This is a genomic window from Amycolatopsis minnesotensis (assembly GCF_039529815.1).
Lineage (GTDB): Bacteria > Actinomycetota > Actinomycetes > Mycobacteriales > Pseudonocardiaceae > Amycolatopsis > Amycolatopsis minnesotensis.
In genome coordinates this window covers 53,705-165,802 of the sequence record NZ_BAAANN010000002.1, presented here as the reverse complement: position 1 = coordinate 165,802, position 112,098 = coordinate 53,705, and the positions used below count along the sequence as shown (strand labels likewise).

Sequence of the window (112,098 nt, the reverse complement as noted above, 5' to 3'; positions counted from 1 at the left end):
TCGGCGTCCCGACGTGCTACTCCGCCCTGCTCGCCAGCGAGATCCCGGACGACTCGTTTTCCTCGGTGCGCCAAGCGGTTTCGGCGGGGGAGCCGCTGCCTTCGGCGCTCTGCGAACGGTTCCGGCACCGGTTCGGCGTGGAGGTGCTGGACGGCATCGGCGCCACCGAGGCGCTGCACATCTTCCAGTCGAACCGGCCGGGGCAGGTGCGGCCGGGCAGCACCGGGGTCGCGGTGCCCGGGTACGACCTCGAACTGCGCGACGAAACCGGTGCGCCGATCACCGAGGCCGCGGTTCCCGGTGAGCTGTACGTGCGCGGCCCGTCGATCGCGACCGGGTACTGGGCGCGGTACGACGCGACGAAACAGGTGTTCCAGGGCGAGTGGCTGCGCACCGGGGACAGCTACGTGCGCAACGCCGACGGCACCTACAGCTGCCTTGGCCGGTTCGACGACATGCTGAAGGCGGGCGGCATCTGGCCTTCCCCCGTCGAAACTTCCCGAGTACTACGCGCGCTTCGACCTTCTCCGGCTCGCGAACAAGTTCGTCTTCGGCACCGGCTGGCCCGGCGTCCCCGGCACCGCCCGCAACGCCCGCGCACTCGCGAAACTGGGCCTGCCCGACGAGACCCTGCGCGCCGTCCTGTCGGGCAACGCCACGACCCTCTTCCCCGGCTTGGATCTCTGGCCGTCGCCGCTTCTCGCATGCCCTGAAGGACGCCTTCGCGGCGTCAGATTCCCCGGAGGCGTCCTTCAGGGCATGCGCATCGCCATGTCGCGCGCGGCGAGGGCCGGGATCGTGACGTCAGATTCCCTGAAGGACGCCTTCAGGGAGCGAGCCCCTCCCGGCGGCTCCGCGTTCCGCCATCCCGCTCACCGGAATCGACGCGCTCGTCATCACCGCGTCCTCCAGGGAAGGCCCGCGCCCGCCACCAACGGCAGAGCCGCTCAGCTATTCGTCGAGCGGAGAACGCGCATCGCGTCGGCCAGTGCCGCCGAGGAATCCGCGCCCAGCGGGGAAAGCACGATCCGCCGCAGGATCTCGGCGCACGCGGCCCGTGCCTTCGAGGCGACTTCGAAGCCGTGCTCGGTGAGCTGCACGAACGTCACTCGGCGATCGGAAGGGCTCGGGACGCGGCAGATCAGGTCCGCCGCCGCGAGCCGGTCGGCGACCTTGGTGAACCCGCCGCTGGACAGCGCGGCCTCGCCGGCGAGCCGGGTCATCGGCATCCGGTGCTCCGGCGAGCGGATGAGCCGGATCAGGATGTCGAACGAGGCGGGTGCGAGGCCGAAGCGTTCGGCGATCTCGCTCATCAGGGTGTCCTGCGTGGCGAGGTAGCCCTCGATCACCAGGCCCCACCAGGTGACGATCTCGTCGTCGTCGGTGTTCGGGTCGGGAACGGTCACCGGACGAGTGTACCGCAGAACTCTTGCTGGAATATATCTTGCGCGCGAGAGGCTTGCTGGTTAGCGTTGACTTCAACGGCTCCCGAGGAGGAGACATGTCGATCAAGACTTCCGGCCTGCACCACGTCACGGCCATCGGCGGCGACCCCCAGCGCAACGCCGACTTCTACCTGAAGACGCTGGGCCTGCGGCTGGTGAAGACCACCGTCAACTTCGACGACCCCGGCACCTACCACCTCTACTACGGCGACCAGTCCGGTAAGCCGGGCACACTGATGACCTTCTTCCCGTGGAAGGACGCGCCGACCGGGGTGCAGGGCACCGGGCAGGCGACCACCACCTCCTTCTCCGTTCCCGAGGCGTCGATCGGCTGGTGGAAGCGGCACCTCGCGGCGGCGGACATCACCTCCAGCGAGGTCAAGAACCGCGACGGCGAGGACGTGCTGACCTTCCGCGACCCCGACGGCCTGACGCTCGGGCTCGTCGCGCACCCGCAGGGCGACCCGCGCGACCCATGGGACAACGGGCACGTGCCTGCCGAGCACGCGATCCGCGGGTTGCACTCGGTGACGCTCTCGGTGTCCAAAGAGGACGCGACGGCGGAGATGCTCACCGACGGTCTCGGGCTGACCTTCGCCAACCAAGAAGCCAACCGGCTGCGCTTCACCGCGGGTGAAGGCGGCCCCGGCGCGCTCGTCGACGTGCTCGTCACGCCGGACGCGCCGCGCGGGCTCGTCGCCGCCGGCACGGTGCACCACGTCGCGTGGCGCGCGCCCGACGAGGCGACGCAGGCCGCCTGGCGCGAGGAGCTGGTGGACTCCGGTGTCAACGTCACGTCCATTTTGGACCGTCAGTACTTCAGGTCCATCTACTTCCGCGAGCCGGGCGGCACGCTGCTGGAGGTGGCGACCGACGAGCCGGGTTTCGCGATCGACGAGCCGCTGCTCGAACTGGGCCGCGCGCTGAAGCTCCCGCCGTGGCTGGAGCCGAACCGCGAGCAGATCCAGCGCGCGCTGCCGAAACTGGACCTGCCCAGCGAGAACGACCTGGAGCGGGCATGAGCGACGCTTGCGAGCGAATCATGGAAATCATGCGCCAAAAAAGATCGAACACTGTCTCGCGGAGCGAGGCCATCGCATGACGGAGCTGGCGCACCGCTTCGTCGAAGGGGATCCGGGCGCCCCGGTGCTGCTGCTCCTGCACGGCACCGGTGGCACCCCGGACGACCTGCTGCCGCTCGCGAAGGAGCTGAGCCCGTCCTCGGCCGTGCTCGCGCCTGCCGGGCCGGTGTCGGAGCACGGCATGGCGCGGTGGTTCCGGCGGCTGGCCGAAGGCGTCTTCGACTACGACGACGTCGTGAAGCGGGCCGGCCAACTTGCCGAGTTCGTGCTCGCCGCGCGCGAGCGGTACGGCCTCGGCGACCGGCGACTGGTCGCGATTGGCTTCTCCAACGGCGCGAACATCGCGGCCGCGATGACGGTGCTGCGCCCGGACGTGCTGACCGAGGCGATCCTGTTCGCCTCGATGCTCCCGGTGCCGGACCCGCCGGCGCACGACCTGTCCGGTTCGAGGGTGTTCCTGTCGAACGGCGAGCAGGACCCGATGGCCCCGCTGGCGTCGAACGACGAGTTCGTCGAACTGCTGCGCGCGAGGTCGGCCGAGGTGACCAGTCACCGGCACCACGGCGGCCACCAGATCACCGCGGACGGTGTGACCGCGGCGAAGGACTGGCTGTAGTCACCTGTACGGGTGAGCTGTCGGGCGGATGGCGTGGTCCGCGCCCACAATCCGGGCCATGACACACGCGCGGGACAGCAAGCACGCGGCGGAGGAGACCCTCGGAGAGGCCACGGAGGTGCCCGCCGCGCGTCCCGCCGCCGACGACCAGCCGAGGCCGGGGCCGCCGAAGCGGACCCGGCTCGGCGGCACCTGGGTGGCCGTCGTCGTCGCACTCGTCGTGCTGACCTTTCTGCTGATCTTCATCCTGCAGAACCTGGAGAACGCGACCGTGCACTTCCTCGGCGCGGTGGGCAGCATGCCGCTGGCGGTGGCCATGCTCCTGGCCGCGGTGGCGGGCGGCGCGCTCGTCGCCCTCGTCGGCGCCGCCAGGATCCTGCAGCTCCGCGCCCAGAACCGGAAATCCCGGAAGAGCGTTTAGCGGGCTAAACGCGCTCGGCGCCCCCTGGGGTGCCGCGGACCGCCTGCCTGCGTTTAGCAGGCTAAACGCGCCCGCCGCGGGTGCGGGGGCGGATCTCGCTTACTCCTCGGTAGCATCGGGGCGGAGCAGCGAGGGAGCAGCGCGTGAGCAACGAAGACCGACTGGTGAGCCCCGTGCCCGAGCCGGGGCTCGTCCAGCGTGCCGGCAAGTTCGCCGGGTGGGCGGCCCGCACCGGCTACTCCCTGTCCAAGCGGCTCCCCGGTGTCGAGGCCGCCGAGAAGGGCCTTCGCCAGGTGGAGCGGATCGCGCTGGGCGAGCTGCGCCGCCGCCTCGACGAGGTCGACGACCCCTACCTCGCGGCGTTGAGCGCGGCGAGCGCGATCAGCCCGCAGAACGAGGACAACGGGAAGCGCAGCGAGTCGGTCGTGATCGTGCCCGCGCGGGAAAGCGACCCGCTGCGCGCCGCGATGGCCGAGCTGCTCAACCGCTCGCTCGGCTTCGGCAAGGAGCGTGCCCGCGAGTACCTCTACGCGATCATCCTGCGCCAGCTCACGCCCGACGAGGCGCGCATCCTGTCCGCGCTGTCCGACGGGTCGCCGTTCCCGGTCGTCGACGTCTTCGAACGGACGAGCCTCACCGGGACCGGGCGCACCGTGCTCCGGAACGCTTCGACGGTGGGGAAGGCGGCGGGCGTTTCGCTGCCCGCGGAGACCCCGAGCTACGTCACCCGCCTCGTCGGGCTCGGCCTCGCCGACCTCGACGAAGAGGTGGACTCGCTGGCCACGCAGTACGAGATCCTGCTGACCGACGAGACGGTCCGCGCCGCGGAGGACTCGGTGAAGCGGGCGAAGATCGTGCGGCGGACCGTGCACCTCTCGCACCTCGGCACCCAGTTCTGGCGGGCGTGCGATCCCGCCGCGGGGCCTGCCTGATCGAGCAGCGGTCGCGGAGATCACCCGATCATGTGACCATGGTCACCCGGACTAGTGAAACGGGGTGGTCATGGGTGCGATTCTCGACGACTTCGCACGCCACTGGCCGATCTACGTCTCCATCCCGTTCGTCGCGGCGCTGATCGGCTACGTGACCAAGCTGGTCGCGATCCGGATGATGTTCCAGCCGCTCGAGTTCGTCGGGGTCAGGCCGATCTTCGGCTGGCAGGGCATCGTGCCCAAGCGCGCGGCGCGGATGGCGGGCATCGCCTGCGACACCATGACCCAGCAGCTCATCAAGCCCGCCGAAGTCATCGAACGCCTCGACGCCGAGCGCGTCGCGAAGGAGATCGAAAAACCCCTGCTCGCCGCCACCGAGGAGATCGTCCGCGACGTCGCGGGCCAGTACCAGTCCGGGCTGTGGGAGTCGCTGCCCTCCGGTGTCCAGCGGCTGGTCGTGCACCGCGTGCAGGCCGAGGCGCCGAGGATGGTCGGCGCGGTGCTCGACGCGATCAAGCACGACGTCGACAGCGTCTTCGACCTCAAGGACATGGTCGTGACGAGCCTGGTCAAGGACAAGGCGCTGCTCAACCGGATCTTCCAGGAGGCGGGCCGCAAGGAGTTCCAGTTCATCGCCCGCTCCGGCATCGTCTTCGGCGGCCTGATCGGCATCGTCCAGATGGTGGCCTGGGTGCTGTTCAAGGTGCCGCTCATCATGCCGCTGTTCGGCCTGTTCACCGGCTGGTTCACCGACTGGCTCGCGCTGAAGATGATCTTCCACCCGAAGCAGCCGGTGCGGTACTTCGGCCTGTTCGAATGGCAGGGCCTGTTCCTCAAGCGCCGCGCCGAGGTGTCCGAGGCGTACGGCGAGCTGATCGCGAAGGAGATCATCACCCCGCGCAACGTGATCGAAGCGGTGCTGCGGGGACCGCTGTCGGACAAGGTGCTCGGCATGATCCAGCGTCAGGTCGACGAGGAGCTGAGCCGCCAGACGAGCGTGGCGAAGCCGCTGGTCGTGATGGCCGTCGGCAGCAGGCGCTACCAGGAGATGAAGGTGGTCATCGCGGAGAAGATCATGGACCGGCTCCCGGAGACCATGCGCTACCTCGAGGACTACGCCGAGGACGCGATGGACATCAGGAACCTGCTGGTGCGGAAGATGAAGGAGCTCGACGCCGAGGAGTTCGAGGGCCTGCTGCGGCCGGCGTTCCAGCAGGACGAGTGGATCCTGATCGCCACCGGCGCGGTGCTGGGCTTCGCTGTCGGTGAGCTCCAGGTGCTCGTCCTGGAACATTTCGCGGCCTGAACGCGGTCCCGCGTAACACTGAGCGAGCGGCTCGCGACATTAGTCCCGTGACCGCCTCGCAATTCGTGAGCACGGCCACTACGGTGTGAACGGTGGCCGACCGTGACGGGCGGCGGCGAAGCCTGGGCATCTTACCTGGTCGGAACGCATATTGGTACATTGCTGTCGGCATTGTCACAGGGGTTTCTCCGTCCCCGCAGGTAGCCCGCGTGGTCCCGATCCGCTGATCTGAACTGGCAGAAGGCTTCTGTTAGGTTTCATAGACATGTCCGGAAAGCACTTGATCGAATCCCCGACCAAGGCGGATGGCGCGGAGCTGTGGCGAATCGCACGCGATTCCCAGAAGCTCGATCTCAACTCGCCCTATGCATATCTGTTGTGGTGCCACGATTTCGCCGACACTTCGGTGGTCGCGAAAGTCGACGGCCGCGCGGTTGGTTTCGTCATCGCCTATCGCAAGCCGTCCGCACCCGACACCGCGCTCGTCTGGCAAGTCGCCGTCGACGCCTCCCAGCGTGGTCAGGGCCTCGCCGGGAAGCTGCTCGACGAGCTGTACACCAAGCTCACCGGCGAGGGCGTGCGCTACCTCGAGACCACCATCACCCCGGACAACGAAGCTTCGATCAAGTTGTTCAGCTCGTTCGCCAAACGGTGGGAAACCGACCTGGAATCCTCGGAACTGTTCAGTGCGAGCGATTTTCCGGACGACGGCGAGACGCACGAGCCGGAGGACCGGTACCGCATCGGCCCGCTTGTGCGCGCATAGGAAATATCAGGACTTCCCAGGGGCAGGAGAAAAAACCGTGAACATCTTCGAGACCCTCGAATCCGAGGTTCGCAGTTACAGCAGGGGCTGGCCGGTCGTGTTCGACCGCGCGAAGGGCAGCTACCTCTACGACGAGGACGGCCGGGAGTACCTCGACTTCTTCGCCGGTGCCGGCGCGCTGAACTACGGGCACAACAACCCGGCGCTGAAGCAGGCGCTGATCGACTACCTCTCGCGCGATGGCGTCACGCACGCGCTGGACATGTTCACCGTGGCCAAGCGCGACTTCCTGCAGACGCTCGACGACACGATCCTCAAGCCGCGCGACCTCGAGTACAAGGTCGTGTTCCCCGGCCCCGGCGGCGCGAACGCGGTCGAGGCCGCGCTCAAGCTGGCGAGGAAGGTGACCGGCAAGGAGTCGGTCATCAACTTCACGAACGCCTTCCACGGGATGACGCTCGGCGCGCTCTCGGTGACCGGCAACTCGATGAAGCGCGGCGGCGCGGGCATCCCGCTGGTGCACGCCACCCCGATGCCCTACGACAAGTACTTCGACGGCGCGTACCCGGACTTCCTGTACTTCGAGAAGCTGCTGGAAGACTCGGGCAGCGGGCTGAACGAGCCCGCCGCGGTGATCGTCGAAGGCGTGCAGGGCGAGGGTGGCATCAACGCCGCCCGCCTCGACTGGCTCAAGGGCCTCGACGACCTGTGCAAGCGGCACGACATCCTGCTGATCCTCGACGACGTGCAGATGGGCTGCGGCCGCACCGGGCCGTTCTTCAGCTTCGAGGAAGCCGGGATCAGTCCCGACATCGTGTGCCTGTCGAAGTCGATCAGCGGGTACGGCCTGCCGATGGCGATCACGCTCATCAAGCCGGAGCTGGACGTGTGGGAGCCGGGCGAGCACAACGGCACGTTCCGCGGGATCAGCCCGGCGTTCGTGACCGCCGCCGAGGCGCTGCGCGTCTACTGGAGCGACGACGAGCTCGAGAAGTCGACGAAGGCGAAGGGCGAGCGCATCTCCGCCGCGTTCAAGGGCATCGTGGAGACCTACCCCGAGGCGAACCTGCTCGCGAAGGGACGGGGTCTTGCGCGCGGGCTTGAGTTCGCCGATGGTGATCTTGCCGGCAAGGTCTGCGCCGCCGCCTTCGAACGCGGGCTGCTGATGGAGACCTCCGGTCCTGACGGAGAGGTGATGAAGTTGCTGCCGCCGCTGACGCTGAGCGACGAGGAGCTGGGGAAGGGCCTCGACATCATCTCCGAGTCGATCAAGACCGTGCTGCACAAGTAGCACCTGGAAACGCGAAGAGGAGAACGAGTTGATCGTCCGCACACTCGACGAGATCACCGACACCGACGCTGACATCAAGACCGAAAACTGGCGCTCGAAGCGCATCATCCTCGCCAAGGAAAAAGTCGGTTTCTCGGTGCACGAGACGACGCTTTACGCGGGCACGGTCAACGATTTCTGGTACGCGAACCACATCGAGGCCGTGTTTATCACGCAGGGCGAAGGGGAAATCGAGGACAAGGCGACCGGCGAGGTGCACCAGCTCCGTCCCGGCTCCCTGTACCTGCTGAACAACCACGACAAGCACCAGGTCCGTCCGAAGACCGAGATGAAGACAGTGTGCGTCTTCAACCCGCCGGTCACCGGCAGGGAGGTGCACGACGAAAACGGCGTGTACCCGCTGGTGACCGAAGAGGACTGACCGCGCGGAACTGACTGCCACACCACGGTATCCCGCCGACGAATGGGGCGAAACGAACCGAAGGAAAGCTGAGGAGGCGAAAATCTTGACGCTCATGGACACGCGCGTCGAGGACAGTTATCCGACCCGGATCACCGGTGAGCCGGTGGCGTTCGACCGGCCGGATCCGACGGTGTGGGGGGCCGAGTCCGACGGCCCCGTCGACGCCGCCGCTCTCGCGTCTCACGACGCGAGAGGTTTCCACGTCATCGAGGGCCTGCTGTCGCCTGCCGAGGTGCAGGCGTACTGGCAGGACCTCGTGCGGCTGTCCTCGGACGAGGCGCTGAAGTCCGACGAACGGGTGATCACCGAGAAGTCGTCGGGCGAGGTGCGGTCCATCTTCGACATGCACAAGATCAGCGCGCTGATCGCCGAACTGGTGCGTGACCCGAGGATTCTCGATCGGGCGAAGCAGATTCTCGGCTCCGAGGTCTACCTCCACCAGAGCAGGGTCAACTACATGCCGGGCTTCAAGGGTGCCGGGTTCTACTGGCACTCCGACTTCGAAACCTGGCACGCCGAGGACGGCATGCCGAAGCCGAGGGCGGTGAGCTGTTCGATCGCACTGACCGACAACTACCCGTTCAACGGCGGGCTGATGGTGATGCCCGGTTCGCAGCGGACGTTCGTGCCGTGCGTCGGCAAGACGCCGGAGGAGAACTACAAGAGCTCGCTCAAGGAGCAGGAGTTCGGCGTGCCGAACAGGCGCGAGGTGACGAAGCTGGCCGCGGAGTGCGGTATCGAGCAGTTCACCGGCCAGGCGGGCTCCGCGCTCTGGTTCGACTCGAACATCATGCACGGGTCCGGCAACAACATCACGCCGTACCCGAGGTCGAACATCTTCCTGGTGTTCAACAGCGTCGAGAACACCCTCGGCGACCCGTACGGCGCAGCCGCGCCACGCCCGGAGTTCATCGCGGCCCGCGACTTCACCCCGGTGACGCGCTGACCCTCCGACATGCGGCGGGGGCCCCGGAGTCGGGGCTCCCGCCGTATTTTTTTCGCCAGGGTGCTTGTAGCCGACCGGGCGCGTGCTGTTACCTTGTCGGCACCGCTCCGGAGGTACGTGGTGCTGGAGTGGTGAGATGTTGCCGGTGTGACGGTGGATCCCTCTTGCTCGGGGTGAGCCCGCCGAAGGACTGGTAGCGATCCGGTGCCGGAGCCTCGGGTTCTCCGGTGCCGCGTCGCCGCACCGAGTACGGCCCCGCACCATCAGATCGGGACTGATGATGCGGGGCCGTACTCGTTCCACCGCAAGGGTTTCAGGGCTGGGACAGCTCCCCGGCCGCGGCCATCAGCGCCAGTGCGATCCGCTCCCGCTCCGGCCGCGCCAGCGCCGGGTGCAGCGGCCCGATCTGCAGCTCGTGCGTGGCGGCCCCGCCGGCGAACACCGGCGCCGCGAGGTAGCTGACCGGCAGCGGGCGATCGGTGTCCAGCTCGTCCGCGCGGTACGCGTTCCCCACCAGCCTGCTGAGTTCGGTCAGCGCGCGGCGGCGGAGATCGTGGCGCACCGGGTGATCCGCGAGCGCGTCGACCACGTCGGCCAGTACGCCCAGCAGATCGGCCGCGCTGTCGTCGAGCCGCCACACCGTGACCGCGCGCCCCGCCAGCGCGTCGAGCATGTCCCGTAGCCCGTCGCGCTCGTCGTCTTCGGCGTCGTCGAGCCACGCCCGTTGCTCGCGCGCGTCGCGCCAGGCCATCACCGTGGCGCCCGTCGGCGGCCGCAACGGGATCCGCGTGCCGACCGCGAGGCCGCCGGGAAGCCTGCCCGAAGTGCCTTCGGACACCGCGACGAAGGTCATCCGGTGCGGCTCGACCAGGCTCAGCGAAGCGCCGCAACGGGCTTCGTCGGCGAGCGTGGCGACCCGGTCCGCGGCGCCGGGCGGCAGGGGGAGCGCGGTGCGGACCGCTTCGGTCACGCCGAGCAGGCCGGGGCCCAGCACGTAGGACCGGTCCGCGCGGCGGCGCGCCCACCCGGTGCGTTCCAGCTCGGCGAGCACCGAGGAGACGGTGGCGCGGTTCAGGTCGAGGCTCGCGGTCACCTCGGCGACCGTGCAGCCGTCCGGCCGCGCGGCGAGCAGCTCGACGACCGACACGACGCGCGACGTCGGCGGTGAACCACTCACAGCTGGGACCCCTTGTGCTTTCCGCCCGCCTGCGCCTAGTGTCGCGGACATCGAATAATCGCAAGAATAGCGACGAATATTCGTCATCACCAGGAAGCGTCTTGGAGCAGGGGCCGGCATGGCGCTGGAAGAGTTGGATGTCGAGGGGATCGACTTCGCGACCGGGGACATCCCGAACGCGCATCGCCTGCTCTCCACCTTACGCCGGCGGAAGCCTTACGCCGTAGTTCCGTTCGGCGGCGGCCGCGCGATCGTCCTGCTCACCCACGAGCTGGTGACCGCCGCGTTCAAGGACGAGGAAACCTTCCCCGCGGCCGCGGCGCACCCGCCGTCGGGGCCGGTGCTCGGCCACACCGTGCAGTGCATGGCGGGCGCGGCGCACCGGATCCACGAGCGACTGGCCACGCCCGCGTTCCACGACGGGCTCGCCGGCGACTACGGGAGCGCGCTGTTCGAGCCCGTCGCGCACGAGCTCGTCGACCGGTTCTCCCGGCACGAGGTGGATCTCGTCGTCGAGTTCACCGAGCAGTACCCGGTACTGGTCGTCGCCAGGATGCTGGGGCTGCCGCTCGCCGACGAGTCGGTCCTCTGGCGCTGGATGCACGACCTGTACTACTACCCGGTCGAACCCGACGGCGCGGCGCGCGCGTCCGACGAGTTCGGCGCGTACCTGCGGGAGATCATCCGGCGGCGGCGCACGCGGCCCGGCGACGACCTGATCTCGACCCTGCTCACCGTGGACGGCTACAGCGACGAGTCCGTGCTCGCGTTCGCGCGCATGCTGTTCCCGGCCGCCGCCGACACCGTGATGCTCGCGCTCGGCAACGTCCTCGCCGCGCTGCTGACCCATCCGGCCCAGCTCGCGAAGGTGCGCCGCCACCCGAAGACCGAGCTTTCCTGGGCGGTGCGGGAAGCGCTGCGGTGGGAGCCGCCGGTCGGCATGCTGCCGAGGCTCTGCACGCGGCACACCGAATGGCACGGCATCACCATCCCGGCCGCGACGCCGGTGGTCTTCGCGATCACCTCGGCCAACCGCGACCCCGCGGTCTACCCCGACCCGGACGCCTACGACCTCGACCGGCGCGCGATGGCGACGCTCGCGTTCGGCGACGGGGCGCACGCCTGCCTCGGCGCGCGGTTCGCGCTCGCGGAGCTGACCGCCGGGCTGAAGGTGCTCATCGAGAGGCTGCCCGACATGCGGCTCGCGCCCGGCGCGGACGCGAGGGTGGGCAGCAGGATGACCCCCGTCCTGCGCGGTCCCTCCAGCCTGCCGGTCCTGCTCGGCCGCTGAGCCGAGTCGGCGGCACGCGAATCGGTGCCGCCCAGATCCTCCACTTCGAGCACACCGGCGGGTAGGTTGGACCTACGCCGAAGTGCGTTTAGCGGGCTAAACGCGCTCGCGGGCGCAGTGGGTCGCGTGGAACCGGGAGGGATGGTTGGCCGAGGCAGACCTGCGCTTCCGGGTTCTCGGTCCCGTCCAGCTGGTGGCAGGCGGGCAGCCGGTGCCGATCGGCGGGCCCGGTGTTCGCGGCCTGCTCGCGATGCTGGCGCTCGAGGCGAACCGGATCGTCGCACTGGACCGCATCATCGACGCGCTGTGGGATCACGATCCGCCCGCGACCGCGCGGACCATCGTGCACGGCAACGTCTCCGCGCTGCGGCGCTCGCTCCGCTCGGTGCAGAACCCCGACGGCGAGATCAGGATCGACACCGCGGCACCCGGCTACCGGCTCGTGGTCAGCCCGGAGCGCATCGACGTCTACCGCGCCCGCAGGCTGCTCGAAGCCGCGCGGGGCCGCCCGCCCGGCGAGCGGGTCGAGCTGCTCGCCGAAGCCAGCGCGCTGTGGGAGGGACCGTCGCTCGTGGGCGTCCCGGACGGGCTGCGGGCGCCCGAGCTGGCCGATCTGCGCCTCGCGGTGCGCGGCGAGCTGATGGACGCCCAGCTCGCGCTCGGCAAGCACACCGAGGTGATCACCGAGCTCAGCCAGGTGGTCCGGGACGATCCCCTCGCGGAGCGCTCGGTCGGCCAGCTGATGCGCGCGCTGTACTTCACCGGACGGCGGGCGGACGCGTTGCAGGCCTACCGGCGCACGGCGCGTTTCGCGGTCGAAACGCTGGGCATCGGACCCGGCCCCGAACTGCACGACCTGCACGACCGGATCCTCAACGACGAGCTGGTGCCGTCCACCGAGCTGAGCACCCGCCGCGCGGCGCCGAGGGCGGGCGCGCCCGCGCAGCTCCCGTCGACGGTCCCGGTGCTCGTCGGCAGGACGGCCGATCTCGGCTGGCTCGACGAGCAGCTCGCACGGTCCGGCGAGGGCGGTGGCGCGGTCGCCGTGGTCACCGGGACGGCGGGGATCGGCAAGAGCGCGCTCGTGGTGTCCTGGGCGCATCGCGTGTCGCCGCGCTTCCCCGACGGCGTGCTGTTCGCGGCACTGCGCGGGTTTTCCCCGGAGGACGAGCCGCTCACCCCGGACGCCGCGCTCGCGCAGTTCCTCCGCGGGCTCGGCGTCACGCCGGCCGAGATACCGGGTCCGGCCGAGGAGCGGATCGCGCTCTACCGTTCGCTGCTCGCCGAGCGCACCGTGCTCGTGGTGCTCGACGACGCGCGCGACGCGGACCAGGTGCGCCCGCTGCTGCCGCCGGGTTCGCGGTCGATGGCCGTGGTCACCAGCAGGTCCCGCCTCGACGGTCTCGCGGTCTCACACGTGGCGAAGGCGCGAGTGCTCGGCACGCTGCCGTCGCACGACGCGGTGCAGGTCATCGAGGAGCTGTCCGGGCCCGGCGACTACGACCTCAACCGCGCGCTGGCGAACCTCTGCGGGCACCTTCCGCTGGCGCTGCGCGTCGCGGGCGCACGCCTCGCCGCAAGTCCACAATGGACGGTTTCGGACCTGGTCGGCGAGCTGGCCAACGAACGGACCAGGCTGGCCGGGTTCGACTTCGGCACGGAAACCAGTGTGCGCGCGGCGTTCGACGCCTCGTACCGCGAGCTGGCGCCCGCGGTGGCGGCGACCGCCCGCGTGCTGGGCACCGTCGTCGGCGAGTCGATCTCACCGCAGCTCACCGCGCTGCTCGCCGGGCTCACCAGCACCGAGGCGCGCCGCCACCTGCGCGCGCTCGCCGCGCACCACCTGCTCACCGAAACCAGCAAGGACGTGTTCGCGCCGCACGACGACCTGGTCCGCCTGTACCTCCGCGAACTCGGCGAGGTCGCGTTCGGCGAGCAGGAGCGCGCCGAACTGCTGTCCAGGACGGCCACCTACTACCTCGCGGTGGCGGACCGGGCTCGCCGCAGGCTCCGGCCGGTGACCTTCCCCGCCGACTTCACCGCGCTGGTCAGCGAGCAGGACGTGCCGCCGCTGGACTCGGTCGACGCCGCGCTCGACTGGTTCGCGACGAACTGGCCCAACCTGATGGCGATGCTCGAATCGGTGCCGCCGGAGTACGCGTGGCAGCTCGCCGCGGTGATGCACGACTACCGCGTGGTGCGCCCGCTGCGCGGCGAATGGCGGAAACTGGTCGAGCTGGGCATGAAGGCGGCCGTCGCGGCGGGCAGCGAGACCGGCCGCGGCCGCATGCTGGTCGCGAGGTGCGCGCTGGCGCTCACCTTCGAACGCCCGGAAGGCAGCCTCCCCGACGCCGAAGAGGCGCTGGCGATCGCGCGGCGGACCGGTGACGAATCACTGTGGCGCACCGCGGAAATCCACGCCTGCAGCGCGCTGATCATGACCAGGAACGCCGACGAGGCGCTCATGCGGCTGCGCCCGCTCGTCGACGCGACCGTCCAGAAGGGCGAGCTCGCGCTGCAGGTGCGGGCGCGGACCGCGCTCGCCTACGGAGAGCGCTATCGCGCGAACTACGACGAAGCCATCGACCAGCAGCTCGCGTCGCTGCGGATCGACCGGGAGTTCGGCGACGACGCGCACGCCGCCGTGTCGCTCGACAACCTCGCCGGGCTGCACCTCGCCGCGCGGCGTTACCCCGAGGCGGAGCGCTACGCGCGCGAGGCGATCGGAGTTTCGGTCAGTCGTGGTTTCGTGCTGCGTGAAGGCGTCACGCGTGCGACCCTGGCAAGGATTCTCCGCGCGGTCGGCGACAGCGCGGGCGCGCGGGAACAGTTCACGCTGTCGGTGGAACTGCGGGAGCGCGCGAACACGCCGGGGCAGGTCACCACCCGCCCCGAACCGCTCAGTGGCGGCTCTTAGCGGATTCTTAGTGACACTGGGCCGACTGGACGTAAGGTTCTGCGACAACGCCGACCTGGCTCGGTCGGGGAGGTCCGAGCCGTGGTCGGCGTTGCCATCTCTCGTGCCGCCGGCCACCGCTCTCACTGGTCGAAGAGGCTCACTTCGCGCGTGATCTCCAGCAGTTCGTGCACCGGACGCCCGCGCCGCCCGTCGATCGTCGTCGTCCGGACCACGCGCAGCCGCGCGGTCACCGGGCGGTCCAGGTTCTCCTTGATCTCGTCGAGCAGGTCCGGCGCGACCGCGCCCTGGATCGTGCCGCCGCTCTCCCGCTCCAGGTAGAAGATCCGGCGGCGCGTGCGCACCCCGTCGAGCCTGCCGGAGACGGTCTCGTAGCCGACCTCCTCCCGCGATTCGCGCAGGCTCGAATGCAGCACCTTCGCCTGGTCCGAGGTCAGGCTCCGGACCACCTCGTCGCCCGCGGTCGGGGTGAGCTGCAGCCCGATCCCGGCGTTCTTCGTCACCGCGTTCACCACGTCGCTCACCGCGTTCCGGACGGTGTCGCGCTGGAGCAGCACGGCGTCGAGCGCGCCGTCGTCGGAACCATTAGCGGGCAGAAAGTCGCACAGCTCCTTCACCGCGCGCTCGGACAGCGTCTCGATCCCGTCGTGGATGAGCGCGTCCGCGGGCTCCGGCTCCGGGAAGCCGAAGAAGATCGCGTTGCCCGCCTGGCCGCGCTGGATCAGCGGCGCCTTGTCCCGGTCGGCGGGCTGGACGATGGTGACCTCGCCGGAGGGGTTGCGGATGATGTGCCCGATCTTCGCGGTCGCGTCCTGCAGCGCCCTGCCGATATCGGAGAACGTGTACGCGTCCGCCTGAGTCGACCCCAGCATCGCCACCTTCAGCAGCGGTGAGCGCGAGGTGCGTTCGAACTTGGCGTGCGCGGCCATCGCCGATGCCCGCGCCAGGTCGTCGAGCCACGTACCGCCCGGGATGTCCTCGGCGATCTGACGGAACGTGTTCACCGCTGTCTCTCTCCGCTCACCATGTCAGCTCCGGGAATCCCTGGCCGAGGCTCGACCACGCCGCCTCCCAGGTCTCCTCGTCGCTCGGGAACGCGAGGAACCCGTCGAGCAGGCCGCCGACCGGCTGCACCTGGTTCAGGTACATCACGGGCTGCCCGATGATCACCCCGCGGAGCGTCAGCAGGCCGTACAGCGCCTCGCGCGCCGGGCCCTGCAAGCGTTTCAGCATTCCCCAGTCCTCGGGGATGAGCACCACGTCGAGCCCGCCCGGCACGTTGTCCGTGCGCGCGATGAACTCGCCGCCGACCCAGGCCCGCCCCGCCGGGATGACCTTCGAAACCACGCCGAGGTAGCTGTTGAGCGCGCTGAACAGGATCTCGCGCTCGTTCTGGTGCGGTGCGTCGAACACGAGCCGCTCGTAGATGTCGGCGAGATCGGCCTGGTGCCGTCCGGGAGGCAGGAAGTTCGCCTGCGTCCAGTGCGGGAGTGGCACGCCCGCCCCCTCTCCCGGCCCGGAGTCACTGTCGGTCGTCGAACCTATCAGCGGCCCCTGCCGGGCCCGGCAGGTGGCCAGTCGTCGTCTCCCGGCCACGCCGGGGTACCGGATTCACGCGGCCAGTCCTCGTGCGGGACGTTTTCGAAGCCGGGAAGCGTGCCTTCGCGACGGCCCGGGTCCGGCTCGTCGGGGTCGTCCGGCCACACCTCCTCCCCGCGCGCCGCGGGGAAGTGGTCGGCCTCCTGGTCGTAGGGCACGTCCCGGTAGCCGTGCTCGTCGTGCGCCGGGGACGGCGCGGACACTCGCCGGGCCTCCTCCGGCTCGGCCGCGCGCCGTTCACGTTTGCGGTTGGCGGCGTTGACCAGCAGCCCGGTCACGAGCGCCCCCAACGCGAACGCGATCAGCAGCCACAGCCAGATCTGGCCGAACAGCCACAGCATGGTCCTCACCCCGCCCTGTCAGCGCACTTCGACTTCGACCCTGCGGTCGTCACCCTTCGTACTCGGCCTGCTGTCCCCGAATCCCTTCGCGACGAGCTTGTCCGCGGGGACGCCCGCCCCGGTCAGCACTTCCACGACGGCTTGCGCGCGCTCCTGCGACAGCTTGCGCGCGGCGCTCTTCCCGCCCGGCCCCTTCGCGACGTGGCCGTCGATTTCGAGCCGGGCGCCGGTCGGCGCGCTCGCGGCAAGCTCGGCGATCCGCTCCGCGGTCCGCTTTCCTTCGCCGGTCAGCTCGGCGGTGTCCGGTTCGAACGTGATCGGGTCCGCGGCGAGCGCGTCGTCGATCCGGGACTGCAGCGCCTCCTTGGTCAGGCGCGGCTGGGACGGCGGGCTGCTCGGTGGCGCGGTGTTCGGTGGCGCGGCGCTCGGTGGCGCGCTGCTCGGTGCGGCGGGCACGGGGGTGGGCGCTACGTCCTGAGTGGACACCGTCCGCACGCCGTCCACGCCGCGTACCGTCGCCGCGGCGCGTTCCGCGGTGTCCGCGCCGAACCCGCGCAGCTCCGCGTCACGGCCGTCGAAGGTGACCGACCCGCCGCCGAGGCCCGCCGACGCGAGCGCCGCGTCCGAGCGGGCGCCGAGATCGGCTTCGATCCCGTCCGCGCGCTGCCAGGTCGCGAGCAGCGCGAGGGCGCCGCTCACCAGCAGCGCGAGCGGCACTAGCCAGGCAAGGCGGGCAGCCGACATGAAGCGACTGTAAGCCGGTGCGGCTCGGCCCGCGACCGAAGCCGATCTCCGTGCTTCGATCGAAACCAGCAGGTCAGCTCGCCGTGGCCGAATCCGTGAGGCGTTCGGGGGCGGGGAGTGCCTGCTGGACCGCCGGCACCGGCGCGACGACCGGCTCCCGCGTGAACGGGGCCAGCTCCGGCCGCTTCGGCGCGAGGCCGTCCCCCATCGACTCGCCGCGGAGCTGGCGCTTGATCCAGGGCAGCAGGTGCGTCTTCGTCCAGGTCAGGTCCGAGCGCCGCGAGTCCATCCACGTCGACGGTTCCAGCTCGCCCCACGGCTCGCGCCAGTCCCCGTCCACCGGGATGCCGAGCGCCTCGGCGGTGCGCAGGGCGATCCTGCGGTGCGCCTCGGGGGTGAAGTGCAGGCGGTCGTCGCTCCAGGCGCGGCGGTCGTGCAGCGGCTGCATGGCCCACAGGTCCACCATGCGCGCGCCGTGCCGGTCCGCGATGGCCCACAGGTGCGCGTTGTAGATGCCGACCTTCCCGCGCAGCATGTGCATCACCGACAGCGTCTTGGTGTCCGGCCCGTTGAAGATGACGACGGTGATCCCGGCCTCGCGCAGCGCCGCCACGCCCGCCTCGAACTGGGCGGCGACCGCGTCGACGTCCGCGCCGGGCACGATGATGTCGTTGCCGCCCGCGCACAGCGTGACCAGGTCGGGCTTGATGTCGAGCGCGATCGGCACCTGCTCGGACATGATCTCGGCCAGCATCTTGCCGCGCAGTGCCAGGTTGGCGTACTGGAAGCCGGGGTGCCCGTCCGCGAGCACCTCGGCCAGCCGGTCCGCCCAGCCGCGGAAGCTGCCGTCCGGAAGCTCGTCGTTCAGTCCTTCGGTGAAGCTGTCACCGATCGCCACGTAGCTGTCGAAGCCGTACACCCGCTGTCCCCTTTCCCTCTTCACCCCTGGACCCCACGTCCCCTGATCAACCTCCGAGCATCCTCCGGGCGGCACGACCTACGCCACCGTCGGTTTGCTCGGAAGTCATAGTTTCTTACCTTGTCGGTCACAAGCGCACGCGCATTACCCTTATTTCACCTCGGATGTGCGTCGCGGTGTGGTGTTCGTCTCCCCGGACGTCGCCGTGGGCGGCCCACTCGGGCAGGCTAGGGGACGTGAACGACACGCCTTCCCGCGAATCCCTCGCGAGTGTGCTCGGCGGGCGCAAGGGCGCCGTCGACGCGAGCCTGCCCCCCGTCGGATTCGTCGTCGGCTGGCTCGCCGCGGGCCAGTCGATCGCGTGGGGCGCGTGGGCGGCGATCGGGGTGGCGGTGGTGGTCGGCGCGATCAGGCTGGTGCGCGGCGACCGCGCCCGCGCCGTCGTGGTGAGCCTCGCCGCGGTGATCGCCGCCGCGCTGGTCGCGCTGCACACCGGGCGCGCGCAGGACTTCTTCCTGATCCAGGTTCTGTCCAATGTGGCCAGTGCACTGCTGTGGGCGGCGAGCGCGGCGATCCGCTGGCCGCTGCTCGGTGTCGTGGTGGGCCTGCTGCTGGGGCAGAAGACGCGCTGGCGGAAGGATCCGGCGCTGCTGCGCGCGTATTCGATCGCGACGCTGGTGTGGTCGTGCCAGTACGTGCTGCGCGTGCTCGTGTACGTGCCGTTGTGGTGGACGGGGCAGCTCGTCGCGCTCGGCGTGGCGCGGACCGTGCTCACCTGGCCGTTGCAGGCGCTGACCATCGCGGTGAGCGGGTGGGTGCTCTACCGGGTGCTGCCCGCCGACCACCCCGGACTGCGGCTGGCGGAGCCGGAGCCCGGAAAAGGGCAATAAGATGGCCCCCGGCGAGGGGGGAGGTCCGGGGGCCGTCTACTACGGTACGCCCCGAATGCCGGTTCAGCCGAGTTTTCGCGAATCCCGTCGTGCCGTGTCCGTTCCGGTATCGATCCCGTCCGGCCGTCCCCACGCCCGCACGGCGGCGAGCCTCGCCGCGCCGAGCACCCCGTCGGAACTGCTCAGCACTTCCCGGCCCGCCAGCCGCTCCCGCACCAGCGAGCCCACCGGGCTGTCGGTCCCGAGCACGCTCCCGACCAGCACGATCGGCGTCCGCTCGCCGTCGTCCCTCGTCGCGAGCGCGTTCTCGGCGAGCAGGTCGGCGGCACGGGTGACGATCGCGCGCGACGGCTCGTCGAGGATTTCGCTCACCAGCGGGGCGAAGCGCGCGAGCCGGATCGGCGGTTCGCCGTTGACGGCGGTGATGAGCCGCCGCGACACCGCGAGCCGTTCGTCCTCTCCTGCGGGGTCGTGCACGCCGATCGCCTCGGCGAGCACCGCGGCGGGCAGCCCGTCCAGCGGCTCGCGCCCGCCGAGCGCGGCGAGCGTCGCGCGCACCGCCTCCCGGCCGATCCAGTACGCCGAGCCCTCGTCGCCGAGCAGCCAGCCGTAACCGCCCGATGTGGACACCAGCCGCCGGTCCCTGATCCGGCAGGCGATCGATCCCGTGCCCGCGACGAGCACGGTGCCGTCCGGGGAAACCGTCGCCGAGGCGAACGCGGCCTCGGCGTCGGTGACCGCGTGCACCTCGCCGCCCAGCCCGAGCGCGGCCCACGACCGCTCGAACACGCCCGCGATCGCCGGATCGCTGAGCTTGCTCACCCCCGCCATGCCGACCACGCACGCGTCCGTCCGAAGTGGATCAAGCGAGCCGAGCGCGAGCGTGATCGCCTCGGCGATGTGCGCGGCCGCCTCCGACGGCGGGTGCGAGTTGGGGTTGGCGCCGCCGGCGCGGCCGGTACCGACCACGGTCCCCTCGGCGTCGACCGCGAGCGCGCGCGTCGAGGTACCGCCCGCGTCGACTCCGACGACGTGGCTCACCTGGTCTTGGTTTCCTTCTTCAGCCCGCGCGGACGGTCCGGGTCGCCGCCGCGCGCGAGCGAGAGCCCGAGCGCGAGCCGTTGCACCGGCAGCACTTCGAGCACCGGCGCGAGCTCCTCGGCGACCACGGGCACCGGGATCCGCAGCGCCGCGGGCACATCGTCCGAAGAGGACCCGACGGCGAGCACGTCGGCTCCGCGGTCGGTGACCGCGTCGAGCACGTCGTGCATCGCCGAGCCGCCGCGCCCGGCGCCGGTGACCGCGAGCACCGCGGTTTCGCCGTCGATCGCGGCGACCGGGCCGTGCAGCAGGTCCGCGCCGCTGTAGGCGCGGGCGGCGAGGTAACTGGTCTCCGCGAGCTTGAGCGCGGATTCGAGCGCGGTCGCGTAGGAGTAGCCGCGGCCGGTGGTGATCACCCTGTCCACGAAGCGGTAGCGGTCCGTCGCGCGCCGGACGCCTTCCTCCGCGTCGCGCAGCGTCCGCTCCGCCAGCTCGCCGATGTTCGCCGCGTCCGCGCCGTCGCCGCCGCGGACGGCGTCGATCAGGAGGTAGAGCGCCATCAGCGTGGCCGAGTAGGTCTTCGTCGCGGCGACCGCGTTCTCCTTGCCGGCGCCGATGTCGACGGCCAGTTCGGCGGCGCTGTGCAGCGGCGAGGACGGGGTGTTGCTGACCGAGACGGTGAGCGCGCCCTGCTTGCGCGCGGCCTCGGTGACCTCGATCAGATCGGGCGAGCCGCCGCTCTGGCTCACCGACACGAGCAGGACGTCGCGCAGGTCGGGGCGGGCGCCGTAGAGGGTCACGGTGGACGGCGAGACGAGCCCGGCGGGCAGCCCGAGCAGCACCTCGATCAAGTACTTGGCGTAGAGCGCGGCGTGATCGCTGCTGCCGCGCGCGGCGAGCAGGGCGAAGCGCGGCGGGCGTTCGGCGATGGCGGAGGCGACCGCGGCGATGTCCGCGCGCCGCTCGACCAGCCCGGCCAGCACCGCGGGCTGCTCGGCGATCTCGGCGGCCATGAACTCGCCAGGACGTACTTCGCTGCTGGTCATGCTCTCCTCTTTCGGCGGTCTCCGCCCGGCCCCCGGCCCGGCAAGGTCTAGACCAATGCTAACCCGGGAGGGGGGTGGTACGGGAAGCCTAGCGTCGTGAGCGTCGCAGGCCGAGGGCTTCGTCCCGCCCGTTTCGCACCGCACGAGTGACGCCCATGACGACCAAAAGGGGGCGGCGTGCGGCACACTGTCGGAACGACTGTCCGGGCGCCGGGGGCGCCCGCTGGTGGGAGAAGAGCAGGGAGCGGGTCATGTTGGAGTCATCGACCGCCGGGGACCCCGGTGCGGCGACGGGTGTGCGCGGGCAGCGCGAACCCAAGTACTGGGCGTTGAAGCAGCACCTGCTCGATCTCCTCGACGCGCTCCCGCCCGGTTCGCCGATCCCCACCGAGCGCACGCTGGCGACCGAGTTCACCGTGTCGCGCACGACCGTCCGCCAGGCGCTGCACGACCTGACCGCCGAGGGCAGGCTCCACCGCGTGCAGGGCAAGGGCACCTTCGCCGCCGAGCCGAAGCTCGCGCAGCGGCTGCAGCTTTCCTCCTACACCGAGGACATGCGCGCGCAAGGCCGCGAGCCGTCCTCGAAGCTGCTCGAAATCGAAGAACTGGTGGCCGAACCCGAGCTGGCGAAGCTCCTCGCCATCCGCAACGGCTCGAAGATCCTGCGCATGCGGCGGCTGCGGCTCGCCGACGCCGAACCGATGGCGCTGGAAACCACCCACCTCCCGCTCGGCCGGTTTCGCGGGCTGCGCAAGCACATTTCGGCGGGCGGCTCGCTGTATTCGGTGCTGCGCGAGCACTACGGCGTCGTGATGGACCGCGCCGAGGAGACCATCGAGACCTCGCTCGCCGGGCCGCAGGAGGCGGAGCTGCTCGGCGCCGACGTCGGCATGCCGATGCTGCTGCTGTCCCGGCACTCCTTCGCCGACGACGGCAAGCCCGTCGAGTTCGTCCGCTCGATCTACCGGGGGGACCGGTACAAGTTCATCACCACCCTGAACCGCCCCTGATCTTCTTGCCCCCATGCCCGCACCATGCCCTGAAGGCCGCCTTCGGGGAATCTGACGCCGCGATCTCGCCCCTCGCGGCGCGCGGCCATGGTGTTGCCGATGCCCTGATGGGTGCCTTCGCGGCGTCAGGTTCCCTCAAGGGCTCCTTCGGGGCATGCGGCTTGGAGCAGAGCGGGCACGCGAAGGCCACCTCCGCGGCGTTCACGCCCCTGAAGGTTCCCTTTCGGGGCACGAGCGCGGAAACGGGACCGAGGCGCGGCTGCGAAATCCCAGCCCGTGCCGTGAAGGACGCCTTCGGCGCATGAGCAGCGCACCCTGCTCGCCCGCGAGGGCGGAGAAAGCGGCGCTGGACTCCCGAAGGTCACGGTGATGATGCGCGCGTGTCGATTCCGGTGCGATAGGTGGCGGAAATGTGGAGCCGTCCGGGTGATCCACCGGGGCTTGGCCCCATGCCCGCACCATGCCCGCCCCATGCCCTGAAGGCCGCCTTCGGGGAATCTGACGTCGCGATCTCGCCCCTCGTGGCGCGCGGCCATGGTGTTGCCGATGCCCTGATGGGTGCCTTCGCGGCGTCAGGTTCCCTCAAGGGCCCCTTCGGAGCATGCGGCCTGGAGCGGAGCGGGCCCGCGACGCATGCACGGCTCGCTGAGTGCGTTTAGCCCGCTAACTGCAGGCAGGCGGCCGGGCGGGGGCAGGTGGACCGGGCGCGAGGATGCGGCGGCACGGCAGGCACGGGGATACTGCGACCGGAGTGAAGGGGGTGAGCCGATGACGGCACCGGCCGACGTGGTGCGCTGGGGAACGCCGGTGGCGCGCGGGGTGCTCGCCACCACCATTCTCGGGTCCGGCATGGCCATGCTCGACGGCACCATCGTCACCGTGGCGCTGCCGAAGATCGGCTCCGAGCTGAACGCCTCCTTCGCCGATCTGCAATGGATCCTCGACGGCTACCTGCTCTCGCTCGCCGCGCTCATCCTCATCGCGGGCTCGCTCGGCGACCGGTACGGCAGGCGGCGGCTGTTCGTGATCGGCGTGATCTGGTTCGGCGTCGCGTCCGTCCTGTGCGGCGCCGCCGTGTCGACGGGCATGCTCGTGGCCACCCGGATCCTGCAGGGCATCGGCGGCGCCCTGCTGACGCCGGGTTCGCTGGCGATCCTGCAGTCCACGTTCGCCCGCGAGGACAGGGCGCGCGCGATCGGCGCGTGGTCCGGCCTCGGCGGGATCGCCGCCGCCATCGGCCCGCTGCTCGGCGGGCTGCTCGTGCAGCTCGGTTCGTGGCGGCTGGCGTTCCTGATCAACCTGCCGCTCGCCGCGGTGTGCGTGTGGCTCGCGAAGAAGTACGTGCCGGAGTCGTGCGACGCCGAGACCAAGGGCAGGCCCGATTTCGTGGCTTCGGCGGCGGGCGCGCTCGGGCTCGCGGGGATCACGTTCGCGCTGGTCGAAGCGCCGCCGCGCGGGGCAGGCGACCCGATGGTGCTGGGCGCGGGTGTGCTCGGCGTGCTCGCGATGGGCGCGTTCGTGCGGATCCAGCTGCGCTCCGCCGATCCGCTCGTGCCGCCGTCGCTGTTCCGCGACCGCACCTTCACCCTCGCCAACGCGCTGACGCTGGTCGTCTACGCGGCGCTGGGCGTCGTGATGATGCTGATGGTCATGCAGCTTCAGGTCTCGCTCGGGTACGGCTCGACCGCGGCGGGGCTGGCCGGGCTGCCGATCACGATCATCATGCTGCTGCTGTCGAGCCGCTCCGGTGCGCTCGCGGCGCGAATCGGCCCGCGCGCCCAGCTCGTCACGGGCCCGTTCCTGATCGCGGCCGGGATGCTCCTGCTGATGCGCGTCGAACCCGGCGCGTCCTATCCCGGCACGGTGCTGCCCGCCGTAGTGGTGTTCGGTCTCGGGCTCGCGACCGTCGTCGCGCCGGTGACCGCGACCGTGCTGGCGGCCGCGCCGGACCACTTCGCCGGGGTCGCCTCCGGGGTCAACAACGCGATCGCGCGGACGGGCAGCCTGCTCGCCATCGCGGTGCTGCCCGCGGTGGCCGGGCTCAGCGGCGTCGCCTACGCCGACCCGGTGGCGCTGACCTCGGGGTGGCGGACCTCGCTCCTGGTCTGCGCGGCGCTCGCGGTCGCCGGCGGGCTGGTGGCACTCGGCGTCCACAACAAGGTGCTCGCCTCGGACGCGGCGGACCCGCCACCGGAGGAAGCGGCCCCGGAGCCGGGGAAGTGCCTGCACTGCGGGGTCGAAGGCCCGCCTACGCACGTCCGGTCGAAGCACCATTCGACGGGCTGAGCCGGTCCTGGTACAGCGCGAGCACGATCTGCGCGAGATCGCCGGGATCGGCGAGGGTGAGCCCGGTGAGCTGCTCGATGCGCCGCAGCCGGTAGTCGAGGGTGTTCGCGTGGATGGTCAGCGCGGTGGCCGCGCGCCTGCGGTCGAGCTTGCTGCCGACGAAGGTTTCGAGCGTGCGGACGAGTTCGGGTGAGCCCTGCCGTCCTGGTTTGCGGAGCGGGCCGAGCACGCGTTCGCGCAGGGTGTTCGCGAGCTGCGGTGAGCGGGCGAGCAGCTGGGCGGGGAGCAGGTCGGTGTCGTCGAGCACGCCGCGGTGACCGAGCTTGAGCGCGGTCTGCACCCGCAGCCGGGCCAGCTCCAGCGCGCCGGGGAGGTCCTCGCGGGACACCGGTTCGCTGAGCGTGGCGACCGCGCCGGGCCGGGTGAGCCTGGCCGCGGTGACCTCCGTGGCCGCGACGCCCGAGATCCGGTCGGCCTCGGTGAGCGCGAGCAGGCCGAGCGCGCGCAGGTCGCGGGCCAGCCTGCCGTGCGTGCCGGGCGCCGACTCCGGTACCGAGATCGCGAACGCGCGGTAGGACTCGCACAGCCCGAACCCGGCGCGTTCGGCGCGGCGGTTCAGCTCGTCGGGGTCGGCCAGCGGGTCGAGGAGCGCTTCGAGCAGCGCGCGTGCGGTCGTTTCGCGCTCGGAGATCAGTTCGTCCCGTTCTTCGACGTAGGCGAGGGCGACCACGGTGGACACGGCGTCGATGTAGCCCATCACCCGGTCCGCGACGTGCAGCAGGACGTGCTGCTCCTCGTCCGCGGTGGCCGCCTCGGTGAGCGCCGCCCAGACGACCCGGCCGCCGAGACGATAAGCCCGCAAAACGTCCTGGAGCGGCAGGCCGTCGCGTCCGCGCTGCTTCGCCGACAGCCGCATCTCCTCCAGCTCGACGCCGTTCGGGCCGCGGTCGTCGAGGATGCAGTGCTTGGCCACTTGGAGGTTGCGCCCGATGATGGCCAGTACTTCGCCGTGCAGCAGCGTCGACGGCATCCTGGCGTAGCCGCGCACCGAGGGCAGGAACTGGTCGACGATCCGCAGCGCGATCCCGTCGAGGTCGACCTTGGCCACGATCTCGCCGATCAGTTCCCGCTCGCGCGACATCGACCCTCCTCGCAGGTTCGTGACAGTTCACAACCTGTTGGGGACAACGAGCGTGCCGGGAAGAAGACTCACACCGGCAGGAAGAACGGGGTGCACTTCGGCGCCGGTGCGTGCTCGGGGTCGAGCGCCTTCAGAACGTGCGCGAGGACGTTCGGGTCGACGGCCTGGCCGAGGTGGCCCACGTGGTCAGACGGGCACTCGTCCTGCAGCACGATGTCGGTCGTCCCCGGTTCGCCGAGCACTCCGCTCGTGTACGGCGTGACCACCTCGTCGCCCTTGCTGACGATGCTGGTGTAGGTCGGCCCCGGCACGGAGATGCCGCCTTCGGCCAGCTCGTCGAGGAACGACGACGGGGGCAGGTACTCGTCGCAGGGCCCGCAGCCCGCCTTCACGAGGTCGCCGATCCCGGGCAGCTTCAGGAGCTCCTTCGCGAGCGCGTTTAGCCCGCTCAACGTCGTCCCCCGGTAGTTGGCGCCGAAGCCGGCGAAGTGCTTGACCTTGGCCGCCCCGCCCAGGTGCTTCAGGTAGTAGGCGGGCACGGTGCTGCCCTCGGAGTGCCCGACGATGTCCACTTTCGCCGCGCCGGTCTTGTCGAGCACTTTGTCGATGTAGTCGCTCAGCTCCGCCGCGCTCTTCCGCATCGGCTGGAGCCCACCGGCGAGCGTGCCGAGCAGCCCGGCGCCGTAGGTCGGTGTGAAGACGCAGTAGCCCTGCCCGGCTATCGCGGGCGCCATGGTCAGCCAGTTCACGACCCCGTTCGCGCCCATGCCGTGCACCAGCACGACCGGTTCGGGATGCTCCGGTGCCGGTTCGCACGACCAGTTGTTGATCCTCTCCGGTGGCGGGAAGCCCGAAGCTTCGGCCGGGCCGTTCGCGACAGTGAGCCCGGCGAGCGTGGCGGCCGCGGTGAGTACCGCGGCCGCCAGCACGCGTACCCGCCGCCGTCCTGAGCTGTGGTCGTACATAGGGGTGCTCTCCTCCTACTCGCGGGTAATGACTGGGTCACATCATGATCGCGAGTGATCTGGATAACACCGGGTGTCGCCCAGAGTCCGGGGCCGGTTCTCGTGACCGGTCACAAGGCGAGCAGGTCGGCGAGCTGGCGCGGATCCACGTTGCCGCCGGAAAGCACCGCCACCGTCTTGCCCTGGGGTAGCTCGTCCGGGTGGAACAAGTAGGCCGCGGTCGACACGGCCCCGCTCGGCTCGGCGATCAGCCGGGACCTGTGCGCGATCGTCCGCACGGCCTCGCGGATCTCGTCCTCGCTGACCGTGACGATCCCGTCCACGTGCGCCCGGAGGTGGGCGAAGGTCAGCTCGGACGGCTGCGAGCGCAGCCCGTCGGCGATCGTGCGGGCGCGCCGGTCCGGCGCCCAGTCCGCGCGGGCGCCGGTGCGCAGGCCTTCCGCGGTGTCGGCGGCGAGCTCGGGCTCGGCGAGGAAGACCCGCACCGACGGCTTCAGCGCCTTGACCGCGGCGGAGATGCCCGACGCGAGGCCGCCGCCGCTCACCGGGATCAGCACGACCTCCACCTCGGGCAGGTCCTCGGCGATTTCCAGGCCGATCGTGCCCTGGCCCGCGATCACGTCGCGGTGGTCGAACGGCGGCACGAGGGTGAGCCCGCGCTCTCCGGCGATTTCGTACGCGCGCGATTCGCGTTCGGCCATCGGCACTTCGACGACTTCGGCGCCGTGCGCGGCGGTGGCTTCGACCTTCATGCGCGGGGTGACGTCCGGGACCACGATGACCGCGGGGATGCCGAACTGCTTCGCCGCGAAAGCCACCGCTTGCGCGTGATTGCCACTCGAATAGGCGACGACGCCTCGGGTGCGGGCGGGTTCGTCGAGCGAAGCGATCGCGTTGAACGCGCCGCGGATCTTGAACGCGCCGATTTGCTGCAGGCTTTCGGCTTTCAGCCACAGCGGGGAGCCGGTCGCCCACGGCTGCGGCAGCAGCGGCGTCCGCAGCGCGTGCGCGCCGATCCTGCCCGCCGCCGCGCGGATTTCCTCGATCGTCACCAGATTCATGTCCTGAGTATGTCAAGGAATTGTGAACGCAAGCCAGTCCATTGTGGACATTCGGAGTGGTCCTGCTCACTGCCGGGCAACGAGGGAACCTTCCCAGACGACATAACCGTTGGGTAAAGAAGACGTCCGCGGGCTACCAGATCGGAACCATGTCGAAATCAGCTGCCTCCCCCGGGGAGGGTGACAGAAAGACTGAGCAGGAAACGGCTTCATCGGAGAAGTCGGGTATCAAGATCGCACAGGTCGTGGCCGCCGCGCTGGCGGCGGTGACCGCCGCCGTGCTCGGCTCGACGATCGGCGTCGCGGGAACGGTGGTCGGCGCCGGTATCGCGAGCGTGATCACGACCGTCGGCGGCGAGCTGTACCTGCGCTCGCTGCACCGCACGAAGGAAGCCGCGCAGCGCACGAAGGACCTGGCGAAGGCGCTCGCCGTGAAGGACGCGCGCGCGACCAGGGCCATGCCGGTGCGGCAGCGGGGGACCGCGCGGCACGGCGCGCCCGGCTGGCCGACGGCGGACCAGGACGAGCAGGCGACCGTGCACCTGCCGAGGCCGGGCCTCGACGGTGACGCGACCGTGCAACTGCCGAAACCGGGCGAGACGATGCCGCCGCCGGACGAGCCGGGCAGGCTGCGCAAGCTGCGGTGGCCGCTGATCATCGGTACCAGCGCGGCCGCGTTCGTCGCGGCGATCGTGCTGATCACCGGGTTCGAGCTGACCACGGGCAACGCCATCTCCGGCGGGAACGGGACCACGGCCGGGCACCTGTTCGGCGGCGGGAAGCAGCAGGAAAAGACCCCTGAGCAGCCCGCGCCGTCGCGGGAGAACCCGGGCGAGGACAAGACCGGCTCGCCGAGCACGTCACCGAGCAGCCGGCGGCAGGCGCCGCCGACGAGCGGCCAGCAGCGGCCACCGGAGAGTTCGGCCCCGTCGACGCAGCCCAGCACGCCGAAGTCGTCGGACACCCCGACGCCGACGAAGTCCGAGGCACCGCCGACTCCGGGAAGCGGGAACAGCGGCAACGGCGGCAACGGCGGCAACACGGGCAACGGCACCGGTGACGACAACGCCAGGTGACCAGCGCGAGGACGGCCCCGGGCGTGCCATCGCCGGGGCCGTCCTTCGTGTTCGGCGGCGTGCTTACGCCAAGCGTCCGCGCAGGGCGCGCGCGGCGGCCGCCGGGTCCTCGGCGCCGGTGATGGCCCGCACGACGACGATCCTGGTCGCCCCCGCTTCGAGCACCTGCGGGAGCCGTTCGCCGTCGATGCCGCCGATCGCGAACCACGGCCGCGCCGTGCCCGCTTCGGCGACCGCGCGCACCAGGGGGAGGCCGGGCGCGTCCCGGCCCGGCTTGGTGGGCGTCGGCCAGCACGGGCCGGTGCAGAAGTAGTCGACGCCGTCCTCGCGCGAGGCCGCGCGCGCCTGCGCTTCGGAGTGGGTGGAGCGGCCGATCACCACGTCGTCGCCGAGCACGCGCCTGGCCAGCGGCACCGGGATGTCGTCCTGGCCGAGGTGCAGCACGTCCGCGTCGACGGCGAGCGCGACGTCCGCGCGGTCGTTGACCGACAGCAGCGCGCCGTGCCGCGCGCACGCCTCGGCGAGCACCTCCAGCGCGGCGATTTCGCGCTTCGCCTCCAGCGGGCCGTCGGCGCCCTTGTCACGAAGCTGGATGACGTCGACGCCGCCGGAAAGCGCCGCGTCGGCGAATCCGGCCAGGTCACCGCGGTCCTCCCGGGCGTCCGTGCACAGGTACAGGCGCGCGTCGTCGAGTCGTTTCCGGATCTGTTCACCAGTCAAGCCAGGCATGGCGCCACGGTAGCCCGCGCGCTACGGTGGGGTGGTCCGCACGGGAGCCCGAGGCACGGGCTGAGAGGGAGCCGCACCGCTCCGACCGTGGAACCTGATCCGGGTAATGCCGGCGCAGGGAGCGTGATCGGAAGTATGAGCGAAAACATCGTGATCGCCGGTGGTGGTGTCATCGGGCTGTCCGTGGCGTGGCGCGCCGCGGCGGCGGGCCACCGGGTACGCCTCGTCGATCCGGAGCCCGGCCGGGGCGCGTCGTGGGTCGCGGGCGGCATGCTCGCCCCCGTCACCGAGGCGTGGCCAGGCGAGGAAGACACCCTCGACCTCGGCCAGGAGTCGCTCCGGCGGTGGCCGGGGTTCGCCGAGGACCTCGCCGCCGACGGCGGGGACCCCGGCCTGTCACTGGCGGGAACCGTCGTCGTCGCGCACGACAGCGCCGACGCCGAGCAGCTCCGGGTGCTCGGCGAGTACCTGGTGGCGCTCGGCCGCTCGGCCGAGTCGCTGACCGGCCGCGAGCTGGGCAGGCTGGTACCCGGCTTGTCCGTCCGAAGTGGACTGTCGGTGCCCGGCGATCTCGCGGTGGACAACCGGAAACTGCTCACCGCGCTGCTGGCTGCCGCGCGGAAGCGCGGTGTCGAGTTCGTGCCGCGCGAGGTCACCGGGATCCGTCCCGGCGCGGTCGTCGCCGGTGCGGAGCTGCGGTGTGACGCGGTGGTGATCGCCGCGGGCGCCCGCAGCGGCCGCCTGCACCCCGCGCTGGCCGGGCTCGTCCGCCCGCTGAAGGGCGAGATCCTGCGGCTGAAACCGGCGAGGGGCTGCCTTCCCCCGCCGGATCGCACGGTGCGCGCCGTCGTCGAAGGCAGGCCGATCTACCTCGTGCCGCGCGCCGACGGCGAGATCGTGCTCGGCGCGACCCAGTACGAAGCCGGTTTCGACGAGGCGGTCACCGCGAAGGGCGTTCGTGAGCTGCTGGAAGGCGCCGAGCGGGTCTTCCCGGCGATCGCGGAGTACGAGCTGACCGAGATCGCCGCCGGGCTGCGCGCCGCCAGCGTCGACACGCTGCCCGTGCTCGGCGAACTGGAGCCGGGCGTGCTCGCGGCGACCGGGCACCACCGCAACGGCCTGCTGCTCGCGCCGGTCACCGCGGACGCGGTGCTCGCGATGCTCGGCGGGGCACCGCTCCCGCCGCACGTCGGGCCGACGGCACCGGCCAGGGCGCACTCGATGATCCCGGAAGGAGCGTGACCCGATGGAACTACGGGTCAACGGCGACTGGCGGCCCTTCGCCGACGGCGCCACCGTGGCCCAGGTGCTCGCCGAACTGGGCACCGAGCCGCGCGGGGTCGCGGTGGCGGTGGACGGCCAGGTGGTCCGGCGCGGCGCGTGGGCGGACACGGTACTGGCGCCGGGCGCCCAGGTCGAAGTGCTCACCGCGGTGCAAGGAGGCTGACATGACCGAACTCTTCGACGGCACCGGCGACGAACTCGTCGTCGGCGGCCACAAGCTGGCGTCCCGGCTCATCATCGGCACCGGTGGCGCGGCGAACCTGAGCGTGCTCGAACGCGCGCTCGTCGCCTCCGGTACCGAGCTGACCACCGTCGCGATGCGCCGCGCCGACGTCGAAGGCGGCTCCGGCGTGCTGGACCTGGTGCGGCGGCTGGGAATCCGCCTGCTGCCGAACACGGCGGGCTGCCGCAGCGCCGCCGAAGCCGTGCTGACCGCCCAGCTCGCGCGCGAGGCGCTGGAGACCGATCTCATCAAGCTCGAGGTGCACGCCGACGAGCGCACCCTGCTGCCGGATCCCGTCGAAACCCTCGACGCGGCCGAGCGGCTGGCCGCCGACGGGTTCACCGTGTTCGTCTACACCAACGACGACCCGGTGCTGGCACTGCGGCTCGAAGAGGCGGGCTGCGCGGCCGTGATGCCGCTCGGCGCGCCGATCGGCACCGGCCTCGGCATCCGGAACCCGCACAACATCGAGCTGATCGTGTCGAGGGCGGGGGTGCCGGTGGTGCTCGACGCCGGGATCGGCACCGCGTCCGACGCCACGCTCGCGATGGAGCTGGGTTGCGACGCGGTGCTGCTCTCGACCGCGGTCACCAGGGCGCAGGACCCGGAGCGGATGGCGTACGCGATGCGGTCCGCGGTGGTCGCGGGCAGGCTGGCGCGCGCGAGCGGCCGGGTGCCCCAGCGGTTCTGGGCGCACGCCTCCAGCCCGCCGCGCTAGCTTCGCCGTATGCCTTGAAGGGGCCCTTGGGGGAGTCTGGTGCCGCCAAGGTGTCCTTCGGGGCATCGGGGTCGCCATGCCGCGCGCCGCGAGGGTCGAGTTCGCGGCGTCAGATCTCCCGAAGGCGTCCTTCGGGGATCAGGTCCCGGGCGGCTCCGCGCTTCCGCCACCCATCGCGGCGGAATCGGCGCGCACCCGTCAGCACGGTGACCTTCGGGACGTGTGCGGGTGAGCCGCCATGCCGCGCGCCGCGAGGGTCGAGTTCGCGGCGTCAGGTTCCGTGAAGGACGCCTTCAGGGATCATCGGACGAGAGTCCTCCGGCGGGCCTGCGCGTAGGTTCCACCCGCTTCGCCGGAATCGGCGCGTCCTTGCCCTGAAGGTGATCTCGGGGGACCTGGACGCCCCGAAGATGACCTTCGGGCCATGAACACCGCACCGTCACCGCGGCTTCGGGGACGAGCGGCGAGCACGGGACGAAACCGTAATCCGCCACGCTCAGCCTTTACCTGATTCTGTCGCCCGGCCCCGTATGGTTGTCGGCGCTTTGTCCGACTCGACCATTCCAGGAGCTTCCATGACCACGTCGTCCGCGCAGGATGTCTCGGGCAGGTTGTTTCTGGTGGTGGGCAGGCTTTCCCGCTCGCTTCGGCAGGCAGGCACGCCCGGTCCAGGGCACGGCGCGATCTCCGCGCTGGCCACGCTGAGCCATTACGGGCAGCTCCGGCTCGGCGATCTCGCGGCGAAAGAAGGTGTGGCGGCGGCCACAATGTCGAGAATTGTCGCCTCGCTCGTCGAGTCCGGTCATGTGCGACGCGAGGCCGATCCGGTCGATCGCAGGGCCTGGCTCGCCACGGTCACCGACGAGGGCGTCCGGATGATCTCCGGCGTCCGCTCCACCCGGATCCACGAGCTGGACCGGCGCCTCGAACGGCTTCCCGACGACCTGAAGGCCGCGCTGACGTCGGCCCTTCCCGCGCTCGAAGCGCTCATTTCCGACGAGGAGTGAGCGCTCGTCAGCTCGCGGGCTGACGAGCCCCGGCCTTCAGCTCGGCGAGTTCGGCCCGCAGGGCGCGCAGCTCGCCGAGGATTTCGCGGTTCGCGGCTGCCTGCTCCTCGGCCTGCTTCGCCTCTTCCTCGCGGATGTCCTCGCGCAGCTCGCTCTCCATCCCGCTCACCACCACCGCGATGAACAGGTTCAGCACCGCGAAGCTCGACACCAGAATGTAGACCACGAAGAAGATCCACGCCATCGGCGCCTGCGCCATGATCTCCTTCGCGATGTCCGGCCACGCCTCACCGGTCATCACCTGGAACAGGGTGAACAGCGAGGTGCCGAGATCGCCGAAGTTGTCCGGCGAGATGCCGCCGAAGAGCTTCGTCGCCATCACCCCGGCGACGAAGATGATCAGCCCGAGCAGTGCCGCGATGGAGGCCATCCCGGGGATCGCGGTGAGCAGGCCGGACACGACCTTGCGCATCGAGGGCACCACGGAGATCAGCCGCAGCACGCGGAGCACGCGCAGGGCGCGCAGCACCGAGAACGGCCCGGTCGCCGGTATCACCGCGATCCCGATGATCACCAGGTCGAACACGTTCCAGGAATCGCGGAAGAACCGGGCGCGGTAGGCGTAGAGCTTCGCGAGCAGTTCGGCGACGAAGACGCCCAGCGCGATGTGGTCGAGCACGTGCAGAAGGCCGCCGAACTCGGCGAGCAGCTTCGTCGAGGTCTCCATGCCCAGCGTCGCCGCGTTGAACACGATCACCGCGATGATGAAGTTGCCGAACCGCCTGCTCTCCACGAGCCGCGCCACCCGGTCGCGTCCGGTCAAGACCGCCCCCTAGTCCGGTAAAGGAACCGCAATAGCCGACCGGATGCTATCGAGCGGGGGTGTGGCGGCCGGGTGTGCCCGCCCGTGCGCACGGGCGGGCACACCCGGGTCGGGTGCTCAGCCGGGTCAGTAGGTCGTCTGCGTCCACAGCTCGTACTGCACGTAGCCGTTGTCGACGCGCTTGTCGCACCGGAAACCGACCCAGCGGCCCTGCGGGAAGCCCGCGTTCCCGGCAACCGAGCAGGCATGCACCGACGGGTAAACCCCGGCGAACGCCCAGGTCGCCGCCGAGGCGGTGCCGGTGGTGAGCAGGCTCGTGGCGGCGATGCCGACACCGGCCGCGATCGAGAGCATGGTTTTGCGCATCAGGTGGGGACTCCTCGATTCGTTGGGAGGTGCTGATCGGGTGTTTCGACGGGAACGATGCCCAAGGCGCCGCGGCTTCGGCGGCGTCGCGGGGCAACACTGCCCGAACGGTCCCTCGGCGCTGTCCTCGCGGACTTTCGGGACGGCCGGCCGTCAGCCGTGCGCCGCCGTGTCGGCGACGCACGGCCGGAGGTCGAGTGCGTGCCGGTCTTCGTGGCCGAACCCGATGCGGTCGGCGTAGCGCCAGCCCGCGACCCGGCAGTACTCGCGGAGTTCGGGATCGGCGAAGCCCGCGGTGGGCAGCCAGGCCAGCAGGGTCTGCGCGTCGTCGACGAGCAGCAGCGCGTGCGGCACCGGCAGGTGGATCATCGTCGTGACGGCCTCGGGCAGGCGGTGCGGCACCCCGGCGGCGTCGAGCAGCGCCGGCCCGTGCGCCCCCACGGTGAGGCCGCCGTGGTGCCACCAGCCCGCGGTCGGCGCCGGGCCGTCCGCGGCGAGCCAGCGGTCCACGCGCGAGGACGGCACGGAATGGCGCTCGCGGTGCGGGCGCGTCCAGATCTGCCACGGCCCGGACGCCAGGTTTTCCTTGGTGTACAAGCGTTCCTGCTCGGTGTGCTGCCATCGGAGCCAGCGGCGGCGCGCCGTGCGGAACAATGCGACCGCGCCGGTCTCCCCCACGAGCACGAGTGCGAGCAGCCAGCCAGCCGGGACACGAGCCCAGTCCAGCAGTGCCGCCGTGCCGAGCACGGTGACCGCGAGCGCGACCGCCCAGCCCTGCGCCCGTGCCGCGGCGGGCGGCCTGCGGACCAGCGTCTCCCACACGATCGGCAGCGCGACGGTGAGGAGCGCGGCCCCCGTCACGCCAAGCCAGTACCCGTGCATGCACACCCCCGCCGTCGCTGCCGTCAATTCTGCCATTCGAGCGGACGGACAGCCCGTTTGCCGTGTAACACCGCGCGGGCGGCCGTGCGCGCGCCCGCCGGAATCCGGTCGGTTCCGGCAATTCCCGAAACGGTGGACCACTGCGGCTCGATACCTGTGCGGCGGGTACCGGCAAGGCCGGAACGGGTATTGCCGGACGACCCACGGAATGGCGTAATAATCCGTGTTTCCCGTGTGCTGCAAAGGTGTTCGCCCGGGTGGCTCAACAGATTCCGTGGCGCGCCGACGATAATGGAAAAGCGCGAAGAGTTCCCGTGCCATCAATCGATACCACTGATTCGAGGAGTACGCGTGACGTCACCGAGCCTGCCGGACAAGATCAGTTTCTGGGTGTCCTTGTACGCGAACCTCGCCGCGGAACGGGAAGGCACCCGCGACGGCCTGGAAAGCTATCTGCACGACGAGATCACCAGTTACCTCGAACGGAACCGGGAGCAGCTCGGGAGCTGGCGGGTGGTGTGGGGCCCGAGCGTCAAGCTGTCCCCGCTCCAGCCGATCGTGACCAACGCGATGTACCTGGCGCAGAGCCAGGAAGACCCGTCCCGGTACGTAGTCGGCATCGCGGGCACCAATCCGCCGGACACGGTCGCCTGGATCTTCCAGAACTTCAACATCCTCCCGCAGATCGGGTTCGTCCGCGGGGTGCAGGCGCCGGAGCGGTGGCAGGTCAAGGTCTCACCTGGCGCGGCGACCGGGCTCAACGTCCTCAAGAAGCTCACCGCGGGAGGGGACCGGCCCGGCGTGGGGTCGACGCTGCGCGACTTCCTGAAGGACCTGCCGAAGGACGGTGTGAGCATCACCGTCGGCGGGCACAGCCTCGGCGGCACGCTGGCGTCCGTTTTCGGGCTGTGGCTGCGCAACACCCAGAAGACGACGCTCGTGCCCGCCTTGCTGCCCGGCTGGGACATCCAGGAGAACGCCGCGATCTCGGTGCTGTCCACGGGCGGCCCGACGCCCGGCAACGCCGGTTTCGCCGAGTACCTCGGCGAACGGCTGGACGCGGTCACCCGGTACTCGAACAGCCTGGACGTCGTGCCCAATTCGTGGGAGCCGCCGTCCATGCAGGCGGCGGCCAGGTACTACGACGAGCACGGCGTGCCGAACCCCGTCCCCGGGCTCTTCCACGCGGCCGCGGCGTGGTCGTGGGCGGCGGGCCGGTACCGCCACATCGCACCGGACGCGCTGTCGTTCAAGGGCTCGTTCAGCCACGACCACGCCGGGAAGTGGGGTACGCAGGTGCGCTACCAGCACCAGGACGCGTACGCGGAGTTCTTCGACATCGACGGGCTGGACATCCCCGAGGGGTTCCTGACCGAGGGGAACGAAACGATCTGGACCCCCGAGCTGAAGGCGGTGCTCGAACGCAACGGCGTCGAGGCCCCCGCCGATCTCGCGGAGGTCTCCGCCGACTCCGGCCCGCCGGTGCTCGTCGTGCTGGACCAGCCGGTGCAGGCGCCGGACGAACTGGATTCACCGGAGGCGGGGGAACTCGCCCGCTGGATCGAGGCCGAGCTCAACGACAGCGGTGGTGCGCAGGGGTGAGCGGGGCCGGGCGGCTCCCCGCGACGGGAGCCGCCCGCGCGCTCAATCCGCTTCCGGGGCCAGCCGCCAGAACGCGGAGACCGGGCCGACCTTCGCGCCCATCGGGTAGGAGTGCTCGACGGCCCTGCTGACGAACTTCTTCGCGAACCGCGCCGCGTCGGGGACGGTCATGCCGCGCGCGAGGCCCGCGGTCAACGCGGACGCCATGGTGTCGCCCGCGCCGTGCGTGTGCGGGGTGCCGAACCGGGGGCCGGGCAGCTCGACGAAGGTGGAGCCGTCGAAGAGCAGGTCGACGCATTCCGGGTCGTCGAGCAGGTGCCCGCTCTTGACCAGCACGTACCGCGGCCCGAGCCGCTGGAGGGTGACCGCGGCGGCGTACATCTGCTCGCGGTCGCGGACCTCGATCCCGGCGAGCAGGCGGACCTCGTCGAGGTTCGGCGTCAGCACGGTCGCGCGGGGGAGCAGCTCGTCGCGGACCGCGGCGAGGCCGTCCTCGTCGAACAGGGGGTGGCCGTGCATGGACGCGGCGACCGGGTCGACGACGAACGGGATCCGGTGGTCGCGGCCGATCTCGTGCTCGTCGCAGGCGGCGGCGACCGCGTGGATGATCTCCGCGGAGGCGAGCATGCCGGTCTTGGCCGCGCCGACGCCCATGTCGGAGGCGACGGCGCCGATCTGGCCGGCGACGATATGCGGCGGCAGGTCGGCGCGGTCGTGCACGCCGAGGGTGTTCTGCACGGTGACCGCGGTGACCGCGACGAGCCCGTGCACGCCGCAGGTCAGGAACGTGCGCAGATCGGCCTGCAGGCCCGCGGCCCCGCCGGAGTCGGAGCCCGCGATGGTGAGCGCGGACGGGGGACTGGCTGCTGTCATCCCCCCAGTTTCCCTCCCGCCTTCCGTTGTAAGCCAACCGGTTGCCCTTTCTTAGCGAGGTGGTGGCCTACTGGGCAGAGTGTGGGACGGGGGCGTACTCGAAGGGAATTCACCTATGCGGCGGTTCGCGGTGGTTGCGGCGGGTGTACTGGTGGCCGGCGCCTTGGCGGGGACGGCGAACGCCGATCCGGCGAAGTTCTCCGGCGGCACCGCGGTCGGCGTGCACAACACCTACGAGACCGGCACCTACGACTACCTCGCCCGCGCGCTCGACGCGGGCACCGGGCTGATCGAGCTGGACGTGTGGCCCGACATCTTCACCAAGGAGTGGAAGGTCAGCCACAGCAACCCGTTCGGCAACGGGAACAACTGCGTCGCGGCGTCCTCGCCCGCCGAGCTGTACACCGGCGGCAGGAACAAGAACCTCGAGCACTGCCTCGACGACATCAGGATCTGGTTCGCCGCGCACCCGGACAAGGGCCCGCTCGTGCTGAAGCTCGAAATGAAGACCGGGTTCTCCGCGAACACGGGCCTCGGCCCCGAGCAGATCGACCGGACCTTCCGCGACCACCTCGGCAGCGCCGTCTACCGGCCGTCGGACCTGCTCGGCGGGCACGCCTCGCTCGACGAAGCGTCCAAATCGGACGCTTGGCCGTCGCGCGAAGCCTTGAAGGGCAAGGTGATCGTCGAGGTCATCCCGGGCACCGTCGAGGAGGGCAACCCGACCGACACGCTCAAAACGGACGTCGAGTACGCGGGTCACCTGCGCTCGCTCGCCGCGGCGGGCAAGCTCGGCGACGGGCAGATCTTCCCCGCCGTGCACGGCGCGGCGGGCGGCGACCCGCGCACCAGGTACTCCGACGCGGGCCTGCGGCCGTGGTTCGTCGCGTTCGACGGCGACGCGAGCGCCTACGTCACCGGGATCGACACGTCCTTCTACGACCGGAACCACTACCTGCTGGTGATGACGGACGCGCACAACGTGACCCCCAAGATCGACTCGCGCAACCCCACCGAGCGGCAAGCTTCCGACCGGGCGGCGCAGCTCGCGAAGGCGCACGCGTCCGTGCTCACTTCCGACTGGGCAGGCCTTTCGCCGGTGCTCGGCAAGGTCCTGCCCCGGGGGTGACTCAGGGCATCAGCGGCCCTGTGCGCACGCCCGCGAGGGTGTGGAAAGTGGCGTCAGGCCACTTCCGGGGGGTTGCCGCGCCCAGTAGTCCAGCACCGCCTCGGCGAGCGGCGCGGGCACGTGGCCGCCCAGCCCGGCGAGATCGTGGCGAACCCGCCCGGGTGCGGCCGGGCAGGGCCACCGAGTCCGGCGAGAGCAGCACGACCCGGCCGACACCGCCGCGGGCACGGACCGGCGCCGATCTGGACTGGCCCATACCTCGCTGGCCACCCCGGCGGAACGGGCGGCGGCACCGCGTTCGCGCACCTCGCCGTCGACCCGGAAAGCCGCGCTCAGGGGGCCAGCCGCCAGAACGGGGAGACGGGGCCGACCCCCTTGCCCAGCGCGTAGGACTCGGCCACCGCGCGTTCGATGAACCGCTTGCCTTCGGCGACGGCGTCCGGCACGCCGAGGCCCTTCGCCAGCGACGCGGTGATCGCCGAGGCCAGCGTGTCCCCGCCGCCGTGGGTGTTTTCCGTGTCGTGCCGGGGCCCCGACAGCTCGACGAACCGGGTGCCGTCGGAGAGCAGGTCCACGCAGTCCGGCGCGTCGTAGAGGTGCCCGCCCTTGACCAGCACCCACCGCGGGCCGAACTCCAGCAGCGCCTTCGCGGCGTCGCGCTGGGATTCCCGGCCCGTCACGGTGACGCCGGTGAGCAGCCGGACCTCGTCCAGGTTCGGCGTCACCAGCGTCGCGCGGGGGAACAGCTCGGTGCGGATCGCGTCGAGCGCCTCTTCGCGCAGCAGCGCGTCGCCGTGCATGGACGCGGCGACCGGGTCCACCACGAACGGCGTCTCGTACGACTGTCCGATGTGGACTTCGTCGAGGGTGCTCGCCACCGCCGAGATGATCTCGGCGGTGGCGAGCATGCCCGTCTTGGCGGCGTCCACGCCCATGTCCTCGGCGACGGCCGTGATCTGGCCGGTCACCGTGTCCACCGGCACCTCGGAGAACCCTTGCACGCCAAGGGAGTTCTGCACGGTGACCGCGGTCAGCGCGACGAGCCCGTGCACCCCGCATGCGAAGAACGTGCGCAGGTCGGCCTGGATGCCCGCGCCACCGCCGGAATCGGAGCCGGCGATGGTCAGCGCGGTGCGGGGTGTCCGAGAGGTCACCGTCACGGCTGGCTGACCACCGGCAGGTAGACCTTGTTGCCGTGCTCACCGAACTCGGCGGACTTCTCCTGCATGCCTGCCTCGATCGCCTCCACAGTGGACAGTCCATGCTCGTCGGCGTACTTGCGGATGTCCTGGGTGATCCGCATCGAGCAGAACTTCGGCCCGCACATCGAGCAGAAGTGCGCCGTCTTCGCGGGCTCGGCAGGCAGGGTCTCGTCGTGGTAGGCGCGCGCGGTGTCCGGGTCGAGCGCCAGGTTGAACTGGTCGTTCCAGCGGAATTCGAAGCGCGCCTTGGACAGTTCGTCGTCCCACTCCTGCGCGTGCGGGTGCCCCTTCGCGAGATCGGCGCTGTGCGCGGCGATCTTGTAGGTGATCACCCCGGTCTTCACGTCGTCCCGGTTCGGCAGCCCGAGGTGCTCCTTCGGCGTCACGTAGCACAGCATCGCGGTGCCCGCCCAGCCGATCTGCGCGGCGCCGATCGCGGAGGTGATGTGGTCGTAGGCCGGCGCGATGTCCGTCGCGAGTGGACCGAGCGTGTAGAACGGCGCCTCGCCGCACAGCTCTTCCTCGAGCCGCACGTTCTCCAGGATCTTGTGCATCGGCACGTGGCCGGGGCCTTCGATCATCACCTGCACGTCGTACTCGCGGGCGATGTGCGTCAGCTCGCCGAGGGTTTCCAGCTCGGCGAACTGGGCGCGGTCGTTGGCGTCCGCGATCGAGCCGGGGCGCAGCCCGTCGCCGAGCGAGAACGTGACGTCGTACTCGCGCAGTATCTCGCACAGCTCGCGGAAATGCGTGTACAGGAACGATTCCCGGTGGTGCGCGAGGCACCACGCGGCCATGATCGACCCGCCGCGCGAGACGATCCCGGTGACCCGCTTCGCGGTGAGCGGGATGTAGCGCAGCAGCACGCCCGCGTGCACCGTCATGTAGTCGACGCCCTGCTCGCACTGCTCGATCACGGTGTCGCGGTAGATCTCCCAGGTGAGCTTTTCCGGCTCGCCGTTGACCTTCTCCAGCGCCTGGTAGATCGGCACCGTGCCGACCGGCACCGGCGAGTTGCGGACGATCCACTCGCGCGTTTCGTGGATCCGCTTGCCGGTGGACAGGTCCATGATCGTGTCGGCACCCCAGCGGGTGGCCCACACCATCTTGTCGACCTCTTCCTCGACGGAGGACCAGACGGCCGAGTTCCCCATGTTCGCGTTGATCTTCACCAGGAAGTTCTTCCCGATGATCATCGGCTCGCTCTCGGGGTGCTTGCGGTTGACCGGGATGACCGCGCGCCCGCTCGCCACCTCGTCGCGGACGAACTCGGGGTCGAGCCGTTCGCGCGCGGCGATGTACTCCATCTCCCTGGTCACCGCGCCCGCCCTGGCCCAGCCGAGCTGCGTCTTGTGCTCGCGGCCGTCGGCCCAGCCCGCCCGCAGCGGATAGAGTCCTTTGTGGACGTCGATCTCGGCCTCGGTGTCGGTGTACGGGCCGGAGGTGTCGTAGACGTCGAAGTGCTCCCCGTTCGACAGGTCGATCCGGCGGGCGGGCACCCGCAGCCCGGATTCGGTGCGGTGGTGGACCTTGCGGCTTCCGACGATCGGCCCCGTGGTCACGCTCGGCTGCACGTGGGCGTTGTTTTCCAGCGTCGTCAAGACATTCACTCCCTACGCCGGCATTACCCGGTCAGGTTCATGCGGTCGGCGGCACCGGGTCCGGGATACGGACACCAGCCACCCTCTCAGCCCGCCAAAGCGCGAGCTCCCGCTGTCTGTTTCTGCAGTTGTCCCCCGACCATGCCACGCGCCCGTCAACTACTCAAGACCGGGTTTCCTCCGTAGCAGGTGAAGATTTCACCGGTTCAGCCCATGCGGATCCGGTCGATCCGGGCAAGACTCGCACTGTTTCTGTAACGGTGCAGAAAGGGGTGGAGGATGCGCAAGGTCGTTGCCGCCGCGCTCGGCGGCCTCCTGGTCACCGGTCTGGTGCCCGCCGCGGCGGTCGCCGCGCCCCCGCCGGGGGACGCGCCCGGTGCGCCCGGCGCGCATCCGAGCTGGCTGCCCGCGGACAAGACCGGGTTCGGCGGCTCGCGCGGGAAGGCGAGCGAAGTGTGGTTCACCCTGCAGGGTGGCCGGATGTCCGAGGTGTACTACCCGGACCTGTCGACGCCGTCGGTCCGTTCGCTCGACTTCGTGGTGACCGACGGGCGCGGCTTCGCCACGGTGGATTCCAGCGCGAAGTCCCAGCGGGTCGAGCGCGCCGGCACGGACGCGCTCACCTACCGGCAGACGATCACCGACGACCGCGGCCGCTGGCGCCTCCGCAAGACCTACGTCACCGACCCGGCGCGCTCGACGGTCTCGGTGAGCGTCGACTTCGACTCGCTGACCGGCCGCCCGTACGAGCTGTACGCGGTGCTCGACCCCGATCTGACCAACGACGGCGCCGACGACGCGGCGCGCACCGACGGTTCCGCGCTGGTCGCCCACGACGCGAAGACGGCCGCCGCGTTCGCCGCGAGCCCGGCGTTCACGAAGGCCAGCGTCGGCTACGCGGGCGCGTCCGACGGCATCACCCAGCTGACCAAGACCCGCACGCTCGAACCGTACGCCGCCGCCGAGCGGGGCAACGTCGTGCAGACCGGGCAGGCCGCCGTGGACGGAATCCGCTCGCGGCACGTCGAGCTGGCGATCGGGCTCGGCAGCGGTGAGCGCGAAGCCGCCGAAACCGCGAAGGCGAGCCTGCGGCAGGGGTTCCGGTCCGTCCAGCACGCCAACGAAAGCGGCTGGCGGCGCTACCTCGCCGGGCTGCCCGGCGCGCCGGGTTCCTTGCGGACCGGCGAGGAGCGCGATCTCTACCGCGCGTCCGTGCTGATGCTCGCCGCGAGCGAGGACAAGCGGAACCCCGGCGCGTTCGTCGCCTCGCCGAGCATGCCGTGGCGGTTCGGCGACAACGACGGCGACTTCTCGCCTTCGGGCACCTACCACCTGGTGTGGCCGCGCGACCTCTACCAGATCGCGACCGGGCTGCTCGCCGCCGGTGACCGGCCCGCGGCCGAACGGGCGCTCGGATACCTCTACGGCACGCAGCAGCTACCGGACGGGCACTTCCCGCAGAACTCCAAAGTGGACGGAACGCCGGTGTGGAAGTCGATCCAGCTCGACGAAACCGCGTTCCCGATCGTGCTGGCGTCCCAGCTCGGGCGAACCGACGCGAAGACGTGGCACGGCGTGCGCAGGGCGGCCGAATTCCTGCTGTCCTACCGGGGGGACAAGGGCCAGCCCTCGCCGTACACCCAGCAGGAGCGCTGGGAGGAGCAGGACGGGTACTCGCCGTCGACGATCGCTTCGGTGATCGCGGGGCTGGTGTGCGCGGCGGAACTGGCCAGGCACAACGGCGCCGCGGCGGACGCGGACCGCTACCTCGCGGCGGCGGACAGGTTCCGCGCGGACCTGCCGGCGCAGACCGTCACCACGAACGGCCCGCTGTCGAAGAACCCGTACTTCGTGCGGCTCACGAAGGACGGCGACGCGAACTCGGGCGCGAAGTACAACCTCGGCAATTCGAGCGTCACCATGGACCAGCGCGCGGTGACCGACGCGGGCTTCCTCGACCTCGTGCGGCTCGGCGTCTACGCACCCGGTGACAAGGTGATCCGCGACAGCGTCGAGGTGACCGACGGGCAGATCGCGTTCACCACGCCGACCGGGCAGTTCTGGCACCGCTACACCGCGGACGGCTACGGCGAACTCGCCGACGGCTCACCGTGGGACTTCACCTTCCCCGCGGAGAGCAGGACGACGTTCGGGCGGTTGTGGCCGCTGCTCGCCGGTGAGCGCGGCGAGTACGAGCTGGCGAACGGCGACAAGGCGTCGGCACAGCGGCGGCTGCGCGATCTCGGCCGCGTCGCGAGCGCGGGCGGCACCATGCCGGAGCAGGTGTGGGACGAGAACGCGCCGTCGGGGCGCCCCGGTTTCCCCGCCGGGCGGCCGAACGCGTCGGCGACCCCGCTGGCGTGGACGCATGCCCAGTACCTGCGGCTCGCGTGGGACGTCCAGCGGGGCGCGGTGACCGAGCAGCCCCGCGCGGTGCGCTGCCGGTACGCGGGGTGCTGAAGCTCCCGGTCAGGAACTGGCGGCGGGCTCCGGCAGCCAGCTGTTGCCGGGCACGCCCCAGTCGTTCGCCTTGAGCATCTTCTTCGCCGCGCGCGCGTGCCGCCCGACGAGCCGGTCGAGGTAGAGGTACCCGTCGAGGTGATCGGTCTCGTGCTGCAGGCAGCGCGCGAAGTAGCCGGTGCCCTCGACCTCGATCGGGTTCCCCCCGATATCGGTGCCGGTGACCTTCGCCCAGCTCGCGCGCCCGGTCGGGTACGACTCGCCGGGCGCGGAGAGGCAGCCTTCCCAGTCGTCGTCCGGGTCGGGCATGGTCTCCGGGATCTCCGAGGTTTCGAGCTTCGGGTTGACCACGATGCCGGTGTGTCGCCTGCCGGTGTCGTCGGGGCAGTCGTAAACGAAGACCCGCAGGTCGATGCCGATCTGGTTCGCCGCGAGCCCCACCCCCTCGGCCGCGTACATGGTCTCGAACATGTCGTCGGTCAGTGCCCGCAGCGCGTCGTCGAAGTCCGTCACTTCGCGGGTGGGGTTGTGCAGCACCGGGTCGCCTGCGATGCGAATGGGATGAACGGTCACGGCCGGGAGTTTAATTGCCGGGTTCTGTCGGTGGGCTCTGGTAGTCATGGTGGGTCCGGGACGCGCCGGGCCAGATACCGACCGTGACCGTGCCGGGCGTGGTTCAATGGCCGGGCGCGGGAATGACAGGCGTGTGATTCGGCTGCGTCCGGGTCGCGCGCCGGTCCGCACCGGCGTGTCAGCAACGAGCGCGAACCTGATTGCGAGGAGTCAGATGGACGCGGCGGAGTCGATGGCGGAAGGTCAGCCATCCCCTCCAGAACCGGCCGGGGGACTCACGAGCCGGGAGCAGGAAGTGCTGGCCTTCGAACGCCAGTGGTGGAAGTACGCGGGCGCCAAGGAACAGGCCATCCGCGAGCTCTTCGCCATGTCGTCCACGCGCTACTACCAGGTGCTCAACCAGTTGATCGACAAAGAGGAAGCCCTCAGCGCCGACCCGATGCTCGTGAAGCGGCTGCGCAAGATGCGCGCCTCGCGGCAGCGGACTCGAGCGGCACGGAAACTGGGGATCGAACTCCCATGAGCGGCGACGACCGCAGCGAGCACGGCATCAGCGGTGACGACCGCCAGGGAGAACGCCCATGAGCTTCTTTGACGGCATGTCCCGTCCGTTCCGCCTCGGCGGGATCGTCCTCATCGGCGTCGCGGTCCTCGCCGCCGTCGTGGGCACCACCGTCGCGCTGACCGGCAGCGACTCGGACCAGAACAACGCCGCGCCGTCGCCCTCCTCGTCCGCGCCGCCGAACCAGGGCAGCCCGCCGCCCGGGCCGCCGTCGTCGTCCGGGCCGCCGTCGTCGTCCGCGCCCCCGCCGTCCAGCTCTTCGGCGACCCCGCCGCCGCCGAGCAGCTCGCCCGCCTCGCCCGCGCCCGGCCAGCCGGGCGGCCCGCCCGCGCCCGGTCAGCCCGGTGGCCAGCCCGGCGACAGCGGCAGCAACCAGCAGGTGGTCGCCAAGTGGGTCACCGTGCGCGTCTACAACAACAGCATGATCCACGGCCTCGCCGCCCGCGCCGCCGACGACCTGCGGCGCCAGGGCTGGAACGTGGCCGAGGTGAGCGGCTACCCGTCGGGCGTCATCCCGACCACCACCGCCTTCTTCCGCCCCGGCACCGACGAGGAGGCCGCCGCGAAGGCACTGGCCGCCTCGTTCGGCATGCGTGCCGAGGCCCGTTTCCCCGGCATCGAGCAGTCGAGCCCCGGCGTCATCGTGATCGTCACCAACGACTACAAGGGCAGCGCCAACAAGGGCAGCTGACCCCCTTTTCGCTGTCCTGAAGGATGCTCGCCTGGTGGTCGGTGGGGCGTTGAGGTGCTTCCGCGTGCCGTGAAGGTGCCCTTCACGGCATCCGCTCCGGGATTTCCGGGAACACCTGCGCGGGGTTCGGCCAAGAGCCGAGTATGACCACGATGAGCGTGCCGGTGGACGGAGATCTGGAGCGCCCGCCGCTGACCGGGGGCGAGGCGGGCGCCGTCCTGACCCGGTTGTACGACGCCAGCGCCAGATCGCTGCACCGCTACCTCAGCAGGCGGCTCGATCCGGCCACGGCGGACGATCTGGTCGCCGAGACCTTCCTCGTCGCGTGGCGGACGCGCGACAAGTACCGCCCGGAGCTGGGGACCGCGCGGGGCTGGCTCTTCGGCATCGCGACCAACCTGCTGCGCGGGCACCGGCGGAGCGAGCTGCGCGGCCTGCGCGCGCTGGCCAGGGAGCACGCGGCCGCCGAGGTGGGCGAGGCAGCGGACGCCGTCGCGGTCCGGCGCGCGCACGCCGCTTCGCTGACCGGCACGCTCGCCGCCGCGCTCGCCAGGCTCCGCCAGGACGACCGCGATGTGCTCTTGCTCGTCGCCTGGGGCGGGCTGAACTCCACCGAGGTCGCCGAAGCGCTGGGCATCCCGGCCGCGACCGCCCGCACCAGGCTGCACCGCGCCCGCCACGCCGTGCGCCCGCACCTCCCCGATCAGCACGAGGAGAACGACCATGCCTGATCACGACACCCTCGCCGCGCTGCGCGCCGACGTCCCGGACATGACCGACCACGCCTTCGACACCGGGCGCGCGGCCCTGCTCGCCGCCATCGCCGAGGAATCCCATCCCGGCGCCACCGTCGTGCAACTCGCGCCCCGACGGGAACGCAAGCGCCGCAGCGTCCTCCCGCTCGCCTCGGCCGCCGCCGCGCTGGCCCTGCTCGCGGGCGGGACCGCGGTGGTGCTCGACAACATCGACCACGGCGGGTTTGTGGCCCCGGCGAGCGGATACGCGACCCCACCGCCGGAGCCGATCGGGGTCGACGTGCCGCTGCCGCCGATGCCGGACAAGCCCTACAACGCCGCTGCGGATCTCGCCCGCATCGCGTCCGATCCGCCCATGCCGCCGGGCAGCTACCTCTGCACGAACGAGCGCGAGCTGCACCCCGGTGATGGCGACCCGGTCACCTGGACCGTGACTACTTGGGTCCCGGCGGGTGCCGATGTCGACCGGGACTGGCGGCGGACCAACGGCGGCGCCAGGGAACCGGGGACCTGGACCGCCCGCGGCGGGGAGTACTCACCCCCGCGCGGGGCAGGAGGTAGCTGGAACGCACCAGGTGGCTTGTCGTCGCCGTCGCACCGGTTCCTGCTGAACCTGCCCCGTGACCCGAAAGCGCTCTTCGCGCAGATCGCGGCGACCGCGGGCAACAGTGCCGGGGAGACCTTCGACCTGATGGCCGAGGAACTCAACGACGGCTGGATGCCGCACGACCTGCGCGCGGCCTTCTTCGGCGCACTGGCCTACCACCCGTGGGTCGCGGTGGACAAGAACGCGCACGCGCCGGGCGGCGCGCCCGCCATCTCGCTGAGCGCGAACCGGGGCATGCAGAAGCAGACGCTCTTCTTCGATCCCGTCTACGCGCGGTTCATCGGCCAGCGCGACACCGTGAACCACGTCCCCCGCGGTTCCGGCGACATGCTGGTCATCGATCCCCCGGCGAGGCCAGGAGCCAAGTTCCGGGAGTCCACTATGGACTACGCGGTGGTGCCGTCGATCGGGGCGAAACCCGAATGAGACGTCAGGACTGACGGTTCTCGGCGTACGCTTCGAGAGCCTTGAGCTGCGCGGGATCGAGTGACGGGCGCACTCGTTCTCGCGCGGCCGTCAGGTGCGCCGCGGTCACCTCGGTGGCCTCCAGCGACTCCCGCATCGCGGTCAGCGCCGCCTCCCTGATCAGCGCCGCGCAGTCCGCCGCCGAGTAACCGTCCAAAGTGGACGCATAGACCGCGAGGTCCACATCGGACGCCAGTGGGGTGTTCTTGGCGGTGGCCTTCAGGATCTCCGCGCGGGCTTCGGCGTCCGGCGGCGGCACGTAGACCAGCCGCTCCAGCCTGCCCGGACGCAGGAGCGCCGGGTCCACCAGCTCGGGTCGGTTGGTGGCGCCGAGCACCACGACCTCCCGCATCGGTTCCACGCCGTCCAGCTCGGTCAGCAGGGCCGCGACCACGCGGTCGGAGACGCCGGAGTCGCTGGACTGGCCGCGCCGCGGGGCGAGCGCGTCGATCTCGTCGAGGAACACCAGTGACGGCGCGGCTTCGGCGGCGCGGCGGAACAGCTCGCGCACCGCGCGCTCCGATTCGCCGACCCACTTGTCCATCAGCTCGGCGCCCTTGACCGCGAACACGTTCAGCGCGCCCGTCCCGGCGAGCGCCCTGACCAGATAGGTCTTGCCACCGCCAGGCGGACCGTAGAGCAGCACCCCGCGCGGCGGCGCGACGCCGAGGCGCGCGAACGAGTCCGGGTAGCGCAGCGGCCACAGCACGGCCTCGGTGAGCGCCTGCTTCACCTCGGTCATGTCGCCGACCTCGTCGAGCGTCAGCCCGCCGGTGGCGAGATTGTCCGAAGTGGACATGGAGATCGGGCGGACGGTGCCGAGCGCGTCGAGCAGGTCCTGCTGGGAGATCCGGGGTTCGTCGGCTTCGCGCTGGCGCAGCGCGGCGCGCAGTGCCGCGTCGCGCCGCAGCGCGACGAGATCCGCGGCGACGAAGCCCGGCGTCCGCTCGGCGATGACCGCGAGGTCGACGCCCGCTTCGAGCGGCGCGTCCCGGAGCAGCACGCGCAGCAGCTCGGCGCGCACCTTGGCGTCCGGCAGCGCGACCGCCAGCTCGCGGTCGAGCAGGTCGCCGACGCGCAGCCGCGGGTCGACCCCTTCCGGCCGCGACGACGTCGCCACCACGGCGAGCCCGTCGTTGCCGAGCGCGCGGCGCAGCTCCTCCAGCAGCACCGTGGCGACCGGTGGCGGCTGCGACGCCGGGAGCAGTGCGTCGATGTCGGTGATCAGGACGACGGTGTCCGCCGGTTCCCGCACGGCCTTCGCCAGTGTTTCGCGGACCTTCGCGACGGCGGCGTTCGGCTCCAGCACGGCGATACCCGGCGCGGCCAGCGCGATCACCCGCACGTCCTCGGCCGCGGCGACCGAGCGCACCAGCGTCGCCTTTCCCGCGCCCTCGGGGCCGGAGACGAGCACGCCCAGCCGTGTGGAGGTGCCGAGCTTCGCCAGCAGGTCGGGCCGGTGGAAGGCGAGGTCGAACCACTCGATGAGCTTGCGCGCGGCCGATTCCGCACCGGCGAGGTCCGCGATCGCGGGCACCTCGGCCTCGTCCGCGGTTTCGGCGGCGGTGTCTCCGGTGTCTTCGGTGTCTTCGATGATTTCGGCGTCGATGAAGTCGTCCCCGCCGCTCACCGCGCGGGTCGAAGCCACGATCTCGCCCCCGGCACGCGGTGCTTCCGGCCCGGCCGCGGCCGGGCGGGCCCCGTCGCGCCAGGTGACCACAGTGGACGGTCCGACCACGACCACCCCGCCGGGATCGGTCGCGGAGACGGTGAGCAGCTCGTTGGTCCAGGTGGTGCCGATCGACCGCGACAGCTGGCCGCGCACCCCGATCACGTCCGAGCCGGGAGGCGGCGCGAGATCCTGCGGCAGCAGGGAAACCGCGTCCCCGACGGTGAGCACCTTGCCGATCAGCGCGAGCCGGAGCGTGTGCGGCGAAAGGGAAGTGCTCGCGAGCCGCGAGCCCGCGACGGTCACCGTGCGCGCCACCGTCACCTCGGCGGGCGAGAGCACGATCTCGGAGCCTTCGCTGACGCCGAGATTGGACATCGTCACGTCGTCGGCGAGCACGATGCCGGGAATGCCGCCGTCGGTGGCGGGCGCGGCGAGCGCGGCGCTGGACCGCGCGCCGGTGAGCCGGACCGCGTCCCACTCGCGCAGCCCGAGCGCGTCGAGCACTTCGGGGTGCAGGCGAACGACCCCGCGCCGGGTGTCGAGTGCGGAAGGCGTGAGCCGGACGGTCAGCGTGATCTGGGGCGACGACACCCCGTCACCCTAGTGGTTGCCCCGCTGCCGCAGCCCGATGCGGCGCCAGCTCCGCCGCCGCTGCCCGGCGTCCTCACCGTCGGCCCTGCCGTTCTGGCCGGCGCGGTGGGGGCCGGGCGAGTACCCGCCGTGCCCGTTGCGCTGCAGCCGCACGGCGCGGCGCGCCGCACCGGCGACCCGGCCGCTGATCGGGCGGCGGAGTCCGAGCCTGCGCTGCCCCCGCGAGCGCCGGATCGCCCTGCGCTCGCGCGGCGGGACGTCCCACGCCTCCGGGTGTTTCGCCAGCCAGCGGTGCCGGTACACCGAGTACGGCACGTGCGCGAGGTAGAGCACCAGCGCGACGGCGAGCGCGATCAGCGGGTAGGAGATGATCGCCGCGGCCAGCAGTCCGACGCCGACCAGCAGCGGCGCGACGAACTTCGGCGACGCCTTCACGGTCTTCAGCGACAGCGTGGGGATGCGGCTGATCAGCAGCGCCGCGATGGCGACCGTCCAGAGCCAGGTGAACCACTGCGCCGACCACCAGCCGTTGCCGAACTCGAGCGTGACGATCAGCGGCAGCAGCCCGAGCAGGCCACCGGCGGGCGCGGGCACGCCGACGAAGAACTCGGCCGCGTACGGCGGCTGCTCGGTGTCGTCGAGGAAGGTGTTGAAGCGCGCGAGGCGCAGCACCATGCACACCGCGAACACCAGCGACGCGATCCAGCCGATGCGCTCGCCGTCGGCGTGCCAGACGTAGAGCACGAGCGCGGGCGCGACACCGAACGAGATGGCGTCGGACAGCGAGTCGAGCTCGGCGCCCATCTTGGAGGTCGCGTCGAGCAGGCGCGCGATGCGGCCGTCGAGGCTGTCCAGGATCGCCGCGATGCCGATCGACGCGATCGACATCTGGTAGTTGCCGATGAGCGCGAACTGCACCGCCGACAGCCCCGCGCACAGCGCGAGCACGGTGATCGCGTTCGGCAGCAGCCGGACGCCGGGGGTGTCCCGCGCCATCATCGTGATCGCCCCGGCAGTTCGGCGATCGGTGTTTCGCCGCCGATGGTCCGCTGGCCCTTGCGGACCAGCACGGTGCTGCCCGGCGGGAGGTACAGGTCGACGCGCGAGCCGAACCGGATCAGGCCGTAAGTGGCACCGGCGCCGACCTGCTCGCCCTCGGAGACCTGGCAGACGATCCGGCGCGCGACCAGCCCGGCGATCTGCACGACGACGAGTTCGTGGCCGTCCTCGGTGCGCATCAGCACCGAGTTGCGCTCGTTGTCGTCGCTGGCCTTGTCGAGGTCGGCGGAGAGGAACTTCCCCGGCCGGTAGGCGATCTTCTCGATCACACCGGTCGCGGGCGTGCGCTGGACGTGCACGTCGAACACCGACAGGAACACGCTGACCCTGGTGCGCGGCTCGGCGGGGAGGCCGAGTTCGGCCGGCGGCACGGCGTCCTCGATGAGGGACACCAGCCCGTCCGCGGAGGCGATCGCGAGGCCCGGCCGTGACGGCGGCACGCGGCGCGGCTCGCGGAAGAACGCGGCGGTCGCGACGGTGGCCAGCGCGCCGAGCGTGCCGAGCGGCTTCGAGAAACGGCGCAGCAGCAAGGCCGCCGCGGCACCGCCGAGCACGAACGGACGGCCTGCCGGGTGCATCGGCGGCAGCGTCTCGCGAGCCAGCTCGATGGCGTGGGCGATGGGGTTGCTCGCTGGCGCCGGCTTACCGGGCGAGGTGGCGCTCATCTGGTCGGAATTCCCCATTTTGTCGTGGTGGCCGTGTGGCGCACACGCTACCGCTCGTGGCGGGGAAGCCGGTCCGAGGCCGTTGCTGGGGCGCTGTGGCCGTTGCCTCGCGGTGGCGATGATCACCGCGTGCGATGTCCCTCGAACGGGGTTCTGCGGCTAACGCCTCGTGGCGGCGGCCGATGCACTCCGTAGTAGTCGCAGGGAGGACAGGGTGTACGTGATCACGGACCGGCTCGCCGAGCTGTTCGCGGCGTGGCGCGCCGAGATCGTTTCGGCGCCACTGCCGCCGCTTCCCGAACGCTCGGTGGCGTTGCGGGCGATCGAGCGGGGACGCGAGGACCGGGTGGATGCGCCCCCCGACGGCGCACCCACCCGGTCGGGTATCGCGGCCGCAAGGGGAACAGCTTAGAGGGTCGGAGGCGGGATGTGACCACCTGTGGGAGAAACGTTACCAACGGTCACGATCGCGGCGATCGCGCTGGCGATCGCTCACACCCGTGACGAGCCGGAGGATCGCCAGCAGCAGGATGGCGCCGAGCACGGCGACCCCGAAGCTCGGGAAGTCGAAGTCGAACGTGCGCTCCTTGCCGGTGGACAGGCGGTAGACGAACCCGCCGAGCGCGGCGCCGAGCACCCCGACGAGCACGCTGAACAGGCAACCCCGGCGGCGGTCGCGGCCGCCGATCACCACGTTCGCCGCCCAGCCCGCGAGCGCGCCGAAGATGATCCACGAGAAGATGCCCATCGCGCTGTTCATGGGGTCCAGGCTACCGAGCGTCAGAGCAGCAGCACGTCGACCTCGTCGCCTTTCGCGGCCTCGGTGACGTCCTCGCCGAGCACGATCAGGCAGTTCGCCTGGGTGAAGGCGGCGAGGAGATGCGATCCCGGCCCGCCGCGGGGGCCGACCTCGCCGGTGACCTCGCCCTCGGCGTGCCGGTAGAAACCGCGCCTGAACTGGCGCCTGCCCTTCGGTGAGCTCAGCGATTCGGTGAGCCGGGCGCGCACCCGCCGCCGGTCCGCCACGGGATGGCCGAGCGAGGTCAGCAGCGCGGGCCGCAGGAACGCCTCGAACGACACGAGCACGCTCACCGGGTTGCCCGGCAGCGTCACCACCGGCACCCCGTTCCAGCGCCCGCAGCCCTGCGGCCCGCCCGGCTGCATCGCGACCTTCCCGAACGTCACGCCCGCGCTGGTCAGCGCGTCCTTCACCACCTCGTACGCGCCCGCGCTCACCCCGCCGGAGGTGATCAGCAGGTCCGCCGCGGCGAGCTTCGGTTCGAGCACCGCGCGGAACTCCGCCACGTCGTCGACGACCGCGCGCACCACCTCGACCCGGCACCCGAGCGAGGACAGCGCGGCGGCCAGCATCACGCTGTTCGACTCGTAGATCTGCCCGTGCCGCAGCTCGCTCGGCGGCGTCACGAGTTCGGACCCGGTGGACACCACGAGCACCCTCGGCGGTACCCGCACGCGCAGCTCGGCGACCCCGACCGCGGCGGCGAGCCCGAGCTGAGCCGGTCCGAGCACGGTGCCCGCCGCCAGCGCGACCGTGCCGCGGACCACGTCCTCGCCGGTGCGGCGCAGATGCGTGCCCGGCGCGGTCGGCGCGTGCACGCGCACCACGTCACGGGGAGCCGGCGCGAACGAGCCGGCGTCGGTGTTCTCCACCATCACGATGCTGTCCGCGCCCGCGGGCACCGGCGCGCCGGTCATGATCCGGTGCGCGGTCCCCGGCAGCAGCGCGGGCACGTCCACCAGCCCCGCCGGGATGTCCGCCGTGACCGGCAGCTCGACCGGCCGCTCCCGGCTCGCGCCGACCACGTCCACCGACCGCACCGCGTAGCCGTCCATCGCGGAGTTGTCGAACGGCGGCAAGGAGACCCCGGCGCGGACGTCGCCGGCCAGCACCAGCCCGTCGCACGCGGCGAGCGGGAGCACGGCGGCCGTCGCGTCGCCGATCAGGGTGGTCACCGTCGCGCGGTACTCGTCTACTCCGATCACGCGGCTCATCCTGCCCCCTCCGCACGTTTTCCGGCATGCCACCCGTCTGGCGTAGCCGGTCGTGCGAAACTCTCTGCGCTCGCGTCGCGCGTCCTACTCGACAGGGGGATTTCCGAATGCAGGTGCAGATCCGTCACCAACCGTCCTTCGCGGTCGCGAGGCTGCTGCTGGCCCCCGGTGAGCCGTGCCAGGTCGAGTCCGGCGCGATGGCCGCGACCAGCTACGGCGTGCACGTCCAGTCGCAGGCGCAGGGCGGCGTGATGAAGGGCCTCGGCAGGGCGTTCCTGTCCGGCGAGTCGTTCTTCGTCAGCACCTACACCGCGCCGCAGAACGGCGGCTGGGTCGACGTCGCCGCCAACCTGCCCGGCGACATGCAGGTGCTCAACCTCGACGGCCGCCAGGGCTGGTGCGTCACGCGGGGCTCCTGGATCGCGTCCGCGCACAGCGTGCACACCGAAACGCGCTGGGGCGGCATGAAGAACCTCTTCGGCGGCGAGGGCGGCTTCCTCACCCACGCCACCGGCCAGGGCCCGCTCGTCGTCGCCTGCTACGGCGCGCTGGAGACGGTGAACCTGCAGCCGGGCGAGATGATCACCATCGACACCGGGCACGTCGTCGCCTTCGCCGACACCGTCCAGCAGCAGATCCGCAAGGTCTCGCAGGGCATCGTCCAGTCGCTGAAGAGCGGTGAAGGACTCGTCTTCGACTTCGCCGGGCCGGGCCAGGTGCTCACCCAGACCCGCAACCCGTCGGCGCTGTCCGCATGGGTCATCGCCCAGGTCCCGAGCCGCTAGAAGACTTCCGAGGAGCGGTTTTCGTGGAGGTGCACACCCGGCACACGCCCGCGTTCGGCGTCGCCAGGATCCGGCTGCAGCCGCGCGAAGCGGTGCAGGCGCTCGCGGACACCATGCTCGCCAGCAGCTTCGGCGTCGCCGAGGCGCAGCCGGCGCGCAGCGGGGCGCGCGCGGGCACGAAGTCCGCGTACTCGGTGTTCACCGCGCCGGCCGAGGGCGGCTGGATCGACCTCGCGCCGCAGGGCTCCGGCGACGTGTACGCGCTCGAACTCGACGGGGCGCAGGGCTGGTGCGTCGCGAAGGACGCGTTCTTCGCCAGGCCGTCCACCGTGCGGAGGGACGACGGCTGGCACGGCCTGCAGACCCTGTTCGGCGGCGACAGCGGGTTCCTCGAGCACTACAGCGGCACCGGCCCGCTCGTGCTCGCCTGCGCCGGGCCCGTCGACGCGCTGACCCTCGAACGCGGCGAACTCGTCACCGTCACGCCGGGGTTCGCGGTCGCCTACCCGGACACCGTGCAGTGCCGCCTGCGCGCGCTCGACCCGTCGGGACCGCAGTCGGTGCGCACCGGAGAAGGGCTCGCGCTGGACTTCGCGGGTCCGGGCCAGGTGTTCGTCCGCGCGCGAAGGGGATGAGTGGGGAAGCCGCCGAATTGACCATTGAACACCCCGGCCGATCCGGTAGCGTGAGCTGAGCTTGAAGCGCCGGCCCGCCCCCTGACCCGCCGGCGTGTTCTTCGGTCTATAGGAGGACGCCGTGGCTGTAGGCACGGTCAAGTGGTTCAACGCGGAGAAGGGCTACGGGTTCATCGAATCCACCGAAGGCCCGGATGTCTTCGTGCACTATTCCGCGATCCAGTCCGAGGGTTTCCGCACCCTCGACGAGGGCGACCGCGTCGAGTTCGAGGTGCAGTCCGGCCGCGACGGGCGCAGCCAGGCGGCCGACGTTCGCAAGGTCTGAAACCGGGCCTAAGGCTGAACCCCCAGCGGCGTCGCCGGGCAGGGCGTTAGGCTGCGCTGCGTGACAGGCGATGTGTCGGGGGACCTCACCGGTCGCCGGCTGGGCAACTACCGCATCGACGGTGTGCTCGGCAAGGGCGGCATGAGCGTGACGTACAAGGCCACCGACGTGCGACTGGGTCGCAAGGTGGCGCTGAAGGTGATCGGCGAGCATCTCGGCGCCGACGCCGAGTTCCGCGAGCGCTTCGTGGACGAGGCGCGCAACACCTCCGCCATCGACCACGCCAACGTCGTCCCGCTCTACGACTTCGGCGAGCTCGACGGCATGCTCTACATCGCCATGCGGATGGTCGACGGCGGCGACCTCGCCGGGCTCATCGCGAACTCGCCGATGGACCCCGACCGCGCGCTGCGCCTGCTCGACCAGGTCGCCGACGCGCTCGACAGCCTGCACCACCGCGGCCTCGTGCACCTCGACGTCAAGCCCGCGAACGTGCTCGTGACGAGCCGCGAGTCGACCCGCGAACACGTCTACGTCGCCGACTTCGGGCTCACCCGCCGCGGCGCCACCGGGCATCGCACGCGCGGCGGCGACTTCCTCGGCTCGCCGACCTACGCCGCGCCGGAGCACCTCCGCGGCGAACCGCTCGACGGCAGGACCGACCAGTACGCGCTCGCGTGCGTGCTCTACGCCTGCCTCACCGGGCGCCCCCCGTTCTCCGGCGACGTGCAGACCGTCATCAAGGGGCACCTGGCGGGCGATCCGCCGCCGGTGTCGAGGCAGGTTTCGCTGCCGCCCGGCATCGACGACGTGATCCGCAAGGGGATGGCGAAGACCCCGGCCGACCGGTACGAGAACTGCGGCGAACTGGTCACCGCGGCGCGCGGCGCGATCAGCGCCGCGCGGGAAACCCGTCACGACCAGCACGGCGGCCGGGCGGGGGCGGTCGCGGCCGTGCCGGACGGGATGTCGCGGGCCGAGGGGGGCCAGATGAACAATCCGTACGGGCAGCAGCCCGGCTACGGCCAGCAGGGGCCGGGTGGACCCGGTCAGCAGGGACCGCAGGGTCCGCCGCCCGGCCAGCAGGGGCCGCAGGGCTATCCGCAGCAGGGCCCGCCGCCGGGGTACGGGCAGCAGCAGGGCTACCCGCGCCAGGGCGGCTACCCGTCGCAGGGTTCTCCCCAGCAGGGCCTTCCCCAGCAGGGACCGCCACCGCAGGGCCCGCAGCAAGGACTGCCGCACGGCCTCGCCCAGGGGCCGCCGCCGGGCCAGCAGGCCGGTTTCGGTGGGCCCCAGCAGGGCGGGCCCGGTCAGTCGCCGCCGGGGTACGGGCCGCCGCCGGGGTTCGGCGCCCAGCAGCAGCAACAGCCGGAGCAGGGCTTCGGCGAGGTGAAGAAGACCGACAAGGTCGGCAAGGCGACCAAGTGGGTGTGGATCGCCGTCGGCGCGGTCGTGGTCGTGGCCGCCGTCGTGTTCGCGATCATCTACTTCGGCAGTGACGACAGTGACGACAAGGACAAGGGTCCCGCCACACCGTCCACCCCGCAGACCACCGCGCCGCAGATCCCGGTCGGGCCCAGCGGCGGTGCGAAGCCGAGCACCTCGTCGGGATCGCAGCTGTCCCCGCCGCCCGGCACGGTCTCGGTGCGCCCGTCCACCTGACCTGGCCTTCTTGCACTCGGGTCGGGAGAGTGCTAAAACCGGCATTGGCACTCGGCGCCGTCGAGTGCCAGGTGGGTGGTCACCGATCGCCCGCCTGAAGGTCGGGACGGTGAGGCTGCGTCCTCCGGGAGAAACCTTTCCGGTGGCGGAGTCGTCCGTCGCGGGCACCGAGCCTGGCCGAGGACGTGTCCTGCCGCTGTCGCCGAACAGGCTGACGGCGGCGCCCAATACCGGAGGACCACACCGCAATGGCCAAACTGATCGCGTTCGACGAGGACGCACGCCGCGGGCTAGAGCGCGGCTTGAACACCCTCGCCGAAGCCGTCAAGGTGACGCTTGGCCCTCGTGGCCGCAACGTCGTGCTCGAGAAGAAGTGGGGCGCGCCGACCATCACCAACGACGGCGTCTCCATCGCCAAGGAGATCGAGCTCGAAGACCCGTGGGAGAAGATCGGGGCCGAGCTCGTCAAGGAAGTTGCCAAGAAGACCGACGACGTCGCGGGTGACGGCACCACCACCGCCACCGTGCTCGCGCAGGCTCTCGTCCGCGAGGGTCTCCGCAACGTGGCCGCCGGCGCCGACCCCATCAGCCTGAAGCGCGGCATCGAGCAGGCCGTCGAGGCCATCACCGAGCAGCTTCACAAGGCCGCCGTGCAGATCGAGACCAAGGAGCAGATCGCTGCTACCGCCTCGATCTCGGCCGCCGACCGCACCATCGGCGACCTGATCGCCGAAGCGCTCGACAAGGTCGGCAAGGAAGGCGTCGTCACCGTCGAGGAGAGCAACACCTTCGGCCTCGAGCTCGAGCTCACCGAGGGCATGCGCTTCGACAAGGGCTACATCTCCGGTTACTTCGTGACCGACCCGGAGCGTCAGGAAGCCGAGCTGGAGGACCCCTACGTCCTGCTCTTCGGCTCCAAGATCTCCACCGTCAAGGACGTGCTGCCGCTGCTGGAGAAGGTCATCCAGTCCGGCAAGCCGCTGCTGATCATCGCCGAGGACGTCGAGGGCGAGGCGCTGGCCACCCTCATCGTCAACAAGCTCAAGGGCACCTTCAAGTCCGTCGCCGTCAAGGCGCCCGGCTTCGGTGACCGCCGCAAGGCCATCCTGCAGGACATCGCGATCCTGACCGGTGGCCAGGTGATCAGCGAGGACGTCGGTCTCAAGCTGGAGAACGCCGACATCTCGCTGCTGGGCAAGGCCCGCAAGGCCGTCATCACCAAGGACGAGACCACCATCGTCGAAGGTGCCGGCGACGCGGACCAGATCCAGGGCCGGGTCAACCAGATCCGCGCGGAGATCGAGAACTCGGACTCCGACTACGACCGCGAGAAGCTCCAGGAGCGTCTGGCGAAGCTGGCCGGCGGCGTGGCCGTCATCAAGGCCGGTGCCGCCACCGAGGTCGAGCTGAAGGAGCGCAAGCACCGCATCGAGGACGCGGTGCGCAACGCGAAGGCCGCCGTGGAAGAGGGCATCGTCGCCGGTGGCGGCGTGGCGCTGATCCAGGCCGCCGAGGTCGCGTTCGCGGGCCTGAAGCTGACCGGTGACGAGGCCACTGGCGCCAACATCGTCAAGGTCGCCGTCGAGGCTCCGCTCAAGCAGATCGCGGTCAACGCCGGCCTCGAAGGCGGCGTCGTGGCGGAGAAGGTCAAGGGCCTGCCGCAGGGCCACGGCCTCAACGCCGCCACGGGCGAGTACGAGGACCTGCTCGCCGCCGGCGTGCCGGACCCGACCAAGGTCACGCGCTCCGCGCTGCAGAACGCCGCTTCCATCGCGGCGCTGTTCCTGACCACCGAGGCTGTCGTCGCGGACAAGCCGGAGAAGGCCTCGGCCGCTCCGGCCGACCCGTCCGGCGGCATGGGTGGCATGGACTTCTGAGTTCAGCCCAGTACGACGAAAGGCCCGGGTGCGTTCCGCACCCGGGCCTTTTCGCGTCGTCTCCGGTGTTCTCCGCGGATGCCCACGGCGATCAGGCGGTGTGTTCTTCCGGCATGAGGATCCAGCAGATGGCGTAGAGCAGGACTGGGGTGCCGAGGCCGAGGATGGCGGCGGCGGCGAAGAGGATGCGCAGGATGGAGGCGTCGATGCCCAGTACCTTGGCCCAGCCGCCGCACACGCCCGCGAGCATTTTGTCGGTGCTGCTGCGGCGGAGTTTCTTGGTGGTGGTCTCGGGGGAGTACGCGTTGCCGGTCATGTGTCCATGGTGCGTTTAGCGGGCTGAACGCACATCGGGGTCCAGCCCTGAGCGAACCCGGAACCGCGGCCTCAGGGGAACCGAGCCGGTCTTGATCGCGGCGGCCGGGTGATCGAGGCTCTCGTTCAGCCATCCGTCGTCGCTACAGTGAACGAGCATGCGGAGGAACTCCAGGACGAGGGTGATCCGATGATCGCGCAGCCGGGTGACGAGCAGTCGATCGGCAGACGCATCAGGCAGCACCGCGATCGGGCAGGCATGTCCCGCGTTGTCCTCGGCGGGCTGGTCGGCAAATCGGCGGAATGGGTCAAGGCCGTGGAGAGCGGCCGCCTCCAGGCACCGAAGCTCCCGGTCCTCCTCCGGATCGCCGACGTGCTCGGCCTCGGCGACCTGGCAACGCTCACCGGCAACGGGTACGCGGTCCCCGTTGCCACCTTCGCGGGCGCGCGGCACAGCGCACTGTCCGAGGTCCAAGCGGCGCTTACCGACTACCGGATCATTTCGTCCGGACGCGCGCCCGATGCCGGGCACCTTTCCGCTCGGCTGCGGCACGCGTGGGAGGTGCGCCACGGCAGCCCGGACCACCGGACACAACTGGGGCGTCTGCTCCCCGGCCTGATCCGCGACGCGCAGGCGGCCGTGCGTGTCCTGCGGACCGCCGAACGACGGGAAGCGAGGCGCGTGCTCGCGGGCGTCTACCAGCTGACGGACTTCTACGTGGCCTACCAACCGGCGCCGGAGCTGGTGTGGATGGTCGCCGATCGGGCTCTCACCGAAGGCGAAGAGGCCGATGACCCGTATGTCATCGCCGGTGGGGCGTGGGCGATGGTGCAGGCGCTTCGCGACGGCGGGCGCTGGGAAGAAGCGATCGACCTTGCCGTGCACGCGATCGGCCAGCTCGCGCCTTATCTGGAGCACGGTTCGGCGGATTGGCGCGGGCTCACCGGTGCCCTTGAGGCGGAAATCGCTTACGTGCATGCGCGCCGGGGCCGCTACGGTGACGCGTGGGCGCATTGGGAGCGCGCTGATCGAATCGCACGCGTTCTCGGACCGGATTACCGGCACCGGCAATCCTCGTTCTCCCAAACCGTGCTGGGAGCGCACGCGACGACCCTCGGGGTCGAACTCCGCCGTCCAGGTGAGGCACTGCGCGCTGCGGATTCCTTCGCCGCCGCCGAAATACCCTCGTTGGCGAGGCGAAGCCGCCACCTGATCGAGGTCGCGCGCGGACATGATCTCCGAGGCGAGGGTGCGGCGGTCTGGGCTCTGCTGAACGCTTCCGAACGAACCGCACCGGAGACCATTCGCTACAACGGGTTCGCTCGGTCGATGCTGGTCCGGCTCAGGAACCGGCCGCCGACGGGACTGCGCACCGACGTGAACGACCTTTGTGAACGGGTCGGACTCGCCGCCTAGCCCGTTCGAGTGGGGGTAGTTTTCGTACCCGTTGCGGCCGTTCTCGGCCGGATGCTCGTTCGTCATGAGCTGGTATCGCGGTATTCGTGGGAATCTCGAAGATTTCGATGGCACGGGTCCGGTTGAGGACAGCCGATGGGCTCCACCGAGCCTGCGGGTGGTGATGCGGTGGTACGCGAGCGATCTCTTGGCGCATTTGTACCCGGCGGCCGAAATCGACGACTCGGGTGTGGAGTTCCTGGTGCCGGTCGGCCACACCTGGCCGTACGCGCCGGTACATCCGAGGAACCTGCTGTCGCGGAAGCAGCCCCCGCTCCCGCCTTGGGACATCTGCGCGACATGCGCACGGTGGCTGTGCGCGAACCGCTACTCCGTTTTGTTCGCGGGGAATGACTCGACGTCCTGAAGAGCCTTTCGAGCCCAGTCAGTGGGCCCGTCATGGTCAGGCGGTGTGTTCTTCCGGCATGAGGATCCAGCAGATGGCGTAGAGCAGGACTGGGGTGCCGAGGCCGAGGATGGCGGCGGCGGCGAAGAGGATGCGCAGGATGGAGGCGTCGATGCCCAGTACCTTGGCCCAGCCGCCGCACACGCCGGCGAGCATTTTGTCGGTGCTGCTGCGGCGGAGTTTCTTGGTGGTGGTCTCGGGGGAGTACGCGTTGCCGGTCATGTGTCCATGGTGCGTTTAGCGGGCTGAACGCACATCGGGGTCCAGCCCTGAGCGAACCCGGAACCCCGACCCTGAGGGGCCGAAAACCAGGTGCTCGCACACGGCCGCCCCGGGTACAACTTCGGGCATGAAACACGACAGCCAGGAGTTCGCCGCCATCGCGGAGCGCGGCACGATCCTGCGCTGCCAGGTGGGATCGGGTCTGCACGGTACCGCCGTGGCAGGGCAGGACGACCGCGACGAGATGGGCATCTGCGTCGCGCCGCCCGAGTACGTGATCGGGCTGCGCCGGTTCGAGCAGTACGTCTTCCGCACCCAGCCCGAAGGCGTCCGCTCCGGTCCCGGCGATCTCGATCTCACCGTCTACTCGCTGCGGAAGTGGCTCCGGCTGGCGCTCGCGGGCAACCCCACGGTCCTGCTGCCGCTGTTCGTGCCCGACTCGGAGATCGTGCGCATCGACGAACTGGGCCACGAGCTCCGCGCGAGCCCGGAGATGATCGTCTCCCGTGTGGCGGGCAAGCGCTTCCAGGGGTACCTGCGCGCGCAGCGGAGCCGGATGCTCGGTCTGCGCGGTCGGCACACGAACCGTCCCGAGCTGATCGAGAAGTACGGCTTCGACACGAAGTTCGCGATGCACATGGTGCGCCTCGGCGTGCAGGGCGTGGAGCTGCTGGAGACGGGCCGGATCACGTTGCCGATCCCCGAGCCGTGGCTGACCTGGCTGCGGGACCTGCGCCAAGGACGCCACACGAAGGACGAGGCGCTCCAAGCGGCGAAGGAGCTGGAGAACAAGCTCGCGAAACTCTCCGATTCGTCGTCGCTTCCCGAGCGCGGCGACGAAGACCGCGCGAACGCGTGGCTGGTGCGGGCCTACGAGACGGCGTGGTCCTGATCGGGCTGGGCGCGCTTTTCACCGCGCCCAGTCCGGCGTCCACACGTCGTCGCTCGCGGTCGCCTCGTACCTGATTCGCAGGTATTCGAGGAAGTTCGCGAGCACGGGGTGCGGGTTGTCCGCTCGCCAGATCACCGAGAGCGGGTAGACCAGGACCGGGTCGACGATGGGGATCCGGCGGAGGTCGTAGCTTTCCGGCCAGAGGTAGCGCGAGCCCTCACCGACCAGGTTGGCGAGCTGGTCCGAGTCCGCGATCTCGGCGAGGAGCGTCTCTATGCCGAAGACCGGCCCGACCGTCTCGATGGTGAGCCCGAACGCCTTCGCCAGATCGTCGTAGTAGCCGATCGGCTCGGTTTCGACCAGGCCTGGCATCCAGATCGGGTGCTCGGCGAGTTCGGCCACCGTCACGGTCTTGGCCTTCGCCAGCGGATGCCGTGGGCCGACCAGCAGTTCGTGCCGTTCGTCGATGGCGCGCGAAGCCAGCAGCCCGCTCGGGAGTTCGAGGGTTCGCAGGGACCTGAAGGTGGCGTCGAGAGTGCCGGCGGCGACCTCGGCCAGCGCCGACGCGGCGTCAGCGTTGAGCAGGGCGACGACATCGAGGTCGATACCGGGGTGCTGCTGGTAGAAGGCATGCAGGATGGTCGCGGGTGCGACCCGGCGGCTGACCACGTCGATCCGCAGGGCCCGGCGCCCCGGGGTCACGGCCGCGGTGGCGCGTTCGGCGGCGCGGAGGAGTTCGCGTGCGTGGGGTAGCAGCGCTTGCCCGTCGACAGTGAGGCGGGCGCCCCTCGCGGTTCGCGCGAACAGGTGCACGCCGAGTTCCTTCTCCAGGTTGGCCACCCGTTTCGAGGCGGCCTGCTGGCTGATCCCCAGCTCGTCGGCGGCGGCCTGGAACTGGTCGGTCCCGGCGACGGTGACGAAGGTACGAACCGCATCGAGATCCACGACGCGGAACCTACTCCCACAACGAACGGTTGTGACACGCCGATCGAACCGTTGTTGGTGGTGATCGCTGTCGATCGGCTTCTATTTCCCTGATAACGGGCAGGTGGAGCGGGGGCCGGAAAATGGGGCAGCGGGCAAGCCTTGGCCGGGCGTTCGGGTGGTTGTGGGGCGCCTACGCGGTCAGCGCCTACGGGACCGGGCTCGGGTTCGGCGCGTTCTCGGTCGTGGCGATCAAGGTCCTCAACGCCGGCTCGGCGGAAGTGGCGGCACTGTCGGCAGCCGGGCTCGCGATCGGGGCGCTGCTGGCGGTCCCGCTCGGGCCGTGGATGGAGTTCCGCGCCAAGCGGCCGGTCATGATCGCCACGGACGTGGCCAGGTTCGCGGTGCTGGCGTCCGTGCCGTCCGCCTACTGGCTGGGCGTGCTGTCCTTCGCGCAGCTGCTGGTGGTCTCCCTCGTCACGGCGGCGGCGAAGATCGCGTTCACCGCCGCCAGCGGCGCCTACCTCAGGACCATCGTCCCCGCCGGCGGGCTTCTGGTGGCCACCAGCCGGTTCGAGTCCACCACCTGGTCGGCGACGGTCATCGGGCCGCCCTTGGGTGGCGCCGCCATCGGGCTGCTGGGGCCGGTGACCACCGTTGTCCTCGACGCGATGAGCCACCTTCTCTCGGCGCTCGGCATCATCGCGATCAGGGACCCCGAGCGGCCCCGGCCACCTCAGGCGGCTCGAACACGGCGATGGAGCGACCTCGTCGAGGGGTGGCGCTACATCCTCGCCCATCCCGCGCTGCGCCGGTTCTTCTTCAACACCGTGCTGGTCAACGGGCTGATCATGGCCGCAGAGCCGCTGTTGTCCGTGCTGATGCTGTCCCACCTGGGTTTCCCGGTCTGGGAGTACGGGCTGGCGTTCGCCGTTCCGTGCGTCGGCGGCCTGATCGGGTCGAGGCTCGCCCGCCGCGTCGTTTCCCGCCGCGGAGAACAGAGGGTGCTGCGGGTCTTCGGCGCGCTCCGCGCCTGCTGGCCACTCGGGCTCGCGTTCGTCCAGCCGGGCGTGGCCGGGCTCGCGATCGTGATGGTCACCGAGTTCGGGCTGATCGGCTGCGTGAGCATGTTCAACTCCGTCTTCGCCGCCTACCGGCTGACCAGCACCGATCCCGCCCGCCACGCGAGAGTGCTCGCCGCCTGGTCGATCACCAGCAGCCTCAGCATCGCCGTGTTCACCATGTCGTGGGGCCTGCTGGCGCAGTTCACCAGCCCGCGCGCGGCCATCGCGGTGGCGGGGATCCTGCTCCTCGGCACGCCTTTCCTGCTGCCGCGCGCAACCACGCCGGACCCCGGCCCGGTTCCCGCGGATCTGTCCGGCGGCAAAACGCGAGCGTGACCTCGCCTGCGGGTTCGTCGTCCCCGAAGGCGCCCTTCAAGGACGGTGCGAGGTTCCCGACGGCCCCTGCACCGCCACTGACGTCCATTGTGGACTCACCTGTCGCCGGGTGTAGGAACTTAGGCGGTTCGGGCAGCTTTCGAGGCGGTTGGCGGTAAGTCAGCCGATCGCCTGGGAGGCTGGCCGCGTACGAGGTCATCGAGGAGGGGATTTCTGCTGCTATGCCCGAAAACGTGACGCGGTCGATGCGGGAGCACGTCCGTGAGCAGGGCTGGGACGGCAATGTCGCGTTCATCGCCGACGAGCGGTCGTGGACGTTTTCCCAGGTTTTCGAGGGTGCCGCACGGGTGGCGGGCGGGTACCTGGCCGCCGGGCTGGAGCGAGGTGACCGGGTTCTGCTCGCGCTGCCCGACGGCATCGAGATGGTCTGGTGCGTCCTCGGCGCCTGGCAGGCCGGTCTCGTCGCGGTGCCGGTGAACGTCCAGATGAGCGAGGAGGACCTGGCCAGGGACGTGCGGACGGCGGAACCGGCGCTGGCCGTGGCCGACCCGGAAACGGCGAGCCGGCTCGACGACTCCGGGCTGGTGCCGACCACCGGCGCGGACAAGCTGGTCGCCGCGGCACCGGAAACCGCGTTCTGCGACGACGGGGATGCCCCGGCGCTGGCCCTGTTCACTTCGGGCACCGCGGGCGCACCGAAGCTGTGCTTCTTCCGCCACCGCAGCTTCGCCGAAATGGACGGTCCCCGGCCTGCCGGCGTGCCGGGGACCGTCGGGTTTTCGGTGTCCAGGATGTGCTTCCTCGGCGGGCTGGGGTCCTCGTTGTTCGCCGCGCTCGGTGCCGGGCAAGCCTCGGTGCTCTCGCGCCGGTGGCCGACCCCGGCCGTGGTGATCGACCTGATGCGCCGCCACGGCGTCACGGTCCTCTACTCCGCGCCCAGTTTCCTGGCGCGGCTGCTGCTCGAACCCGGCCACGCCGAGGTGCTCGGCAAGCTGCGGCAGGCGACCTGCGCCGGGGAGGTGCTCACCGCGCGGTTGCGCGAAAAACTGGTGCCGATCCTCGGTGACCGCCTGATCAACGCCTACGGCGCGACCGAGATCGGCGGGATCGCCGCGGGGCGGCCGGTCGATTACGACGTGCCGTCCGCGATCGGGCACGTGTGGGGCGGCCACCCGGTGCGGATCATCGGTGCCGACGGTCAGGAACTGCCCTCCGGTGAGCGGGGCGAGCTGCACATCCGGGCACCCTTCGTCACACGCGGCGTCGCCAAGGGCAGCCTCGGCCCCGACCAGCGGACCGACACCTGGTACCGGACCGGTGACCTGGCGTCGATCGACGAAAACGGCGTCATCCACGTGCACGGCCGCCTCGACGACGTCGAGGTGATCGGCGGGCAGAACGTGGTCCCCGGCGAGGTCGAGCGGCTGCTCGAAAGCCATCCTCGCGTGCTCGAAGCGGCCGTCAGCGCGGTGCGGCGCCCGGCGGGGGACACCAGCCTGCGCGCCTACGTGGTCGCCACCGGGGACGGCGACGAGTCGCTGGCCGGTGCGCTGATCGAGCTGGCCAAGACGCACCTGTCCTGGTACAAGGTGCCCCACGACCTGATCTGGCTGGACGCGTTGCCCCGCAACGGGAACGGCAAGGTCCTGCGCCGGAAGCTGCGCGAGGAGGGCGGCCAGTTCGCCTGACGGGCATCATGTCTTCGTTCCGGTACGGCGACGAAGGCAGGGTGAACGGCGATGACGGGAAAAGCGCTCGCGGTGGTCCTGCTCGCGGTGCTGGGGATCGGGACCGCGGCCGCGGCGCCCGAGCACCCCGGCTCTTCGAGCAGGCTCGACCAGGTGCGGCGCCGCGGCGAGGTGAAGGTGTGCAGCACCGGGGACTACCGGCCCTTCACCTACCGCGACCCGGCGACCGGGGCGTGGAGCGGGATCGACCTCGACCTGGCCGGTGACTTCGCGAAGAAGCTCGGCGTCCGCCTCACGATCGTGCCGACGACCTGGAAGACCGTGGCCGACGACGTGGGCCGCCGCTGCGATCTGGCGATGGGCGGCGTCTCCATCACGCTCGACCGCGCGAAGACCGGCTTCTTCAGCGCGCCCTACGTCCGTGACGGCAAGACGCCCGTCACGCGCTGCGAAAACGCCGAGAAGTTCCAGACGCTGAGCCAGATCGACCGGCCCGGCGTGCGCGCGATCGTCAACCCCGGCGGCACCAACGAGCAGTTCGCCGACGCGAACCTGCACCGCGCGACGATCGTGCGGCACCCGGACAACAACACGATCTTCGCCGAGGTCATCGCGGGCCGCGCGGAGCTGATGATCACCGACGCGACCGAGACGAAGTGGCAGGCGAAGCAACACCCGGAGCTGTGCGCGGTGCATCCGGATCAGCCGTTCACCTTCGCCGAGAAGGCGTACCTCCTGCCGCGTGGTGACGTGGTGTTCCAGCAGTGGGTGGACCAGTGGCTGCACCTGGCGCTGAACGACGGCACCTACGCCGCGTTCGCGAAGCCGTGGCTCGGGTGACACACGGGATCGGCAGGGCGTTCGCCGCCTCGCGGACACTTGGCGAGCTGCCCCACGACGTCGACGTGCGGCTCGAAGCGATGGCGGAAACGGATCAGACCACCTGGCTTGGCATCGCCAGGCTTGCCGTGGGCCGGCCGTTGACGCGTCCTAAAGGGACGAGACCCGGCCGAGGCGGTCGAGCCACCAGGTGCGGACCTTGTCGTCCGCGCGCACGTCGCCGAGGAGATCGGGTTCCGGCGCGACGCGCGGCACCGGCAGGTATCCGTCCACAGGGGACAGTGATTCGGTGCTGACATCGCCGCGCAGCAAGGAAAGCGTGCCGAGCCCGCAGGCGAAGTCGAGTGACGGCAAGGCGCCTGCCAGCGCGAGACCGGCGGCGAGGCCGACGCTGCTCTCGACCGCCGAGGACACCACGCACGGCAGGCCGCACGCTTCGGCGACTTCGAGCGCCCGGCGCACCCCGCCGAGCGGGGCCACTTTCAGCACCGCGATGTCCGCGGCGCCCGCCACCGCCACCTTCATCGGGTCCTCCGCGCGCCGGATCGACTCGTCCGCGGCGATCCGCACGTCGACGCGGCGGCGCACCGCGGCCAGTTCCCCGATCGACGGGCACGGCTGCTCCACGTACTCGAGCCCGCCCGCCGCGCGGTCGAGGTCCTTGATCGCGCCCACCGCGGTGTCGACGTCCCACGCGGTGTTCGCGTCCACCCTGATCGCGCCGCCGGGGCCCAGCGCGTCGCGCACCGCGGCCACCCGCTCGCAGTCGCCCGCCAGCGGTGCGCGCGGGTCGGCGACCTTGACCTTCGCCGTCCGGCAGCCCGACGCGGCGACCAGCTCGTACGCCCGCTCCGGGGGCACCACGGGCACCGTCGTGTTGACCTCGACCCGCTCCCGCACCGGTGCCGGCCAGCCGTCGTTCGCGGCTTCGGACGCCGACGCGAGCCACGGCACGCATTCGTCGTCCGCGTAGTCGGCGAACGGGCAGAACTCGCCCCAGCCCGCCTCGCCCCGGAGCAGCACGCCCTCACGCACGGTGATACCGCGGAACCGGTTGTGCAGGCTGATCGCGTAGACGTCCACCCGCGACAGCGTAGGCCGTCGCGATGTTTGGGCACCGCGGTACGGCGGGTAGTTCTCCGGTGAGCCAACGGAGAAAGGAGTTCACCAGTGCCCGACACGTTGACCGGACTTCGCGTCGCCTTCCTGGTCGCCCCGGAGGGGATCGAGCAGGTCGAGCTGACCGAACCGTGGAACGCCGTCGAGAAGGCGGGCGGGCAGCCGGAACTGGTGTCGACCGCGCCCGGCACCGTGCAGGCCTTCGACCACCTCGACAAGGCGGACAAGTTCAAGGTCGACAAGGTGATCACGGAGGTCGCGCCGGGCGACTACGACGCGCTCGTGCTGCCCGGCGGCGTCGCGAACCCTGACTACCTCCGCACCGTGCCCGACGCGGTCCGCTTCGTCGGCGAGTTCTTCGCGCAGCAGAAGCCGGTCGCCGCGATCTGCCACGCGCCGTGGACGCTGATCGAAGCCGATGTGCTGCGCGGGCGCCGGGTCACCTCGTGGCCCAGCCTGCGGACGGACCTGCGCAACGCGGGTGCCGAGTGGGTCGACGAACAGGTCGTGGTCGACGCGGGCCTGGTCACCAGCCGCAACCCCGACGACCTTCCCGCGTTCTGCGACAAGCTCGTCGAGGAGTTCGCCGAAGGCAAGCATCGCGCGCAGGCACGCAGCGCCTGACGCGGTGAGCGTGGCCGCCTTCCCCCGCCGTCTGCCCCCGGCCGGGAAGGCGGCCTTCTTCGTGTCTTGGTGCGTTCAGCGGGCTAAATGTCGTCGATCCGCACGCCGAGCTTGCCGGCCAGCGTGTGGGCGTCACCGGGGGCTTTGACCTTGATGTCGTTGTCGAAGTACACGAAGGCGTCGCGATGCGCCTTTCGCCAGCTCCGGATCGTCTCGGCCCAGCGGTCCAGCGCGGCGTCGGTGTACCCGCTGGCGTACAGCTCTTCGTCACCGTGCAGGCGGGCGTAGCCGAAGCCGGCCGTCTTCTCGTCGATGCTGGGCCAGTTCCCGGCGGAGTCGGCGGCGACGAGCGCGATGTCGTGATCGCGCAGCAGTTTCACGCACTCGCCGGTGTCGAAACTGGGATGCCGCACTTCGACCGCGTGCCGGAGATCCCGCTGGGTCCCCGGTTTCGTGTGCGGATCGCCCTTGAGCTTGCCGTCGTGCTTCTTCGCGAGCGCGGCCGCCGCCCTGGTGGTGCGGGGGAGCAGATCGAAGAAAGCGGACAGCCGGTCCGCGTCGAACGACATCCTCGGCGGGAGCTGCCACAGGAACGGCCCGAGCTTGTGCCCGAGCGCCAGCACCCCGGAGGCGAAGAAGTTCGCGAGCGGGGTCTCGACGTCGCGCAGCTGCTTCATGTGCGTGATGAACCGGCCGCCCTTCACCGCGAACACGAAGTCGTCCGGGGTGTCGTCGAACCATCCCCGGTACCGCTCCGGCCGTTGCAGCGAGTAGAACGAGCCGTTCAGCTCGACCGTGTTCACCTGCCGGGAAAGGTATTCGAGTTCCCGGCGCCGCGGCAGGCCCTTCGGGTAGAAGACACCGCGCCACGGCGGGTAGTTCCAGCCGGACGTGCCGATCCTGATCCCGCCGATGACGCACCTCCCGCGAAAGCCTGCTCCGGCCGGAGGGTTATCCAGGCGATCGCGGGAGTAAACGCGCGTCCTTCACCGGCCGCGCCCGGAACTCGGCCGTGGGGCGGTCGAAAACCTCACGGGCACGGGAATCCCCCGCTCCCGCAAGCGAAAGCGGTACGCAGCGCTTGACCGGGGATACGGAGCGGGAAATCGTGCTGAAGCCGACGGTTCAGTCCCAGGAAAACCGCCAGTGCCGGTTGTGCACCAGTGCCGAGGCGAACTCGCGCAGATCGCTGTGCTGGCCGGTGAAGCTGCGAAGGCTGAACGCGCGGTGTTCGGCGGCGACGGCGAGCGCGCGGCTCTGGTTCTTCGGCGGCGCGGCGACCGAGAGTTCCAGCGCGTCGAAGCCGAGCACGATCAGGGTCGCGCCGAAGCGCTCTTCCCAGGTGCGCAGGATGGCCGACAGGGCGGCGACGTCGTCGGTGGACTTGATCATCCCGGTCCAGCCCAGCAGTGCCGGGATGTCCGCGGGCCGCTCGGTTTCCACCAGGCCGAGGCGGTAGTGCCCGCGCGCGGCGAGCACCGAGCCGGTGTTGCCCGCTTCGGCGAGCGGGTCGACCCCGCGGGCGGTCCGCCTGGCCAGGCCGGGGAAGGCCGCGCCGAACGGGCGCAGGCAGTCGCGGCGGCCGCAGCAGCTCGGGTCCCACCAGCGGGAGAGGACCAGCTCCGGGTCCACCGCGTCGATCCTGTCGGCGGCGGGCGCGAGGCGGCCCCGGTCGTCGATCCAGTCCTCGCCGTTGACCGCGAAGCGCAGGTCGTGCGGGATGAGGACGGGCCAGAGCATGGTGCGCTCGAAATCGGCCACGCGGGTCCGGAAGTAGCCGGGGTCGGTGAGCGGGCCGTCCGACACCCACAGCCGCCCGTGCCAGCGCCCCGGCGGCATGTCCAGCTCGCGCGAGCGGGCCGGCGGCGGGAACGGCGCGATGGTCATGTGAACCCCTCCAGGTCGTGTCCAGGTCGGTCCGTTCGAACACTAGTTCGATGGTACGACAGTTTCGAGGGGCTTGCCTCCCCCGGATGGGGGTCGATCGTTCAGGCGGCCGGCGCGGATCGGCTCCGTGTCGGCGCGGACCCGGCTCGGCCAGACCGGGGAGACCGGGAAGGCCGGGGAGACCGGGGAGACCATTGTGGAGTGCTAGAGCGGGCGGAGCAGGTCCTCGGCGTCGATGATGTGGTAGGCGTAGCCCTGTTCGGCGAGGAAGCGCTGGCGGTGCGCCGCGTATTCGGTGTCCACGGTGTCGCGCGAGACGACGGAGTAGAAGTGCGCCTGCCGTCCGTCGCCCTTCGGGCGCAGCAGCCTGCCGAGCCGTTGCGCCTCTTCCTGCCGCGAGCCGAAGGTGCCGGAGATCTGGATCGCGACGGAGGCTTCGGGGAGGTCGATCGAGAAGTTCGCGACCTTCGACACGACGAGCGTGCTGATCTCGCCGCGGCGGAACTCGTCGAACAGCTTCTCGCGCTCCTTGTTCCGGGTGGCGCCCTGGATCACCGGCGCGTCCAGCTCGTCGCCGAGCATTTCGAGCTGGTCGAGGTAGGCGCCGATGACCAGGGTCGGCTCGCCCCGGTGCTTGTCCACAATGGACTTGATCACGGCGGTCTTGGTGTTCGCGGTCGCGGCGAGCTTGTAGCGCTCCTCCGCTTCGGCGGTGGCGTAGCCGAGGCGCTCGGCGTCGGTCAGCGTCACCCGCACCTCGGTGCACACCGCGGGCGCGATCCAGCCCTGCGCCTCGATGTCGCGCCACGGCACGTCGAACCGCTTCGGGCCGATCAGGGAGAACACGTCGCCCTCGCGGCCGTCCTCCCGCACCAGCGTCGCGGTGAGCCCGAGCCTGCGCCGCGACTGCAGATCCGCGGTCATCCGGAACACCGGCGCGGGCAGCAGGTGCACCTCGTCGTAGACGACCAGGCCCCAGTCCCGCGAGTCGAACAGCTCCAGGTGCCGGTATTCGCCCTTGGTCTTGCGGGTGACCACCTGGTAGGTCGCGATGGTGACCGGGCGGACCTCCTTCTTCTCACCCGAGTACTCGCCGATCTCCTCCTCGGTCAGCGAAGTGCGGGCGATCAGCTCGCGCTTCCACTGCCGCCCCGCGACGGTGTTCGTCACCAGGATCAGCGTGGTCGCCTTCGCCTCGGCCATCGCCGCCGCGCCGACCATCGTCTTGCCCGCACCGCACGGCAGCACCACGACCCCGGAGCCGCCTGCCCAGAACGCCTGCGCGGCCTGGCGCTGGTACTCGCGCAGCGACCAGTCGCTCTCGTCCAGCTCGATCGGGTGCGCCTCGCCGTCGACGTAGCCCGCGAGGTCCTCCGCCGGCCAGCCGACCTTGAGCAGCGCCTGCTTGAGCCGCCCCCGCTCGGACGGGTGCACGAGCACCGTGTCGGGGTCGATCCGCGCACCCAGCATCGGGCTGATCTTCTTGTGCCGCAGGATCTCTTCGAGCACCGCGCGGTCGGTCGTCGACATCACCAGCCCGTGCGCGGGGTGGTTGGCGATCTGGAGCCTGCCGAACCGGCCCATCGTGTCCACGATGTCGATCAGCAGCGGCTGGGGCACCGGGAAGCGCGAGTAGGTGGTCAGCGCGTCGACCACCTGCTCGGCATCGTGCCCGGCGGCGCGCGCGTTCCACAGCGCCAGCGGCGTGACGCGGTAGGTGTGCATGTGCTCCGGCGCGCGCTCGAGCTCGGCGAACGGGGCGATGGCGATCCGCGCGTCATCCGCCATCGCGTGGTCGACCTCGAGCAGGACGGTCTTGTCGGACTGGACGATCAGGGGGCCATCGGTCACGACTTCCTTTATACGTTCCTCCCACGACAGAACCGGTCCGGGTGCCCGAACCAGCGCTCGGCCGCCGCGGCCGGATCCCCGTCGCCCGCCCAGCACACGTACCCGTCCGGCCGGATCAACACCCTGGTCGCGCCGAGGTCTTCGGCGCATTTCGCGGGCAAAACGTCGACGGTGGGGTGCGCCAGCGGCTCGGCACCGGAGTCACCCGAGAGGTCGAGCAGCACCGCGCGCCCGGCCCGGAACAGCTCCGCCACCCTGGTCCGGCCGTTCGCGGTCACCAGGTCGGCGTCGGGGATCCGGTGCCCGACGAGCGGGTGCCCGCCGCCGAGGTCGTACCGCAGCGCGAGGCCGGACATCAGGCCCGCCATCCGGTGGTTGGCCTCGGGCACCCGCAGCAGGTCGGTCAGGACGTCGCGCAGCGCGGTGACGTCCTCGCCCGGCTTGGGGTCGGCCAGCACGCGCTGGGCCGCGGTGTGGCGCAGCACGCTCGCGGCGGGCGGGTGCCGTTCGTCGTGGTAGGTGTCGAGCAGGCTCTCGCCGGTGTGGCCGTGCACGGTCGACGCGAGCTTCCAGCCGAGGTTCATCGCGTCCTGGACGCCGAGGTTGAGCCCCTGCCCGCCGTACGGCGGGTGGATGTGCGCCGCGTCGCCCGCGAACAGGATCCGCCCGTGCCGGTAGCGCTCGAGCTGGCGCGTCGCGTCGCTGAACCGCGACGCGTGCAGGATCCGCCCGAGCCGCGTCTCCTCCCCGTAGACGGCCGTGAGGGCCTTCGCGACCTCGGCTTCGGTGACCGGCGAGTCCCGCTCGGCCTGCTCGCCGGTCACGCCGGCCGTCAGCCGGTACAGGTCACCGCCGACCGGCACGAGCATCGCCCAGTACCCGTTCGCCGACCGCATCAGATCGCTGAAGTGCCCGGCGCGCTTCGGCACCAGGTCCGAGGTCGACGTGAGCGTGATGTCGGTGAGGGTGCCCGTGAAGGTGCCGTCGCGGCCGGGGAACGGCAGCCCGAGGAACTTGCGGACGGTGCTGCGCGCGCCGTCGCAGGCGACGACGTAGCGGGCCTCGAAGGTTTCGCCGCCGGCGTGCACGGTGACCGACGACTCGTCCTGCTCGACGGCGGTGACCGCCCTGCCCCGCAGTACCCGTGCCCCGAGCGCGGTCGCGTGCTCTTCGAGGACCTTCTCGATCGTCCACTGGGGAAGGCCCACCGGTGTCGGGTGGCGGGTGTTCCAGCCGGAGCAGTCGAGCGGGACCGGCAGCCCGCCGAAATGCCCGCCGACCCGTTCTCGCTCGAAGGCGTGCTCGCTCAGCGGTTCGACAAGCCCGCGCAGGTCGAACAGCTCGATGGTGCGCGGCTGCATCGTGCCGCCCTTGATCTGTTCGAGCCGCTCCTCGCGTTGTTCGAGCACCACCGCGTCCACATCGGCGAGCGCCAGTTCGTACGCGAGCGCGAGCCCGGCGGGACCCGCTCCGATGATCACCACGTCAGCCATTTTCTCTCCTCAGTGCAAAAGTAGCCTGAGTGCAATATAGCTCCGAGTGCAGGAGATTGCTAGAGTGCTTTTTCGTGAACGAGCAAGAGGGCCTTCGAGAGCGGAAGAAGCGGCGCACCAGGGAGACGATCTCCGAGGCCGCGATCGCGCTCTTCCTGGAGAAGGGGTTCGACCAGGTGCCGGTCGCCGAGGTCGCGGACAGGGCCGAGGTGTCCCGCCGGACCCTGTTCACCTACTTCCCGAAGAAGGAAGACCTCGTGGTGCACCGGTTCGCCGATCACGAGACGGAGGCGGGCAGGGTGGTCGCCGCGAGACAGGACGGCGTGTCCCCGCTCCGCGCACTCCGTGAGCACTTCCTCGACGGGCTAAGCCGGCATGACCCCATCACCGGCCTCAACGACCGGCCCGACATCCTCGCGCTCTACCGCATGGTCGGCGGCACCCCCGCGCTCGCCGCGCGCATGCAGCAGTACAACGTCAACGCCACGCAAGCGCTCGCCGACGCGCTCCGCGACACGGCGGGCAGCCCGGCGCTCACCGCCGAGCTGGCCGCCCCGCAGATCATCAGTGTGCTGTGGACCCTGCAGAGCACCAACGCCGCGCTGATGCGCGCGGGGGAGCGCGCCGACGACCGGTACCCGCACGCCGTCGAAGCCGCCGAGCACGGGTTCGCGCTGCTGGCGGGTGGTCTCAGCGCCGCCGGGCTCGGCGGGTGAACCGCAGCGTTTAGCCCGCTAACTGCGCGCCGCCGCCTGCCGGAAGCTCCCCAGGGCCCCGAAGTTCGCGCCGCCCGCTACGGGAGATCGCCCTTCGGGAGCAGTGCTTGGACGTCGAGCCGGTTGGCGAGCATCCCCGAGCTGTGCATCAGGTCGGCGACGCGCTGCAGCCGCACGCCGTTGAGCGAGGTCGGGTACGAGCCGAGCGCCACCAGTGCCGCGGTCGTCTGGTCGATCCCGGCGACGCGGGGCAGCGCCTGGCGGATGGCGCCCTGGTCGTCGCCGCGCTGCTGCGCCGCGCCGAGCGCGGAGCGGAACACCGAGAGCGTCCTCGGGTTCGACTGCGCGAACAGCCCGCTGGAGGCGTACGCGGACAACGGGAAGTCGATCGTGGCGCCGCGCGCGCTGTCCACCACGATCTTGGCGCCGAGCTGTTCGGCGGCCTTGGTGATGAACGGTTCGGTCATCCACGCCGCGTCGGCGTCGCCCGCTCGCAACGCGTCCGGCATCTCGTCGAACGATCGGACGATGAACTTGACCTTCTCCGGGTTCACCCCGGACGCCGCGAGCATCGAGCGCGTCGTGAGCGTGCCGAGGTCGTCGAGCATGTTCACGGCGACCGTCGTCGTCTTCTTCTTGGTGGGGTCGGTGTACTTCGAATCCGGCAGCGTCACCAGCGCCATCGTGTACTGCGACGACGTGTAGGCCTCGCCCTGGAGCTGGAACGCGGTGCCCGCGGCGGCCGCCTTGAACAGCGCGACGTCACTGGCGAACGCGACGTCGAGATCTCCGGAAGCCAGGCGGGAAAGCGCCCTGTCCTGATCCGGCTCCTCGACGAGGTCGACGCGGAGCCCGGCGCGGGCGAACGCGCCGTCGGCGACCGCCATGCGCAACGGGGCGGTGTCGATCCCGTTACCCACCCCGACACGCAAGGTGGTGCGTTCCGGAGTGATCTTGTTCTCACCGCCACCGCCGGAAAACATGCCGCATCCGCTCACCACCACCAGTGCGAGCACGAGCGTTGCCGTGACTGCGCGCATGAAATCCTCTTGTATCGCGGGATATTCCGGGCCGGTGCTGGAGCTTAGGGGGCGGTGCCAATACCATCGCCGGGTGCCGCGCCAGGGTGGGCGACTTCCGCATGATGCCAGATATCGCTACCCTCCAGTAGGTTTCGGAGCGCGCTCAATCGTGCTCGCACCGTGTTTGGAGAAGGAAGTCTGTGGCCCGTCGGCGTAGTCGTCCCCGCGACGACGAGATGTCGGACGCGTCGCACGATGCAAGTGCAGTTGCCGGAGCAGGTGGGCGGTGGCGCCTGCGCAACTGGCGCCTGCGCACGAAACTCCTTGCCGTGCTGCTCATTCCCGCGGTCACCGTCGTCGTGCTCGCCGGGCTGCACGCCAAACAGGACCTCGACCACGCCGACCAGCTCGCCGAGCTGGCCGCGCGGGGCAGGGTCGACGGGACCACCGCCGAGGTCGTGCACCAGCTCCAGCGCGAACGGGACCTGACGGTCCGGTTCGTCGCGGGTGGACGGAAAGCCGACCCGGGCGAACTGCACGCGCAGCGTGACCGGGTGGACGCCGCTTCGGCCGCGTTCTCCAAGGAAATCGGCGCGCAGGCGCCAAAACTGCCGTCGCAGGCGGTAACCGCGTTGCGGCAGACGGAATCCCGGCTCGGGGTGCTGACCGGACTCCGGTTCGCCGGCGAGCACTCGGCCTACCCCGCCGACGCCGTGCTGCGCTCCTACAGCGAGCTGATCTCCGGTCTGCTCGACATGAACGATCAAGCTGTCACCGGGATTACAGATCCGGACCTGGCGCGGCTCCGGCTGGCCGCCAACGCGCTGGCGCGCGTGAAGGACCAGATGTCGATCAAGCGCGCGGTGCTCGCGCAGGCGCTCGAGCAGGGCGCGCTCTCACCGGAGGGCACCAGGGCGCTGCTCGGCGCCGACGCGGAACTTTCCGCCGCGCGCAACGACTTCCGCAAGTTCGCCAGCCCGGACCAGCAGCGGATGTACGACGACACGGTGATCGGGCTGATCGTCGACATCGGCAACGACATGGTCGAGTCGGCGCTCACCCGCACGCAGAACGACCAGGGGCTGGCCGGTCTCGACCCGGCGCGCTGGGACACCGCGGCCACCTACACCGTCAACCTGGCGCGCAAGGTCGCCGACGCGATGCAAGCGCAGACGCAGGCGCACACCGACACCCTCGCCGCGCAGGCGCGCACTTCGGCGCTGGTGGACGGCGGGGTCGTGCTGGGCGCGCTCCTGCTCGCCGCCGCGCTCGCCGTGATCATCGCGCGTTCGCTGCTGCGCCCCCTGCGCGTCCTGCGGGGCAGCGCGCTCGAAGTCGCCGAGCACCGGCTGCCGGAGGCGGTGCAGGACATCCTCGCCGACCCGCGCCCCGAAGGCGCGCGAAACCGTGGCGTGGCGCCGGTTCCGGTGTTCACCCGCGAGGAGCTGGGACAGGTGGCGCGCGCGTTCGACGCCGTGCACGGGGAAGCGGTCCGGCTCGCGGGTGAACAGGCGCTGCTGCGCGAAAACGTCAATTCGATGTTCGTGAACCTCTCGCGGCGAAGCCAAAACCTCGTCGAGCGCCAGCTTTCGGTGCTCGACCGGATGGAAGCGGATGAACAGGACGCCGACACCCTCGGCGGCCTGTTCGAACTCGACCACCTCGCGACCAGGATGCGCCGCAACAGCGAAAACCTGCTGGTGCTCTCCGGCACCGAGCTCGACCGCATCGCGCCGGGCCCGGTCGCCGCCGAGGAGATCGTCGGCGCCGCGCTGTCCGAGGTCGAGCACTACCAGCGCATCGAACTGCTCGGCGTGCCGGATCTCCAGGTCCGCGGCGAACCGGCGAGCGATCTCGTGCACGTGATATCCGAACTGCTCGAAAACGCGACGCTGTATTCGGGCGAGGACACCGTTGTCACGGTGTACGGCACGATCGCGCCGGACGGGTCGTGGCACGTGCTCATCACCGACCGCGGCGCGGGCATGCCGGACCCGGAGATCGCGCGCGCCAACGCCAGGCTCGCCGAACCGCCCGAAGTGGACGTCGAGGTGTCCCGGCGGATGGGCCTGTACGTGGTGTCGCAGCTCGCGAAGCGGCACAAGATCACCGTCCGGCTCGCGGCCGCCGACGGCGGCGGGCTGGCCGCGACCGTGATCGTGCCGCCGTCGCTGCTGATCGGCATGCCCGCCGCGGGGCTGCCGTCGCCGGAGCTGGCGGCGCCGGAGCCCGTCGCGGTGTCGACCGTGCTGACCCCGGACGCGCCGGCCGGGCTCCCGATGCCCCAGGACCTGCCGTCGCTGCCCGTGTTCAGCGAGCCGCTGCCGCCCCGCAGGGCACCGGTGGAGGAGGAGCAGGCGCCGTCGTGGCCGGACGCCGAGCCGCACCAGTACGACCCCGATGAGCCGACCGAGCGGATGCCCGCCTACCAGGACCTGCTCGAGCAGTGGTTCGCCGCCGCCGAGCAGCGCGTGCCCGATCTGCCGGTCGCCGGTCCGGAACCGGCGCCGAGCTGGGGCCTGTGGGAGCCGGAGCCCGAACCCGTGCCGGAGCGGGAGCCCGCGCCGGAACCCGTGCCCGAACCGCGTCCGGGGGCGTGGCCGGCGCCCCCGGCCGAGGGCGCCGTCGACTGGCCGGAGGTCGCCTGGCCGGAGCCGGTACCGGCGTGGCCGGAGGAGCCCGGCCGCGAACCGATCGGGCGGCCGAGCGAACCGGAACCGGAGCCGGACTGGCCGGAGCCGCGGTGGCCGGAGCCCCGGAAGCCCGAGCCGGAACCGGACTGGCCCGGTCCCGCCTGGACCGAGCCCGCCCTGGAGGAGGCCACCACCGGGCCCGTGCTGACCGAGCCGGTCCCCACCGACCCGCTCGCGCTCGAACCGCCCGCGTCCGAGCCCCAATGGCAGGAGCCCCAGTGGCCGGAGCCCCAATGGCCGGAGCGGTCGCGGCCGGCCCAGGACTTCCCGCCGGAACCCCGCGTGCACGCCGATCACGCGCGCCGCCGGGCCGAAGAACCGCCGTCGCCGAGGCACGCGCCCGAGCCGGAACCCCGCTGGCCGGACGCCGACGACTACGCGGAGTACCGCGATTCGGACGACAAGCCGGTGGTTTCCCGCGCGGCGGACGCGGTGCGGGTCCGGATGGCGAGCCTGCAGAATGGCACCAGGCGTGGCAGGCACGCCAGGACGGAAACGGAGCGCGAATGACGCAGGGCGCGAAGGCCACGCTGCTGGAGGTGATCGCGCTCGGACCGCGCGACGCCGAGCACGCCGAAGCAGGCGGTGCGGATCGGCTCGAGCTCGTCACCGACATGGCCAGCGATGGGCTGACCCCGCCGGACTCGGTGGTCGAAGCCGTGCTCGCGGCGACGGATCTGCCGGTGCGCGTGATGCTGCGTGATGGCGCTTCGTTCCGGCCGCGGGACCTCGCGACCCTGACGGACACCGCGAAACGCCTCGCCGACGCGGGCGCCCGCGAGTTCGTCTTCGGGTTCCTGACCGAAGACGGCGCGATCGACGTCGGCGCGTGCCGCGCGCTGGCCGATGAGCTGGCCGGGCTCAAGTGGACCTTCCACCGCGCGGTCGACCACGCGCGCGACGTGCTGGCCGCGCACGCCGCACTGGTCGACCTCGGCTGCGACACGGTGCTGACCGCGGGGCACGCGAGCGGTGTCGCGGCGGGGGCCGACCTGCTGCGCAAGCTCGCCGTCCGCGAGGCGGGCCCGCGAGTGCTCGTCGGCGGGGGCCTGCGCGCCGAACAGATCCCCGCGCTGCGCGAGGCCGGTCTCGACGCGTTCCACGTCGGCAGCGGGGTCCGCACCGCGGGCTGGGACGAACCCGTCGACGTGGCGGCCGTCCGCCGCTGGGCTGCCCTGACCGCCTAGCCAGGGCTGGGCACGGGAAGCGGGCACCGGCTCGCCGGCGTCGGATTCCCCGAAGGAGCCCGGGGAATCCGACGCCGCGTGAAGCGCGGGGCTAACGTCCGTCCAGCTTGGTGCGCTGGGGGATCTCGTCGAGTCGTTCGACCTCTTCGGCGAGCTCCCATTCGGCGGCGTCGGCCGCGGCCAGCTCCGCCTCCGGCTCGTGCTCGGCACCCGGCACCGGCGGCACCACGAGATCCTCGTCCGGGTCGGTCGCGAGCACCGCGGAGCGGCCGCTGCGGCGTTCCCGCGCTTCCAGCCACCGCGCGAGCCGGGAAAGCCCGAAGTTGACCAGGAAGTAGACGAGCGCGATCACCAGGTAGGTCTGGATCAGCAGGTGGTTGTAGTTGGACAGCGTCTTGCCGAGGAAGAGCAGGTCCGCGTAGCTGACCAGGTAGCCGAACGCGGTGTCCTTGACGATCCCGGCGAGCTGCCCGACCAGTGACGGCGTCACGCGCCGCAGCGCCTGCGGGAAGATCACGTGCCGCATGGCGCCCGACTTGCTCATCCCGAGCGCGAGCGCCGCCTCGCCCTGGCCGCGGTCGAGCGAAAGGATGCCGCTGCGGAAGATCTCGCCGAACTGGGTCGCCCGGTACACCGTGATCGCGGTGACGACCATCCACAGTGGAGACATCTCCAGCCCGAGCGGCGGCAGCGCGAACAGCACCACGTAGATCAGCAGCAGTCCGGGGAGCACCCGGATCACTTCCATGTACGCCCTGGCGAGGAAGGCGACCGGGCGCGGCCCGGACACCCTGGCGAACGCCAGCAGCAGGCCGAGCGCGCCGGCGAGCACAGTGGACAGTGCCGCGGCGAGCGCGGTGCCGCCGAGGCCCTGCAGGAGGTAGCTGATGATCGGCCAGGTGCCGAGCGGGCGCCACCGGCCGAACGCGAGCTGGCCGTGACTCCCGAACTGCACGAGCGCCAGCACGAGCAGTGCGGCGCCGACGAGAACCGAAGCGACGGTGGCGATCCTGATCCGCCGCTTCGCACGGGGACCCGGGACGTCGAAGAGGAAATCACTGGAACTCATCGGTGGATCACCATCTTCCGCTCCAGCCTGCCGCCGATCGTGGAGATCACCACCGCCATCGCCGCGTAGCAGAGCCCGGCGCCGGTGTAGACGAGAATCGGCTCCGCGGTGCGGAAGTTGATCCGGTTCGCCGCCTCGGTCAGGTCGAGCAGACCCACCGTCGCGGCGAGCGCGGTCTCCAGCACGAGCGTGATGGTGACGTTCGTCAGCGGCTGGACGGTCGTGCGGAACGCCTGCGGCAGCACGATGGTGGTGAGCAGCTGCCGGGTGCTCATGCCCAGTGCGCGCGCGGCTTCCGCCTGCCCCTTCGACACCGAGTTCACGCCGGTGCGGATGGCCTCGGCGTAGTAGGAGCCTTGGTACAGCGAAGAAGCCAGCACCACGCTCGCGAAGCCGCTGAACTCGACGCCGATCTCCGGCAGCGCGAAGAACACCAGCGCCAGCCAGAGCAGCAAGGGGATGCTTTGGAACAGTTCCACGTACGCGGTGCCGAACAGGCGCAACGGCCGCACCGGGACGATCCGGCAGGTGACCACCACGAGGGCCACCACGACGGCGCCGAGGAAGGAGGCGCCGGCCAGTTCCACGGTGGTCAGCAGGCCGTCGCCGAAATCACCGAGGGACTCGGTCAGTTGACTCATTACGCCCTGTCAAGAAGGAGGAGGTGCGCCCGGGGCACGCCCCGGGCAGGGAAAGCGCGTCAGGTTCCGGGAACGCTGCCGATCTTCGGCGGCTCCGGCACGGTCGGCAGTGCCTTGCCGAACGTCTCCTTGTACGCCTCCTGCCAGAGCTTGGTGTCCTGGATCTTCTTCAGCCAGTCGTTGATGAACTTCTTGAACGTGTCGTCGCCGTGCTTGATGCCGATGCCCTCGGCCTCCGGGACGAACACCCGCGAGTCGGCGACCTTGATCTTGTCGTCGGTGTAGGCGGCACCGGCGAGCGCGACCACGTCACTGGCGAACGCGTCACCCCTGCCCTGCTCGAGCGCCTGCACGGCCTCCTGGGTGTTCTGGAACTGCTGGATGCTGGCGGTGTGCGGGGCCACCGTCTTGAGCTCTTCGGCCGCGCTCGACCCGGAGAGGATGAGCACCTTCTTGCCGTTGAGGTCCGACGCCTTGGTGATGTCGTTGTTGGACTTCAGCGTGGCGATCGCGGTGCCGGAGTTGAAGTATGGCCCGGCGAAGCCGACCTTCGCCGCGCGCTCCGGCTTGATGCCGTACGCCATGAACACCGTGTCGACGGTCCCGTTGATCAGGAGCGCCTCACGGGTCTGCGGTGTACCGTTGACGATCTTGCGGTTCGGGTCGCCAATGATGTACTTGGCGAGCATCTTGCTCGTCAGCGCGTCGAAACCCTCGGCCTCGCCGGTGGTCGGGTTCTGCTGGGACAGCAGCGGGGTGTCGAGCACGCTGCCGACGACCAGCTCACCGCGCTTCTTGATGGCCTGCGCGGTCGGGCTCGAGGCCAGCTCCGCGTCGGAGGCGACCGGGGCGCGGTCGATGAGGCTCTGCGCGACCTGCTGCTGCTGGCCGGTGCCGCCCGGCACCGCGTTGTCACCGCCGGAGCAGGCGGACACCGCTCCGATGGTGAGGACCGCGCCGAGCGCCGCGATCCTTCTGCGCGTCGATGACGCCAAGCTCATGTGGGCCTCGTTCCGTCCTTGATCCAGTCTTGGGGAGGTGGCGGCCGCCGGTCTCTCGACCGGCTTGGGTGTTCGACTGACCAGCGATACTCGACTACTCACGGTGCGCATGGCAACCGGCCCCTACCGCGATCGGGTGACTGATCATGGCCGTCGCGCGAAGAATGGACTAGTCCACCCGGCGTCGTCAAGCGAGCACAGCCGGATCGTTGTCCTTCGTTCAAGAAGGTGTGACCCCACCGCCAGAAGGTGTGCCCCACCTGACCGTCCGACCGCCCCTCGGCATGTCATCCGATGGTGTTGGTACAGGTGAGAGCAGAACTGGTGAGTAGGTAGCCGGGAGACGAACAGCCGGTTTCACGTGCATCCGCACAGGCATCCGTCGATGGTATGGACAACGGCACCCACTGCTTTCTTTTCTCGGCGGTAGTCGATACCCTCGCCCCCAATCAGGTGACCTGCGGCCTGACGGACTGGTCGCTCGGGTAGCGATCGAGTCGAAGGGGACATGCCACCGGCTGCCTTGTTCGCGGAAGCCCGATGGAAACAATGCTGAGCCTCGAACGGGAAGGAAGTCTTCGGTGCCCCAGTTCGCGAGTGGGGAGCCCGCTCGCAATGCGGTGTCCTCGGCGGATGATCGTGCCGCGGAAATCGAGCACGACGACTCGATCGGACCTGACCGGATTTCCGAGGCACGGCCCACGCGCAGATCGGACGACGGCGGTACGCGGCCGACCAAGGGACTCTCCAACTGGCGAGTCCGGCGGAAGCTCATCACCGTGTTCGTCGTCCCCACGGTGGCCGCGCTGTTCCTCGCGGGTCTCAGGGTCTACGACGGCTTTGCGAACATCGACGTCTACGACCGCGCCGAAAAGCGGGTCGAGCTGACGCAGAAGACCGCGAACGCGATCCAGAAGCTCCAGACCGAGCGGGACTCGATGGCGGCGTGGATCGCCACCAGCCGCGGCGACCGCGGCGACCTCGACCAGCGGATCAGGGAGTCGTCCACGGCCGCGTCCTCGGTCAGGGACGCCTCCGACGACGTCGCGGACATCGACGACGACAGCACGACGCAGAAGTACCAGCAGGCGCTGACCCGGCTCGACGGCCTCGACACCCTGCGCGTCTCCGCCGGCGACCCGTCGTTCATCCCGCTCGCCGCGCAGCAGGCCTACGGCGCGGTCATCGACGCGCTGCTCAAGGTCGGCGACGAGTTCGGGTCCGACGTCACCGACAAGGGGCTGCAGAACCGGCACGAGGCACTGACGTTCCTCTCGGACGCCAAGGAGTACTCCGCCCAGCAGAACACCTACCTGCGGTACGGCGCGATCCTGGACAAGTTCGAGTCGAACGAGCTCCCCAACATCAACACCGCGCAGGCGAACCTGATCGCCGCGATCGACCGGTTCAGCGGGGCGGCCACGCCGGAAGCGAGGCTGCTGTACTCCAACACGCTTTCCGGTGACCAGGTCTCCCAGCGCTTCCAGATCCAGCAGCTCGCGCTGCTGCGCGCGCAGGCCGACGCCCCGCTCGGCGTCGACCCGAAGCTGGTCGCCGACACCTCGGCCGCGACGCTGGACAAGTTCCAGCAGGTCGAGAGCGATCTGCTGGCCGAGGAAGCGAGCTACACCGGCGGGCTGGTCAGCCAGGAGCGGACGAGCGTGCTGATCACGTCCGCGATCATCGTGGCCGGGCTGCTGGTCGCGCTGCTGCTGATGTTCGTCGTCGGCCGCTCGCTGCTGCGACCGCTGCGCAAGCTGCGGTACGGCGCGATCGACGTCGCCGAGCACGAGCTGCCCCAGGCCGTCGACCGGATCATGGGCGAATCGGACCCCGCCGCCGCGGTGCACGGCGCGATCGCCCCGCTCCCGGTGCACACCACCGAGGAGATCGGCGAGGTCGCCCGCGCGTTCGACCAGGTCAACGCGCAGGCCGTCCGGCTGGCCGCCGAACAGGCCATGCTGCGCGAGAACGTCAACGGCATCTTCGTGAACCTCTCCCGCCGGTCGCAGCGGCTGGTGGAACGCCAGCTCGGCGTCATCGACCGGCTGGAGGCCGACGAGCAGGACCCCGATCACCTCGCGAGCCTGTTCGAGCTGGACCACCTCGCCACCCGGCTCCGCCGCAACGGTGAAAGCCTGCTGGTGCTCTCCGGTGCCGGGCTCGCGAAGTCGGTGCCGAAGCCGGTGCCCGCCGCCGACGTCATCGGCGCCGCGGTGTCCGAGATCGAGCAGTACGCCCGCGTCGAGGTCGGCGTCATCCCCGAGGTCGCGGTTCGCGGGCTGACCGTGCACGACCTCGTGCACGTGCTCGCCGAACTGCTCGACAACGCGACCTACTTCTCCGAGCCGGAGACGAAGGTCAGCGTCCGTGCCGTGGTGACGAGGAAGAAGGCCCTCGCGATCCAGATCACCGACCGCGGTGTCGGGATGTCCGCCGACCAGGTCGGGGAGGCCAACCTCCGCCTCGCCGACCCGCCGGACCTGGACGTCTCGGTGACGAGGCGGATGGGTCTCTACGTGGTCGCGCGGCTGGCCCAGCGGCACGGCATCGAGGTGCGGCTGCGCGAGAACGAGGACATCGAAGGCGGCATCATCGCCAGGATCGTGGTGCCGGCCGAGCTGCTCGGCCCGGTCACCGCGGACAGCCGGCCGCGCCCGCCGTCACGCCAGGAGACCTCGTCGCCGAGCCTGCCGCCGGTGAACACGCTGTCGTCGGGCGGTCCGTCTTCGGCCTCCTCGCTTTCGTCGATGTCGTCGCTGCCGTCGGTCTCGTCGCTGACGCCACCGCCGCCGTCGAGGCCGGAGCCCGAGCCCGCGCCGACCCCGCCGCCGTCGAACAGGTCGCTCGCCGAACCCGGCGAGCTGCGCCCGCTCGACCAGCCGATCAGCCTCGACGACCTGGTCGGCGGGGCGCAGAGCGCGGCGGGACCGTTCCTCAGCCCCGGACAGGCGGCGGAGGAGCCCTCCGTCGGCCAGAATGGGCTTGGCCACGCCGGGAACGGCAACGGCGCCACCGGGCAGGCCGCGGGCGAGACCACGCAGTTCTCGCTCGCGCTGCCGAAGCGTGAGCCGCGCTACGTCGCGCCGGAGCCACCGGCGCCGGAGCCGGAGCGCACGGAGGAGAGCAGCGCGCTAGACGACGACGTGCCGACCAGGAGGCTGCCGATCTACCAGTCGGTGCTGTCGCGGTGGTTCAGCGAAGAAGAGGCAGGCGGATCGTCCGCTCCGGAGGAGCGGCAGGACCCGGTCGCGGCGGAGCAGGCCACGGCCGAGCCGGAAGCGGACGGCGGCTACGAAGCACCGCTGTCCGAACCGGAGGAGGTGGCTGTGGACCACTTGTCGAGTGACTCTTGGCACAGCGCCTCCGACGACGGCTGGCAGGCCGCACAATCACTCCTCGAGCAGAAGAACGAGGAAGTGACGACGGCCGGGCTGCCCAAACGGGTGCCCAACGCATACTTGGTCCCGGGCTCGGTGAACACTGGTGAGGCGGACGCCTTCCGCGACACCACGGTGGGTCAGCCTGGCCAGGGTGCCATCGCGCGGTCGGCGTCGGCCGCGCGCAACCGGATGGTGAGCTTCCAACGCGGGTACACCACCGGACGGCACGCTCTGCACGAGAAGACGGCCGAAGGCCACGAAGAAGAAGGCGTTTCGGTCAGCGGCGGGGAGCAGCACTTCCCGCCCGGCACGGCAGTGAGGAGTGAGGAGTGACACGGGCTGGCGCAATGCAGCCAGGCGCGCCGAAGCAGCATGGGCAGCCGGGTGGTTTCGCATGGCTCATCACGGACTTCGTGCACCGCGTTCCTGGCGCGGCGCACGCTGTGGTGGTCTCGGCCGACGGGCTGCTCCTCGCGGCCTCCCGCGGGCTGCCGAAGGACAGAGCGGACCAACTCGCCGCTGTGTCGTCGGGGCTCACCAGCCTCGCCCGCGGCGCGGCCAAGGTGTTCGAGGGCGGGGCTGTCGCGCAGACGGTCGTCGAGATGGCGAACGGCTTCATGTTCCTGATGTCGATTTCGGACGGGTCGTGCCTCGCGGTGCTCGGCTCCCCGGACAGCGACATCGGGCTGGTGGTCTACGAGATGACGCTGCTGGTCGACCGGGTCGGACAGCAGCTGACGCCGGAGCTGCGCGCCCAGTTGCAAGGAGCCGCGCGCCCCTAGGCGCGCGCACGGCACGGAGGAACTGGCGTGGACTCGGGGCGATCACGAGGTGACGGGCGGCTCGGCGACGACCGGTGGCCCGATCAGGTCGACAACGCCAAGGCGGGCGAGGACTGGCAGACCTTCCGGGAGCGCGTCGACCGGGAATGGCGGTCGCGCCGCGGCGCGACCGGGGGCGGCGAAGCCGAATCGGACACCGCGGCCTGGCTGCGTTCCTCGGACCCGATGGAGGGCACCGGGCCCGCCGAGTACGACGTCGGCGACTTCCGGGACCGGCTGCTCAGCGGTCCGGGATCGGAGCTGTTCGGCGGCAGGGGTGACAGCCTGCCACCGGACCCGGCCGATTTCGCCGCGTTCGGCGGGCAGCGGCAGGACTCCGGTCCGCTGCTGCCGGTGCCCGCGCAGCAGGAGGTCCCGGAGGAGACTTCGGGGCTGGTCCGGCCGTACTTCCGGACCAAGGGCAGGACGAGGCCGACCTACGACCTCGCGATCGAAGCGCTCATCTCCACGAGCGAACGCGGCAGGGTGCTCGACAGGGTGCCCGTGCCGGAGCACCGGTCCATCTGCGATCTGTGTCTCGACACCCGTTCGGTGGCCGAGGTGGCGGCCTATTTGAGGTTGCCGCTCGGTGTGGTGCGGGTGTTGATTGGTGACGTTGCCGGGATGGGCCTGGTCCTGGTGCACTCCGCGACCTCCGCGGTGGGCGACCGGCCGAGTATCGAGTTCATGGAAAGGGTGCTCAGTGGGCTTCGGAGAATTTGACTCCGACGCGAACACGTCGGCTGCCGCTGGACCGACTTCGTCGGCCAAGATCGTGGTGGCAGGCGGATTCGGTTCCGGCAAGACCACGCTGGTCGGCGCGGTCTCGGAGATCGATCCGCTGACCACGGAGGCCTCGATGACCGAGGCCAGCGCGTCGGTGGACGACCTGTCCGCGACACCGAACAAGACGACCACCACGGTCGCCATGGACTTCGGCCGGATCACGCTCGATTCGGACATCGTGCTGTACATGTTCGGCACGCCGGGCCAGCACCGGTTCTGGTTCATGTGGGACGACCTGGCGCTCGGCGCGATCGGCGCGGTGGTGCTGGTCGACACCCGCAGGCTGTCGGACGCGTTCCCGTCGATCGACTTCTTCGAGAACCGCAACCTGCCCTACGTGGTCGCGATCAACTGCTTCGACCGGCTCCTGCACCACCAGATCGACGACGTCCGGCACGCGCTGACCATCTCGCCGTCGGTGCCGATCATGGCGTGCGACGCGCGCGAGCGCGAGTCCGCGAAGCAGGTCCTGATTTCGGTCGTCCAGCACGCCATCTCGCGCGACAGCGCGCTCCAGGCAGGCTGACCCCCGCTACTCCTGACGGGCCACCGGCGCGGCGCGCCGGTGGCCCGTTTCGTGTCCTGTGGTGAGCGCCACAAGAATTGGGCCGGGTGGATGCGGCCGTTGGAGTGAACTCGGTCAGCTTCACCCGCTTCGGGCAGTGGTCCCTGATCGTGACTCAGTGCAGGGGTGTTTTCGCGGGGTTCAGTGCGCGATTAATCCAGAATGTCTCGCCGATGACTTGATGACCTGCGCAGATCCACTCGATCGGGTGACGTACTGAGAGTGTTCTTACGACTGTCGCTGTGCCCTGTTGAACACGTGTTATCGCGATGAGCAAGGTCAATGTGACCCATCGTGGCGATGTTGATCCCTTGTGCCCACTCGACAGTCCGGCTTCGGGTAATACGCTGGCAGCCAGCTCCCCCGGGCACCGGGGAGCGCGGGGCGGGGAACCACAGGAGGGACCGTGACGTCGGTGGAACACCAGCCAGGCAGCTTCGGCTGGCTCATCACGGATTTCGTGCGCAGGGTCCCCGGCGCCGCGCACGCCGTCGTCGTCTCCGCCGACGGGTTGATGCTCTCCATGTCCGAAGGGCTCCCGAAGGACAGGGCGGACCAGCTGTCCGCGGTCGCGTCCGGGCTCGTCAGCCTCACCTACGGCGCCGCCCGCTGCTTCGACGCGGGTTCGGTCAACCAGACCGTGGTCGAGATGGAGCGCGGGTACCTCTTCCTGATGTCGATCAGCGACGGCTCGTGCCTCACCGTGCTGGCCGCGCCCAACTGCGACATCGGCACCGTCGCCTACGAGATGACGCTGCTCGTCGACCGCGTCGGCCAGCAGCTCACCCCGGAGCTACGCTCGCAGCTGCAGGGCCACGTGGGCAGCCGCTGATGAGGGCGCCGCGTCCCGACCACAGTGGCCCCGCTGGCCCCGCTGGCCCCGCTGGCCTCGTCGCGGGCGACCTCGGCGGCGATCCGCCGAACCGGTTCGAACTGCGCGGCAACGCCGCCGTGCTGACCGAGCGCGCGCCCGTGCGGCACCGGTCGATGGTGCGGCCCTACACCCGCACCGGCGGCCGCACCCGCTCCGGCGCCGACCTCGCACTCGAAGCGCTGGTGTCGACCAGTGAGCTGGGCAGGGGCCTGCCCAGCTCGGCGCCCGCGGAGCACCGCAAGATCGCGGACCTGTGCGTCGACACCCGCTCGGTCGCCGAGATCGCCGCCAGCCTCGCGCTGCCACTCGGCGTCGTGAAGGTCTTCGTCGGCGACATGGCCGAAGCGGGCCTGGTCCTCATCCACCAGCCGGGCCTCATGTTCGGGGACCGCTCGTCCCGCGAGTTCATGGAACGCGTCCTGGACGGCCTGCGCTCCCTCTGACCCACCCCGCTGGCCTGCGTTTAGCGGGCTAAACGTCGCCAGCACGCCCGCTTCCCGCCCCGGGTCCGCCCGATGCGTTTAGCGGGCTAACCGCACTCCGCCGAGCCCGGGGCGCTGGCGTGCGTTTAGCGGGCTAAATGTCGTCTTCGACGAGGGCGGCGGAGGTGATCCGGTGCAGCGGGTAGCGCTCCTGGTCCGAGCCTTCGACGACCCCGCCGCCGACCCGGACCGGCGTGACCACCCGCTGCGTCGCCGTGCCGTGGGAATCGACGAAGCCGATCCAGACCTGGCGCCGTTCCAGGGTCGCCTTCGTCAGCAGCGCGAGCGTCGACGACGTGTCCGCGCCACCGCCGCCGGGCAGCCGGACCGCGGCGCCGCGCCTGCTGCCCGCGGCCTTGTCGCCCGCGCGCAGGTGTGCGAGCACGGCGGTCAGCTGCTCCGGCGCGAAACCGGGCTCCGGCGTGACCACGCGCCGCGCCGGACGTGCCCGCGCCGGCACCCGCCTGCCGCTCGGGCGCAGGTCGAACACCGTGCCGTCCGGGCCCTCGGCGGCGGGCGCGAACCCGGCCGCCCGCAACCCGTCGAGGACCTCGGCCAGCGGCAACGGGCTGATCAGCACGGTCGGCGCGATCTTGCGGAGCTCCAGGTCGCCGGCGCCCGCGTGGGCGAGGACCTCGGCGACCAGCACCTCGTCGTCGCAGCGCAGGAAGCACCCGGCGACGCCGCCGCGCAGCCGCCCGTGCCGCCTCGCCACGTCGTCGATCAGGTAGGTCAGCGACTGCGGCACCGGGGTCGCCGACCGCGTCGAGAACAGCTCGTGGAGTTCGCCCGCGGTGCGCCCGGTGTCGAGCGCGCGCCGCACCGAGGTCTCGGTCACGCGGTAGACCGTCGCGTGCCCCGCGGACTCGATGTCGGCGACGGCCTGGATCTCGGCGGCCAGCTCGGCTTCGAGCGGGCCGGGCGCGACGACGGTGAGATCGGCCTGCACGAGGACCTGGTCGACGGGCTTCGGCAGCGCGTCGCCCATCTCGCTGAGCGCGGTCGCCCGGTCGTCCTCCAGCAGCGCGCCCGCGGCGGTGGTGAGCGCGCCGAGCGCGACCATGCCCACCGCGGTCGCCTCCGCCATCGTCCAGCGGACGATCTCGTCGCGCAGCCTGCCGCCACGCCGCGGCGCCCGCCACGCCAGCACCCGCACGAGCTCGTCGGGGCTCTTCACGCCACAGCCCCGCGGCAGGTCCGCCAGCGTGCGCAGCACCCGCCGTCGCGTCGCCGGGGCGAGCGGGCGGCGGAGGTCCTCCGCCAGCGGCGCGAGCGGGCGGTCCTTGGCGTCGCGCTGGCCCGCGAGCCCCGGCAGGCGCGGCAGGTCCAGCCACGCCTGCGCCACGGTGATCCACCGCTGCGCCGGTGCCGAGGCCAGCCACGAGTCGGTCAGCGTCGTCGGCACCCATTCCGGGCTGGTCGTCTGGCTGTCCGCGACGAGCCCCGAGCCAACGGCGAGCTCGGCCAGCAGGATCGCCCTCGTCTCGTCGACATCGAGATCGCGCGCCAGCTTCCGGAGCTCGCGGACGCCGAGCCCGCCGGCCTTGAGCACCGGCGGCGGCGTCCGCGACCACGCCGTGAGCAGGGTCTCCAGCACGCGGACGAACTCGAGCGCCTCCCCGGCCGCGGTCTGGTCCACAGTGGACGGCTGGTGCGGGTTGAGCGGCAGTTCGGGCTCGACGAGCGTCTCTTCGCTGAACGCGTGACCGCCGCGCAGCGCGATCCCGGCCTGGCGGGGGAGTTCGACCGTTCCGCCGTCCCGGCGCGTCAGCAGGCCGCGGGCGAGCAGGCGCTGTACCGGCGTCACGGCCTGGTCGAGCGGCAGCGTCGTCGCGGCGTCGCGGGTGCGTCCGATCGGAGGGCCCGCGGCGAGAGTGTTCAGCAGGGCGCGTTCGTCCTCGCCGGTTTCCGCGATCAGCGCCGCCACGTCGGCACCGTCGAGCGCGGCCGAGGGCGCCCCCAGTCCGGCGGGGTAGCTCCCGGCGACCTCCTTGGCCGCGGGCAGCACGCGGAGGTTTTCGTCGTCGCCCCAGGCGATCGCGCGCTCGCGCAGCAGGTCGACGGCGGCGCGCACCGGCGCGCCGACGAGCCCCGCGATGTCGTCGAGGGTGACCGCTTCGGTGTCGGCGCCGGCCAGCACGAGCGCGTCGAGCACGGCGAGCGCGAAGGTGTCGAGGTTTTCGCAGGCGCGCGAGACCGAGCCTGGTGCACCGGCCCTGGTGGCCAGCACGGTCGTGTCGGAGGGCGGGGGTGTCGCCAGATCGCGTCGTGACCGCAGCAGCGCGGCCAGCGCGTCGTCGGACACCGAGCGCAGCCAGTCCGCAAGTGAGGTCGCGGGCATCGCCACCGAGGATAGCCCTGGCACCGGCGGGTTGGGTGCGCCGGGGAAACCCTGGTCGGGCACACTGGTGCCGGAACGATCGCAGGCTGCAGGAGGACCAGGAGGACTACGTGGCGAAGGTGAAGAAGGACCGGATCGACCCCACCTGGCCGCACGCCGAGGACGGCGAGCACCCGGTGTCGGAACTGGCCTCCGACCGCCAGGGCGCGCTGTCCCCGTTCGGCAGCCTGGCGTTCCCGCTCGACGCCGTGCCCTACGTGCACCCCGAGACCGAGATCAACAAATAGGGTTACCGGCGGGTATCACGGCAGGTCAGGGGTGTCCCGCGTCACCGGACTAATGTTCTCCGGGTCTTAGTCGCGCGTCGTTTGCGGGGTAGCTCTCATGCCGGTTCCCGGGCCAGGATATTCGATCACAGTCCGTGTGGAGGCGCCCTCGTCGGCGACCGCCGCAGGCGACCTGACCAGCGCGGTCGGCAGGGTGGGCGGCGTGCTCACCGCGTTCGACGTCGTGGAGTCGCACACCGACGCGATCGTGGTCGACATCAGCGCCAACGTGCTGTCCGCCGATCACGCGCAGGACATCACCGAAGCGCTCGACGCGATGGACGGCGTCAAGGTCCGCAAGATCTCCGACCGGACCTTCCTGATCCACCTCGGCGGCAAGATCGAGGTCTCGCCCAAGGTCGCGCTCCGCAACCGTGACGATCTCTCCCGCGCCTACACGCCCGGCGTGGCCAGGGTGTGCCAGGCGATCGCGGCCAACCCCGACGACGCACGGCGCCTGACCATCAAGCGCAACACCGTCGCCGTGGTGACCGACGGCTCCGCGGTGCTCGGCCTCGGCAACATCGGGCCCGCCGCCGCGCTGCCGGTGATGGAGGGCAAGGCGGCGCTGTTCAAGAAGTTCGCCGGGGTCGACGCGTGGCCGGTGTGCCTGGACACCCAGGACACCGAGGAGATCATCCGCACCGTCAAGGCGCTGGCCCCGGTGTACGCGGGGATCAACCTCGAGGACATCGCGGCGCCGCGCTGCTTCGAGATCGAGGCCAGGCTGCGCGAGCTGCTCGACATCCCGGTGTTCCACGACGACCAGCACGGCACCGCGATCGTCGTGGTCGCCGCGCTGCGCAACGCGCTGCGCGTGGTCGGCAAGTCCATCGAGGACTGCAAGATCGTGGTGAGCGGCACCGGCGCGGCCGGCTCGGCGATCATCCGGCTGCTGCTGCGCAAGAACCCCGGTGACATCGTGGCCGCCGACATCGACGGCATCGTGCACTCCGGGCGCGGCAACCTCGACGACAACCTGCGGTCGATCGCCGAGCGCACCAACAAGCACAACGTGACCGGCACGCTGCACGAGGCGCTCGCCGGGGCGGACGTGTTCATCGGGGTCTCCGCGCCGAACCTGTTCGGGGCCGAGCAGGTCGCCACGATGAACTCCGACGCCGTCGTGTTCGCGCTGGCCAACCCCGACCCGGAGGTCGACCCGCTGGAGGCGCAGCGCCACGCCGCGGTCGTCGCCACCGGCCGCAGCGACTACCCGAACCAGATCAACAACGTGCTCGCGTTCCCCGGCGTGTTCCGCGGCCTGCTCGACGCGCAGGCGCGGCACATCGACGACGAGATGCTGCTCGCCGCCGCCGACGCGATCGCCGACGTGGTCGACGGGGGCAGGCTCAACGCCTCGTTCATCGTGCCGAGCGTCTTCGACAACGCGGTCGCGCCCGCGGTCGCCGAGGCCGTCAAGCAGACCGCGGTGAAGGACACCGGCGCGCGGTCGTGACCGGCGCCCGGACTAGCCTCGATCCGTGAGCGAACTGAGCCACGTCGACGCGGCGGGCGCGGCCCGCATGGTGGACGTTTCCGGGAAGCAGGCCACGTCGCGGACCGCGGTCGCCAGCGGCACGCTGCGCACCACCGCGGAGGTGCTGCGGCTGCTGGCCGCCGACGGCCTGCCGAAGGGCGACGCGCTCGCCACCGCGAGGATCGCCGGGATCATGGGCGCGAAGCGGACCCCCGACCTGATCCCGCTGTGCCACCAGATCGCGCTCACCAAGGCCGACGTGTCGTTCGAACTGGGCGAGTCCTCGGTGCGGATCACCGCGACCGCGGCGACGACCGACCGGACCGGGGTCGAGATGGAGGCGCTCACCGCGGTCGCGGTCGCCGGGCTCGCGCTGCACGACATGGTCAAGGCCGTCGACCCGGCGGCGACGATGGACGGGGTCCGCCTCGATCGCAAGATCGGCGGCAAGTCGGGGGACTGGGAGCGTCCGGCATGAGCGACGCTCGCACGAACCGCAAGGCGAGGGTGGTCGTCGCCTCCAACCGCGCCGCGAACGGCGTCTACGCCGACCGGACGGGCCCGATCATCACGAGGTGGCTCGCCGAGCGGTCCTACGACGTGGGAGAGCCGATCGTCGTCGAGGACGGCGAGCCGGTGGGCCGTGCGCTGCGGGCGTGCCTCGCCGAGCAGGTCGAGGTGATCGTCACGACCGGTGGCACCGGCATCTCGCCGACGGACCGGACGCCGCAGGTCACCGAGGCCGTGCTCGACTACCCGCTGCCGGGGGTCGCGGACGCGATCAGGGCCGCCGGGCTGCCCGAGGTGCCCACCGCCGTGCTGTCCCGGGGGGTCGCGGGAGTCGCGGGCCGCACGTTCGTGGTGAACCTGCCCGGTTCGACCGGGGGCGTGCGGGACGGCTTGGCCGTGCTCGACGGGATTCTCGAGCACGCGGTCGACCAGTTGCACGGCGGCGACCACGTGCGCCAGGCGGATCAGGGCGGGCCCTCGGCGAGGATCGCGCTGGCACAGGTGACGGAAGCGCAACTGTCGGTCGACGAGCACGCGCACCTGGTCGACGACCGGTCCGCGGGCGCGGTGGTGACCTTCGGCGGCGTGGTCCGCGACCACGACGGCGGGATGACGGTGCGGACGCTCTACTACGAAGGCCACCCGAGCGCGGGCGACGTGCTGGCGAGGGTGGTCGCGGAAGTGGCGGGGCGCTCCAGCGGCGTGCGGGCGGTGGCGGTGAGCCACCGGCTCGGCGCGCTGGAGATCGGCGACGTCGCGCTCGCGTGCGCGGTCGCCGCGGACCACCGGGGCGACGCGTTCGCCGCCTGCGCGGAACTCGTCGACGAAGTGAAGGCCCGGCTCCCGGTGTGGAAGCACCAGCACTTCGCGGACGGCACCGACGAGTGGGTCAATTCGCCCTGATTTGGGCGATTCGACCGGTTCTGGCGGCGAGGTTTCACGATCCAGTCGCCATCAGCGGGTCCATAGCGGCCCCTGAGGTCGCCTGTGCCGCGATTAATCGCCTTGGAGACGCGAAGGGGCCCCACCGCCCGGGGGATAGGCGGTGGGGCCCCTTCAGCTACGTCCCACTGTCAGGAGAGCGTCACTTGGTGGCGATCTTCTGACCGACCGTGATCAGGTCGGCGTTCGGGATGAACTTCGAGTTCAGCTCCTTGAGCTTCTGGAACCCGCCCTGCACGTTGTGCGCGGTCGCGATCTTGCTCAGGGTGTCGCCCGCCACGACGGTGTAGTCACCGGCGGGGTTGGACGAACCGACCGCGGGAGCGGCCGGGGCAGCCGGAGCAGCGGCCTTCTTCGGGGCCTGCTTGGTCGCGGTGCTCTTCTTGGTGGTCTTGGGGGCCGAGTGCGTGCTGCTCTTGTGGCTCGCGGAGCCGCCCTTGCCCTTGCCGCACACCGGCCACGCGCCGATGCCCTGGCCGGCCTTGACGCGCTCGGCTACGGCGATCTGCTCGTCACGGGAAGCGTTGTGCGCGGAGCCCTGGCCGCCGTAGGCCTTCCAGGTGCTCGGCGAGAACTGCAGACCACCGCCGTAACCGTTGTCGGTGTTGGTGCTCCAGTTGCCACCGCTCTCGCACTGCGCGATCGCGTCCCAGTTGGTGGTATCGGCCTGCGCGGGGGTCGCGGCGATAGCGAGAGGGGCGCCGACGGCCAGGCCCGCGACAGCGACGCGGGCGATGGTCTTCGAAGCGGCGGACATCTTGCGGTGCTTGCCTCGGTACGTCATTTCGGATCTGTCTCGGCTTCCGCGCCTGCGAGCTGTGCTGCGGGCGAACCCTGGGTTCGGGTCCGGATCGCCGCCGGTGGGTATCCGGTGGCGGTCAGACTCGTCGCCGCCTGGATCTCGCGGTTCGGAGTCCCCCTCCGTCCCTGTCCGGAAGTTTTCTTTCGCTCGGGGTATCGGGTTCCGGGATTCCGTCGGACAGGGCTTGGCGCTCTGGAATCCCGGTCTTGCTGGTCGGTCGGGGCCAACCGAGAAGCGACGGTACGTAACTGTGACCGTGATCGGAAATTATTCGAGCTGTGACCTACGTCACAGTAACAAGACGCAACCTACTGCGATCACGATGTTTTTCCAGGTCAGCTGCCCGTTACCGGGCCGTTTCCTTCTCGAGATATTTCACTGATCGTGAGGTCTGGGTCACGTGTGTCGCGAGCGAATGGGCCGTTGGTGCGAGATCCTGGGGCCGTTCCGAGAGCCTTCGCGACCGTTCGGAAAGGCGGCGAGCCCGGCGAGATCATCGGTATCGAGGTAGTCGGCGCCCGCGTTTCCCCGCTGCCGGACACCAGCGGTGCGATCCGGCGATCGGACCACGGGCCCAGGTCGCCGTCCTCGCCGACGCGTCCGTCGTAGCATGCCGGCCGGTACCGCTGGGCGAGCAGGACGTCCTCCGGGCGATTGCCCGGCAGCGCCGCCGTGAGCCGCCGCGAGATCCTCATGGGGCCGCATCTTCGGCCGCCGAACCGGCCAGCGGGTGAACGCGGCGCCAAGCGACGGGGAAGTCCGCGGGAGTTTCAGCCGCCCGCGAACGGCGGCAGCACGTCCAGCTCCGCGCCGTCGGGCACCGCGATCGCGGTGTCGCGGACCGCGATGCCGTCCAGGAGGAAGCTCGCCGCGTCCAGCACGGTCGCCAGCCCGGCACCGTGCCGCGCGCGCAGCGCCGCCACCGCTTCGGCCACCGACGCCCCCGCGGGCACCGTCAGCACCTCGCTGTCGACACCCGTGGCCGCGCGCGCGGAGGCGAAGTAGCGCACGAGCGCGGTCGTCTCGTGCGGCGTGGCCGCCTCGGTCCGCCATGCCGACGTGGTCATCGCCTCAGCCGCCGATCGCGCTCATCGGCCGGATCGGCTGCGCGAAGCCGGCCTCGTTGATTTCGTGCCCGGCGAGCTTGGCCCACATGGTCTGGCGCCAGGCGTTCGCTATCTCTTCTTCGCGCGCGCCCGCGCGCACGAGGGCGCGGAGGTCGGTTTCGGCGTTGCTGAACAGGCAGGAGCGCACCGCGCCGTCCGCGGTGAGCCGGGTGCGCTCGCACGCGGAGCAGAAGGGCCTCGTCACCGACGCGATCACGCCGACGTCGCCGGGGCCGCCGTCGACGAGCCAGCGCTCCGCCGGGGCGCCGCCCCGTGCCGACGGGCTCGGGGTGAGCGTGAACTCGGCGCGCAGCGCGTCGAGGATCTCTTCGGCGGTGACCATCCCGGCGCGGTTCCAGCCGTGCTGCGCGTCGAGCGGCATCTGCTCGATGAACCGCAGGTGGTAGCCGTGTTCGAGGCAGAACCGCAGCAGATCCGCCGCTTCGTGCTCGTTCGTGCCGCGCAGCAGCACCGCGTTGACCTTCACCGGCGCGAGCCCGGCTTCGCTCGCCGCCGCCAGCCCGTCGAGCACGTGCGAGAGCCTGTCCCTGCGGGTGAGGTTCCGGAAGGTCTCCTCGTCGACGGTGTCGAGCGAGACGTTGATCCGGTCCAGCCCCGCCGCGGCCAGTGCCCGCGCGCGCTTGGCGAGCCCGATCCCGTTGGTCGTCATGGAAAGGCGCGGCCGGGGTGCCAGCGCGGCGATCTCGCCGACCAGGCGCTCCAGCCCCGGGCGCAGCAGCGGCTCGCCGCCGGTCAGCCGGATGTCGGTGACGCCGAGCCGTTCGACCGCGATCCGCAGCAGCCGGAGCAGCTCGTCGTCGGTCAGCACCTGCTCGCCGGGCATCCAGTCGAGCCCTTCGGCCGGCATGCAGTAGGTGCAGCGCAGGTTGCACCGGTCGGTCAGCGAGACCCGCAGATCGGTCGCGACCCTGCCGAACGAGTCGATCAGCCCTGGGGTGTCCGGCCTGGGCACGGTGGCGGGACCGCGTGTTGGGGGGACGCGAGGAAACCCGAGATCTACCGCTGTCATTGCCATCAGCCTATCTCGCGCGACCCGGAATCCGCTCCCTCGCTTAATGTGTTTTCGCGTTAGCCGCGGGAGTGGCCGTGTTCACCCGTGGTTCGGTCGTGAAAGGGTTCCCGGATGTCCGTCGCGGAAGACAAGAGCTATCCGGTATCGGACGACGTCCTCGCCCGCTTCGCCGAGCTCAGCAGGCGGACCGGCACGCTGACCACGCTCCGGCGCGCCCGCATCGCCGAGCGGATGGGCATCTCCGGCACCGACAGCAGGACGCTCGACCTGCTCGACGAAGCGGGCGAACCGCTCACCGCGGGCAGGATCGCCGAGCTCACCGGCCTTTCCACCGGTGCCGTGACCGGGGTCGTCGACCGGCTCGAACGCGGCGGTTTCGTCCGGCGCGTCCGCGACCGGCAGGACCGCCGGAAGGTGCTGGTCGAGTCGCTGCCCGCCGAACGGGAGCGCTTCGCGCCGCTGTTCGAATCGGCCGTGACGGGGCTGGCTTCGACGCTCGAGAAGTTTTCTCCGGCCGAACGCGAAATCATCGAGCGCTTTCACCGGGAGATGATCGAAGGCCTTCGCAACGAGACCTGGGACACACGCGGCGCGTGACTTTTCCTCAGTTGCGGCGTTAATCTTCCCGGCATGCCGCAATTTCGGTTATCCGAGGCCGCTCACCTGCTCGGCGTGAGTGATGACACCGTCCGCCGATGGGTGCGGGCGGGACACCTCAGCGCGCACGACGACCCGGCGGGACGCAAGGTCGTCGACGGCGCCGAGCTGGCCGCGTTCGCCAGGGCGCAGGCCGCGGCGCCGGACGACCCGTCCTCGGTCGGCCGGTCCGCGCGCAACCGGTTCGTCGGCCTCGTCACCGAGGTGCACACGGACAAGGTGATGGCGCAGGTCGAGCTGCAGTGCGGCGGGCACCGCGTGGTGTCGCTGATGAGCTCCGAGGCGGTGCGGGAACTCGGGCTGCGGCCGGGCGTGCTCGCGGTCGCCGTCGTCAAGGCCACCACGGTCGTGGTGGAAACCCCGGAAGGTGCGCGATGAAGAAGATGACGGCCATGCTCGCCGCAGTGGCGCTGACGGCTGCCGCCTGCGGTTCGGACGCGGGTTCCGGCGGGGCCAAGACGCTGACCGTCTTCGCCGCGGCCTCGCTCACCGAGTCCTTCGGCGCGCTGGAGAAGAAGTTCGAGGCGGCGCACGCCGGGGTCGACGTCAAGATCGGCTACGACGGCTCGTCGAAGCTCGCGCAGCAGATCAACGAGGGCGCCAAGGCCGACGTGTTCGCCTCCGCGGACCAGCCGAACATGGAGAAGGTCGTCAAGGCCGGACGCGCCGACGGGCAGCCGAAGGTGTTCGCGACCAACAAGCTGACCATCGCCGTCCCGCCGGGCAACCCGAAGGGCGTCAAAACCTTCGCGGACCTCGCCAAGCCAGGGGTGAAGGTGGTCGTGTGCGCGCCGCAGGTGCCGTGCGGGTCCGCCGAGAAGAAGGTCGAGAAGGCCACCGGGGTGGCGGTCAAGGCGGTCAGCGAGGAGCAGGACGTCAAAGCGGTCAAGGCGAAGGTGCAGAGCGGCGACGCCGACGCGGGCCTGGTCTACGTCAGCGACGTCGTGTCCGCGGGCGGCAAGATCGACAAGGTGGACTTCCCCGAGGCGTCGAACGCGATCAACGACTACCCGATCGCCGTGGTCAAGGATGCGCCGCAGCCGGATCTCGCGCGCCAGTTCCTCGACCTCGTCTTCGGCGCCGACGGCAAGCAGGAGCTGGGCAAGGTCGGGTTTGGCACGGCGTCCTGACCGCGACAGCCGCACACCGCGCGGCGCGGTGCCGTGGGTGCTGTGGATCCCGGCCGCCGTCGCGCTCGCGCTCGTCGTGCTGCCGGTCGCCGGGCTGCTCACCCGCAGCGACCTGAGCCGGTTCCCCGAACTCGTCACGTCCTCGTCGTCGCTGCGGGCGCTGCGACTTTCGCTGGAAACGGCCGCGCTGTCCACCGTGGCGTGCGTCGTGCTCGGCGTGCCGCTCGCCGTCGTACTGGCGCGCTCGCGGGTGCGCGGGACACGGGTGCTGCGCGCGGTGGTGCTGCTCCCGCTCGTGCTGCCCCCGGTCGTCGGCGGCCTCGCCCTGCTGTACCTGTTGGGGCGCAAGGGTTTCCTCGGTTACGTGCTCGACGCCGTGATGGGTGTGCAGGTGCCGTTCACCACCGCGGCCGTGGTGATCGCGCAGACCTTCGTCGCGATGCCGTTCCTCGTGGTGAGCCTCGAAGGCGCGCTGCGCGGCGCCGGAGACCGGTACGAACGCGTCGCCTCGACGCTCGGCGCGCCGCCGTGGACGGTGTTCCGGCGCGTCACCGTGCCGCTGCTGCTGCCCGCGCTCGGCTCCGGTGTGGTGCTGAGCTTCGCCAGGGCGCTGGGTGAGTTCGGCGCGACGATCACGTTCGCCGGCAGCCTCGAAGGGGAGACCCGGACGCTGCCGCTCGAGGTCTACAACCAGGCCGAGGCCGATATAGACAGTGCCGTCGCGCTCGCGCTGCTGCTGATCGTGGTCGCCGTCGTGGTGATCGCGGTGGCGAGGCCGCGCTCGCTGGAAGGGGTCAGGGCGTGACCGGGCTGCGCGTGGACATCGCGGTGCGGCGCGGCGAATTCGAACTCGACGCCGGGTTCGAGGTGCCCGCCGGGGGCGTGCTCGCGGTGCTCGGGCCCAACGGGTCGGGGAAGTCCACGGTGCTGGCCTGCCTCGCCGGGCTGCTGCGGCCCGGCCGCGGGGAGGTGGTGCTGGCCGGGCGCAGGCTCACCGGCGACGGCGTCCACGTGCCGCCGCACCGCCGCCGCGTCGGCCTGCTGGCGCAGGACCCGCTGCTGTTCCCGCACCTGTCCGTGGTGGACAACGTCGCGTTCGCGCCGAAGGCGAAGGGCGTGCCCACCAGGCAGGCACGCGAAGTGGCGGCGCGATGGCTGTCCGAAGTGGACGCCGCGGGGCTGGCGGACCGCAAGCCCGCCCAGCTTTCCGGCGGGCAGGCGCAGCGGGTCGCGATCGCCCGCGCGCTCGCGGGCGAACCCGACCTGCTCCTGCTCGACGAGCCGTTCGCCGCGCTCGACGTCGACGCGGCGCCCGCCATCCGGGCACTGCTGCGCCGGATCCTGCGCGACGGCGACCGCGCCACCGTGCTCGTCACCCACGACCCGCTGGACGCGCTCACCCTGGCTGACACCGTGCTGGTGCTCTCCGGCGGCGACGTCGTCGAGCGCGGGCCGACCAAGGAAGTGCTCTCCGCGCCGAGGACCGCGTTCACGGCCAGGATCGCCGGGCTGAACCTGATCAGCGGCACCGCGGTGCCCGAGGGCCTGCGCGCCGAGGACGGCACGGTCATCGCGGGCATGCTCGCGGCGGAGACGGTGGCGGGGCAGCCCGCGGTCGCCGTGTTCGCGCCGAACGCCGTCGCCGTCTACGCGGGACGGGCGCACGGCAGCCCGCGCAACACCATCGAAGCGGAGGTCAGCGCGCTCGAACCGCACGGCCCGGTGGTGCGGCTGCGCGCGGGCGCGTTCACCGCCGACCTCACCCCGGCGGCGGTGGCGGACCTGGGGCTGGAGCCGGGCGTGGTGGTCCGGCTCGCGGTGAAGGCGACGACCGTGGCCGTGCATCCCGCGCCGGCGGCGGTAGGTTCAGCACCATGACGACCGAGGGCCGCTGGACATACCTGACCGACATGGACGGCGTGCTGGTGCACGAGGAGCACCTCGTGCCGGGCGCCGACGAGTTCCTCGCCGAACTCCGCGAGAACGAAATCCCGTTCCTCGTGCTCACCAACAACTCCATCTACACCCCGCGCGACCTGCGCGCCCGCCTGATGCGCACCGGTCTCGACGTGCCGGAAGAGTCGATCTGGACCTCGGCGCTGGCGACCGCGAAGTTCCTCGCCTCGCAGCGCCCGAACGGCTCGGCGTTCGTCATCGGCGAAGCCGGGCTCACCACGGCCCTGCACGAGGCCGGGTACGTGCTGACCGAACGCGACCCCGACTACGTGGTGCTCGGGGAGACCCGCACCTACAGCTTCAGCGCGATCACCAGGGCGATCCGGCTGATCGAGGGCGGCGCGAAGTTCATCGCGACGAACCCCGACGCCACCGGCCCCAGCCTCGAGGGCTCGCTGCCCGCGACCGGGTCCATCGCCGCCCTCATCGAGCGCGCCACGGGGCGTCAGCCGTACTACGTCGGCAAGCCGAACCCGCTGATGATGCGCTCCGCACTGCGCGCGATCGGCACCCATTCGGAGAGCACGCTGATGATCGGCGACCGGATGGACACCGACGTGCACTCCGGGATCGAGGCGGGGCTGCAGACGATCCTGGTGCTCACCGGGATCTCCACCAGGGAGTCCGCCGACCGGTACCCGTACCGGCCGACCAGGGTCATCGACTCGATCGCCGACCTGGTCGGCCGCACCGGCGATCCGTTCGGGCCGAGGTGACCTCACCTGACACCGCTGCCCCGGTCACCAGGGCTTATCGTCGTGGGGTGAGTGACGATCAGCCGCCCGTGCCGCCGACCTACGTCGTCGGTGATGTGCACGGGCACCGGGACGGGTTAGCCGGGGCGTTGCGGGAACGGGGTCTGCTGGACTCGTCCGACGACTGGGCCGGTGGCGAAGCCCATCTGTGGTTCCTCGGCGACTTCGTCGACAGGGGCCCGGACGGCATCGGCGTGATCGACCTCGTGATGGGCCTGCAGGACCAGGCGGCGGAGGCGGGCGGCACCGTCCGCACGCTGCTCGGCAACCACGAGATCCTGCTGCTCGGCATGTACCACTTCGGCGACACCGACGTGCCGTCCGATTTCGGGCCGCGCAGCTTCGCCCGCAGCTGGCAGATCAACGGCGGCTTGCTCGCCGACCAGGACGGGCTCACCCCCGAGCACGTCGAATGGCTCAGCACCCGGCCCCTGCTCGCCGAGGCCGCCGGCCACCTGCTGATGCACTCGGACACGATGGAGTACCTCGACTGGGGCTCCACCATCGACGAGGTCAACGAGACCGCGGGCGAGATCCTCGCCGGCGACGACCTCGCCGAATGGTGGGACGTGTGGCGCCGCATGACCACGCGCTACGCGTTCCGCGGCCCCGACGGCGCCGAGGTCGCGCAGAGCCTGATGGACCAGCTCGGCGGCGAGCGGATCGTGCACGGGCACAGCGTCATCGCCGACCAGCTCGGGATCCACCCGACCCAGATCGAAGAGCCGTACCTGTACGCGGGCGGCAAGGTCCTCGGGATCGACGGCGGCCTGTTCGTCGGTGGTCCGTGCCTGGTGGTCTCGTTGCCGTACGAGCCCGAGGACTGATCGTTACTTCTCGCCGATGACGGGGTTGACGATGGATTCGCCGTCGGGGCCGCGGTCGGGGAGCACGGCGAACGTTTCTTCGGGGTCGTCGTTGACGACGTACTTGGACTTGCGCTCTTTGTCGTCTTCCTTGTTCTTGCCCGCACCGCCGGGGGCCATGCCGCTCGCGCCGGGCTTGCCTGCCTTGCCCGCCGCGGCGGCCGCGCCGCGTTCGATGGCGTTGGCCTTGTTCGGCTCGCCCGCGCCGGTGGAACGGCCGGGTGCGGCCTTGCCACCCTTGCCTTCGCTTTCGAACTTGCCGGACCTGCCCGCGCTTTCGCCGGGTTTGCCCGGCTTTCCGCCTCCCGGCGCGGATCGGAACCCGCCGCCCGAGACGCGGGACCCTGCCGAGCTGGTGCCCGGCCGCTGGGAGCGCGTGGTGTCGCCGCCCTTGTCGAGCGTGCTTCCCGGCAGGACGGTGCCGCCGCCGATCGGGCCGCTGATGGGCGGCTTCACGACGGGTGGGAGCGGAGCGCGCGGCGGCACGGGCTGAGCGCCACCGCCGCCGCCGATCGCCGGTCCGCCACCGGTGAACGGGCTGACCGGCGGAACCGGGCCGCCGCCACCGCCGGGCGCGCTGATCCCGCCCCCGCCGCTGATCGGGGGAGGCGCGATCCCGCCGCCACCCGATCCCGTGAAACCCCAGTTACCGCCGCCGCCACCCGCGGGCGCCCCGCCGCCCCCCATGGTCGGCGGCGGCGCGAACGACGGCTGCGTACTGGCCGCCTCGTGGTACCCCTGGTCAAGGGTGTGCATGACCTGCACGGCCTGCTGGCGCTGCGCCTCCGCCTCGGCCGCGCGCTTGCCGATGTCGCCGTAGATGTCGGACGCCTCGAAGATCTCACCGTTCTCGACCCGCTCGCGGGCCTTGTCGAACTCGTTACCGATGTTGAACCCGCTGGGCGGCGGCATCGTGTTCTTAGCCGTCGTTGCCACGTTGGCTTGGTGGCGAAACTGCTCAGCCATCGAATTCGAGGCATCCGCAGTCTCGTTTCCCCAGTTCGACGTTTCTTGAAAGAATCCGTGTGCTTTCCGGGCGGCTTCGCCCTGCCACTCCGTCTGCGTGGAGGTGACGGCTTCGTCCACCTGGCGTGAACCGTCAGCTAACCAGTTGGTCAAACCATCGACAACGGCGCCTCGTCCGGCGATATCGTCTGGGGTTAGCCTGTTGTTGATCATCTTGTAAAGGTCGTCGTGAGAATTTGCATCGTAGTTCGCGTCGGATGCAGGCGCGCCTTCGCGGGTTGGAATTACCCTGACGATACTCCCCTTTGGGGGTGGAATGTACCCTTCGTCGGTCATGCTGTACCGTCCAAAATCTGTTGATTTATTCTGGCAAAGCAGAGATTGTTCTCTTCATCTTTTCTGGCGTAATTCCTGTGGGCGATCTCCAGCGCTTCGAGGGCTTGTTTGTAGCCGTCGACCATAAGATCTATGTTTGGAATAAGCGCGTCGCTGCCATCAATTGCCGCCTTGACATTGAAGTCGGCTACTGCGTCCGCGTAAGGAAAGTCTCCAAGTGGGGCCTTGTCTCCCAGGCCCCAGAGTCGAGATCGAACTTCGGACCATTCGTTGATAAACTTTTCGCAAGCTTTCTTGTAGAGGTTGAGCCCGTCCTCGTTGATTGCGAAGCCGCCACTTTCTGCTTCCCTTTTGAGGTCGTGTGCGCCGGCGTTGAATCGCTTGACTTTGTCCGTGTCGAGTGGCGACATGCCAGACACTGGGCTTTCCTCGGCATGAAATCCTGAGGTGGATCCCGTTGACGGGTTGCTCGTAGGCGGACTGGTCGGGGGCGCTGAGGTCCAATTTGCGTCCGAATTCATCTACCCTCCCTGGCTTGCGATTTGTTTTGGCATCGAAAGTCCATGTCGACTAAATCTTCGGAAGCATTGGTTCCAGGCGAGTGGCCAATTCGTCTACCAGCGAACAGTCTTGCTCGGTAGTTGTTTCGCTTATTACTGTAATGCTAACATTTGAGTGGGGTTTGACTTCGAGTTTTACATCGCAACCACGCGGCGCTCCGCCGAGATCTCTGACTTGTATGGCTTTGCGGCCATGGATGTCGCCGACTTTGGTCTTGCTTGGATTGGTGCGGCGTTCATCGTATGCGAAACCAGGACTTACTTGTAACAACACATTTGCCCCACCTGGCTTATGTGTTGAGCAGGCCTGCTTCTTGTTGATGATGTCGGGAGCCGCGGGTGGGTAGTCTAGGCCTTGCAGGATTTTCCCCAGTAGATCGCATGAAACGACGCTGGCCAACGGGTTGGCCTCTGAGCTGCCGGCTTGCGGCGCTGGGTTCGACGGGGTCGGTGTTCCCTGGACGGCTGTCGAGCAGCCGCCTGCGGCGAGGGCGAGCGTTGCCGCCAGGACGAACCGCGATACCTTGCTCATCTGCCCCTCGCGATGACTGTCTGTGTTCGCTGCGTGTTCGGCTAGTTACTTTAGCTGTTTTCCGGTGTTCCGGACATGAGGTCCGCCGGATTCGGCGGCCTCATCGCCGGGATTCTTCGATGGTGTTGTGCAGCCAGTTGCGCAGGTGCGAGCCGTTCGTCGGGATGAGGCGTCTTCGGGTTTGGCCGTTGCCCGCTGGGGTGTTGAACATGGCGAAGCGGCCACCTTCGGTGTCGAAGAACAGGCCGGTGCCCTGGTGGGCGAGTGTGCCGCCCGCGGTGGTTCGCAGGGACAGGTCGAGTGCGCCTGCTCGGTGCATGGGCCATTGGCTGAAGGCGCGGGAGTCGTCGTCGCGGCGTGATCGGCGTGGGCCGGGGTCGACGATGAGGCCGGGTACCGGGTCGTCGTCGCCGGGCTCCGGGGTGGGGCCACCGGTCACGACGGTCACCTCCCGCAGCGGTACGGGCCGGTAGTCGGGCAGCGAGCCGATCACGCTGTCGACCAAGCGATCCGCCTTGACCTGGCGGAACAGCACGCCGGGGTCCTTCGCGGCGGAGAAGACGCCGAGCCCGCCGGCGATGGTGGCCCGGTAGAACACCCTCGGCTGGCCCTTGAGGAACTGGTCGGCGTACAGCACGATCAGCACGTCCGGTTTCGTCCACGCCCGGACGGTGTCCTCGACATCGGGATCGAGTTTGTCACCGGAGGCGAGGCCGCGCGCCCGCAACGCGTCCCACGCCTCGTCCATCGCCTGCCGGTGCGCGGTCATGGTGAGCCCGGCGCTGAGGATTTCGAACGGTTGCCAGTTGCGCGGCAGCCCGGTCCGTTCGACGACGGCTTCGACCTCCGTCAGCGACAGCGCGAACTCTTCCGGCACGGTGCTCCCCCCGTAGTCGTCTCCGCACTCAGGGTACCGGCACGATTTCGCGGCCGAGCGGGATCAGCGAAACCGGCACCATCTTGAAGTTGGCCAGCCCGAGCGGGATTCCGATGATCGTGATGCACAGGAGGCAGCCGGTGACGATGTGGCCGATCGCCAGCCACAGCCCGCCGAAGATGATCCAGAGGATGTTCCCGATCAGGGAGAACACCCCGGCGTCGCGGCGGTCGACCAGCGTCCGCCCGAACGGCCACAGGGCGAAACCGGCGATCCGGAACGACGCGAGGCCGAACGGGATCGTGATGATCAGCACGCAGCAGATGATGCCCGCGACGACGTAGCCGATCGCCATCCAGATGCCGCACAACACCAGCCAGATGACGTTCAGTATCGCGTTCACGAAGTCAGTGTGCCCGTGGTTCAGACGTGCAGCTCGCCGGTGACGACCGTCACCGCCTGTCCGGACAGTTCGACCCGGTCGCCGCGGACGGTCGTCCTGACCGTGCCGCCGCGCGCGGACAGCTGTTCGCCGACGAGGTCGGTGCGGTCGAGGCGCTGCGACCAGTAGGGCGCGAGCAGGCAGTGCGCGGACCCGGTCACCGGATCCTCCGGCACCCCGACGCCCGGCCCGAAGAACCTGCTCACGAAATCGGCGTCCCCGGCTCCGGGCGCCGTCACGACCAGGCGGCCGGTGGACGTCGCGAGTATCGCGTCCAGATCGGGCCGCAGCCCGCGCACGTCTTCGGCGTCCCCGAGCACCGCGAAGAGGTTCTCGCTGCCCTTCGCGATGAATTCGATGGTGACGCCGGGCAGTGCCGCGGAGAGGTCTTCGCCCGTCTCGGCGAGCGTGTCGGCGGGGAAGTCCATCGTGATCCAGCCCGCGTCGGCGCGGGTGCGGAGCTGGCCGCCGTGCGTGTCGAACACCTGGTCACCGCCGAGGACGTGCGCGGTCGCGAGGGTGGCGTGGCCGCACAGGTCCACTTCCGCCGCGGGAGTGAACCAGCGCAGCGGAAGCGGACCGTCCCCGCCGGTGACCACGAACGCGGTCTCCGAATGCTTCATCTCGGCGGCCACGGACCGCATCCACGCCGGATCGGCCGGTTCGTCCAGCAGGACCACCGCGGCCGGGTTCCCGGTGAAAGCCTTGTGCGTGAACGCATCGACGAGGTAAAGGCGCATGGGAGCACGGTAGCCCCGGCCGTCGCGGCCTGCTGCCCGCCGCGCGGTCAGCCGAGTCCGAGCAGCAGTTCCGTGAGTTCGGCCGGCATGGTGATCATGCAGTCATGCCCGGTGGCCAGTTCCCGCACCTCGGACGGCGTGCCGTTGGGCTGCACCGCGGGGACGGGACGCCGGGTGATGCCTTCCGGTTTGCCGACGGTGCAGTGGATGTGCGCTCGCGGGATCGCGCGCACTGCCGGGTTGTCCAGCCGGACCGGTTGCTGGAGGCAGCGCACCGGCTGGTCCGACAGCATCGCGCGCAGCCAGGCGACGTCCGCCGGATCGGTGACGCCGAACAGGCCCGACGGCAACTCGGGTAGCGGCGGGACCCGCCAGCCGCTTTCGGATCGCACGGCGGCGTCGATCAGGATCTTGGTCCCCGGCATCACATCGGCGGCGGTCTCGCCGTCCTCCGGGACCATCGCGTCGAGGTAGACCAACCGCGCGATCCGGTCCGGGACCCGGTTGGCCGCGGCCGAGATGACCAGTCCGGCGTAGCTGTGCCCGACGAGTACCACCTCGGTCAGGTCTTCCTCGGTGATCAGCCGGACGATGTCGTCGACGTGCGTGTCGAGCCCCACCTCGGGGCCGAGCAGGTGTGCCCGGTCGCCGTAGCCGGTCAGCGAGGGCGCGAGCACGCGATGCCCGGCCGAGGTCAGCAGCGGGACCACCCGCTCCCAGGCCCGCCCGCTGTGCCAGGCGCCGTGGACCAGTAGATAGGTCGACATGGGTGTCAGCTCTCCAGTCGTGCACGGCGTGCTCCCCGTCTGACATGATGGGAAAGAAGCGGGACGCCGTCCCGTTTGACGATACGGGACAGTGTCCCGTTTAGCTAGGCCGTGAAGGGACTGAAGTGTGAGCGACAGCGGTGGGCGCGTCGCCCGGCCCAAACGGGCGGACGCGCGACGGAACGAGCAGACCCTGCTCGACGCGGCCGCCGCGATCTTCGTGAGCTCGGGCGTGGAAGCGCCGATCCGCGACATCGCGGCCGAGGCCGGTGTCGGGACGGCCACGATCTACCGGCACTTCCCGACCAGGGCGGATCTCATCGTCGCCGTCTACCGGCACCAGGTCGAGGCACTCGCCGAGGCGGGTCCGGCGCTGCTGGCGAGCGAGCAGAGCCCGCACGCCGCGCTGGTGCGGTGGATGGACCTGTTCGTCGACTTCCTGGTCACCAAGCTCGGGCTCGCCGGGGTGCTGCAGTCCGACGACCCCTGCTTCGACCCCTTGCACTCCTACTTCCTCGACCGGCTCGGACCCGTCTGCACCGAACTGCTCGCGGCCGCGGCCGGTTCGGGCGAGATCGACCCTGGCCAGGACGCCTACGAGCTCATGCGCGGTGTGGGTGGCCTCTGCGCGGGTGCCGGCGCCAAGATCCCCTACGACGCGCGCCGGCTGGTCGGGCTCCTCATCGCGGGGCTGCGGCGGCCGCGGTGACGCGCGCGGTGGCCAGGCCGGTGCGCGGTTCCTAGACTCCCGTCCAGTCATCGTCGACTTCAGGAGGCACCATGCCGGTCGCGCCCGTTCCCAGCTATGCCTCGGGAGTTTCCGCCGTCGCCCTGCTCGGTGACACGATCGGCGGCAACTTCGACCGCACGGTGCGGGCCTTCGGCGATCGCGACGCACTCGTGGACCGCGCCGCGGGCAGGCGCTGGACCTATCGCGAGCTCGCGGACGACGTGAACGCGCTGGCGCTGGGCCTGGTGGACGCCGGGATCGCGAAGGGCGACCGCGTCGGCATCTGGGCGCCGAACTGTGCCGAGTGGACACTCACGCAGTACGCGACGGCGAAGATCGGCGCGATACTGGTCAACATCAACCCGGCGTACCGTTCGCACGAGCTGGAGTTCGTGCTGAACCAGGCGGGGATCCGGCTCATCGTCGCGGCCGAGCGCTTCAAGACCTCGGACTACGCGGGCATGATCGAGGCGGCGCGGCCGAAGTGCCCGGCGCTGGAGCAGGTCGTGCTGCTGGGCGGGGACGCGTGGAACTCCTTGCTGGACAAGGGAAAGCGGGGTGACGTCGCGAAGCTGGACGAGATTTCGGCGACGCTCACGGCCGACGACCCGATCAACATCCAGTACACCTCGGGCACCACCGGCTTCCCCAAGGGCGCCACCCTGAGCCACCACAACATCCTGAACAACGGGTTCTTCGTCGGTGAGCTGTGCGGTTACACGGAGGCGGACCGCGTCTGCATCCCGGTGCCGTTCTACCAGTAGATCGGTACACTTCGTACATGGAGAACCGCCAGGTGAGGGCCATCGCAGGCGCCCGCGTATCGCATGTCCAGGGTAGTGAGAAGACCAGTCATCTTGACCAGCATGAAACCGGCGCGAAGTACACGGCCAATCAAGGGTGGGACCTCGTCGGCAGCTTCGAAGACCTCGATGTCTCGGCGCTGAACACGTCCCCCTGGGACCGGCCAGACCTCGGCCCTTGGCTCAACGATAGGGCGCACGAGTGGGATGCGTTGGTGGTTGCGAAGACCGACCGCTTGTTCCGGTCGGCGAAGGACGCAACCGACCTAGCCCACTGGGCTGAGCAGAACAACAAGATCCTCGTCATGGTTGACGACGGGCTCAAGCTCGACTTCTTCCATCCACAGGACGAGCAGGACCCCTTCGCGGTCATGCTTGCGAAGATCTTCCTGATTCTCTCGGCGATGTTCGCCGAGTTGGAGGGACGACGGTTCGTCCAGCGTGCCCAATCGCGGGTGAGGTTCCTCCGGCCGACCGACCGTTGGGGCTGGGGCATTGCTCCGTACACCCACATCGTCATTGACCATCCAAGCGGCACGGGCAAGGCCCTCGCGTTGAACCCCGTGACGCAACCCGTCGTACATGACGTCGTGGAGCGTCGGCTCCTGATCGAGGACCAGTCCATGACGAACATCGCGGTGTCGTTGAACGATGAGAAGGTGCTTACACCGCGGGATCAGCGACGTGTCGAGCGCGGCGAGAAGCCGCAGGGCGAGTCCTGGACTGTGAACCAGCTCATGCGCATTCTCACGTCCCTCGCTACCCAAGGCATCAAGCTGGCGAACGGCAAGCCCGTTCTCGACGACGAGGGGAGGCCCGTCCGTGTGGGGCCTCCGACGTTCTCCGGCGAGGTGTGGGACCAGCTTCAGGGACTACTCAAGGAACGATCTGGAGAACCCCGGAAGCGACGCCACAGCACGAATCCTCTCCTTGGGGTCGGGAAGTGCGGCGAGTGCGGCGCGAGCTTGCGTCAGCGCTCGCAGACGACGCCGGCCGGGAAGACGCACCGGTACTACGTTTGCGGGAGAAGTCCAAAAGCGTGTCTTGGCGTATCGATTCGGGCCGACGACGCCGAAGAGATCGTGGCTCAGACCTTCCTTGAGGACTGCGGGTCTCTCGTCGTGCTGCGCCGGGTGTTCCAGCCGGGCGAGGACCACAGCTACGAGTTGGCTGAGGTTGAGCAGACCATTGAGTCGTTGCGCGAAGACCGCGCGCTCGGCCTGTTCTCCGGACCGGAAGACGAGGCGCGATACCGCGACCAAATGCGTGCGTTGATCGCCCGGCGCGATGTGCTCCGCGCTCTCCCAAGCCGAGTAGCGGGTTGGATCTATGAACCGACCGGAACTACCTACGCGGAAGACTGGGCATCCGCAGAGGTCGAACGTCGCAGGAAGCTGCTCACGGAGGCGGGCGTGGTGTTCAGGCTTCACGAGCCGAACCAGTGGGCTGTCGAGGTGCCAGACGACATGAAGGATCGGATGCGACAAGCATCCTCGTCGTGACTGGGTGAGGACGTGAAAAAGCCCCCTGCCTTATGGCAGGGGGCTTTTTCACATGTCAGCGCTTAACGCGGGCCTTTTTGATAACACCGCCGACTAGGCCGAGCGCACCGAGCGCGCCAGGTGCCCACGGACCGACAAGCCAGCCGAGTGCTAGCAGGCCGCTGAGGAGAAGCAGCAACCAGAGGGTTATCCAGAACGGCACGCATCGTCCGGAGAATGCTTGGAAGGCGAAGCGCCAGAGCGGCGGGTCGGTGGCAAGAGCGCCGACATCTTGCGATCCGGCATCCGGAGAGGGCAGAGCCATAGCGCACATCATGCTCAAAACTTGAGCAGTGCGCTAGCGGCATCCTATCACGCCCAGAATTACGACTAAGTACCAATTGGTGCAGATTCACTCGACGGAGTGGCAGGCGACCTCTTGCGTGTTCTGATAATGATTCACTGTCGAGTGACTACCGACACGTAGCGTGATTGAAGGAGGGGTCCGACTACCCCGAACGCGTGGAGCGTTATCCTTTTGTTACTTGGTGTCGGCTTCTGCACTGCCGTTCTCGGCAGCGACGTGGCGGCGGAACGGCGTCAAGAACTGGGCCGATGCTCGCCCGCCTTGAAATCCGTCACGGGCATCACGTTCTTGCGTACGAAGTGCGTGAGAACGAACGAGGTGAGCAGGCCGACGACGGAGACCACGGTGTTGATCGTGGTGTCGTCGATGGTGAGCCAGCCGGCGCCGACGAGCGCGGCGAGCACAGCACGGACGAACTCGGCGAAGGCGGCGGGTTCGGTGGAGCGGATTTTGGTGAGCAGGTTTCCCATGGGCTTCTCTACTTGGGGTCGGTGAACAGGGCGACGGATGGGACGGAGTTCTGGCCGGGGTCTACTTCGACGCTGATCGACTGGGCGCCGAACGGGATACCTAGCCAGTGGGTGTCGTCGGTGGCGAGGCTCGCCTTGAGTGCCTTGTTGAAGGTCCC

General features: G+C 70.5%; 111 protein-coding genes, 4 pseudogenes and 1 riboswitch (2 of these 116 only partly in view). Of the genes and pseudogenes, 64 read left to right on the top strand and 51 right to left on the bottom strand.

The genetic code is table 11. From position 1 onward, the window contains the following. Positions 1-332 (top strand): annotated as a pseudogene (locus ABD256_RS02845) (AMP-binding protein) (its annotated part extends 382 nt beyond the left edge of the window); the annotation flags it as partial. A 211-nt stretch (positions 333-543) separates the two neighbouring features. Further along, positions 544-612 (top strand): annotated as a pseudogene (locus ABD256_RS02840) (hypothetical protein); the annotation flags it as partial. Positions 613-947: 335 nt separating this feature from the next. On the opposite strand, the gene ABD256_RS02835 reads toward ABD256_RS02840, so the two are convergent. Then, positions 948-1,406 carry a MarR family winged helix-turn-helix transcriptional regulator gene (locus tag ABD256_RS02835; RefSeq protein WP_344413028.1) on the bottom strand — a complete coding sequence of 153 codons (459 nt, stop codon included), beginning with the start codon at positions 1,404-1,406 and terminating at the stop codon, positions 948-950. A gap of 95 nt (positions 1,407-1,501) precedes the next feature. Here ABD256_RS02835 and ABD256_RS02830 point away from each other — a divergent pair, with 95 nt between their 5' ends. From ABD256_RS02830 to thpD, 9 genes are all read left to right on the top strand, one after another. Next, on the top strand, positions 1,502-2,467 hold the full coding sequence (locus tag ABD256_RS02830) for a ring-cleaving dioxygenase (RefSeq protein ID WP_344413026.1): 966 nt from the start codon (positions 1,502-1,504) through the stop codon (positions 2,465-2,467). Between the two features lie 76 nt (positions 2,468-2,543). After that, on the top strand, positions 2,544-3,143 hold the full coding sequence (locus ABD256_RS02825; RefSeq protein WP_344413023.1) for an alpha/beta hydrolase: 600 nt from the start codon (positions 2,544-2,546) through the stop codon (positions 3,141-3,143). 58 nt (positions 3,144-3,201) lie between these two features. Further along, on the top strand, positions 3,202-3,564 hold the full coding sequence (locus ABD256_RS02820) for a lipopolysaccharide assembly protein LapA domain-containing protein (RefSeq protein ID WP_344413020.1): 363 nt from the start codon (positions 3,202-3,204) through the stop codon (positions 3,562-3,564). A gap of 143 nt (positions 3,565-3,707) precedes the next feature. Further along, positions 3,708-4,496, top strand: a complete 789-nt coding sequence (locus ABD256_RS02815; protein ID WP_344413017.1) for an Abi-alpha family protein — start codon at positions 3,708-3,710, stop codon at positions 4,494-4,496. 70 nt (positions 4,497-4,566) lie between these two features. Beyond that, the gene (locus tag ABD256_RS02810) at positions 4,567-5,802 is read left to right on the top strand and encodes a DUF445 domain-containing protein (protein WP_344413014.1); all 1,236 of its coding nucleotides are present in this window, start codon (positions 4,567-4,569) and stop codon (positions 5,800-5,802) included. 265 nt (positions 5,803-6,067) lie between these two features. Continuing rightward, positions 6,068-6,568, top strand: coding sequence for a diaminobutyrate acetyltransferase (gene ectA / locus ABD256_RS02805; protein ID WP_344413012.1), 501 nt, complete (start codon positions 6,068-6,070; stop codon positions 6,566-6,568). Positions 6,569-6,605: 37 nt separating this feature from the next. Continuing rightward, the gene (gene ectB / locus ABD256_RS02800) at positions 6,606-7,859 is read left to right on the top strand and encodes a diaminobutyrate--2-oxoglutarate transaminase (protein WP_344413010.1); all 1,254 of its coding nucleotides are present in this window, start codon (positions 6,606-6,608) and stop codon (positions 7,857-7,859) included. Positions 7,860-7,887: 28 nt separating this feature from the next. After that, the gene (locus ABD256_RS02795; protein ID WP_344413008.1) at positions 7,888-8,280 is read left to right on the top strand and encodes an ectoine synthase; all 393 of its coding nucleotides are present in this window, start codon (positions 7,888-7,890) and stop codon (positions 8,278-8,280) included. 94 nt (positions 8,281-8,374) lie between these two features. Next, positions 8,375-9,268, top strand: a complete 894-nt coding sequence (gene thpD / locus ABD256_RS02790) for an ectoine hydroxylase (protein WP_425546373.1) — start codon at positions 8,375-8,377, stop codon at positions 9,266-9,268. Positions 9,269-9,581: 313 nt separating this feature from the next. Here the strand turns inward: thpD and ABD256_RS02785 are convergent, their stop codons facing one another. Next, entirely contained in the window at positions 9,582-10,445 is an 864-nt protein-coding gene (locus ABD256_RS02785; protein WP_344413003.1) for a helix-turn-helix domain-containing protein, read from the bottom strand. A 118-nt stretch (positions 10,446-10,563) separates the two neighbouring features. Here ABD256_RS02785 and ABD256_RS02780 point away from each other — a divergent pair, with 118 nt between their 5' ends. Beyond that, positions 10,564-11,736 (top strand): cytochrome P450, encoded by a 1,173-nt coding sequence (locus ABD256_RS02780; protein WP_344413001.1) that lies wholly within the window; start codon positions 10,564-10,566, stop codon positions 11,734-11,736. A gap of 145 nt (positions 11,737-11,881) precedes the next feature. Then, on the top strand, positions 11,882-14,653 hold the full coding sequence (locus tag ABD256_RS02775) for an AfsR/SARP family transcriptional regulator (protein WP_344412999.1): 2,772 nt from the start codon (positions 11,882-11,884) through the stop codon (positions 14,651-14,653). Positions 14,654-14,775: 122 nt separating this feature from the next. Here the strand turns inward: ABD256_RS02775 and ABD256_RS02770 are convergent, their stop codons facing one another. The 5 genes from ABD256_RS02770 to ABD256_RS02750 all read right to left on the bottom strand — a co-directional run bounded on the left by ABD256_RS02770 (position 14,776) and on the right by ABD256_RS02750 (position 18,256). Next, positions 14,776-15,657, bottom strand: a complete 882-nt coding sequence (locus tag ABD256_RS02770; RefSeq protein WP_344412996.1) for a hypothetical protein — start codon at positions 15,655-15,657, stop codon at positions 14,776-14,778. Between the two features lie 16 nt (positions 15,658-15,673). After that, positions 15,674-16,150, bottom strand: a complete 477-nt coding sequence (locus tag ABD256_RS02765; RefSeq protein WP_344412994.1) for a DUF6932 family protein — start codon at positions 16,148-16,150, stop codon at positions 15,674-15,676. Between the two features lie 47 nt (positions 16,151-16,197). Beyond that, positions 16,198-16,593, bottom strand: coding sequence for a LapA family protein (locus tag ABD256_RS02760; protein ID WP_344412992.1), 396 nt, complete (start codon positions 16,591-16,593; stop codon positions 16,198-16,200). An 18-nt stretch (positions 16,594-16,611) separates the two neighbouring features. Beyond that, positions 16,612-17,337: an OmpA family protein gene (locus tag ABD256_RS02755; protein WP_344412990.1), complete on the bottom strand. Its 726-nt coding sequence runs from the start codon at positions 17,335-17,337 to the stop codon at positions 16,612-16,614. Between the two features lie 73 nt (positions 17,338-17,410). Next, on the bottom strand, positions 17,411-18,256 hold the full coding sequence (locus ABD256_RS02750) for an SGNH/GDSL hydrolase family protein (RefSeq protein ID WP_344412988.1): 846 nt from the start codon (positions 18,254-18,256) through the stop codon (positions 17,411-17,413). Positions 18,257-18,492: 236 nt separating this feature from the next. On the opposite strand from ABD256_RS02750, the gene ABD256_RS02745 reads away from it, so the two are divergent. Next, complete coding sequence (locus ABD256_RS02745) at positions 18,493-19,146, top strand: DUF3159 domain-containing protein (protein WP_344412986.1); 654 nt, start codon at positions 18,493-18,495, stop codon at positions 19,144-19,146. A gap of 63 nt (positions 19,147-19,209) precedes the next feature. Here the strand turns inward: ABD256_RS02745 and ABD256_RS02740 are convergent, their stop codons facing one another. Then, on the bottom strand, positions 19,210-20,187 hold the full coding sequence (locus ABD256_RS02740; RefSeq protein WP_344412984.1) for an N-acetylglucosamine kinase: 978 nt from the start codon (positions 20,185-20,187) through the stop codon (positions 19,210-19,212). After that, positions 20,184-21,233: an SIS domain-containing protein gene (locus tag ABD256_RS02735; protein ID WP_344412982.1), complete on the bottom strand. Its 1,050-nt coding sequence runs from the start codon at positions 21,231-21,233 to the stop codon at positions 20,184-20,186. Before ABD256_RS02735 ends, ABD256_RS02740 begins: the two co-directional genes overlap by 4 nt. Positions 21,234-21,484: 251 nt before the next feature. Between ABD256_RS02735 and ABD256_RS02730 the strand changes: the two genes are divergently transcribed. Further along, positions 21,485-22,243, top strand: a complete 759-nt coding sequence (locus tag ABD256_RS02730) for a GntR family transcriptional regulator (protein WP_344412980.1) — start codon at positions 21,485-21,487, stop codon at positions 22,241-22,243. Between the two features lie 768 nt (positions 22,244-23,011). Beyond that, a complete protein-coding gene (locus tag ABD256_RS02725; RefSeq protein WP_344412978.1) occupies positions 23,012-24,529 on the top strand; it encodes an MFS transporter in 1,518 nt (505 codons plus the stop codon). On the opposite strand, the gene ABD256_RS02720 is transcribed toward ABD256_RS02725, so the two are convergent. The 3 genes from ABD256_RS02720 to ABD256_RS02710 form a co-directional block, all read right to left on the bottom strand. Then, on the bottom strand, positions 24,492-25,670 hold the full coding sequence (locus ABD256_RS02720) for a PucR family transcriptional regulator (protein WP_344412976.1): 1,179 nt from the start codon (positions 25,668-25,670) through the stop codon (positions 24,492-24,494). The genes ABD256_RS02725 and ABD256_RS02720 overlap by 38 nt on opposite strands. 68 nt (positions 25,671-25,738) lie before the next feature. Then, positions 25,739-26,635 carry an esterase/lipase family protein gene (locus ABD256_RS02715; protein ID WP_344412973.1) on the bottom strand — a complete coding sequence of 299 codons (897 nt, stop codon included), beginning with the start codon at positions 26,633-26,635 and terminating at the stop codon, positions 25,739-25,741. Positions 26,636-26,745: 110 nt separating this feature from the next. Next, positions 26,746-27,696: a threonine ammonia-lyase gene (locus ABD256_RS02710; protein WP_344412971.1), complete on the bottom strand. Its 951-nt coding sequence runs from the start codon at positions 27,694-27,696 to the stop codon at positions 26,746-26,748. Positions 27,697-27,941: 245 nt separating this feature from the next. Here ABD256_RS02710 and ABD256_RS02705 point away from each other — a divergent pair, with 245 nt between their 5' ends. Next, on the top strand, positions 27,942-28,772 hold the full coding sequence (locus ABD256_RS02705) for a hypothetical protein (RefSeq protein ID WP_344412969.1): 831 nt from the start codon (positions 27,942-27,944) through the stop codon (positions 28,770-28,772). A gap of 63 nt (positions 28,773-28,835) precedes the next feature. On the opposite strand, the gene thiE is transcribed toward ABD256_RS02705, so the two are convergent. Further along, positions 28,836-29,501, bottom strand: a complete 666-nt coding sequence (gene thiE, locus ABD256_RS02700) for a thiamine phosphate synthase (protein WP_344412967.1) — start codon at positions 29,499-29,501, stop codon at positions 28,836-28,838. A gap of 30 nt (positions 29,502-29,531) precedes the next feature. After that, positions 29,532-29,639, top strand: a riboswitch (TPP riboswitch). Between thiE and thiO the strand changes: the two genes are divergently transcribed. The 4 genes from thiO to ABD256_RS02680 all read left to right on the top strand — a co-directional run bounded on the left by thiO (position 29,637) and on the right by ABD256_RS02680 (position 32,733). Then, positions 29,637-30,743 carry a glycine oxidase ThiO gene (thiO, locus tag ABD256_RS02695; protein ID WP_344412965.1) on the top strand — a complete coding sequence of 369 codons (1,107 nt, stop codon included), beginning with the start codon at positions 29,637-29,639 and terminating at the stop codon, positions 30,741-30,743. Its footprint overlaps the riboswitch before it by 3 nt. A 4-nt stretch (positions 30,744-30,747) precedes the next feature. Then, a complete protein-coding gene (gene thiS, locus ABD256_RS02690; protein WP_344412962.1) occupies positions 30,748-30,948 on the top strand; it encodes a sulfur carrier protein ThiS in 201 nt (66 codons plus the stop codon). A gap of 1 nt (position 30,949) precedes the next feature. Beyond that, on the top strand, positions 30,950-31,726 hold the full coding sequence (thiG, locus tag ABD256_RS02685; protein ID WP_344412960.1) for a thiazole synthase: 777 nt from the start codon (positions 30,950-30,952) through the stop codon (positions 31,724-31,726). 575 nt (positions 31,727-32,301) lie between these two features. Continuing rightward, entirely contained in the window at positions 32,302-32,733 is a 432-nt protein-coding gene (locus tag ABD256_RS02680; RefSeq protein ID WP_344412958.1) for a MarR family winged helix-turn-helix transcriptional regulator, read from the top strand. A gap of 7 nt (positions 32,734-32,740) precedes the next feature. On the opposite strand, the gene ABD256_RS02675 is transcribed toward ABD256_RS02680, so the two are convergent. From ABD256_RS02675 to ABD256_RS02665, 3 genes are all read right to left on the bottom strand, one after another. Next, on the bottom strand, positions 32,741-33,556 hold the full coding sequence (locus ABD256_RS02675; RefSeq protein ID WP_344412956.1) for an ion transporter: 816 nt from the start codon (positions 33,554-33,556) through the stop codon (positions 32,741-32,743). Positions 33,557-33,682: 126 nt separating this feature from the next. Continuing rightward, complete coding sequence (locus tag ABD256_RS02670) at positions 33,683-33,922, bottom strand: hypothetical protein (protein ID WP_344412954.1); 240 nt, start codon at positions 33,920-33,922, stop codon at positions 33,683-33,685. 153 nt (positions 33,923-34,075) lie between these two features. After that, positions 34,076-34,831, bottom strand: coding sequence for a hypothetical protein (locus ABD256_RS02665; RefSeq protein ID WP_344412952.1), 756 nt, complete (start codon positions 34,829-34,831; stop codon positions 34,076-34,078). 324 nt (positions 34,832-35,155) lie between these two features. On the opposite strand from ABD256_RS02665, the gene ABD256_RS02660 reads away from it, so the two are divergent. After that, a complete protein-coding gene (locus tag ABD256_RS02660; RefSeq protein ID WP_344412950.1) occupies positions 35,156-36,406 on the top strand; it encodes a lipase family protein in 1,251 nt (416 codons plus the stop codon). Positions 36,407-36,448: 42 nt separating this feature from the next. Here ABD256_RS02660 and thiD (ABD256_RS02655) read toward each other — a convergent pair whose 3' ends face one another. Next, positions 36,449-37,279 (bottom strand): bifunctional hydroxymethylpyrimidine kinase/phosphomethylpyrimidine kinase, encoded by an 831-nt coding sequence (thiD, locus tag ABD256_RS02655; protein WP_344412948.1) that lies wholly within the window; start codon positions 37,277-37,279, stop codon positions 36,449-36,451. 115 nt (positions 37,280-37,394) lie between these two features. On the opposite strand from thiD (ABD256_RS02655), the gene ABD256_RS02650 reads away from it, so the two are divergent. Further along, positions 37,395-38,408 (top strand): phosphatidylinositol-specific phospholipase C domain-containing protein, encoded by a 1,014-nt coding sequence (locus tag ABD256_RS02650; protein ID WP_425546365.1) that lies wholly within the window; start codon positions 37,395-37,397, stop codon positions 38,406-38,408. Positions 38,409-38,740: 332 nt separating this feature from the next. Here ABD256_RS02650 and thiD (ABD256_RS02645) read toward each other — a convergent pair whose 3' ends face one another. After that, positions 38,741-39,568, bottom strand: a complete 828-nt coding sequence (gene thiD / locus ABD256_RS02645; protein WP_344412944.1) for a bifunctional hydroxymethylpyrimidine kinase/phosphomethylpyrimidine kinase — start codon at positions 39,566-39,568, stop codon at positions 38,741-38,743. Next, positions 39,565-41,211 (bottom strand): phosphomethylpyrimidine synthase ThiC, encoded by a 1,647-nt coding sequence (gene thiC, locus ABD256_RS02640; RefSeq protein ID WP_344412942.1) that lies wholly within the window; start codon positions 41,209-41,211, stop codon positions 39,565-39,567. The genes thiD (ABD256_RS02645) and thiC overlap by 4 nt, the downstream gene beginning before the upstream one ends. A 279-nt stretch (positions 41,212-41,490) precedes the next feature. On the opposite strand from thiC, the gene ABD256_RS02635 reads away from it, so the two are divergent. Further along, a complete protein-coding gene (locus tag ABD256_RS02635; protein WP_344412940.1) occupies positions 41,491-43,671 on the top strand; it encodes a glycoside hydrolase family 15 protein in 2,181 nt (726 codons plus the stop codon). A gap of 9 nt (positions 43,672-43,680) precedes the next feature. Here the strand turns inward: ABD256_RS02635 and ABD256_RS02630 are convergent, their stop codons facing one another. Beyond that, complete coding sequence (locus tag ABD256_RS02630) at positions 43,681-44,244, bottom strand: peptide deformylase (protein ID WP_344412938.1); 564 nt, start codon at positions 44,242-44,244, stop codon at positions 43,681-43,683. A gap of 214 nt (positions 44,245-44,458) precedes the next feature. Here ABD256_RS02630 and napA point away from each other — a divergent pair, with 214 nt between their 5' ends. From napA to ABD256_RS02610, 4 genes are all read left to right on the top strand, one after another. Further along, the gene (gene napA / locus ABD256_RS02625; RefSeq protein WP_344412936.1) at positions 44,459-44,767 is read left to right on the top strand and encodes a nucleoid-associated protein NapA; all 309 of its coding nucleotides are present in this window, start codon (positions 44,459-44,461) and stop codon (positions 44,765-44,767) included. Positions 44,768-44,825: 58 nt separating this feature from the next. Further along, a complete protein-coding gene (locus ABD256_RS02620) occupies positions 44,826-45,497 on the top strand; it encodes a LytR C-terminal domain-containing protein (protein WP_344412934.1) in 672 nt (223 codons plus the stop codon). 143 nt (positions 45,498-45,640) lie between these two features. Further along, complete coding sequence (locus tag ABD256_RS02615; RefSeq protein ID WP_344412932.1) at positions 45,641-46,228, top strand: RNA polymerase sigma factor; 588 nt, start codon at positions 45,641-45,643, stop codon at positions 46,226-46,228. Beyond that, complete coding sequence (locus tag ABD256_RS02610; protein ID WP_344412930.1) at positions 46,221-47,285, top strand: hypothetical protein; 1,065 nt, start codon at positions 46,221-46,223, stop codon at positions 47,283-47,285. Before ABD256_RS02615 ends, ABD256_RS02610 begins: the two co-directional genes overlap by 8 nt. A gap of 4 nt (positions 47,286-47,289) precedes the next feature. On the opposite strand, the gene ABD256_RS02605 is transcribed toward ABD256_RS02610, so the two are convergent. The 3 genes from ABD256_RS02605 to ABD256_RS02595 are packed head-to-tail and all read right to left on the bottom strand — an operon-like array spanning position 47,290 to position 51,311. Further along, positions 47,290-49,587, bottom strand: coding sequence for an AAA family ATPase (locus tag ABD256_RS02605; RefSeq protein WP_344412928.1), 2,298 nt, complete (start codon positions 49,585-49,587; stop codon positions 47,290-47,292). 9 nt (positions 49,588-49,596) lie between these two features. Beyond that, positions 49,597-50,586, bottom strand: coding sequence for a CDP-diacylglycerol--serine O-phosphatidyltransferase (gene pssA / locus ABD256_RS02600; protein WP_344412926.1), 990 nt, complete (start codon positions 50,584-50,586; stop codon positions 49,597-49,599). Further along, on the bottom strand, positions 50,583-51,311 hold the full coding sequence (locus ABD256_RS02595; RefSeq protein ID WP_344413475.1) for a phosphatidylserine decarboxylase: 729 nt from the start codon (positions 51,309-51,311) through the stop codon (positions 50,583-50,585). The genes pssA and ABD256_RS02595 overlap by 4 nt, the downstream gene beginning before the upstream one ends. Before the next feature lie 214 nt (positions 51,312-51,525). Between ABD256_RS02595 and ABD256_RS02590 the strand changes: the two genes are divergently transcribed. Further along, entirely contained in the window at positions 51,526-51,723 is a 198-nt protein-coding gene (locus tag ABD256_RS02590; RefSeq protein WP_344412924.1) for a hypothetical protein, read from the top strand. 39 nt (positions 51,724-51,762) lie between these two features. On the opposite strand, the gene ABD256_RS02585 is transcribed toward ABD256_RS02590, so the two are convergent. Together ABD256_RS02585 and moeA are read right to left on the bottom strand one after the other, a co-directional pair. Then, complete coding sequence (locus tag ABD256_RS02585; protein WP_344413473.1) at positions 51,763-52,059, bottom strand: GlsB/YeaQ/YmgE family stress response membrane protein; 297 nt, start codon at positions 52,057-52,059, stop codon at positions 51,763-51,765. Between the two features lie 32 nt (positions 52,060-52,091). Continuing rightward, positions 52,092-53,315, bottom strand: coding sequence for a molybdopterin molybdotransferase MoeA (moeA, locus tag ABD256_RS02580; protein WP_344413471.1), 1,224 nt, complete (start codon positions 53,313-53,315; stop codon positions 52,092-52,094). Positions 53,316-53,431: 116 nt separating this feature from the next. Here moeA and ABD256_RS02575 point away from each other — a divergent pair, with 116 nt between their 5' ends. The 5 genes from ABD256_RS02575 to groL all read left to right on the top strand — a co-directional run bounded on the left by ABD256_RS02575 (position 53,432) and on the right by groL (position 58,608). Next, positions 53,432-54,109 carry a TIGR00266 family protein gene (locus ABD256_RS02575; protein WP_344412922.1) on the top strand — a complete coding sequence of 226 codons (678 nt, stop codon included), beginning with the start codon at positions 53,432-53,434 and terminating at the stop codon, positions 54,107-54,109. 23 nt (positions 54,110-54,132) lie between these two features. Beyond that, a complete protein-coding gene (locus ABD256_RS02570; protein ID WP_344412919.1) occupies positions 54,133-54,744 on the top strand; it encodes an AIM24 family protein in 612 nt (203 codons plus the stop codon). Between the two features lie 121 nt (positions 54,745-54,865). Beyond that, positions 54,866-55,069 (top strand): cold-shock protein, encoded by a 204-nt coding sequence (locus ABD256_RS02565; protein ID WP_215541335.1) that lies wholly within the window; start codon positions 54,866-54,868, stop codon positions 55,067-55,069. Between the two features lie 60 nt (positions 55,070-55,129). Continuing rightward, positions 55,130-56,731, top strand: a complete 1,602-nt coding sequence (locus ABD256_RS02560) for a serine/threonine-protein kinase (RefSeq protein WP_344412916.1) — start codon at positions 55,130-55,132, stop codon at positions 56,729-56,731. 248 nt (positions 56,732-56,979) lie between these two features. Continuing rightward, positions 56,980-58,608: a chaperonin GroEL gene (gene groL / locus ABD256_RS02555; RefSeq protein WP_344412914.1), complete on the top strand. Its 1,629-nt coding sequence runs from the start codon at positions 56,980-56,982 to the stop codon at positions 58,606-58,608. Between the two features lie 91 nt (positions 58,609-58,699). Here the strand turns inward: groL and ABD256_RS02550 are convergent, their stop codons facing one another. Continuing rightward, on the bottom strand, positions 58,700-58,924 hold the full coding sequence (locus ABD256_RS02550; RefSeq protein WP_344412908.1) for a PspC domain-containing protein: 225 nt from the start codon (positions 58,922-58,924) through the stop codon (positions 58,700-58,702). Between the two features lie 147 nt (positions 58,925-59,071). On the opposite strand from ABD256_RS02550, the gene ABD256_RS02545 reads away from it, so the two are divergent. Both ABD256_RS02545 and ABD256_RS02540 read left to right on the top strand, forming a co-directional pair. Then, positions 59,072-60,340 carry a helix-turn-helix domain-containing protein gene (locus ABD256_RS02545; protein WP_344412912.1) on the top strand — a complete coding sequence of 423 codons (1,269 nt, stop codon included), beginning with the start codon at positions 59,072-59,074 and terminating at the stop codon, positions 60,338-60,340. A 64-nt stretch (positions 60,341-60,404) separates the two neighbouring features. After that, positions 60,405-60,746, top strand: a complete 342-nt coding sequence (locus ABD256_RS02540) for a hypothetical protein (RefSeq protein WP_344412910.1) — start codon at positions 60,405-60,407, stop codon at positions 60,744-60,746. A 36-nt stretch (positions 60,747-60,782) separates the two neighbouring features. On the opposite strand, the gene ABD256_RS02535 is transcribed toward ABD256_RS02540, so the two are convergent. Beyond that, positions 60,783-61,007, bottom strand: coding sequence for a PspC domain-containing protein (locus ABD256_RS02535; RefSeq protein ID WP_344412908.1), 225 nt, complete (start codon positions 61,005-61,007; stop codon positions 60,783-60,785). Between the two features lie 127 nt (positions 61,008-61,134). Between ABD256_RS02535 and ABD256_RS02530 the strand changes: the two genes are divergently transcribed. After that, the gene (locus tag ABD256_RS02530; protein WP_344412904.1) at positions 61,135-61,899 is read left to right on the top strand and encodes a nucleotidyltransferase domain-containing protein; all 765 of its coding nucleotides are present in this window, start codon (positions 61,135-61,137) and stop codon (positions 61,897-61,899) included. An 18-nt stretch (positions 61,900-61,917) separates the two neighbouring features. Here the strand turns inward: ABD256_RS02530 and ABD256_RS02525 are convergent, their stop codons facing one another. Continuing rightward, a complete protein-coding gene (locus tag ABD256_RS02525) occupies positions 61,918-62,844 on the bottom strand; it encodes a LysR family transcriptional regulator (RefSeq protein ID WP_344412902.1) in 927 nt (308 codons plus the stop codon). A gap of 122 nt (positions 62,845-62,966) precedes the next feature. On the opposite strand from ABD256_RS02525, the gene ABD256_RS02520 reads away from it, so the two are divergent. The 3 genes from ABD256_RS02520 to ABD256_RS02510 all read left to right on the top strand — a co-directional run bounded on the left by ABD256_RS02520 (position 62,967) and on the right by ABD256_RS02510 (position 66,751). Then, positions 62,967-64,223 (top strand): MFS transporter, encoded by a 1,257-nt coding sequence (locus tag ABD256_RS02520; RefSeq protein ID WP_344412900.1) that lies wholly within the window; start codon positions 62,967-62,969, stop codon positions 64,221-64,223. 221 nt (positions 64,224-64,444) lie between these two features. After that, positions 64,445-65,911 carry a class I adenylate-forming enzyme family protein gene (locus ABD256_RS02515; RefSeq protein WP_344412898.1) on the top strand — a complete coding sequence of 489 codons (1,467 nt, stop codon included), beginning with the start codon at positions 64,445-64,447 and terminating at the stop codon, positions 65,909-65,911. A 51-nt stretch (positions 65,912-65,962) separates the two neighbouring features. Beyond that, positions 65,963-66,751, top strand: coding sequence for a transporter substrate-binding domain-containing protein (locus tag ABD256_RS02510; RefSeq protein ID WP_344412896.1), 789 nt, complete (start codon positions 65,963-65,965; stop codon positions 66,749-66,751). A gap of 150 nt (positions 66,752-66,901) precedes the next feature. On the opposite strand, the pseudogene ABD256_RS02505 reads toward ABD256_RS02510, so the two are convergent. Then, positions 66,902-67,909, bottom strand: a pseudogene (locus tag ABD256_RS02505) (o-succinylbenzoate synthase); the annotation flags it as partial. Positions 67,910-67,921: 12 nt separating this feature from the next. On the opposite strand from ABD256_RS02505, the gene ABD256_RS02500 reads away from it, so the two are divergent. Next, positions 67,922-68,494 (top strand): type 1 glutamine amidotransferase domain-containing protein, encoded by a 573-nt coding sequence (locus ABD256_RS02500; RefSeq protein ID WP_344412894.1) that lies wholly within the window; start codon positions 67,922-67,924, stop codon positions 68,492-68,494. An 83-nt stretch (positions 68,495-68,577) separates the two neighbouring features. Here ABD256_RS02500 and ABD256_RS02495 read toward each other — a convergent pair whose 3' ends face one another. The 4 genes from ABD256_RS02495 to ABD256_RS02480 form a co-directional block, all read right to left on the bottom strand. Further along, positions 68,578-69,393 carry a DUF72 domain-containing protein gene (locus ABD256_RS02495; RefSeq protein ID WP_344413467.1) on the bottom strand — a complete coding sequence of 272 codons (816 nt, stop codon included), beginning with the start codon at positions 69,391-69,393 and terminating at the stop codon, positions 68,578-68,580. A gap of 226 nt (positions 69,394-69,619) precedes the next feature. Continuing rightward, on the bottom strand, positions 69,620-70,381 hold the full coding sequence (locus ABD256_RS02490; protein WP_344412892.1) for a DUF4253 domain-containing protein: 762 nt from the start codon (positions 70,379-70,381) through the stop codon (positions 69,620-69,622). A 204-nt stretch (positions 70,382-70,585) separates the two neighbouring features. After that, positions 70,586-72,232, bottom strand: a complete 1,647-nt coding sequence (locus tag ABD256_RS02485) for a DNA repair helicase XPB (RefSeq protein ID WP_344412890.1) — start codon at positions 72,230-72,232, stop codon at positions 70,586-70,588. A gap of 8 nt (positions 72,233-72,240) precedes the next feature. Then, positions 72,241-73,725: an FAD-dependent monooxygenase gene (locus ABD256_RS02480; protein ID WP_344412888.1), complete on the bottom strand. Its 1,485-nt coding sequence runs from the start codon at positions 73,723-73,725 to the stop codon at positions 72,241-72,243. A gap of 74 nt (positions 73,726-73,799) precedes the next feature. Between ABD256_RS02480 and ABD256_RS02475 the strand changes: the two genes are divergently transcribed. Further along, positions 73,800-74,441 carry a TetR/AcrR family transcriptional regulator gene (locus ABD256_RS02475; protein WP_344412886.1) on the top strand — a complete coding sequence of 214 codons (642 nt, stop codon included), beginning with the start codon at positions 73,800-73,802 and terminating at the stop codon, positions 74,439-74,441. 77 nt (positions 74,442-74,518) lie between these two features. Here ABD256_RS02475 and ABD256_RS02470 read toward each other — a convergent pair whose 3' ends face one another. After that, a complete protein-coding gene (locus ABD256_RS02470; protein ID WP_344412884.1) occupies positions 74,519-75,481 on the bottom strand; it encodes an ABC transporter substrate-binding protein in 963 nt (320 codons plus the stop codon). Between the two features lie 218 nt (positions 75,482-75,699). Between ABD256_RS02470 and ABD256_RS02465 the strand changes: the two genes are divergently transcribed. Both ABD256_RS02465 and ABD256_RS02460 read left to right on the top strand, forming a co-directional pair. Next, positions 75,700-78,666, top strand: a complete 2,967-nt coding sequence (locus ABD256_RS02465; protein ID WP_344413465.1) for a sensor histidine kinase — start codon at positions 75,700-75,702, stop codon at positions 78,664-78,666. Continuing rightward, positions 78,663-79,343 carry a copper homeostasis protein CutC gene (locus ABD256_RS02460; protein WP_344412882.1) on the top strand — a complete coding sequence of 227 codons (681 nt, stop codon included), beginning with the start codon at positions 78,663-78,665 and terminating at the stop codon, positions 79,341-79,343. Before ABD256_RS02465 ends, ABD256_RS02460 begins: the two co-directional genes overlap by 4 nt. A gap of 91 nt (positions 79,344-79,434) precedes the next feature. Here the strand turns inward: ABD256_RS02460 and ABD256_RS02455 are convergent, their stop codons facing one another. Genes ABD256_RS02455 through ABD256_RS02445 form a run of 3 tightly spaced genes read right to left on the bottom strand, consistent with a single transcriptional unit; the run spans position 79,435 to position 82,054 of the window. Continuing rightward, positions 79,435-80,412, bottom strand: a complete 978-nt coding sequence (locus ABD256_RS02455; RefSeq protein ID WP_344412881.1) for an amino acid ABC transporter permease — start codon at positions 80,410-80,412, stop codon at positions 79,435-79,437. Further along, positions 80,409-81,053 carry an amino acid ABC transporter permease gene (locus ABD256_RS02450; protein WP_344412877.1) on the bottom strand — a complete coding sequence of 215 codons (645 nt, stop codon included), beginning with the start codon at positions 81,051-81,053 and terminating at the stop codon, positions 80,409-80,411. The genes ABD256_RS02455 and ABD256_RS02450 overlap by 4 nt, the downstream gene beginning before the upstream one ends. Before the next feature lie 59 nt (positions 81,054-81,112). Beyond that, positions 81,113-82,054: a transporter substrate-binding domain-containing protein gene (locus ABD256_RS02445; protein ID WP_344412875.1), complete on the bottom strand. Its 942-nt coding sequence runs from the start codon at positions 82,052-82,054 to the stop codon at positions 81,113-81,115. A 581-nt stretch (positions 82,055-82,635) separates the two neighbouring features. Between ABD256_RS02445 and ABD256_RS02440 the strand changes: the two genes are divergently transcribed. From ABD256_RS02440 to ABD256_RS02415, 6 genes are all read left to right on the top strand, one after another. Further along, positions 82,636-85,770, top strand: coding sequence for a nitrate- and nitrite sensing domain-containing protein (locus tag ABD256_RS02440; RefSeq protein ID WP_344412873.1), 3,135 nt, complete (start codon positions 82,636-82,638; stop codon positions 85,768-85,770). Next, positions 85,767-86,219, top strand: a complete 453-nt coding sequence (locus ABD256_RS02435) for a roadblock/LC7 domain-containing protein (RefSeq protein ID WP_344412871.1) — start codon at positions 85,767-85,769, stop codon at positions 86,217-86,219. The genes ABD256_RS02440 and ABD256_RS02435 overlap by 4 nt, the downstream gene beginning before the upstream one ends. Positions 86,220-86,246: 27 nt before the next feature. Further along, positions 86,247-86,981, top strand: coding sequence for a DUF742 domain-containing protein (locus ABD256_RS02430; RefSeq protein WP_344412869.1), 735 nt, complete (start codon positions 86,247-86,249; stop codon positions 86,979-86,981). Next, the gene (locus ABD256_RS02425) at positions 86,962-87,570 is read left to right on the top strand and encodes a GTP-binding protein (RefSeq protein ID WP_215541364.1); all 609 of its coding nucleotides are present in this window, start codon (positions 86,962-86,964) and stop codon (positions 87,568-87,570) included. The genes ABD256_RS02430 and ABD256_RS02425 overlap by 20 nt, the downstream gene beginning before the upstream one ends. Positions 87,571-88,015: 445 nt before the next feature. Continuing rightward, complete coding sequence (locus ABD256_RS02420; RefSeq protein ID WP_344412864.1) at positions 88,016-88,441, top strand: roadblock/LC7 domain-containing protein; 426 nt, start codon at positions 88,016-88,018, stop codon at positions 88,439-88,441. Then, on the top strand, positions 88,441-88,926 hold the full coding sequence (locus tag ABD256_RS02415) for a DUF742 domain-containing protein (RefSeq protein ID WP_344412862.1): 486 nt from the start codon (positions 88,441-88,443) through the stop codon (positions 88,924-88,926). The genes ABD256_RS02420 and ABD256_RS02415 overlap by 1 nt, the downstream gene beginning before the upstream one ends. Before the next feature lie 133 nt (positions 88,927-89,059). Here the strand turns inward: ABD256_RS02415 and ABD256_RS02410 are convergent, their stop codons facing one another. After that, positions 89,060-91,306, bottom strand: a complete 2,247-nt coding sequence (locus ABD256_RS02410) for a helicase-associated domain-containing protein (protein WP_344412860.1) — start codon at positions 91,304-91,306, stop codon at positions 89,060-89,062. A 110-nt stretch (positions 91,307-91,416) separates the two neighbouring features. On the opposite strand from ABD256_RS02410, the gene ABD256_RS02405 reads away from it, so the two are divergent. The 4 genes from ABD256_RS02405 to ABD256_RS02390 all read left to right on the top strand — a co-directional run bounded on the left by ABD256_RS02405 (position 91,417) and on the right by ABD256_RS02390 (position 94,525). After that, on the top strand, positions 91,417-91,593 hold the full coding sequence (locus tag ABD256_RS02405; protein WP_344412858.1) for a hypothetical protein: 177 nt from the start codon (positions 91,417-91,419) through the stop codon (positions 91,591-91,593). Positions 91,594-91,690: 97 nt separating this feature from the next. Beyond that, the gene (locus tag ABD256_RS02400; protein ID WP_344412856.1) at positions 91,691-93,091 is read left to right on the top strand and encodes an NAD-dependent malic enzyme; all 1,401 of its coding nucleotides are present in this window, start codon (positions 91,691-91,693) and stop codon (positions 93,089-93,091) included. A gap of 25 nt (positions 93,092-93,116) precedes the next feature. Beyond that, positions 93,117-93,590 carry a cyclic pyranopterin monophosphate synthase MoaC gene (gene moaC, locus ABD256_RS02395; protein WP_344412854.1) on the top strand — a complete coding sequence of 158 codons (474 nt, stop codon included), beginning with the start codon at positions 93,117-93,119 and terminating at the stop codon, positions 93,588-93,590. Next, entirely contained in the window at positions 93,587-94,525 is a 939-nt protein-coding gene (locus ABD256_RS02390; protein WP_344412852.1) for a molybdenum cofactor biosynthesis protein MoaE, read from the top strand. The genes moaC and ABD256_RS02390 overlap by 4 nt, the downstream gene beginning before the upstream one ends. A gap of 181 nt (positions 94,526-94,706) precedes the next feature. Here the strand turns inward: ABD256_RS02390 and ABD256_RS02385 are convergent, their stop codons facing one another. The 3 genes from ABD256_RS02385 to moaA all read right to left on the bottom strand — a co-directional run bounded on the left by ABD256_RS02385 (position 94,707) and on the right by moaA (position 97,502). Next, positions 94,707-95,348, bottom strand: coding sequence for a LysM peptidoglycan-binding domain-containing protein (locus ABD256_RS02385; RefSeq protein ID WP_344412850.1), 642 nt, complete (start codon positions 95,346-95,348; stop codon positions 94,707-94,709). A 788-nt stretch (positions 95,349-96,136) separates the two neighbouring features. After that, positions 96,137-96,433 (bottom strand): MoaD/ThiS family protein, encoded by a 297-nt coding sequence (locus ABD256_RS02380; RefSeq protein ID WP_344412848.1) that lies wholly within the window; start codon positions 96,431-96,433, stop codon positions 96,137-96,139. A gap of 4 nt (positions 96,434-96,437) precedes the next feature. Next, positions 96,438-97,502 (bottom strand): GTP 3',8-cyclase MoaA, encoded by a 1,065-nt coding sequence (moaA, locus tag ABD256_RS02375; RefSeq protein WP_344412846.1) that lies wholly within the window; start codon positions 97,500-97,502, stop codon positions 96,438-96,440. Positions 97,503-97,616: 114 nt separating this feature from the next. On the opposite strand from moaA, the gene ABD256_RS02370 reads away from it, so the two are divergent. Genes ABD256_RS02370 through ABD256_RS02340 form a run of 7 tightly spaced genes read left to right on the top strand, consistent with a single transcriptional unit; the run spans position 97,617 to position 102,830 of the window. Beyond that, positions 97,617-98,102, top strand: a complete 486-nt coding sequence (locus ABD256_RS02370) for a MarR family winged helix-turn-helix transcriptional regulator (RefSeq protein WP_344412844.1) — start codon at positions 97,617-97,619, stop codon at positions 98,100-98,102. Positions 98,103-98,135: 33 nt separating this feature from the next. Continuing rightward, positions 98,136-98,540, top strand: a complete 405-nt coding sequence (locus ABD256_RS02365) for a TOBE domain-containing protein (protein ID WP_344412842.1) — start codon at positions 98,136-98,138, stop codon at positions 98,538-98,540. Then, on the top strand, positions 98,537-99,292 hold the full coding sequence (modA, locus tag ABD256_RS02360; protein WP_344412840.1) for a molybdate ABC transporter substrate-binding protein: 756 nt from the start codon (positions 98,537-98,539) through the stop codon (positions 99,290-99,292). The genes ABD256_RS02365 and modA overlap by 4 nt, the downstream gene beginning before the upstream one ends. A gap of 28 nt (positions 99,293-99,320) precedes the next feature. Further along, positions 99,321-100,097 (top strand): ABC transporter permease, encoded by a 777-nt coding sequence (locus tag ABD256_RS02355; RefSeq protein WP_344413463.1) that lies wholly within the window; start codon positions 99,321-99,323, stop codon positions 100,095-100,097. Then, positions 100,094-101,170 (top strand): sulfate/molybdate ABC transporter ATP-binding protein, encoded by a 1,077-nt coding sequence (locus ABD256_RS02350; protein ID WP_425546364.1) that lies wholly within the window; start codon positions 100,094-100,096, stop codon positions 101,168-101,170. The genes ABD256_RS02355 and ABD256_RS02350 overlap by 4 nt, the downstream gene beginning before the upstream one ends. Next, the gene (locus ABD256_RS02345; RefSeq protein ID WP_344412838.1) at positions 101,167-101,964 is read left to right on the top strand and encodes an HAD-IIA family hydrolase; all 798 of its coding nucleotides are present in this window, start codon (positions 101,167-101,169) and stop codon (positions 101,962-101,964) included. The genes ABD256_RS02350 and ABD256_RS02345 overlap by 4 nt, the downstream gene beginning before the upstream one ends. A 47-nt stretch (positions 101,965-102,011) precedes the next feature. Beyond that, positions 102,012-102,830: a metallophosphoesterase gene (locus ABD256_RS02340; protein ID WP_344412836.1), complete on the top strand. Its 819-nt coding sequence runs from the start codon at positions 102,012-102,014 to the stop codon at positions 102,828-102,830. A gap of 3 nt (positions 102,831-102,833) precedes the next feature. Here ABD256_RS02340 and ABD256_RS02335 read toward each other — a convergent pair whose 3' ends face one another. The 7 genes from ABD256_RS02335 to ABD256_RS02305 form a co-directional block, all read right to left on the bottom strand. Continuing rightward, positions 102,834-104,048 carry a hypothetical protein gene (locus tag ABD256_RS02335; protein WP_344412834.1) on the bottom strand — a complete coding sequence of 405 codons (1,215 nt, stop codon included), beginning with the start codon at positions 104,046-104,048 and terminating at the stop codon, positions 102,834-102,836. A gap of 119 nt (positions 104,049-104,167) precedes the next feature. Then, positions 104,168-104,590: a hypothetical protein gene (locus ABD256_RS02330; protein ID WP_344412831.1), complete on the bottom strand. Its 423-nt coding sequence runs from the start codon at positions 104,588-104,590 to the stop codon at positions 104,168-104,170. Positions 104,591-104,741: 151 nt separating this feature from the next. Beyond that, positions 104,742-105,263: a DUF3558 family protein gene (locus tag ABD256_RS02325; RefSeq protein ID WP_344412829.1), complete on the bottom strand. Its 522-nt coding sequence runs from the start codon at positions 105,261-105,263 to the stop codon at positions 104,742-104,744. Between the two features lie 100 nt (positions 105,264-105,363). After that, positions 105,364-106,140, bottom strand: a complete 777-nt coding sequence (locus ABD256_RS02320) for an ESX secretion-associated protein EspG (protein ID WP_344412827.1) — start codon at positions 106,138-106,140, stop codon at positions 105,364-105,366. Positions 106,141-106,168: 28 nt separating this feature from the next. Next, entirely contained in the window at positions 106,169-106,543 is a 375-nt protein-coding gene (locus ABD256_RS02315; protein WP_344412825.1) for a YccF domain-containing protein, read from the bottom strand. A gap of 20 nt (positions 106,544-106,563) precedes the next feature. Beyond that, positions 106,564-107,322, bottom strand: coding sequence for a PhzF family phenazine biosynthesis protein (locus tag ABD256_RS02310; protein WP_344412823.1), 759 nt, complete (start codon positions 107,320-107,322; stop codon positions 106,564-106,566). A gap of 47 nt (positions 107,323-107,369) precedes the next feature. After that, a complete protein-coding gene (locus ABD256_RS02305; protein ID WP_344412821.1) occupies positions 107,370-108,089 on the bottom strand; it encodes an alpha/beta fold hydrolase in 720 nt (239 codons plus the stop codon). A 127-nt stretch (positions 108,090-108,216) separates the two neighbouring features. Between ABD256_RS02305 and ABD256_RS02300 the strand changes: the two genes are divergently transcribed. The 3 genes and pseudogenes from ABD256_RS02300 to ABD256_RS02290 all read left to right on the top strand — a co-directional run bounded on the left by ABD256_RS02300 (position 108,217) and on the right by ABD256_RS02290 (position 111,124). Next, positions 108,217-108,798 (top strand): TetR/AcrR family transcriptional regulator, encoded by a 582-nt coding sequence (locus ABD256_RS02300; protein WP_344412819.1) that lies wholly within the window; start codon positions 108,217-108,219, stop codon positions 108,796-108,798. Between the two features lie 71 nt (positions 108,799-108,869). Further along, positions 108,870-109,577: pseudogene (locus ABD256_RS02295) on the top strand (AMP-binding protein); the annotation flags it as partial. Between the two features lie 23 nt (positions 109,578-109,600). After that, positions 109,601-111,124, top strand: a complete 1,524-nt coding sequence (locus tag ABD256_RS02290) for a recombinase family protein (RefSeq protein ID WP_344412817.1) — start codon at positions 109,601-109,603, stop codon at positions 111,122-111,124. A 55-nt stretch (positions 111,125-111,179) separates the two neighbouring features. On the opposite strand, the gene ABD256_RS02285 is transcribed toward ABD256_RS02290, so the two are convergent. The 3 genes from ABD256_RS02285 to ABD256_RS02275 all read right to left on the bottom strand — a co-directional run. Further along, complete coding sequence (locus ABD256_RS02285; protein WP_344412815.1) at positions 111,180-111,428, bottom strand: hypothetical protein; 249 nt, start codon at positions 111,426-111,428, stop codon at positions 111,180-111,182. Positions 111,429-111,703: 275 nt separating this feature from the next. After that, the gene (locus ABD256_RS02280; protein ID WP_344412813.1) at positions 111,704-111,940 is read right to left on the bottom strand and encodes a hypothetical protein; all 237 of its coding nucleotides are present in this window, start codon (positions 111,938-111,940) and stop codon (positions 111,704-111,706) included. A gap of 8 nt (positions 111,941-111,948) precedes the next feature. Then, a protein-coding gene (locus ABD256_RS02275; protein ID WP_344412811.1) for a glycoside hydrolase family 25 protein crosses the window boundary here: on the bottom strand, positions 111,949-112,098 show its 3' portion. 795 nt of this gene lie beyond the right edge of the window; the window shows 150 of its 945 coding nt (coding positions 796-945); its start codon lies off the right edge, out of view; its stop codon occupies positions 111,949-111,951.

What these genes read in the sequence shown, in the direction of transcription:
- ABD256_RS02830 (WP_344413026.1), top strand. Translation starts at nt 1,502, where the DNA reads ATGTCGATCAAGACTTCCGGCCTGCACCACGTCACGGCCATCGGCGGC.
- ABD256_RS02825 (WP_344413023.1), top strand. Translation starts at nt 2,544, where the DNA reads ATGACGGAGCTGGCGCACCGCTTCGTCGAAGGGGATCCGGGCGCCCCG.
- ABD256_RS02820 (WP_344413020.1), top strand. Translation starts at nt 3,202, where the DNA reads ATGACACACGCGCGGGACAGCAAGCACGCGGCGGAGGAGACCCTCGGA.
- ABD256_RS02810 (WP_344413014.1), top strand. Translation starts at nt 4,567, where the DNA reads ATGGGTGCGATTCTCGACGACTTCGCACGCCACTGGCCGATCTACGTC.
- ectA (WP_344413012.1), top strand. Translation starts at nt 6,068, where the DNA reads ATGTCCGGAAAGCACTTGATCGAATCCCCGACCAAGGCGGATGGCGCG.
- thpD (WP_425546373.1), top strand. Translation starts at nt 8,375, where the DNA reads ATGGACACGCGCGTCGAGGACAGTTATCCGACCCGGATCACCGGTGAG.
- ABD256_RS02780 (WP_344413001.1), top strand. Translation starts at nt 10,564, where the DNA reads ATGGCGCTGGAAGAGTTGGATGTCGAGGGGATCGACTTCGCGACCGGG.
- ABD256_RS02760 (WP_344412992.1), bottom strand. Translation starts at nt 16,593, where the DNA reads ATGCTGTGGCTGTTCGGCCAGATCTGGCTGTGGCTGCTGATCGCGTTC.
- ABD256_RS02755 (WP_344412990.1), bottom strand. Translation starts at nt 17,337, where the DNA reads ATGTCGGCTGCCCGCCTTGCCTGGCTAGTGCCGCTCGCGCTGCTGGTG.
- ABD256_RS02735 (WP_344412982.1), bottom strand. Translation starts at nt 21,233, where the DNA reads ATGACCAGCAGCGAAGTACGTCCTGGCGAGTTCATGGCCGCCGAGATC.
- ABD256_RS02730 (WP_344412980.1), top strand. Translation starts at nt 21,485, where the DNA reads ATGTTGGAGTCATCGACCGCCGGGGACCCCGGTGCGGCGACGGGTGTG.
- ABD256_RS02725 (WP_344412978.1), top strand. Translation starts at nt 23,012, where the DNA reads ATGACGGCACCGGCCGACGTGGTGCGCTGGGGAACGCCGGTGGCGCGC.
- ABD256_RS02720 (WP_344412976.1), bottom strand. Translation starts at nt 25,670, where the DNA reads ATGTCGCGCGAGCGGGAACTGATCGGCGAGATCGTGGCCAAGGTCGAC.
- ABD256_RS02715 (WP_344412973.1), bottom strand. Translation starts at nt 26,635, where the DNA reads ATGTACGACCACAGCTCAGGACGGCGGCGGGTACGCGTGCTGGCGGCC.
- ABD256_RS02710 (WP_344412971.1), bottom strand. Translation starts at nt 27,696, where the DNA reads ATGAATCTGGTGACGATCGAGGAAATCCGCGCGGCGGCGGGCAGGATC.
- thiE (WP_344412967.1), bottom strand. Translation starts at nt 29,501, where the DNA reads ATGCCTGGCTTGACTGGTGAACAGATCCGGAAACGACTCGACGACGCG.
- thiO (WP_344412965.1), top strand. Translation starts at nt 29,637, where the DNA reads ATGAGCGAAAACATCGTGATCGCCGGTGGTGGTGTCATCGGGCTGTCC.
- thiS (WP_344412962.1), top strand. Translation starts at nt 30,748, where the DNA reads ATGGAACTACGGGTCAACGGCGACTGGCGGCCCTTCGCCGACGGCGCC.
- thiG (WP_344412960.1), top strand. Translation starts at nt 30,950, where the DNA reads ATGACCGAACTCTTCGACGGCACCGGCGACGAACTCGTCGTCGGCGGC.
- ABD256_RS02680 (WP_344412958.1), top strand. Translation starts at nt 32,302, where the DNA reads ATGACCACGTCGTCCGCGCAGGATGTCTCGGGCAGGTTGTTTCTGGTG.
- ABD256_RS02670 (WP_344412954.1), bottom strand. Translation starts at nt 33,922, where the DNA reads ATGCGCAAAACCATGCTCTCGATCGCGGCCGGTGTCGGCATCGCCGCC.
- thiD (WP_344412948.1), bottom strand. Translation starts at nt 37,279, where the DNA reads ATGACAGCAGCCAGTCCCCCGTCCGCGCTCACCATCGCGGGCTCCGAC.
- ABD256_RS02650 (WP_425546365.1), top strand. Translation starts at nt 37,395, where the DNA reads ATGCGGCGGTTCGCGGTGGTTGCGGCGGGTGTACTGGTGGCCGGCGCC.
- ABD256_RS02635 (WP_344412940.1), top strand. Translation starts at nt 41,491, where the DNA reads ATGCGCAAGGTCGTTGCCGCCGCGCTCGGCGGCCTCCTGGTCACCGGT.
- napA (WP_344412936.1), top strand. Translation starts at nt 44,459, where the DNA reads ATGGACGCGGCGGAGTCGATGGCGGAAGGTCAGCCATCCCCTCCAGAA.
- ABD256_RS02620 (WP_344412934.1), top strand. Translation starts at nt 44,826, where the DNA reads ATGAGCTTCTTTGACGGCATGTCCCGTCCGTTCCGCCTCGGCGGGATC.
- ABD256_RS02615 (WP_344412932.1), top strand. Translation starts at nt 45,641, where the DNA reads ATGACCACGATGAGCGTGCCGGTGGACGGAGATCTGGAGCGCCCGCCG.
- ABD256_RS02610 (WP_344412930.1), top strand. Translation starts at nt 46,221, where the DNA reads ATGCCTGATCACGACACCCTCGCCGCGCTGCGCGCCGACGTCCCGGAC.
- pssA (WP_344412926.1), bottom strand. Translation starts at nt 50,586, where the DNA reads ATGATGGCGCGGGACACCCCCGGCGTCCGGCTGCTGCCGAACGCGATC.
- ABD256_RS02595 (WP_344413475.1), bottom strand. Translation starts at nt 51,311, where the DNA reads ATGAGCGCCACCTCGCCCGGTAAGCCGGCGCCAGCGAGCAACCCCATC.
- ABD256_RS02585 (WP_344413473.1), bottom strand. Translation starts at nt 52,059, where the DNA reads ATGGGCATCTTCTCGTGGATCATCTTCGGCGCGCTCGCGGGCTGGGCG.
- ABD256_RS02575 (WP_344412922.1), top strand. Translation starts at nt 53,432, where the DNA reads ATGCAGGTGCAGATCCGTCACCAACCGTCCTTCGCGGTCGCGAGGCTG.
- groL (WP_344412914.1), top strand. Translation starts at nt 56,980, where the DNA reads ATGGCCAAACTGATCGCGTTCGACGAGGACGCACGCCGCGGGCTAGAG.
- ABD256_RS02550 (WP_344412908.1), bottom strand. Translation starts at nt 58,924, where the DNA reads ATGACCGGCAACGCGTACTCCCCCGAGACCACCACCAAGAAACTCCGC.
- ABD256_RS02540 (WP_344412910.1), top strand. Translation starts at nt 60,405, where the DNA reads ATGAGCTGGTATCGCGGTATTCGTGGGAATCTCGAAGATTTCGATGGC.
- ABD256_RS02535 (WP_344412908.1), bottom strand. Translation starts at nt 61,007, where the DNA reads ATGACCGGCAACGCGTACTCCCCCGAGACCACCACCAAGAAACTCCGC.
- ABD256_RS02530 (WP_344412904.1), top strand. Translation starts at nt 61,135, where the DNA reads ATGAAACACGACAGCCAGGAGTTCGCCGCCATCGCGGAGCGCGGCACG.
- ABD256_RS02520 (WP_344412900.1), top strand. Translation starts at nt 62,967, where the DNA reads ATGGGGCAGCGGGCAAGCCTTGGCCGGGCGTTCGGGTGGTTGTGGGGC.
- ABD256_RS02515 (WP_344412898.1), top strand. Translation starts at nt 64,445, where the DNA reads ATGCCCGAAAACGTGACGCGGTCGATGCGGGAGCACGTCCGTGAGCAG.
- ABD256_RS02510 (WP_344412896.1), top strand. Translation starts at nt 65,963, where the DNA reads ATGACGGGAAAAGCGCTCGCGGTGGTCCTGCTCGCGGTGCTGGGGATC.
- ABD256_RS02490 (WP_344412892.1), bottom strand. Translation starts at nt 70,381, where the DNA reads ATGACCATCGCGCCGTTCCCGCCGCCGGCCCGCTCGCGCGAGCTGGAC.
- ABD256_RS02480 (WP_344412888.1), bottom strand. Translation starts at nt 73,725, where the DNA reads ATGGCTGACGTGGTGATCATCGGAGCGGGTCCCGCCGGGCTCGCGCTC.
- ABD256_RS02470 (WP_344412884.1), bottom strand. Translation starts at nt 75,481, where the DNA reads ATGCGCGCAGTCACGGCAACGCTCGTGCTCGCACTGGTGGTGGTGAGC.
- ABD256_RS02465 (WP_344413465.1), top strand. Translation starts at nt 75,700, where the DNA reads ATGTCGGACGCGTCGCACGATGCAAGTGCAGTTGCCGGAGCAGGTGGG.
- ABD256_RS02460 (WP_344412882.1), top strand. Translation starts at nt 78,663, where the DNA reads ATGACGCAGGGCGCGAAGGCCACGCTGCTGGAGGTGATCGCGCTCGGA.
- ABD256_RS02455 (WP_344412881.1), bottom strand. Translation starts at nt 80,412, where the DNA reads ATGAGTTCCAGTGATTTCCTCTTCGACGTCCCGGGTCCCCGTGCGAAG.
- ABD256_RS02450 (WP_344412877.1), bottom strand. Translation starts at nt 81,053, where the DNA reads ATGAGTCAACTGACCGAGTCCCTCGGTGATTTCGGCGACGGCCTGCTG.
- ABD256_RS02445 (WP_344412875.1), bottom strand. Translation starts at nt 82,054, where the DNA reads ATGAGCTTGGCGTCATCGACGCGCAGAAGGATCGCGGCGCTCGGCGCG.
- ABD256_RS02415 (WP_344412862.1), top strand. Translation starts at nt 88,441, where the DNA reads ATGAGGGCGCCGCGTCCCGACCACAGTGGCCCCGCTGGCCCCGCTGGC.
- ABD256_RS02410 (WP_344412860.1), bottom strand. Translation starts at nt 91,306, where the DNA reads ATGCCCGCGACCTCACTTGCGGACTGGCTGCGCTCGGTGTCCGACGAC.
- ABD256_RS02400 (WP_344412856.1), top strand. Translation starts at nt 91,691, where the DNA reads ATGCCGGTTCCCGGGCCAGGATATTCGATCACAGTCCGTGTGGAGGCG.
- ABD256_RS02390 (WP_344412852.1), top strand. Translation starts at nt 93,587, where the DNA reads ATGAGCGACGCTCGCACGAACCGCAAGGCGAGGGTGGTCGTCGCCTCC.
- ABD256_RS02385 (WP_344412850.1), bottom strand. Translation starts at nt 95,348, where the DNA reads ATGACGTACCGAGGCAAGCACCGCAAGATGTCCGCCGCTTCGAAGACC.
- ABD256_RS02380 (WP_344412848.1), bottom strand. Translation starts at nt 96,433, where the DNA reads ATGACCACGTCGGCATGGCGGACCGAGGCGGCCACGCCGCACGAGACG.
- moaA (WP_344412846.1), bottom strand. Translation starts at nt 97,502, where the DNA reads ATGACAGCGGTAGATCTCGGGTTTCCTCGCGTCCCCCCAACACGCGGT.
- ABD256_RS02370 (WP_344412844.1), top strand. Translation starts at nt 97,617, where the DNA reads ATGTCCGTCGCGGAAGACAAGAGCTATCCGGTATCGGACGACGTCCTC.
- ABD256_RS02365 (WP_344412842.1), top strand. Translation starts at nt 98,136, where the DNA reads ATGCCGCAATTTCGGTTATCCGAGGCCGCTCACCTGCTCGGCGTGAGT.
- modA (WP_344412840.1), top strand. Translation starts at nt 98,537, where the DNA reads ATGAAGAAGATGACGGCCATGCTCGCCGCAGTGGCGCTGACGGCTGCC.
- ABD256_RS02345 (WP_344412838.1), top strand. Translation starts at nt 101,167, where the DNA reads ATGACGACCGAGGGCCGCTGGACATACCTGACCGACATGGACGGCGTG.
- ABD256_RS02335 (WP_344412834.1), bottom strand. Translation starts at nt 104,048, where the DNA reads ATGATCAACAACAGGCTAACCCCAGACGATATCGCCGGACGAGGCGCC.
- ABD256_RS02325 (WP_344412829.1), bottom strand. Translation starts at nt 105,263, where the DNA reads ATGAGCAAGGTATCGCGGTTCGTCCTGGCGGCAACGCTCGCCCTCGCC.
- ABD256_RS02310 (WP_344412823.1), bottom strand. Translation starts at nt 107,322, where the DNA reads ATGCGCCTTTACCTCGTCGATGCGTTCACGCACAAGGCTTTCACCGGG.
- ABD256_RS02305 (WP_344412821.1), bottom strand. Translation starts at nt 108,089, where the DNA reads ATGTCGACCTATCTACTGGTCCACGGCGCCTGGCACAGCGGGCGGGCC.
- ABD256_RS02290 (WP_344412817.1), top strand. Translation starts at nt 109,601, where the DNA reads ATGGAGAACCGCCAGGTGAGGGCCATCGCAGGCGCCCGCGTATCGCAT.
- ABD256_RS02285 (WP_344412815.1), bottom strand. Translation starts at nt 111,428, where the DNA reads ATGGCTCTGCCCTCTCCGGATGCCGGATCGCAAGATGTCGGCGCTCTT.
- ABD256_RS02280 (WP_344412813.1), bottom strand. Translation starts at nt 111,940, where the DNA reads ATGGGAAACCTGCTCACCAAAATCCGCTCCACCGAACCCGCCGCCTTC.